We start from the raw sequence: 112,631 nt of genomic DNA on the forward strand, positions 1-112,631 counted from the left end.
GTCCAGTAGGTCAGCTCACGCCAGCGCGCGTCGATGGCGGCGAGATCGACTGATCCGGCCGCGCCGTCGACGGCTCGGCGGGTCTTGCCGAGCAGGCTGCGAAAGCCGGACTGGGCGCTGTTGAGCCGCCGCACCAGATCGCCGAACTGCTCGTCATGATCAGTGAGCGCGCGCAGGTCGGCGACGAACGCGGCCTCTTGCGCCGGCGTCGGGACGGCCGTGCGGTCCCAGCCCGAAAAGGCTTGCGCGGTGCGCGGCAGGGCATTGGTCGCGACCGGGTCCGACACCGCCGACTTCATCATGGTCACCAGCGGCACCACGAAGAAGCAGATCATGAAGGCCAAAAGCGGTGCCAGCAGCACGACCGGCTTCAGCCGATGGGCGATGCTCGATCCTTGCATGATCCAACCACCCACACGTCCGACGCTGCAAAGGACAGCGCGACCTCGTCTCCGACATCGACCGCCCGCCTGGCGCGCTCACTCTTGATGATCAGCCGTTGCGTGCCGACTGTCGCGACCAGCCTGATATGATCGCCGAAATAGACCGCGTCGATGATGCGCGCCGTCAGCCCGTTCGCGGCGGGCGCGGGATCGTTGATTCGGATCGCCTCGGGGCGAATCGAGATCTGCACCTGCGCGTCATCGATCGAGCTTGCCGCGGCCAAAGCCGAAAAGGTCAGGCCCGAGTCGGAGGTCAGGTCCAGTGTATCGCCCGTCCGTTGCGCGATCCTGCAGGGCAGCAGGTTGGTCTCGCCGATGAACTCGGCGACGAAGGGCGTGCTTGGCAGGTCGTAGATCTGCTGGGGCGTGCCGATCTGCTCGATCCGGCCGTGGTTGAACACGGCGATCCGGTCCGACATCGTCAGCGCCTCGTCCTGGTCGTGGGTCACGAACACGATCGTGAGCCCAAGCCGCCGATGCAGGTCGCGGATGTCGAGCTGCATCTGTTCGCGTAGCTTCTTGTCGAGCGCCCCGAGCGGCTCGTCCATCAGGATGACCTGCGGCTCGAACACCAGAGCGCGGGCGAGCGCGACACGCTGCTGCTGGCCGCCGGACAGCTGGGCCGGCTTGCGGGCGGCCATCGTCGTGAGCTTGACCATGTCGAGCGCGCGCGCGACGCGTTCGGCGGTCTCGGCCTTCGCCACGCCGCGCATCTTGAGCGGAAAGGCGATGTTGTCGGCCACCGTCATGTGCGGGAACAGGGCGTAGTTCTGGAACACGACGCCCATATTGCGCTTGTAGGGCGGCAGCTCGTCGATGCGACGCCCATCGATCGCGATGGTGCCGCTGGTCGGCTGCTCGAAGCCGGCGAGCATCATCAGCAGCGTGGTCTTGCCCGAGCCGGATGGGCCGAGCAGGCTGACGAGCTCGCCGCGGGCGATGTCGAGGTCGAGATGATCGACCACGGTCAGCGTCTGATAGCGCTTGGTGACCTGCCGGAACGAGATGAACGGATTGTCCATGTCCGGCAGCTTCACGGGATTGCAGACAGCGCGAGCACAGATGCGGAGGGTCTCAACTCAGGCCATCTCAACGTGCGAGCCAGGCATTGAAGCGCTTGGAGAGCGCTTCCGAATTGTCGGTCCAGAAGGTGACGTCGAGCGCGATCGCCTGCTTGAGATTGTCCGGGGTGGTCGGCAACTCGGCGGCGTATTTTTCCGGCACGAGCTTGGCCGCGGCGATGTTGGGGAGGCCGTAGGCGATGTATTCCGGCAGCTTGGCCTGGTTCTCGGTCTGGCTCGCGAAGGCGATGAAATCCATCGCGGCGTCCTTGTTCGGCGAGTTCTTCAGGATGACCCAGCTGTCGACGGCGTAGATGCTGCCCGGAAAGATGAAGGTGAAGTGCTTGCCTTCGGAACGGTTGATGGCGCTGATACGGCCGTTATAGACCGAGGTCATCGCGACCTGTCCGGACGACAACAGCTGCAGCGGCTGCGCGCCGGCCTCCCACCAGACGATGTCGGATTTGATCGCATCGAGCTTCTTGAAGGCGCGGTCGACCCCTTCCGGGGTCTTCAGCACCTTGTAAAGATCGGCGGCGGGCACGCCGTCCGCGAGCAGGGCGAATTCGAGGGTGTATTTGGCGCCCTTGCGCAGGGAACGCTTGCCGGGAAACTTCGCGGTATCCCAGAAGTCGGCCCAGGATTTCGGCCCGTCCTTGATCTTGTCGGCGTCATAGGCGATGCCGGTCGACCACACGATCGCGCCGACGCCGCAATCGCTGACGGCGGCCGGAATGAAGCCGCCCTTGCCGCCGAGCTTCTGCCAGTCGATCTTCTCGTAGATGCCGTCGCTGCAGCCGAGCTCGAGCTCCTCGGCCTCGACCTGCACCGCATCCCAGTTCGGAACGCCGGCCTTCACCTTGGCCTGCAGCACGCCATAACCGCCATCCCAGCTTTCGTCGAGCACGGTGGCGCCGATCTTGGCGGCGAACGGCTGGAAATAAATCTTGCGCTGGGCATCCTGGTAATTGCCGCCCCAGGAGACGACGGTGAGATCGCGCGCATAAGCCGGCAGTGTGACGTTCGCCAGCGCGGCTGCGGCCACGAGCGCCGCCTTCAAGGCCTTCATCGGCATCCCCTCTTTGGCCGAAGCAAGTCGTTTGCCTGACCAGCGCACGGGGACTGGACGTCAAGGATCACGCTGCAAGGTCAACGCTGCGAGATCCACCACACCACTGATCGGCCGAAAAAAAGCTATCGGCAAGCCAACGGCCTTGCAAGCCCAGTTTCTCGGCGGCCACGTGCTCAACTGCAGGGCGAATCGGTTCTGTCATGCCGACATGGCCGGCGCAATTCCATCGCATCTCGCGACGGCGGTCGCTCCCGCGCGGCCAACTCCACCACGGATGGGGCAGCAGCACGATTTCGCGCCTCCAACCGAGGCGTCGCGCCATGCTGGCCGATGCGTTCGAACATTTCGGCCGTCTTCATCAGATTGGCTGCGACCAGGTGATTCAAAAGTTCCATTGCCAACTCCTTCAAGGAGAATGACCCGGCGGCCGGTCGCGGGTCCGGCCGCCGGGTCGGCGCGGCGTAATCGAGGTGGCGTCCTCCATTTCGCCGCGCGGTTCTATGATCGAACTCACATTCGGGGCGTTTATTCCGCCGCCTGCGGAATGTGACCGACCGTGCCGTGATCGCCGTGTTGGGTCAGCGGCTTCATGCCGGTGACGGTCCGCAGCAGCACGTAGAACACGGGCGTCAGGAACAGGCCGAACACGGTGACGCCGATCATCCCGGAGAACACGGCCACCCCCATCGCGCGCCGCATCTCCGAGCCCGCACCGGTGGAGAGCACCAGCGGCAGCACGCCCATGATGAACGCCATCGACGTCATCAGGATCGGCCGCAGCCGCAGCCGGCTCGCCTCGATCGCGGCGCGGATCGGGGTGCGGCCCGCGAATTCGAGCTCGCGCGCGAACTCCACGATCAGGATCGCATTCTTGGCGGAGAGACCGACGAGAACGATCAGCCCGATCTGGGTGAAGATGTTGTTGTCGCCTTTCGAGATGTAGACGCCGAACATGGCCGCGAGCAGCGCCATCGGCACGATCAGGAGAATCGCGAGCGGCAGGGCCAGGCTTTCATAGAGCGCCGCCAGCACCAGGAACACCAGGAGGATCGCGAGCGGGAACACCCACAATCCGGAATTGCCGGCGATGAACTCCTGGTAGGTCAGGTCGGTCCATTCGAAGGTGAAGCCGGGGGGCAGGGTTTCCGCGGCGACACGCTCGGCCGCCGCCTGCGCCTGGCCCGACGAATAGCCCGGGGCGGCTGCGGCGTTGATGTCGGACGACAGGAAGCCATTGTAGCGGATCGCCCGCTCAGGGCCTGCGCTCTGGCGGACATGCAGCAGCGCGGACAGCGGCACCATGTCGCCGGAGGCGGCGCGGACCTTAAGCTGCCGGATGTCGTCGGCGCGGGCGCGGAACGGCGCATCGGCCTGCACGCGAACCGAATAGGTGCGGCCGAACTTGTTGAAGTCGTTCACGTAGTAGGAGCCGAGGTAGATTTGCAGCGTATTGAAGACCTCGGTGACGGGCACGCCTAACTGCAGTGCCTTGGTGCGGTCGATGTCGGCAAATAGCTGCGGCACGTTGACCTGGAAGCTCGAGAACACCCCGGCGATTTCCGGCGCCTTCTGCAAGCCGGCGAGGAATGCCTTGGTGGCGTCGTTCAGCGCGTCATAGCCGAGCCCCGCGCGATCCTCGATCTGCAGCTTGAAGCCGCCGATCGTGCCCAGGCCATTGACCGGCGGCGGCGGGAACATGGCGATGAAGGCATCCTGAATGCCGGAATATTTCTTGTTCAGCTCCATCGCGATGGCAGGACCCGAAAGTGACGGATCCTTGCGCTCGTCGAACGGCTTCAGGGTCGAGAATACGATGCCGGCGTTCGAGGAGTTGGTGAAGCCGGAGATCGACAGCCCCGGAAACTGCACCGAGCTCTGGACGCCGGGCTGCGTCAGCGCGATGTCGCCCATCTTGCGGATGACTTCCTCGGTGCGATCCAGGGTGGCGCCATCAGGCAGGCGGGCGAAGCCGACCAGATATTGCTTGTCCTGCCCCGGAACGAAGCCGCCGGGGACCTGCTTGAACAGCACGGCCGTGGCGCCGACCAGGAGCACATAGAGCCCCAGCACGACGGTCTTGCCGACGATCACCTTGCTGACGCTGCCGCTGTAATTGTCGGACGCCTTCACGAAGGCGCGGTTGAAGCCGCGGAAGAACCAGCCCAGCACTGCGTCGAGAAACCGCGTCAGCCGGTCCTTCGGATCGTGATGGCCCTTGAGCAGCAGCGCGGCCAGAGCCGGCGACAATGTCAGCGAGTTGACGGCCGAGATCACGGTCGAGATCGCGATGGTCAGCGCGAACTGCTTGTAGAACTGTCCGGTCAGCCCGGAGATGAAGGCGAGCGGCACGAACACGGCGATCAGGACCAGCGCGATGGCGATGATCGGTCCCGACACTTCGCGCATGGCCTGATAGGTGGCGTCGCGCGGCGACAGCCCGTTCTCGATGTTGCGCTCGACATTTTCCACCACGACGATCGCGTCGTCGACGACGATGCCGATCGCGAGCACGAGGCCGAACAGGCTGAGCGCGTTGATGGAGAAGCCGAACAGATGCATCACCGCGAAGGTGCCGATGATGGAGACCGGAACGGCAAGCAGCGGAATGATCGAGGCGCGCCAGGTCTGCAGGAACAGGATGACGACGATCACGACGAGCACGATCGCTTCGAACAGCGTGTGCACGACGGCCTCGATCGACGAGCGCACGAACTGGGTGGGGTCGTAGACGATCTGGTAGTCGACCCCCTCCGGCATGTTCTTCTTGATCTCGGCCATCGTCGCGCGGACATTGTCCGAGATCTGCAGCGCGTTGGAGCCGGGCGCCTGGAAAATCGGGATCGCCACCGCCTGCTTGTTATCGAGCAGCGAACGCAGGCCATATTCGGACGCGCCAAGCTCGAGACGCGCGAGGTCACGCAGCCGCGTGACCTCGCCTCGGCCGCCGGCCTTCACGACGATGTCGCCGAACTGCTCCTCGGTCGAAAGACGCCCCTCGGCATTCACCGAGAGCTGCAGGTCCAGGCCCTTGACGCTGGGGGAGGCGCCGACCACGCCGGCCGCGGCCTCGACGTTCTGCGCCTGGATCGCCTTGACGATGTCGCTGGCGGTCAGCCCGTGCTCGGCAGCCTTCTGCGGATCGACCCAGACCCGCATCGAATAGTCGCCGGCGCCGTAGAGCTGCACGTCGCCGACGCCGTCGATCCGCGCCAGCCGATCCTTGACGTTGAGCACCGCGTAGTTGCGCAAATACGTCATGTCGTAGCGGCCGTTCGGCGAGTTCAGATGCACGACCATGGTGAGGTCGGGCGAGCTCTTCTTGGTGATGATGCCGAGCTGGCGCACCACGTTGGGCAGGCGCGGCTCGGCCTGCTGCACCCGGTTCTGCACCAGCTGCTGGGCCTTGTCGGGATCGGTGCCGAGCCGGAAGGTCACCGTCAGCGTCATCGCGCCGTCGGTGGTGGCCTGGCTGCTCATATAGAGCATGTTCTCGACGCCGTTGATTTGCTCCTCGATCGGCGTCGCCACCGTCTCGGCGATCACCTTCGGATTGGCGCCGGGATAGGTGGCGCGCACCACGACCGAGGGCGGCACCACGTCCGGATATTCCGAGATCGGCATCGCGAACAGCGCGATCAGCCCGGCGAGAAAGATCAGGATCGACAGCACGCCGGCAAAGATCGGCCGGTCGATGAAGAATTTCGAGAGGTTCATGGGTGGACCTGTGGTCGGGAGATGTCAGCGCCTGATGTGAAATCCGGGTGAGCGATTGTGCGCGACCCATCCGCATACAAGCTGTCGTCCCGGCGCACGCCGGGACCCATGCTGCGGATGGCCGATTGGTGGAAAAGGCTTCGGGTCATCTTCCGTCGTCTGCAAAGGGCGCCGGTGGTTATGGGTCCCCGCCTTCGCGGGGACGACGGCTTTGGTTGACGCGGGCGATCATGATCAGCGCTGCGCCAGTTGTCTGGAGGCGGGCGAGGCGGAGTCGCCATCGCGCGCGCCCATCGACGCAACTTGCGTCTTCAACAGCGCACCTGGCCGCACGCGTTGCAGGCCGTTGACGACGACGCGATCGCCCGGCTTGAGGCCGGTCTGCACGATGCGAAGCCCCTCGACGTTGCCGCCGATCGTGATCGGGCGGTACACCGCGCGATCGTCGTCGCCGACCACCATCACGAACTTCTTGTCCTGGTCGGTGCCGATGGCGCGATCGTCGAGCAGCACCAAGGTCTGCTGCTGTGGCTGCCCCATGCGCACGCGGGCGAACTGGCCCGGGATGAATCGGCCGTCTTCGTTCTTGAACACCGCGCGCACGCGGATGGTGCCGCTCTGGCCATTGACCTGGTTATCAATCAGCTGGATGTGGCCTTTCGCCGAAAGGCCGCCGGAGGTCGTCATCTCCACCGGGATGCGATCGAGATTGCCGCGCTTGCCGGAGGCGTCCGCGATCGCGTTCAACGCACGCAGCACCACCTCTTCGTCGGCATCGAAGCTTGCATAGATCGGATTCACCGAGACCAGGCTGGTCAGCACCGGCGAGGCTGAACCGGCGGCGACGAGATTGCCGACGGTGACCTCGATCTTGCCGACGCGGCCGTCCACCGGTGCGCGAACTTGCGTGTAGTCGAGGTTGAGCCTGGCGGTCTGCAGCGTGGCTTCCGCCGCCTTGACGTTGGCGATGGCCTCGCGATTGCCGTTGTCGCGCTGGTCGTAGTCGCGCCGGGTCACCACGGCATTGCCGACCAGTTGGGCGCCACGCTCCAGTTCATTGGCGGCAAAAGCAGCACGGGCCTTCGCGGCCTCGAGCTGCGCCTGCGCCTTGTCCACCTCGGCGGCGTAAGGTGCCGGGTCGATCTTGAACAGGACATCGCCGGCCTTCACCAGCGCGCCCTCGGTGAAATTGGTCGCCAGGATCGCGCCCGCCACGCGCGGCCGGACCTCGACCCGCTCGACGGCTTCCAGCCGCCCGGAGAATTCATCCCACAGCGTGGCCTGGCGCGGTTCGACGACCGCGATGGTGACCGGGACCGCTTGTTCAGGGGCTGCGGCCTTCGCTGCGTTTGGGGAGGTATTGAAGTAACGATTTCCGGCCACCGAAGCGCCGGCAAGGAGGATGGCAGCGACTGCGACGGTGCCGAGCAGGCGCTTGAGACGGCCGTAAGGGGGATTTTTGGACGTAGGCATTCGCGCGCTCCAATAATGTAGTGCGCGCTACAGATGTGCGTCTGGCAACCAGTTCGCAAGAGACTTATGTATCGGATACTACGAAAATGGTAGCCCCTTGTGGGAAAGCTGCGCGAGATCAAAGAAAGCCCTCGAAAGAACAATAAGATAGCGCGAACCCTGGACAGCAGGCGGACGTTGCCGCTACCGGGAGCAGGGCAGGAGAGGAAGGCCGATGGCTGTGGGACGACCCCGAGCATTCGATTGCGACGTCGCGCTGGACCACGCGATGGAGGTGTTCTGGCGCCATGGCTATGAGGGGGCGACGATCGCGCAGCTGACCGAGGCGATGGGCATCAACCCGCCCAGCCTCTATGCCGCCTTCGGCAGCAAGGAAGGTCTCTTGAAGGCCGCGCTCGACCGCTACACCGAGCGGCGGGCCGCCTGGATGGAAGAGGTGCTGAGCGCGCCGACCGCGCGCGAGGTTGCGGAGCGGATGCTGATGGGGGTCGCCGAGAAGCAGACCGATCCCGCCAATCCGCCCGGCTGCCTGCTGGTGCAGGGCGGGATTGCCTGCGGCACCGGCTCGGCCAGCGTGCCGTTCGAACTCGCGGCACGCCGTGCCCAGACCGAAGAACAATTGCGTGACCGGTTCGCGCGGGCCAAGGAGGAGGGCGATCTGAAGCCCTCCGCGGATCCGGCGGCGCTCGCGCGCTACGTCTCGGCCGTCAGTGTCGGCATGGGCGTGATGGCCTCCTCCGGCGCCGACCGCGAGGCGCTGGCGCAGGTCGCGGCCGTTGCGATCAAGGCGATCGAGGAGCAGTCGGCGCGTTGACGCCGGGCATCGACGCGCAATTTGAAAGAGAGTTCGCTGGCAAGGCTCGTTCAAAGGCTCGTTCATGGGCGTGGCCTAGACATGAGACGTCAGTCTCGCGACGCGTCTCGCGTCCGAGTTGATGGCAGAGGCGGCCCTCGACATCGGGAGGGCGCAGGGAAGGCCGGATGCTGGCCGCACCCATGGCCCGCCTGCAGGAAAAAAAGCAGGCGGCAGTCACCACAGGTTCGACCGGGATCATCCGGCCTTCCCTGCGCGAAGGGCTTTACGGCTTATACGTGCTCTCCCCGGGGACCGGCTCTCTTGCCCCCGTCACCCATCCGCGTCACGCGGCGAGCTTGGCATCAGCGCCGGGATGCCAGGACCACACGATTTCGCCGTCCGTGCCGGCATGCGCTCGTCTGGCGCAACCGTCACGGCCATCGCAGCCCGCCTCTACGTATCGTGACGACGCGTACGCCCCTCCGCGTGAGGCAGGATGGCGGCATCAGAACATGATTTCTGAAAAAACGAAACAGATATATTTTTCGCGCAGCGTCTTGACCCGCCGCATGCGTTTGATGCCGTGGACGAAATTAGGCGCTCGGCGCAATCGGCGACCGATGAAGCACCGGCAGCTCCGAGGTCTGGTCCACCTGCTCGCGACCGCTGCGCCTGAAAGCCGGGCGACCGAGGTCGGCTTCGGAAATGAACGGCGAACAACGGCGTGTTCAGCATGGCTTCAAAGCAGGGAATGTAGAACATCGCCACAACTTCAATGGAGGGGACAATGGTCTCGCTCAAGACATCTCTCTCAGGCGGCCTCGCCGCGCTCGCCGTGACTGCAACCCTGTTCGCCGGCTCGGCGCCGGCTCAAGCCCATGATGGACGCAACGCGGCGTTGATCGGCGGCCTGGTTGCCGGGGCCCTCATCGGTGGCGCGCTGGCGTCGGAAGCGCAAGCCTATGAGCCTGCGCCGGTCTACCGCTCCTACTATCGCCACCCCGCTTATGACAGCTACGGCTATGACCACGCCGGTTACGCGCCGGCCTACCGGGACCGCAATTGCGACCACGGCTACGGCAATGTTTCGAATTGGGATGACGACGACGACGATTAGCCAGCCGTGGGCAAAGGCGCCTGCGTGATGTCTCCACGCGCGAGCTCGCGACGGCGCCGCGTCCCCCAACTGGTTCATGAAACAGCGATGGTGGGCACGTGCCGCCTCACGGCGGCGCTTTGCCCACCCTACTTCGCTGAATACGTTGCTGTCCGCGCGTGGGCACTGTTAGTATCGCGCCCATGCCGTTCGCAATTACACTCCGCTTAGATTCCGCCAGCGCTGGTCCTATCGAAGCGCTGTGGCTTAAGCTTGCCGCCGACGGAATCGACGCCGATCGGCATCAACTTGGCTACGCTCCGCATATCACCCTGGCCATCTACCCAGATGAAGCTCCTCTTAACAGGCTTCGCAGCGCGCTTGAAGATATCTGCCGAAATTGGGAGGCTCTTCCGGTTCGCTTCAGCGGATTAGGTGCTTTTCCGGGGGACGGCGCCGTTCTATGGGCTGTGCCCGTTGTGACCTCCGAGTTGCTTGCTCGGCATCAGGCCATACAAACTGCACTTCCCGACCTTAGGGTTCATGCGCATTATCGGCCTGGAGCCTGGGTCCCTCACGTGACGTTGTCAGCCGCCTTGCCTGACCCGGGGCCGGCTCTCATGGCTCTCCTCTCCAATTGGGAGCCAATTGCAGGCGTTCTCGACCGGGTCGACTTGGTGAGCTTCCGTCCTGTCGAAGTGCTACAGAGCTACGGCATGCGGTCAGAGCGATTCATAACTTAGCCGGCCGTAGGGTGGGCAAAGGCGCATGCGTGATGTCTCCACGCGCGAGCTCTCGATGGCGCCGTGCCCACCAACTGGTTCATGAACTTGAAATAGCGATGGTGGGCACGCGCCGCCTCAGGGCGGCGCTTTGCCCACCCTACGCTTGCTCGGGCTCGCGACGGCGCCGTGTCCCCCAACTGGTTCATGAAATAGCAATGGTGGGCACGCGCCGCCTCACGGCGACGCTTTGCCCACCCTACGCTTGCTGTCGACCTATCCCGGACATTCAGAGTGTCCTATTTTGAGCGATTGCTTCTAACGCAGCGGCTATGCGCTCAAGTGCCTCTGTATTTCGACTCACGACTTCCAGAGTAGCGACGTTTTGCTGAGCCAACTGCTTCCGTACGCGGACATACTGATATGAGCGATACGCAACAAAAAATAGGACAATGAGTCCAGCCATAATCAGAGGGATAATGTTTTCCAATTCATGAACCATAGATCTTTCCATATTTTAGGCCGCGTCAGTTGGCGGCCTCTGTCATATCAGGCCAAGCCTGAGATGTCGCCTCTTGGCCCTTCTGCGACCTCGGGCGAGCTCCGCTTCTGCGCGGCTATCGGCGGACAAGCGGACTTAATTCGGCGAAGCACATGACCGCTGCGCGATGATGAGGCGGGCCGTCCCATGCGCTGGGCGGCGGTCGCCCTTCGCGTTGGTCTCTTGTGCTTCCGAACCAGCTTGGTTTCTCTGGGACGGGCATCGCCGGCCGGGACGATGCGCGCCGTTTTCTCTCGCGACCAAACAGGTTCAGCCTTCATGCGTGTTTTCTCCGCCGCCCTCGCCACCGAGACCAACACCTTCGCGCCGATGCCCACCGGGCTCGCCACCTTTCATGAGCGGGCCTATTTCCCCGCCGGCAGCCATCCCGACAAGATGCAGATGCACGGCGGGCCGCTGTGGGCGGCGCGGCAGGTCGGCCCGTCCAGAGGTTGGACGCTGATCGAGGGGCTGGTCGCGGCTGCGGTGCCGAACGGCGTCGTCACCCGCCAGGCGTTCGAGACGCTGCGCGACCAGATCCTGGCCGATCTCAAGGCGGCGCTGCCGGTCGACATGGTGCTGCTCGGCCTGCACGGGGCGATGATCGCCGACGGCTATGGCGATTGCGAGGGCGAGCTGATCACGCGGGTGCGCGAGATCGTCGGGCCTGACGTGGTGATCGGCGGCACGCTCGATCCGCACTGCCATATGAGCGAGGCGATGGTCGCAGGCGCCGACCTGCTGATCTGCTGGAAGGAATATCCGCACACCGACATCTTCGAGCGCGCGCAGGAGTTGGTGGAGTTCTGCGCCGCGCTGGCCGAGAAGCGCTTGATGCTCCGGCATGCCCTGGTCGACACCAACATGATCGTCACCCTGCACACCACGCGCGAGCCGGTGCGCAGCTTCGTCGACCGCGTGAGCGCGCTGGAAGGCAAGGAGGGCATCGTCTCGGTCTCGATCGTGCACGGCTTCGGCTGGGGCGACACGCCTTCCATGGGCACCAAGGTGCTCGTTTACAGCGATGCTGCTGTCGATCCGGACGGCGCACGTGCCGCGGCGCTGGCGCGTCGGCTCGCCGATGAACTGATCGCGATGCGCGAGGCCGTGACCGAGCGCATGCCCGGGGTCGATGCGGCGCTGGACCAGGCGCTCGCGACCGAAGGCACGATTGTGCTGGCCGACGCCAGCGACAATCCCGGCGGCGGCGCGCCCGGCGATTCCACTTTCCTGCTGCAGCGGATCATCGAACGAAAGATCGACAATGTCTGCCTCGGCCCGGTGTGGGATCCGATCGCGGTGCGCATCGCCTTCGATGCCGGTGTCGGCGCCAAGCTGCCGCTGCGGATCGGCGGCAAGATCGGGCCGCTGTCCGGCGATCCCGTCGATGCCACCTGGGAGATCAAGGCGTTGAAGCAGGACATGGTGATGACGGGTCTCGCCGGCACGCCGGCCAAGCTCGGCGATTGCGCCCTGATCGCTTGTGGCGGTGTCGAGGTCGTGATCACGACCTTCCGCTGCCAGGCCTTCGGAACCGATCTCTTCACCCAGCTCGGCTGCGATCCGGCGACGCATAAGCTCGTGGTGGTCAAGTCGGCGCAGCATTTCCGTGCCGCCTATGCACCGATCGCAACCGCCGTGATCACGGTGGACGCGCCGGGCGTGGTGGCGCGCGATCTCACGACCTTGCCGTACAAGACGATCAAGCGCCCGAAATGGCCGCTGGACGAATTGCCGAAGGCGTGAGGCGAGCGAGCTGTTTCAAAACGCAACGCCCGGCGCGTCGCCGTTAACGATTCGAACGCGGCCTGAACGAATCGCGTCCGAATCAGCGGCGAGGCGCGGTACGATACTTGTTCACGGCTAGATGTCGGCGTGGCTGACGCTGTACCCCATAGTTCTGCCGAACGAGCCCGGCGTGGCCGGTAGATGCGAGCTCAAAAAGTTAAGGCCCGGCGCAAACGCCGGGCTCTGGTTGAGCAGCCAAAGACATGGGCGATTGCGTATGTCAGATGCTTCAAAACGAAACGCTACGAGCGCGGCTCTTAACTTTTGGAACGCGCCTGGAACGAAGCATGTCCGAATCGCTGGCGCCGTCGGGTGCGTCGTCTGTTCACGGCTAGATCTCGCGCTCTGCCGCAGCGGCATACAATATCCAGCCGAAGCGTTCGCCTGGCGAGGCGATCTCAGCTCCGAAACGTTAAAGCCCGGCGCAAGCGCCGGGCCCTAGTCCTTAAGCCGTCAGGTCAGAGCACGATCAGGTCAGAACGCGACCTGCGTGCGCATCGCGAAGGCATCGAACCTCGAACCTGCATTGACGGTGCTGGTCGAGCTGGCCTGTTTGGAGATGTCGCCATGCAGGTAGTTGAACATGAAGCGGATGTTGCTGCTGACGTACCAGTTCAGCGCCGCGGTGTAGACGTTCTGCCGTCCGCCGGCGATGCCGGCCGCGGTGGCAAGCTGATCATTCAGGTCGATCGTGCTGAAGCGACCGGCGATCTCCCAGGCCCCCCAGCTGCCGGCCTGCAGCGAGAACGGATGCGCCGGCGCGATGCCGCCATAGGAGGCCGAGGCCGGATTGTACTTGTGGCTTTCGCCGGTCAGGACATAGCTCGCCTCGACATAGCCGCCCTGGAATTTCAGGCTCGACGCGCCGAACGGCGGCAGGCCGGTGTTGGCGGTGCGATCGACATTGAACCAATAATATTCGCCCTGGGCGAAGAACGAGCCGTACGTCCCGGCCGCCTCGACGCCGTAGACCTGGGCGCCGGAGACGTTGGCGATCGCGCCGGTCGAGACCAGCGAGGTCGGATCGATGCGCAGCTCGGGACGGTCGCTTAAGGTCAGCGTCTGCGCCTGCGTGACGAGATTGCGCGGCGGCTGGATCAGCCATTCCGCATCGGCGCCGAGGTGGAACGAATAGTCCGGGCCGCTGACGACCTGGCCGGCGACGCGCGCCACCGCGCCATATTGCTCGCTGGTGCCGGCGGGCGTGACGCTGGAGGCGGAGTGGATCGCGCCCGTCGTCGGTCCCGTGACATAGCCGCCGGCCCAGAACGTGTCGTTCCACCAGCGCGTGCCGAAAGCCGAGCGGAAGTCGCCGGCAGCGATGTTGGTGGCGACGACGCCTGCCGAGGCGCGCTCCATGAACAGGATGTCGTTCGAGCTCGTGGCCTCATCGAGCGTCCAGGGCAGATCCATGATGCCGCCCTCGATCGCCATCTTGCCGCCGAACGGCTTGAGGCCGGTGTAGCTCAGATAAGCGTTCTCGACCCCCGCGACGCCGCCGCCGGGCAGCGAGCCGGGCGCCGTGCCGCCGAAGCCGTCCGATGAGCCGCCAAAGTCATAGATCAACGCATAATTCCAATCGCCCAGGAACTTGCCTAACACACCGATGCGGGCGCGGCGCACGTTCTCGCCGCTGTCCAGTTTCTGCGGCGAGGTTGCCGCGCTGTTCGGACGATAATTGTAGCCACCGACATCCCAATGCAGGCGGCTGGTCAGCGAGATGCAGTTCTGCTCGTCCGCGGTGCAGATCGTCGGCCGGTTGTTCGGCATCGTCACGACGACACCGGACGCCACGAGCGGTCCCTTGGTCGGGATGGCCGCATTGGCGTTGGCGACGGCGGTCTTGACGTCGGCCTTCGCCGTGTCCGCCTTGGCGTTGGCTGTCGCCGCGGCCTGCGTATTGGCCGTCGTCTGCTTCTGCAACCTGTCGAGCTTCTGCTCGAGCATCTTGAGCTGCTGCTTCAACAGCGCGATCTCGGCATCTGTGCCCTCGGCCGCACGCGCCGACGAGGCCGCCAGCAGCCCCGCCACGGCGACCATCGTTGCCGTCCGTATCCTCATGGTTTTCCCCTTCGTTATTGCAGTCACCCACCCCTGCAAACGGCGCCAACCGTAAAAAACTCGGGTGAAGGTCCTGCGACAGCGTAGTCGCGATTGCTGATTCCACCTATCTGAAAGCTGCATGAGGGGAGGGGACGCTTGGATGATGTCGATCGTCCAAGCGTCGGCGCGGCGGAAACGTTGGATGCGCCCGGGTCCCGGTGTCGCAGGTCTGCAACACAAGGCCTATCATATGTAAGAGCGTCGAGCGTCGGCTCAGGACCGCGGAACGTCGAGCTGCCGCGTCGGCCTGCCTATCAGTTTGAACGGTGTCGGTGAGAACGGCCCCTGTGGGGCGCGCGTGATCAGGGCGATGAAGCCGAGCGCGGTGATCGCAAGCCAGAAGCATAGCCAGAAGCCGTCGATATAAGCGAGCACGTTGGCTTCGCGCTGCACCTGGCCCGCGAGGGTGCCGATCGCGCGGCCCTGCGCCTCTCCGGCGCCGCGGCTGGAAAAATAGCTGATGAGTCGCTGCAGCACCCGCACCACGTCGGCATCCCCGCTTTGGATATTGAGCCCGAGATAGGCGGAGTGCACCTGCTCGCGCACGCGCAGCCAGGTGCCCATCAAGGCGACGCCGATCTCGGCGCCGCCGAGCCGCATGATCTGGATATAGGCCGCGAACGCCGTCGCGCGCGAGGGATCGGAATTGGCCAGCGCCACGATGATGATCGGCAGCAGCGTGAAGGCCTGGCCGATCGACTGCAGCAGCACGATCGGGACGAAGTCCTCGCGCGCCCAATCATGCGTCACCTGGGTGCCGAGCAGGTTCGCGCTGGCGAAGGCCGCAAAACCGATGACGACGACGATGCGGGGATCGAGATGCCGCAGCAGCCAGATCGAGACCGGCACGAGCACGACCATCGGCAGTGCGCCGTAGATCAGCAGCAGCAAGCCGCTCTGCTCGGGCCGCAGCTGGGTGATGGTGCCGAGGAAGTTCGGCACCAGCGAGGAGTTGGAGAGGCTGGTCAAGGTGTAGAGCAGGATGACCGCCAGCGAGAGCCCGATATTGCGCGAGAACAGCACGTTCACATGCGCCCAGGGCTGGCGGACCAGCGCTTCGTTGATGAGGAAAATGGCTAGGAGCGCGGCGCCGCCGAGCAGCAGCGCCATTACTGTGCCGGATTGCAGCCAGTCGAGCCGGTTGCCCTGGTCGAGGCCGGCATAAATCATCGCGACCGAAGTGCCGAGCAGCAGCATGCCGCCCCAGTCGGCGTCCTTCAGCAACTCGCGATTGACCGGCTCGGCCGGCGTGCCCAGATAGACCATCAGTCCCATCAGCGGTGCGAGCACGACGCCCTGCCAGTACAGCCATTGCCAGCCGAGATGCTCGACATAGAAGCCGACCAGCGAGGTCGACGAATCCAGCGCGAAGCCGACGCGGATGGAATAGAGCGAGATCGCCGGCAGCCACCAGCGGATCGGCAGGTTGCGGAAGATGATCATCAAGGTCGCCGGCACGAAGGTGCCGAGCAGCATGCCGTGCACGATGCTCAGCGCGATCAGCGTCGGATAGTGGTGCACGAATGGAATCACGAGCGAGGTCAGCGCATAGATCAGGCTCGGAATGCCGAGCACCCGCCGCAGTCCGAACGCCGTTGCAAGCCAGGCGACCGCGGGCGCGATGAAGATCTGCGAGCCGATCCCGGCGGTGGAAAGCCACGCCCCTTCATCGAAGCCGAGCGAGAACGCGCCGCGCAGGTCCGGCAGGCCGACCGAGGTGAGCCGGCTGTCGAAATTGGCGAGAAACGCGCCGAGCAGCACGGCGACCACGGCAAACAGCGGATAGCGCGCGACCTCGCCGCGCGAGACCGGCCCGCGATTTGCGGCGCTAGCGTCCGCCATCGGTGCGATCGGTGTGAATATGGGTCACCACCGACATGCCCGGCAACAGCCGTGCCAGCAGCGGCTGGTCGTCGTCGAGCTGGATGCGCACCGGGATCCGCTGCACCACCTTGGTGAAATTGCCGGTGGCGTTGTCGGGCGGCAGCAGCGCGAATTGCGAGCCGGACGCCGGTGCGATCCGCTCGACGCGGCCGTGCAAGCGCTGGCCGGGGAAGGTGTCGACCGAGATGTCGACAGGCTGGCCCGGCGTGACATGCGTCAGCTGCGTTTCCTTGTAGTTGGCGACCACATATACGTTCGGCAGCGGCACCACCGCGATGAGATTGCTGCCGATGTTGACGTAGTCGCCGGGCTGTACCTGCCGCTCGCCCACGACGCCGTCGAACGGCGCGGTGATCCGGGTATAGCCGAGCTTCAGCTTCGCGGCCGCGAGTGCGGCCTTGGCGCCGGCGAGGTCGGCGCCGCGCTGCTTCTTGGTGCCGGTCAAGACGTCGAGCTGGTGGCGTTGCGCGGCGATCACCGCGCGGCTCGCGCGCACGTCGGCCTGCGCCTTGGCATAGGCCGCGGTCGCCTGTTCCAGCCTCTGCTTCGTGCCGGCCTCGCTCTGCGACAGCGACTGTTGCCGCTGCTGTTCCTGCTGGGCTTCGACTTCGGCTGCGGTCGCCGAGACCTGCTGCGCCTCGGCCTGCGCGATCGTCGCATATTGCAGCTCGATCTGGTTGCTCAGATTGTCGAGCGCGGCCTGCGCGGCTTCGACCGTCGCCTCGGCCTGCGCAACCTGCGCCTCGTAATCGGCGGGATCGATCTGCACCAGCAGGTCACCTGTCTTGACGCGTTGAAAATCGCTGACCGCCACCTTGAGCACTTCGCCGGCGACGCGGCTGGAGAGTTTCGTCAGCTCGGCCCGGACATAGGCATCGTTGGTGGTCTGGATCGCGGCGTTGCCGACCCAGGCATCCCAGCGCAGCGTGGCGAGACCCACGAATGCGAGCGCGACCACGACGGCGAACAGCGGAATCGCGAGCCGCGCCAGCGCACCGCCAGTTGGAGCGCTCGTCGTGCGGGGGACACCGGCGGGAGCGGGGCTGGCTTGTGGCGCGACGACACTGCCCGATTGCTCACTCACGGCGCATCTCCATTCCGTCCCTTCCGCGGGGGCTGTCACGATCCCGGATTTCGCCAACGAGGCCACCGCGATACGGCGCGAAATCGGAGAGCGAGCGCGAGCCGGAAGAGAATGACGACTCTCATACGATAGAACCATGCGGTGGGCCACCCCTGTTGATCGCAGAGGCGCCCCAGGATTGTCGCGATAGCTTCGTCCAGTCCAGCCCTTGCGGCGGGCCGCCGAATGTGGAACCCCGTGGTTCTCCCAGCTTGGGCAATCGCTCCGCCGCGGATTAACGTTATCGGAGATGCCGTTTTGTGCTTGCAGCGCGAATGGCTTATCGTCGGGATTTATTTGGCTGCGACCGGCACCGCCGGCAGGCCGGTTAAAGCGATTGAACAAAGGAATGCGTACTGATGCGGAATAGGGGCGCGATCCTGATTGCTGGTGGCGCCGGCTATATCGGATCTCATTGCAGCAAGGCGGTCGCAGAGGCCGGGTTTCTGCCCGTGTGCTATGACGATCTGACCTCGGGCCATCGGAGCTTCGTCCGCTGGGGACCGCTGGTGTTCGGCGACGTCGGCGACAGCGCCAAGGTCGCTTCGACCATCCGTCAATACGATGTCCAGGCAGTGATGCATTTCGCGGCGTCGAGTGCCGTCGGCGAGTCGCTGGCCCATCCGCAAAAATATTACGTTAACAATGTTGCCGGCACGCTCGGTCTGCTGCAGGGCATGCGTGAGGCCGGCTGTAACCGCCTGGTGTTCTCATCGACGGGAGCCGTCTACGGCAATGCGGGCCGCGAGCCGATCCCGGAAAGCGCGGCGGGGCCGACCGTCAATCCTTACGGCCGCTCAAAATACATGATCGAGCAGATCCTCGCCGATTATCGCGCTGCCTATGGCTTCAACGCGATCAGCCTGCGCTATTTCAATGCCTGCGGGGCCGATGCGTCGGGCGTGATCGGCGAATTGCGCGATCCCGAGACGCATCTGATCCCGCGCGCGCTGATGGCGATCCTCGGCCACGTGCATGATTTCGCGATCTTCGGCACCGATTATGATACGCCGGACGGCACGGCAGTGCGCGATTACATCCACGTCGACGATCTCGCCGCGGCGCATATCGCCGCCATCGAGCGGCTGCTTCAGGACGATCCAGGCGGCGCTTTCAATCTCGGCACCGGCACCGGCTATTCGGTGCGCGAGATCGTGGATGCGATCCGCAACGAGACCGGCGAGTCCGTGCCGCTGGTCTATCGCGAGCGCCGCGCCGGCGATCCCGCCATCCTGGTCGCAGATCCCTCCCAGGCCGAACGGCAGCTCGGATTCAAAGCTCGCCGCTCCGACCTCGGCCATATCATCCGCTCGGCCTGGGCCTGGCACCAGAAGGCGCATCCGCGCATCGCCTGACGATCGCAAGTGCGCCGCGTCAGGCCACGGCCTGATCAAGCCTATTCCAGATCGACGGCGTGATACTGCCCGGACTTGTCGAGCTGCGTGCCCCAGACCTTGTGCACCGCCTGGTGGTCGGACGGCCCGAAATTCACCTTCGGCCCGAGCCCGAGCTCGTAGTTGCGCATGTTCTCCATCGTGTCCACCAGCGCCTCGGTGTCGAACGCCGGGCCGACCCGCCGCAATCCTTCGATCAGGATGTTGGCCGTGAGGTAGGCTTCCAGTGACGCGTAATCCGGCTGCTCGCCGGGAAAGTATTTGGCGAGCGCCTTCTTGTAGTTCAGCGCCACCGAGGCATAGCTGTCCACCGGCGGCGTGACCTGGGTGCAGATGACGCCGTCCGCGAAGCGCGGGCCGAGCAGCATCAGCTCATTGGCGAGGCCGGTGCTGCCGACACCCGAGATCGTCGCGTAGATCATGTCCGGATAAAGCTCGCGAGTCTTCTCGATGAATTTCGCCGCCGGACGAAACGTCGCCACGAGCACGACTGCCTTGATCCCGGGTTTCCGGCGCAGTTGCGCCACCGCTGCATCGACGTTGACGGTGTTGCGATTGTAGTACATGCGGAGGATGGCGGGTGCATCGCCGCCGCGGAGGGTGCGAAGGGCTTTGGTCACGCCGTCCCACCCTGCATCGCCATAGGCGTCCTGTTGAGTGAGGACTGCGATCTCCTCCGGACGCAGACGCCGGATCTTCACCAGATAATGAATGATGGCATCGACCTCCTCGGCATAACCGGCACGGAAGTTGAACACGTAACGGTCCGGTGGATCATGCCGGAGCGAGGGCGCGCCGGTGAACGCGCCGAAATAGAGCGCATGGTGCTCCAGCGCGTAGGGGACGGAGATCAGGGCGGTCGGGCTGCCGTAGTTTTCGATGAAGCCGAACACCTTGTCCTTCTCGTAAAGCTGCTTCATCGCGTCCAGCGTTCGCGTCGGCTCGTAGCCGTCGTCGGCGGTGACCAGCTTGAGCTGCCGGCCGTGGACGCCGCCATTGTCGTTGACCTGGTTGAACGCGGTCTCGATACCCAGCTTGAGCTCGCGGCCCATGTCCCTGCCGGGCCCTCCGAACGGCGCTGCCATGCCGAGGCGGATCTCGGTGTCGGTGACGCCCTGGACCGCGCTCGTCGTCTGCAGGGCGCGTGCGGTCGGCGCAACGTTGGCGGTCCGCGTCTCGGGACTCGCCAAGCGATCGTCCTCGCGCAGCGGCGAGCCCGAGATTGGCGGAGCGGACGCAGCGGCAGGGGCCGCACTGGCCGAGGTCACGCTCGGAACGAAGGCGGGTGTTGCAATCGGCGGCGCGGCTGCGGTCGTTGGCGGACCCACCGACGCATCGGCGCGGCTATCGCTGAGAGGCGCGCCGGACCAGCGCGGCACCAGCACCAGCGCGGCGTAGCTGGCCGCTGCCGCGGCCAGTACCACGGCACCCAGCAGGAGAAGCACGTTGAATGATCTGCGCTCGCGGGGCGGCGGAGGAACGTCCTGTACGCCCAGCCTCGGAAAGCGATCAGGCGCCCTGATCCGGTCCTGCTCGGCATGCCAGAACATTTCCGGCAGCGAATCCGGGTCGTCGCCGCCATCAGTCACATATCTAGGATATTCGCTCTCGCCGCGCCGATCGGACAGACGTCCCATGATGGCTCCCCAATTCGCCTCGCGCATCCCATGTTGTCGTTGGATCTTTTTTCGGGATTGCTGCGCAGTCGCGCATTGCGGTCTCGCAGCCGGTGAAGGTTGCTCGAGGCCGCGGCGCCTCATCGACTAATCGTCAAGTGTTTTTGAGAGTATCGTCGCGTGAGTCGAAGTCGATCATCCCGACGATCTTGAGCCGAGATGATATGGCATAATGCGGCGGCAGTTTGTTCTTCGCGACATGTGCGCGAAGAAAACGAGGCCGCCTCCGTACAGCGATGTTGTGCGAATCGCGCGGTTCCAATCCAACACATGTCATATTGGAACTCAGGTGCCCTGATGCAGTTCACGCGCCGGATCGCGCGTGCCACAGCCAGATTGCCGCCAGCACGACGAGCGAGCCGATGAAGGCTGCCACGACGTCTCGCAGCGAAATGACGATGCTCTCCAGGCTGGGGAAGAGCCCGAACAATGCGAACAACGCGCCGCCGATGACGGCTCCTGCGCATCCGAGCCCGATGTTTGCAAGCAAGCCAAATCCGGCTTTGCGGCCTTTCACCAGCATCCCGGCGAGGCTGCCGCCAATCAGCCCGACCACGAGCCAGGTCGCTGCGTGCGCGATCGTAAACATTCTCATCCCCCTTGCTCTATCGTTGATCTCGCCGATCTCGCGAGCAGACAGCCCAATCCGCCACTATCTAGGACGAAGCACATCGTTACTCTCCTGTCCGGAAAGTTACGGACGCATCACTGGCGACCGAGCGACGATCTCGGCAACAGGTCGAAGACAATTTTCCGCAAATGCAAATGCGAGCGGTGCGGCCGTGCGACTCGCACAAGCAACCTTTTGCATCTTGCGACCGATCTGGTTGCGGCAATGCTCATTGTCATCCTCTCAGGCATCGCCTGACAGAGCTTGGTTTCCCGCCATGTCGGCAATCGCAACTATTTCCATCGCGGACCGCGATGGCGCTTGATCTACCGCAAAGGTTTGGAATGCCCCGTGAGCTTCAATTTCGCGAACGCAGTCATGCGCGAGGGCGCGTGGACGAAAGCGCGGAGGCGCATATGATCGATAGACGAACGCTCATCAAAGGCGCCGGCGCGGCGTTGGTTGCGTCCGAGCTTGGCTTTGCGGCCGCGCGGGCCGAGGCCGACGATCCGCTCTCCTACGCCTCCGTCGACGATCTCATCGCCATGTTCCGGGCCAGGAAGGCGTCGCCGGTCGATCTCTTGAAGGCGCAGATCAAGCGGATCGAGGCCCTTAATTCGAAGGTCAATTGCATCACCTATGAGCACTTCGATCAGGCGCTCAAGGAGGCCAAACAGTCCGAAGACCGCTATCGGCGCGGGACCGCAAGGCCGCTGGAAGGAATCACGGTTGCCATCAAGGATGAATTCAGCAGGCCGGGTTGGCGGATCACGCAAGGCTCGCTCCTCCTCAAGGACTCGCCGCCCGCAACGGAAAGCTCGGCGATCACCGACGCGCTCGAGGCGGCCGGCGCCGTGATGCCGTTCCAGACGACGGTGCCGGAGTTCTACCTCTTCCTCGGCGCTTCGACCCGCGCCTGGGGCACCACACGCAATCCGTGGAATCTCGAATACTCCCCGGGCGGGTCGTCCGCCGGATCGGCGGCGGCGCTGGCCGCAGGTTTCGCGACGCTCGCCATGGGTTCGGATATGGGCGGCTCGATCCGGATTCCCGCCTCGCAATGCGGCCTCTATGGCTTCAGGCCGCCATTCGGGCGCGTCGCGGGTGGGGAAATCCCCTTCGCGACCTCGGGCCCGCTCGCGAGGCGGTTCGACGACATCGTCCATTTCCAGAACGCCATCGTCGGGCCTTCCGAGAAGAGCATGGCGACGATGCGGCCTCGTCTGGACTATCCCGCCCATTACCCGCGCCTTTCGGGGTGGCGCATCGCCGTGGATTGGGGCGCCGCCATTGCCGACGTCATCCCGCCGGTGAAGGCGGCCATGCTGAAGGGGATCGAGAGCTTGCGCGCGGCCGGTTGCGTCGTGGACGAGGTCGATTGCGGCTTCTCGAAGTCCCAGAAGTTCGTCTACATTCGCGGGCTGATGTCGACCTCCATCGGCACTGCGATCGAGATCTCGAATGCCCATCGAGATCAGCTCTCGCCCTATATGACCGAGATGCTCGACCAGATCGGAGCCGTCGGACCGCGCCAGGCCGAAGAAGCCGAACAGCTGCTGGACCAACTGCACCGGCAAGTCCAACAACGCGTGTTCGGGAAAGGCTACCGCGTCTTGCTCATGCCGACGATGGCGACGCCGCTTGTCCGCGCCGACATGTTCAAGAGCAAGGAGGACAAGGTGGACCCGTGGGTGGGCACCGGACTGGGCTTCGCGCTGACCTGGCACTGGAACCTCCTCAACCGCTATCCGGTCATCGATGTCCCGCTTGGCGTGGTCGAGGATCGGATGCCCTCGGGCATGCAGGTGATCGGTCAGACCTACACCGATCTCGACACTTTCCAGTTCGCGTCCAACTGGTCTCGACTCCGGCCGGCCCTGTTTGCTGGCGGCCGATTCCCGAGCTTCACCTGATGCTGGGGAGACATTCGGCAGCGACGCAGCTTGCCGGGCTGCGGACGTCCTGAAGGGGAAAACAATGTGCATTGCATGCGGTCCAACCATCAGTTCGCTTTTTGCGGCATCGAAGTCGGACGCCGGAGGAATGACGCGTCGGCAGATGGTCGCGACCGCTGCTGCGGCCGCAACATTCGCGGCCTCTTCCTCGGCTCCAGCCTGGGCCGCCCCCAACCGTACGACCGTCTTTCGCGGTGGCCGCGTCTACACGGTGGAGGAGTCCAAGCCCTGGGCGCAGGCTGTCGTCGTCAAGGGAGAAAAGATCGCCTACGTCGGCGATGATGCTGGGGCCATGAAGTTTGCCGGACGCGGGGCGGAGATCATCGACCTCCAGGGACGCATGTTGATGCCGGGCTTCGTGGAGGCGCATTGGCACCTTTGCACGCTTGCGTTCGCCCGCGGCGCCTGGGTCAATGAGGAAGATCCGGAGCGCATCTACGCCATCCTCCGCGACTATGCGAAAACGCATCCCGACGAAAAGTTCATCCTTGGCTTCGGATGGATCGCTGCCGCGTTTCCTGCTTCAGGGCCTCGCAAGGAAGCGCTGGACGCGATCTTCCCCGACCGGCCCGTACTGCTCGTGAGCTGCGACCTGCACAGCTACTGGGTCAATTCCAGGCTGCTGGAGATGGCCGGCATTACGAAGGATACCCCGCGCGATGTCGTGCCCGGCTCCTCCTGGTACGAAAAGGATCCCAATGGCGAGCCGACCGGCTTCATCTCGGAAGTGCCGGCGCTGTTCGCGGTGCTGCAGACGCTCGAAAAGCACGGCATCGAACCCTTCGGCCTGAAGTCGGCTGCCGCGGCGATCGAGGAATGGCAGCCCAAGCTCGCGGCTGCCGGCATCACCACCTTCTTCGATGCGGGCTTCAGCGCGTGGCCGACCGAGCAGCATCACGGTTTCGACATGCTGGTCGACCTCGAGAAGCGCGGCAAGTTGTTGCAGCGCGTGATTGGCAGCCTCTATCACAATGATCCCAATGTCGATCCGTTGCCGACCATTCGGGCCTATCGGAAGCGCTATCGCACCCCGCTGGTCAAGGCGGACGTGCTCAAGCTGATCGTCGATGGCACCGAGCTGAGCCGTACCGCCTATCTGTTGGAGCCTTATGCCGGGCAGCCGGATCGGCGCGGCGAGCCGTTATTGCCCTCGCCCGTGTTGAACCGGATCCTGCGCCAGGCGCATGCGGAGGGGATCGACACGCACCTTCATGCCGTGGGCGATGCCGCGGTCCGAATGAGCCTGGACGGCTACGAAGCCGCGTTTGGCAAGAACGGCCCCGGCGACCGCCGCCATACCATCTGCCACGCATTCCTCACCGCGCCGTCGGATATTCCGCGCTTCAGAAAGCTTGGCGTGATCGCGAATACCCAGATCCAGTGGGGCGTGCCGGACATCAGCCAGCGTCGGGTCCGCGAGATCTACGGCGAAGAGCGCTGGAGCCGCATGTACACCTTCAAGACGTTTATCGACGAAGGCGTCACAGTGTCGTTCGGAATGGATGCCCTGGCGACCGGCTCCAAGGTCGTCATCAAGCCGCTCGAGGCGTTGCAGGCCGGCCATACGCGTCAGGAGCCAGGCAAGCCCGACGGCCTGGTTCATCCGCCCGCGACCGAACGCCTGAGCCTGCCGGAACTCATCCGAGGCTATACCCTGAACGGCGCCTACCAGCTTCGCATGGAGGATAAGATCGGCTCCATCAAGGTCGGCAAGCTGGCCGATCTGATCGTGCTCGAGAAGAACCTGTTCGATGTCGCGCCTCACGAAATCGGCAAGGTCAATATTCAGCTGACAATGATGAACGGTCGGATGACTCACCGCGATGGGATCTAGCAGGAGCAGTGAACGTGCTGGAGCCGAGCGACGCACGGATGGAACAGAGCTTGGATCGATGGTGTTCGCGGACGGGTGCACTGATGTCGAAACGTAATCGCTGGCTGATCCTGCTGACCGTATCCAGCGCGCTGGCTCTGATCGTCATCGACATGACGGTGCTGTATACGGCGCTGCCCAGCCTCACCCGCGAGCTTGCGGCGACGGCGTCGGAGAAGCTGTGGATCGTCATGGCTTACGGCCTTGTCGTTGCCGGTCTGCTTCCCGGCTTCGGCGCCCTCGGTGATCGCCTCGGTCACAAACGGACATTCGTCGGCGGTCTTGTGGTGTTCGGGATCGCCTCCATCGTGGCGGCCTACTCGCCAACGCCGGCGGTTCTGATCGGCGGGCGGGTTCTGCTCGCCATCGGTGCGGCGCTGATGATGCCGGCGACCCTGTCGATCATTCGCGTCACCTTCACCGACGATCACGAACGGGCGCTCGCCATCGGCATCTGGGGAGCCGTTGCGTCGAGCGGCGCGGCCGTCGGCCCGCTCGTCGGCGGTGTGCTGCTGGAATATTTCTGGTGGGGATCGGTCTTCCTGATCAACGTTCCCCTGGTCGTCGTCTCCCTCGCCGCCGCGCTGCTGCTCATTCCTGCGCCGGGCGACCGCCCCGGCCGCAACTGGGACCTGGTGGGGTCGCTACAGGCGATGGCCGGGCTGGTCGGCTTCGCCTATGTCGTCGAGGAGTTCGGCAGCGCCAGTCCCCCTTACGCCGTCATGGCGGCCGCGGCAGTCGGCACGGTCGGCATGTTGTTGGTCTTCGTCCGCCGTCAACTGCGTCTCAAGGAGCCCCTCATCGACTTCACGTTGTTCAGCAACCGCGAATTCACGCTCGGCGTGATGACAGCGATCGTCGCGGCGCTGGCGATCGCCGGTCCCGAACTGGCGATCAGCCAGCGTCTGCAGCTTGTGCTCGGATATTCGCCGCTGCAGGCGGCGCTATATATCCTGCCGGCCCCCCTGGCGGCGTTCGTCGGCGGACCGCTGGCGAGCCTGGCGCTCCGTCGCGTGGGAGCGGCGAACACCATGGGGGGCGCGCTGCTGATCGGCGGTCTCGGCGCAGCGGGCTATCTCCTCTGCTACGACGCAAACCTCGTCCTGCAATTGATCTGCTTCGCAATCAACGGCCTTGGACTGGGGGCATCCATGGCGGCCGCGTCCAACGCGGTCATGAATCACGCGCCCGAGGGCCGCGAAGGCATGGCCGCCTCGATCGAGGAAGTCTCGGTCGAACTCGGCGGCACCATCGGCATCAGTATCTTCGGCAGCATCCTGTCCGGGGTCTATACCGCCTTCATGGTGCTGCCGGACGGGCTCGGCGTCCCCGACGCCGCGCGCGACAGCATCGACGAGGCCCTGATCGCGGCAGAGCGCCTGCCGGCCGAAGCGGCGGCGCTCGTCACCTCAAACGCCCATGCTGCCTTCGACCATGCCTTCGTCGCGGTCATCTTCCTCGCCAGCGCGTTGCTGCTAGGCACAGCTCTGCTGGTGCGGACGAAACAAACAGCTTCGAATAAGGCTGCTTGAACAGGTTCGACCGTCACGCGGCGGCAGATGGCGTCTGTTCACGCGGTCCCGTGAAGGCCATCTCCGCGCGCTCACGCTCGAGCGACCAGGAGCCGATCTCCTCGCCATCGCGGAAGAAATGGACGCTTCGCGCCGAGAGCTGGCCGTGATCGTCGCGGATCATCCGCAGCAGGCTCTGCGCCAGGCGCGAATGATCGACGGGAAGGCGAAGGTCGAGAAAATCGTCGCAATGGTCCGGCAGCGGCCTGCCGTTTATATCGCGAACTTCCATGCGTATCTGTGCCATCGTTCGATTGAACGACAACAGGCCTTTCCGACCGGTAAATGCGCGCACGTTTAAACGTCAGCGCGAGCGGGGATCCGCAAAGTCGATCAGGTTGCGGCCGGATCAATCCGCCGGCCCGTAACTGCAGGTGGCACCGCCACCGGCCTTGTCCTTGAGGGCCGCCGGATCGAGCGTGCAATCGAGCTTCGAGAGACTTTCGAACACCGAGCCTGCCGCGCCGTCGGACGGAATGCCGGCCGTGGCGAGGGTTGCGTAAATCTCGTTGGCGGCGCGGCCGGTCAACTTCTCCGTGCTCTTGCCGAAGGTCAGTTCGCAGGACCGCGCCGTGATGTCGACGTTGGAGGTGCGGCAGACGATCTTGTCGGCGGCAACGGTGATCTTGTCCTTGTAGGAGGCATCGGGATTGCCGTCGAAGATGCCCGCCACCGCCTTCTTGTAGACAGCCGGAAGCAGCGGAGAATAAGGCGCCACGACTCCGGCCAGCGCCAGGGCCGCCGCGCCATTGACGGTGTTGGCACCGGCGGCCAGCGCCGCCGAGGGCGGCAGCGTTGCGGCGAAGATGAGGACAGTCACGATCGATCGTTTCATGGTGATGCTTCCTTGCCGATTCACTGGAGCGGAGCCTCCAGACCGGTCAGCGCTCCATAATCCCCGTTGCCGCTGACAACCATAAATGCATTGACGGTTTCGCTGTGAATTCTCCGTGAATGCAATAAGCCGGCCATCCCCAGCACGGTTCATCCCGCCGCAGCCACCAGGCCCGTCACCATCGCTTTCACCATGGTGGTGATCTCCCGGCGCAGGAGGGCGAGCGGGACGGCGACTAGCTTCCGTTCGAGCCCCAGCGCCACCATGCCGTGCACCGCGGAGAACAGGCTCCGCGCGGTGATGCTGCTTTCCTCCGCCGAGCGGCGCGGGAAGAGAACAGCGAGCGGCTGGTGGATGTGGCGAAACAGATGCATCTGCTCGCTGACCGCCCAATCGGGCAGCGGCTTGTCCGGCGCCATCCGATGCTCGAACAGGGCCCGCCAGAGTTCGAGATTCTTGGCCGCGAAATCACAATAGGCGAGCGCGATGCGGACCAGGGCTGCTTCAGGGATGGACGGCCCGCCGCTGTCCGCCGCGGCCAATTCGGCATCGAGTCGGGCGAGGGTGCGCGATCCCACCAAGAGCACGAGTTCGTCGACATCGGCCACGAGATTATAGACGGCACCATTGGCAACGCCGATCTCCTGGGCCAGGTCCCGGGTTTTCAGGCCAGCCAAGCCTTTGGCAGCAATTGCTTTTTCTGCGGCATCGATCAGCGCCTCGCGCTGCTTTGCGCGTCGTTCCAAGGTTTTGGACATCCTTAACCATTTTCTTGAGCGACGTTCAAAATATGTCTTGAGCGCCGCTCATATTTTCTCTATAACAAATCCATGAGCAATGCTCATAGCAGGGAGCCGACAATGTTCAAGACCGTTCTGACACTGTTTCGCGGCAGCGCCGCTGTGGTGGAGGACGAGCTGCAGGACCGCACTGCGCTCGTGCTGCTGGACCAGCAGATGCGCGATGCCGCCGCCGCCCTCGATCGCAGCAAGCGGGCGCTGGCGATCGCGATCGCGCAGGACCAGCAGGAGGGCAGGCGGCTGGAGGCCGTCCAGGGCCGGATCGCCGATCTCGAAATCCGGGCCACCGCCGCACTGGATGGCGGGCGCGAAGATCTCGCGCGCGAGGCGGCGCAGGCGATCGCCAATCTGGAGGCCGAGCGCGATGCGGCCAGTACGGCGCGGGCGCTGTTCGCGGCTGAGACGGTGCGGCTGAAGCGCCATGTGGCGAATGCCGAAGCGCGGATCAATGAGCTCGATCGCGGCCGGCGCATCGCGCGCGCTGCTGAAGCCGTTCGCGCGCTACGCCGTGGCGGCATCGAGGCGGCGCGGCCTTATGAATGCACCTTGCCGGAAGCGGAAGCGACCTTGAAGCGGTTGCGCGAACGGCAGCTGGAAGTGCAGGCGGCCGACGAGGCGCTGATGGAGCTCGATGCGGCCACAGCCCCGCTCAGCGTCGCCGAAAAGCTCGCGGCGCAGGGTTTTGGCCCGCGCATCAAGAGCACCGCCGACGACGTGCTGGCCCGGCTGAAGGCGAAGCGCGCCGCCTGACCCCATTCATATCCGATCAACCGCCACCCAATCTCAACAGGAGACGACCATGAATCAGAATGCTCAACCCCACACCGGTGCCTGGGTCACCTTCACCTACGGCTCTTTCGCCGCTTCCGCCTTCCTCGTCGCGCTCGGCATCTTCTTCCTGCCGATCGATCTCTGGATGAAAGGCTACCTGACGATGGGCATCGTGATGCTGGTGCAGACCTGCGTGACCCTGACCAAGACCGTCCGCGACAACCACGAGAGCAGCAGGCTCGTGAACCGCATCGAGGATGCCAAAGCCGAGCGCCTGCTGATGGAGGTCTCCAAGGCGGCGTAGAAGACGGTCTGACTTCCTCCATGGACCAGAGAGGCGGTGGCCGCGGCAGCGCCCACCGTCTTTCGTGTTGCCCGACTTTTTGTTCAATCTGCGTTTACTGTGACAGGCAGCGCGTCGACGCGTCTGTGGCGTCTTCATGCGGGGTGGTGCATGGGTTGCGGCAAAGCAGGAAGCCTGGCGGATGGGTCCTAACCGCTGCATCATGGTCTTCTAGGGATTCTTGGACGGAGCGCGCGCGGCATGAGGATCTGGACGGTGCTGCGCAGGGGCTATGACTACACTGTCTTCTGGCTGAAGGCGCTGGCGCAGGAGGATATGAATCTCACCCTGCGCACCCATGCCGGCCTGCGCACGCGGATCATCGAAAGCCCGGGCCGGACACTCGACGAGGCCGCGCTTGCGGCACTTGTTTCCGATCTCAGGACAGTGGCCGCGAAGACGCTGCCGGAAGGCAGCCTCACCTACGGCATCTTCTCCGGCGATCGCGGGACTTTATCGCGCGCGATCGTGACCCTGGTGTCGGAAGAGGCCGGCGGTCGGCCGATCGCATTCAATGCGCTCTCGGTGATGGAGGTCGTGCGGGACGGCGAGCCGCAGCAGGTGATCCATCTCGGCCTCGTGATGGTCGATCCTGATGTCCGCGGCCGGGGCCTGTCGGGCGTGCTCTACGGCCTGACCACACTGCTGCTCTTCATCCGCGACGGCCTGCGTCCGAAATGGATCTCCAACGTGACGCAGGTGCCGGCCGTGGTCGGCATGGTCTGCGAGACCTTCTCCGACGTATTTCCCACTCCGCAACAGGGGGCGCGGTCGAGCTTCATCCATCTGCAGCTCGCGCGCGGCATCATGCAGGCGCATCGCGCCGTGTTCGGTGTCGGCGATGACGCCAGCTTCGACGAGGCTCGCTTCGTCATCACCAATGCCTATACCGGCGGATCCGACGCGCTGAAGAAGACCTTCGAGGTCGCGCCCAGGCATCGCGATCAGATCTACAACGACTTCTGCGCCCGCGAGCTCGATTATGTCAGAGGGGACGACCTGCTGCAGCTCGGCCGCATCGATCTGGCGGCCGCGCGCCGTTATCTGTTGCGCGAGCTGCCGTCGGGCTCGTTGCCGGCCCTGCTTGCAACCTCCACCGTGCTGGCGCTGCAGCGGCTGATCCTGCCGCTCCTTCACTGGTTCGACGACACCAGGACTTTCGGCAGCCTGCGGCCGCGAGTGTGGGCGGACAAGGGGGCGGCATGACGCCGGGCCTCGTCGCCGATTCCATCGTCAATCTGTGTGGCGGCATCGGGCTGACCATTGCCGGCGCGATGCTGTATCGGCGTGATCCGCGCGGCGCGCTGACCGCACGGCTCGTGTTCGTTCTCGGCATCGTCGCAGTTCTGTTCCTGTTGCGCGGGGTGGCCTGGTGGAGCGGCAACGCGGCGCTCGATCGCATTTCGGTCATTCCTGCCGCATTGATCCCGCTTGGCGCGCTGCTCGTCACGGAGGGCCTGTTGCGGCGGCACGCGCATCGGGCCTTGAAGGCGCTGGCGCTGTTCGGTGGCATCCTCATGGGTCTTGTAGGAGCGGTCGCGCCTGCCGGGATCGAGACCATCTACACGCTCGTGCTGTCCGCCTTCCAGCTCGCAAGTTTTGCGGTCTGCGCGCTTCTCCTGCTCACGCGCGACCGGAGCACGCTGCTCGCCGCGGAAAATCGCGCCATCGATCGCGTCGCCATCGGTGCGCTGCTGGTGATCCCCTTCATCGTGACCGATTTCAAGGCGCTGGCGCCTGATATGCCGGTGCGGCTCGGCGCGCTCGGTGCGCTGCTCGTCGTCACCGCGATCCTGCTCGCGGGCTCCAGCGCCGAGACGCAGCGGCAGGGCCTCTGGCTCACCGCGCTGCGGCTCGTCGCCTCCGCCTTGCTCGGCATTGCGGCGGCCTGCGTTTGGCCCGATGTCGATGCGGCGCAGATCGTCCGCCTTGGAGCGGTGGCGATGGCGGGGGTGCTGACCATCGGCCTGATGACGGACGCGTTGCGGGCGCTGCTGGAGGCGCGCGAGCCGGGCGTGCTCGCTTCGATCGGGGCTTCGAGCGCGCGTACGCGCGACGAGCTGATCAGCGAGCTGGCGCGGCAGCCGGTATTCGAGACTGCGCGCCGCCATCGCGAGGCGGAGCTCGCGGCCTATGATCCGCAGCTGTTGCGTGACCTGCTCGCGCGCCACCGCGTGCTGCGGCGTGCCGACGCGCCATGGGGCCTATCGCCGACCGATGCGGCGGTCGAGCGCCTGGTCGCGCTCATGCTGGCCGACGGCGCCACCCACATCATCGTCCTGTCGCACCAGCCGGTCGACCTGATCGTGCTCGCGGTGCCCGTGATCTCGGCCGATCCCGCGACCGAGACCGCGCTGGCGCTGGTGCGGCAATTGCTGGTGCTGACGCCGGACCGGACGTGAGCGCGATGTCCGCATCAATCCCAAACGCGCGAAGCATTCCAATCTAGAATCGCTTTCGCCCGGCGCCGCGGCGATCCCGCATTTGCTACTATGATGGCTGGACTTGCGGCCAAGCTTCGATATAGTTCTATATATATAACGAGACCGGAGACGAACCTCGATGGAGATCGAGCCCAAGTCCCTGACCTGCTGCACTGTGTCCGAGGACGGCGGCGCCATTTCTCTCGGATTCCTTGATGCGCAGGGGCAGGAGGCGAGGCTGAAATTGTCGCTCAACCAAGTCGGCGCGCTGGCGATGACCTTGCCTGGGCTGATCGACAAGGCGCTGCAGACGCGGTTCGGCGACGCGTCGCTGCGCTATGCCTATCCGCTGGCGTCATGGGCGGTCGAGCAGTCGTCCGATCCGACCCAGCGCATGCTGACCTTCCGCACCGTCGATGGTTTTTCGGTCTGCTTCTCGATGCCACGGGATCAGCAATGCGAACTCGGCGAGGCGCTGGTCGCGCAGCCGGAGCCGGTCGCAATCCGAGCGAATTGATCCTGCTCGCTCCGCCGGAAGTTGCGCTCGTCGCGACGACGGATGGACTACTTCCCTCTCACGAACGCCGCGAACGCATCCGCATAGTCCGGGTGCCAGCGCGACAGAGGAGGGCGGTTCTCGACGATGTCGCCGGCCGCCCACAGGATGCGCCGCTCGTCGAGCGCGCGCGGCACGTCGTTATCGGGACAAAGGATGTAGAAGTCGCCGGCGTTGACACGCTCCAGCATGAAATCGACCGTCTGTTCCGGCGTCCAGGCGGCAGCCGGCTTCTCGATGCGGCCGTTGGCGGTCAGCGGCGTGAACACGAAGCCCGGAATGAACAGATGCGCCGACACCTGGCAACCGGGCGTGTTGCGCAGTTCGTGCTGCAGAGCCTCGGTAAAGGCCTTCACGCCGGCCTTGGAGACGTTGTAGGCGGGATCGCCCGGCGGCGTGGTGATGCCTTGTTTGGAGCCGGTGTTGATGATGAGAGCCGGCTTGCCGCGCGCGATCATCCCGGGCGCGAACACCTGCGAGCCGTTGATGATGCCCCAGAGGTTGACGCCGAGAATGCGCTGCCAGTTGTCGAGCGGGCCGAACATCTTGCTGCCGGGCTGGATGCCGGCATTGTTCAAGAGCAGGTCGGTGCCGCCGAAGCGCGTCCGGACCGCTTCCTCCAGTTCGACCACGCTCTCGCGCCGGCTGACGTCGACGTTTGCCGTCATCACCGAGGCCGCCCCGTGCTTTGCAATCGATGACAGTCTTGTGGCGGCCTGTTCGAGGCGCTTGTCATCGACATCGGCGATGCAGACCTTCATGCCGAGGCCGGCGAGCCGCATTGCGGCGGCAAGGCCGATGCCGGAGGCGCCGCCGGTGATGACGGCAGTGTGATCGGGCGACAGGGCAGGATGGGGCACGGTGGATCTCCCGGCGGTTGTGATCGTGATGCTGGGCTCGACTTATGCCACAGCCGTGGCGTCATCATCCACGCTGTCGGCATGGGTGGTCTTCGCGGACGTAACGCGGCCTTCACTTTACCGCGAGTTGGCTTCGCTGTAGATTTTCGGACATAACGGCATTGCGCTTTGCCGCAATCCGAGCTCCAGCAAATCGCAACCACCAGAGATCGAGGGAGAAACACCATGGCTGTGACCGAAGCCATTTCGCTCGCGCGCCATCCTTTCGCCGACGGGTCCTACAAGAAGATGCTGATCGACGGGCAGTGGATCGATGCCGCCTCGGGCAAGCGCTTCGAGACGCGCAATCCGGCGACCGGCGAATTGCTGGCCACCGTGGCGGAGGGCGATGCCGAGGACATCAACCGTGCGGTCGCCGCGGCGCGCCGCGCCTTCGAGGGCCCCTGGAGCAAGGTCAGGCCCTATGAGCGGCAGATGCTGCTGCTCAAGCTCGCCGACCTCGTGGAGAAGCATTTCGACGAGCTCTCCGCGCTCGATACCGTCGACATGGGCGCGCCGCTCAGCCGCACCCGCGCCTATCGCGGCCGCGCGCTCGGCATGTTGCGTTACTACGCCGGCCAGGCCACCGCGATCCACGGCGAGACCATCGAGAACTCGCTGCCCGGCGAGATCTTCTCCTACACGCTGAAGGAGCCGGTCGGCGTGGTCGGCGCCATCATTCCCTGGAACGGGCCGCTGACGGCGACGATCTGGAAGATCGGGCCGGCGATCGCGACCGGCTGCACCGTCGTGCTGAAGCCGGCGGAGGAGGCGCCGCTGACCTCGCTGCGGCTTGCCGAATTGTGCCTGGAGGCCGGCATTCCCGCAGGAGTGGTCAACGTTGTGCCGGGCTATGGCGAGACGGCGGGCGCGGCGCTCGCCTCGCATCCGGATGTCGACAAGGTCGCCTTCACCGGCTCGCACGTCACGGGCCAATCGATCATCCGCGCCTCGGCCGGCAACCTCAAGCGCGTCTCGCTCGAGCTCGGCGGCAAGTCGCCGGACATCGTGTTCGCGGATGCCGATCTCGATGCGGCGGTGCCGGGTGCGGCGATGGCGGTGTTCGCCAATTCCGGACAGATCTGCAGCGCCGGCACGCGGCTGTTCGTCGAGAGCAAGGTCTACGACGAGTTCGTCGGCCGCGTCGCCGAATATGGCAGGCAGCTCAAGGTCGGCAACGGCCTCGATCCGAACGTGCAGGTCGGCCCGCTGGTGTCGCAGCAGCAATATGACCGCGTCTCGGATTATCTGGCGATCGGCCAGAAGGAGGGCGCGCGTGCGCTCGCCGGCGGCGGACGTCTCACCGAGGGGGCGCTCGCCAAGGGCTATTTCGTGCAGCCGACCGTGTTCGCCAATGTCGCCGACTCCATGCGCATCGCGCAGGAGGAGATCTTCGGCCCGGTGATCTCCGCGATCCGGTTCGAGGATATGGATGACCTGATCAAGCGTGCCAATGCCACCATGTTCGGCCTCGGCTCCGGGGTGTGGACGAGCAATGTCAGCAAGGCGCACCAGCTCGCCAGGGCGTTGCGCGCCGGCTCGGTCTGGGTCAACTGCTATCAGGCGATGGATCCGGCGGTGCCGTTCGGCGGCTACAAGATGAGCGGCTATGGCCGCGAGTCAGGCAAGCAGCACGTCGAGGAATATCTCAACGTCAAGGCGGTGTGGGTGAAGACGGCTTGAGCCTGACGAGATTTGGTGAAGCTCTCAAGGCATCGGTGGTGCGCGCCCTCCCCCCTTGCGGGGGAGGGGGGTACGCAGGAAAGACTGCCTTTGTTGACCGCCACCCCCGACCCCTCCCCGCAAGGGGGAGGGGAGCGCACCGCCCCCGCGGCTTCAATGCACATTCGTCACAACCGAACTACTTCGCGCCCTTCTTCGGCTTCGCGATATCGTTGCGCAAGGCGGTGAGCTCCTTTTTCACCGCGCTCGCCGCCTCGCGTTCGATTCGGCGATAACGCGCGACCAGCGTTTCCCCGAACGGGGTCAGCGCCGCGCCGCCGCCGTTCTTGCCGCCGGCCTGTCGTTCGACCACCGGCTGGCGACAGACGCGGTTTATCTCGTCGACGAGATCCCAGGCGCGCTTGTACGACATGTCCATGGCGCGGCCCGCGGCCGAGATCGAGCCGTGCCGGCCGATATTCTCCAAGAGCGCGATCTTGCCCGGTCCGATCCGGTCTCCGGACTCAAGGTCGATGCGCAGGCTGAGAGAGGGAAGGGCGCTCGTTTTCGGCATGGCGGCGATGCTTTCCAGTGTCCCGTGCCAGACACGCCAGGTGGCTGACGTGGTGAGGTGACGCCGGAACATTGCCACTCCACCCGTTTGCGAACAAGATGAGGACAATCCGGATCAACGACACAATTGGGGGAGTGATGCTGCCTGCGCTGTTTTCGCCGCTGAAGGTTGGGCCTTATGAACTGAAGCACCGTGTGGTCATGGCGCCGCTGACGCGGATGCGCGCCGAGCCGGGGACGCTCGCGCCGCGCGCGCTGAATGCCGAATACTACGCGCAGCGTGCCACTCCGGGCGGCCTCATCATCGCCGAGGCTTCGCCGGTGCTGCCGACCGGCTTCGGCAATCCGAACGTGCCGGGCATCTATAGCGAGGCGCAGATCGCGGGCTGGAAGCGGGTGGTCGATGCCGTGCACGCCAAGGGCGGCATCATCTTTCTGCAGCTCTGGCACGTCGGGCGCGTCTCGCATTCGTCATTCCAGCCCGGCGGCGTGCTGCCGGTCGCGCCGTCGGCGATTGCGATCGGCGACGACCTCAAGGCGATGACATCCGACGGCAGGGTCGTTCCTTATGAGACCCCGCGCGCGCTCGAGACCGACGAAATCGTTGGCATCGTCGCAGCCTATGGGCAGGCGGCGCGCAACGCCAGGGAGTCCGGGTTCGACGGCGTCGAGATCCACGGTGCCAATGGTTACTTGATCGAGCAGTTCCTGCAGTCGCGCAGCAATCAGCGCACCGATCGCTACGGCGGCTCCATCGAGAACCGCGCGCGTTTCCTGCTTGAGGCCACGCAGGCCGCGATCGAGGTCTACGGCGCCGACCGCGTCGGGGTGCGGCTATCGCCCTATGGCATTGCCAACGGGTCCGGCGAGCCGGATCCGATGCCGCTCTACACCCACGTCGTCGAGGCGCTCAATCCGCTCGGGCTTGCCTATTTGCATCTGCTGGAGCCGCGTTCCTCCGGCGCCGGACGGGCCGACGTGAACTGGCAGAACGTACCGTCGGCCATGGTGCTGTTCCGGCCGATCTGGAAGGGCGTCCTGATCGCGGCCGGCGGCTTCGTCGGCGACACCGCCAATGCCGCGATCGCGGAAGGGCATGCCGATGCCATCGCTTTCGGTCGCACTTTCATTTCCAACCCGGATCTGCCGCGCCGTCTCGCCCACGGCTTCCCGCTCACGCCCTATCACCGCCCGACTTTCTATGGCGGCGATGTGAAGGGCTACACGGATTATCCGGCGTATGACGCGATGGCGGAGGCGTGAGGACGTCACGTCAAGTTCAATTCCGTCATTCCGGGGCGTTCGCAAAGCGAGCGAGCCCGGAATCCATACTCGCGATCGTGGCTATGGATTCCGGGCCCATCGCTGCGCGATGTCCCGGAATGACGCTGTAGATGGATTTGCAGCCCATGCCCAAATCCCCTTCCGCTGGAATCGCCTCCGGCCACTGCCTCTGCGGTCGCGTCACGTTCGAAATCGACGTGCCGGCGCGCTGGGCCTGGCATGATCATTCGTCGGCGAGCCGCCGCGCCCATGGCGCGGCCTATGCGACCTATGTCGGCAGCTGGCGCAAGCGCTTCCGCATCACGGCAGGCGCGGATGCGATCTCGCGCTACGAGGATGAAGCGACCAAGACCGCGCGCAGCTTCTGCAGCGGTTGCGGCTCGCCGCTGTTTTACGAGCGCGCGCGTTCGTCGCACATGATCAACATCCCGCGCGCGCTGTTCACCTCGCGTACCGGTCGCGAGCCGCTCTATCACATCGCGATCGAGGAGGCGCCGGATTGGGCTTATACCGGCGCGCCGCTGGTCCCGCTGAAGGGGTTTCCGGGCGTGGTCTGGCAGCGATCGAAGAGAAAGAAACGCTCCGATCGCGAGGGCATGTTCTGATCGTCGCCTGGAGCGATCCAGTGTCCTCGCAGGCTTGCCCGGCGGGCATTCGGTGCATGCAAGCCATGCCCGATCTGCCCGTCGTGCCAATCTGCCGCAGCTGCTCGGCCTTGCCGTGTCGGGCAAATCACCGGCACATTTCACCGCATCTCGGCCCGATGAGGGGCGCTTCGCGATCGTCACGAAACGTTGGATCGAGATGCGATGGCCGCAGGATGTCGCAGCATGTTCTTTGGCATGCGGACGAACGATGTTCTTGCGGACGTGAAATCGCAGCGTCCTGACACCCCGATGCTGGTGTCCCGTCGCGACGAAGCTTCGCTTCGCGCGGCAATGGTGGCCAGAAAGCCCGGCGCACCAGGGAGACTGCGTATAAGCGTGAAGACCGTCGCGCAGGGAAGGCCGGGTCGTTCCGGCTGCACCTGTGGTACCTGCCGCCTGCATTTTTTTCGCAGGCGGGCCGCAGGCGTCAGCCGACGCCTGGCCTTCCCTGCGCCCTCTCTCTCGGGAGGGCGACGAATTGGCAAAGCTCGGGCACGAACCGTGTGGCGAGGATGATGATGCATATCCAGTCGTCATGCCCCGCGCATGCGGGGTATCCAGTACGCCGATGCGTATCGGGAGAACACTGCCGTCTCTGGAATACTGGATCATCCGCTTTCGCGGGTGATGATAGCGGAGAAGACGGCACATGATGGTTCGCGCCTTCAGGCAATCGCAGCGCAGTTCCAAAATCCGGGATTCCGCCTTCGACCCCACAGAATCCGCCGTGAGTCTCTTCCGCTCCCGTCACGATCCCGATAAGACGCGCCGTCCATTCGTGACCGGAAAAGCGCCATGACCAGGAATGATGCAATCACCCGTGCTCGCCAGTATCTGAAGACCGGCGAATTCCTTGCCGAACTCGACCGCCGGGTGGCGTATCGGACCGAGAGCCTCAATGCCGAGCGCAAGGGTGAACTCTACTCTTATCTGAAGGATGAGCTGACTCCATCGCTGGCTGCGCTCGGCTTCACCTCCCGCATCGTGGAGTCCCCGAGCGGCCGGTCGCCGTTCCTGATCGCCAGTTATCACGAGAGCGATACCGCGCCGACGGTGCTGAGCTACGGCCACGGCGATACCGTCGACGGCATGGTCGGCGAGTGGCGCGACGGGCTCGATCCCTGGAAGATCACCATCGTCGGCAACCGCGCCTATGGCCGCGGCACCGCCGATAACAAGGGCCAGCACAGCATCAACATCGCGGCGCTTCGCGCGGTCAAGGAAACGCGCGGCGGCAAGCTCGGCTTCAACGCCAAGTTCATCATTGAGATGGGAGAAGAGACCGGCTCACCGGATCTCGGCAAGGTCTGCGATCTCCTGCGCGACGAATTGAAGGCCGATCTGTTCGTCGGCTCCGATGGGCCGCGGCTGTCGGCGGAGCGTCCGACCATCTTCCTCGGTTGCCGCGGCGGTGTCCGCATCCATCTCGATGTGAACCTGCGCGAGGGCGGCAATCACTCCGGCAATTGGGGCGGCGTGCTGGCCAATCCCGCCACCATCCTTGCGAACGCGATTGCGACGCTGGTCGACGGGCAGGGCCGCATCAAGCTGGACGCCTTGAAGCCGCCGCGCCTGACCAATGCGATCCGCGCCGCGCTGGCCGACGTCAAGGTCGAGCCCACCGCGGACGAGCCGCAGCTGTCGGAGAACTGGGGTGAGGATGGGCTGTCGCCGGCCGAGCGGCTCTATGCCTGGAATACGCTGGAGGTGCTGGCGATCTCCTCCGGCAATATCGACAAGCCCGCGAATGCGATTCCCGGCCGCGCCCGCGCCGTGCTGCAGCTCCGCTTCGTGGTCGGCACCAAGGTCGACACCATTGCGGAGGTGATCCGCGCGCATCTGGTCGCGCACGGCTTTCCGATGATCGAGGTGTCGACCACGCAAAGCTTCATGGCCTCGCGGGCCGATCTCGACAGCCCCTGGATCAAATGGGCGGCGGAGTCGGTCAAGATGACGAGCGGGAAGGCGCCCGCGGTGCTGCCGAATTTCGGCGGCTCGCTGCCGAACGACGTGTTCGCTGACATCCTGAAGATGCCGACCATGTGGCTGCCGCACTCCTATCCCGGCTGCTCGCAGCATGCGCCGGACGAGCACATCCTGCTCGACGTTACCGAAGAGGCGCTCGGCATCATGGCCGGCCTGTTCTGGGATCTCGGCGAACTGCAGAAGCCATTGTGACCAAACGCCGAGCGATAAAGGACCTCAGATGACCCTCGCAGCCCCGCTTTCCTCGGAGCTCAAGCGCAAGAAGAGCTTTGCCAGGCAGGTGATCGCGACGTCTGTCGGCAATGCGCTGGAATGGTTCGATATCGCCGTCTACGGCTTCTTCGCGGTCTACATCTCCAAGGCGTTCTTCCCGAGCAACGACGCGACCACGTCTTTGCTCCTGACCTTCGGCACCTTCGGTCTGTCTTATCTGATCCGTCCGATCGGCGGCATCGTGCTCGGCGCTTATGCGGACCGCCACGGCCGCAAGGTGTCGCTCCTGGTCTCGATCGTGATGATGACCTTCGGGACGCTCGCGGTGGCGGTGATGCCGACCTATCAGACCATCGGTGTGCTGGCGCCGCTGCTCGTCATCCTGGCGCGCCTGGTGCAGGGCTTTTCCGCCGGCGGCGAGTTCGGCAGCTCGACCGCGTTTCTGGTCGAGCACATGCCGGAGCGGCGCGGCTTCATCGCCAGCTGGCAGTTCGCCAGCCAAGGCTTGAGCGCCGTGCTCGGCGCCGGCTTCGGCGCGTTGCTGACTTCAGCGATGAGTCCTGCCGACCTGCAGGCCTGGGGCTGGCGTCTGCCGTTCTTTTTCGGCGTGCTGATCGGGCCGGTCGGCCTCTATATCCGCAACAACATGGAAGACGCCGGTGCGCCGCCGGCCGGCAAGGATGGTTCTCCGGTCAAGGACGTGTTCCTGCGCCAGAAGCTTGCGGTGCTGCTCGGCATCGGTGCGCTCGCGGTGTCCACCGCGATCAACTATCTGATCGTCTACATTCCGACCTACGTGGTGAAGACGCTGAACCTGTCGGCTTCCGTCGGTTTCACAGCCTCGCTGGTCGGCAGCCTCGCGGTCATGGTGCTGACGCCGGTCGCGGGCGCGATTTCCGACCGCATCGGCCGCACCACCCACATGATCACGGTCAATCTGCTGCTGCTGATCACGGTCTACCCGGCCTTCTACGTCCTGACCAATTACCCGACGCCGGCCGTGATCATCGCTGCGGTCTTCGTCGTCGCGACATTGAAGGCACTCTATTATGGTCCGCTCGCGGCCTTGATGGCAGAGCTGTTGCCCGCCGAGACCCGGGCTACCGGGCTTGGTCTCGGCTACAACATCGGAGTCACGATCTTCGGTGGCATGGGGCCGGCGATCATGACGGCGCTCGGCACTGTCGCCTTCATCGGCGACATGGCGCCGGGTTACTACTTAAGCCTAATAGCGCTGCTCAGCCTGGCATCGCTGTTTACCATCCGTAAGCTTGGTGCCACTGCCTGATTGTGGAGGAGGGCGGGGCCATTTTGATTTCGGCCTGATTTATGCAAGCATCCGACTTTGAATCCCCCGCGCTGGGCGGACTGAGGAGACGACGAATGAAGCAGTTACGAGTTTTGAGCTTTGCCTTTGCAGCCGCACTATGCGCGAGCGGGCTGCAAGCCGAGGAGCTGACGGGCACCTTGAAGAGCATCAAGGAGACCGGGGCGATCACGCTCGGCTACCGCGATTCCTCGATTCCCTTTTCCTATCTCGATGACAATCAGAAGCCGGTCGGTTTCGCGATGGACCTGTGCTACGGCATCGTCGATGCCGTCAAGAAGGAGCTGAAGCTCGACAAGCTTGAGGTCAAGCTCAATCCGGTGACGTCGTCGACGCGCATTCCGCTGCTCGCCAACGGCACCATCGATCTCGAATGCGGCTCGACCACCAACAATGCCGAGCGGCAGAAGCAGATCGCCTTCACCAACACCCACTTCCTGACCGCGAGCCGCTACGTTTTCAAGAAGTCGAGCAACCTGAAGTCGATCGACGATCTGAAGGGCAAGACCGTGGTGTCGACCGCCGGCACCACCAACATCAAGCAGCTCACCGAGGCGAACGCCGCGCGCAATCTCGGCGTCACCATCATTCCGGCCAAGGACCACGCCGAGGCCTTCCTGATGGTGGAGACCGATCGCGCCGTCGCCTTCGTGATGGACGACATCCTGCTGGCAAGCCTCGTGGCCGGCTCGAAGGACCCGAGCCTCTATGCGATCTCGACGGACGCGTTCTCCAAGCCGGAACCTTACGGCATCATGCTGCGCAAGGACGATCCGCAGTTCAAGAAGGTGGTCGATGCGGCGACGGCTGCGATCTACACCAGCGGTGAGGGCGCCAAGCTCTACGACAAGTGGTTCATGCAGAAGATCCCGCCGAAGGGATTGAGCCTGAACACGCCGATCTCGCCGGAGCTGAAGGCTGAATTCGCCAAGCCGTCGGACTCGCCGGATCCGGATTCGTACAAGGTGAAGTAATTCGTTGCGTGGGCTTGTCGCCACGAAGTCGGTGCGCTCCCCTCCCCCTTGCGGGGAGGGGTTGGGGGTGGGGTCTCCAACGGCAGTCTTGCTTGGGGCTACCCCCCACCCCAACCCTCCCCCGCAAGGGGGGAGGGGGCATACCGCATGCGCAACGGCAGCTTCCGAAGCTCTCGAATCGAAGATGTAGCTCAGGTCATCCCTCTCAGGACTTTCTCGTGAACTATCACTGGAACTGGCATATCTTCTTTGAGCCCGACCCGACCGGGGCCGGGACCTATCTCGACATGCTGTTGTCGGGGTTGAAGCTGACGATCTGGACCTCGCTGCTGGCGTGGGCGATTGCGCTGGTCTGCGGCTCGATCGTCGGCGTCTTGCGCACCCTGCCGTCGAAGACGGCCGGCTGGTTCGGCTTCCTCTATGTCGAATTCTTCCGCAACATGCCGCTGCTGGTGCAGCTCTTCCTCTGGTTCTTCGTGCTGCCGGAGCTGCTGCCGCAGGCGGCCGGCCTGTGGCTGAAGCAGCTGCCGAACGCGGCGTTCTATACGGCGGCGGTCGGCATCGGCCTGTTCATGTCGGCGCGCGTCGCCGTGCAGCTCGCGGCCGGCATCGGCTCGCTGCCGCGCGGGCAGAAGATGGCAGCGACCGCGCTTGGCCTGACGACCACGCAGGCCTATCGCTACGTGTTGTTGCCGATGGCGTTTCGCATCATCCTGCCGCCATTGACCTCGGAATTTCTCAACACGGTCAAGAACAGCGCGGTGGCGATCACCATCGGCCTGATCGAATTGACCGGAGCTGCGCGGTCGATGCAGGAGTTTTCGTTTCAGGTGTTCGAGGCGTTCACCGCCGCGACCCTGATGTACCTTGCCATCAATATCGTCGTCGTCGTCGCGATGCGCCTGATCGAGCGCAGCGTCGCGATCCCCGGCTACATCACGGGGAAATAGATGTTCGCCAATTTCGATTTCGACGTCATCCGCCGCTCGCTCGCTTATCTCTTCGTCGACGGCATGACCTTCACGCTGACGCTGACCGCGCTCTCGGCGGCCGGCGGGCTGGTCTTCGGCACGCTGATTGCGCTGATGCGGCTCTCCAGCTACCGGATGCTCGGTTGGCTGGCGGGGCTCTACGTCGACTTCATGCGTTCGCTGCCGCTGGTCCTCGTGATCTTCTGGTTCTACTTCCTGGTCCCCTATATCGGGCAGTGGCTGACCGGCGCCTCCAAGCCGATCAAGGTCGGCGCCTTCGCCTCGTCGCTGATCACCTTCATCCTGTTCGAGGCGGCCTATTTCTCCGAAATCATGCGCGCCGGCATCCAGTCGATCTCGCGTGGACAGCCGGCGGCGGCCTCGGCGCTCGGCCTGACCTACAGCCAGACCATGCGCTACGTCGTGCTGCCGCAGGCGTTCCGCAACATGCTGCCGGTGCTGCTGACCCAGACCATCGTGCTGTTCCAGGACACCTCGCTGGTCTACGTGTTGTCGATCCCGGATTTTCTCGGTGCCGCCTCCAAGGTCGCGCAGCGCGACGGCCGGCTGGTCGAGATGTATCTGTTCGCAGCCCTGGTCTATTTCACCATCTCTTGTGTCGCGTCCTTCGGCGTCCGCCGCCTGCAGTCGCGCATCGCCATCATCAGGTAGTTGCCGGAATGAGCAAGCAGTTACACACGCGGTCGTTCACCTCTCCCATGGGGAGAGGTCGGATCGCCGCTGGCGATGCGGCGCATCGCCCCGCAGCGATCCGGGTGAGGGGATACGCTCCCCGGATAGACCCGAACCACTCACCCCACCTCTCTTCCAACGGGAGAGGGAGCGCACCGTCTTCGTTGAAGCAGGCGACGAACGTTCCATGATCGAGATCAGCCACGTCAACAAATGGTACAGCCCGGCCTTCCAGGTTCTCAAGGACTGCACCACCTCCGTCGCCAAGGGCGAGGTCGTGGTGGTCTGTGGCCCGTCGGGCTCGGGCAAGTCGACCCTGATCAAATGCGTCAACGCGCTGGAGCCGTTCCAGGACGGCGAGATCACGGTCGATGGCATCAGGGTCAATGATCCCAAGACCAATCTGCCGAAGCTGCGCGCGCGGGTCGGCATGGTGTTCCAGCACTTCGAGCTGTTTCCGCACCTGAAGATCATCGATAATTTGTGCCTTGCGCAGGAGAAGGTGCTGGGGCGCGGTCATGAGGCGGCGGCAGCCAAGGCGATGAAGCTGCTGGAGCGCGTGGGCTTGAAGGAGCATGCGCAGAAGTTCCCGGCGCAGCTGTCGGGCGGCCAGCAGCAGCGCGTCGCCATCGCGCGCGCGCTTGCGATGGACCCGATCGCGATGCTGTTCGACGAGCCGACCTCGGCGCTCGATCCGGAGATGATCAGCGAGGTCTTGGACGTGATGGTCGACCTCGCCCGCGAAGGTATGACCATGATGGTGGTCACCCATGAGATGGGTTTTGCCCGCAAGGTCGCCAACCGCGTGATATTCATGGACCAGGGCGAGATCGTCGAGGACGCGCAGAAAGAGGATTTCTTCGGCAAACCGCGCAGCGAGCGGGCGCAAAAATTCCTGTCGAAGATCTTGTCGCATTGACAGGCACGTCATTCCGGGGCGCTCGCGGCGCGAGCGAGCCCGGAATCTCGAAGTTAGGAGAAAGAACTTGGACCCGATCGCTTACGTCAACGGCTCGTTCATCCCGCTGTCCGAGGCGAAAGTCTCGGTGCTGGACCGCGGCTTCCTGTTCGCCGACGGCATCTACGAGGTTGCCGCGGTGCTCGAGGGCAAGCTGGTCGACAGCGCTTCTCATCTCGCCCGGCTGGAGCGCTCGGTCGGCGAGATCCAGCTTGCGCTCCCTGAAAGCATCGCCCGGATCGAGGCGCTGCAGAAGGAGCTGGTCGCGCGCAACCAGCTCGACAACGGTATGGTCTATCTGCAGGTGACGCGCGGCGCGGACACGGGCCGCGACTTCGCCTTCCCGAAGGGCGAGGTGTCCTCGACGCTGGTCATGTTCGTAACCGCCAAGGACATCGTCAACGCGCCTTCGGCCAAGGCCGGCATCGGGGTCATCACCGTGCCCGACATCCGCTGGGAACGCCGCGACATCAAGAGCGTGGCGCTGCTCGCACAGGTGCTGGCGAAGCAGGCGGCGGCTGCCGCCGGGGCGGGTGAAGCCTGGATGATCGAGGACGGCTTTGTCACCGAGGGCGGCTCGTCGTCTGCTTTCATCCTGACCCGGGACGACGTCATCGTGACGCGGCCGAATTCCAACGCGATCCTGCCGGGTTGCACCCGCAAAGCGGTGGTCGCGCTCGCCGAGGAGCGTCAGCTTAAGGTCGAGGAGCGACCGTTCACGGTCGCGGAAGCGCTTGTTGCCAAGGAGGCCTTCATCACCAGCGCGAGCTCGTTCGTGCAGCCGGTGATCTCGATCGACGGCAAGCCGGTGGGCGAGGGCAGGCCGGGGCCGATGGCCGCGCGCTTGCGCGAGATCTATATCGAGTTTGCCCGCTCGACGGCGGTGTAAGCGGGACAGGCGCGCGCTATGCGCGCGCGCATTCCGCACAGCGGCGTTGTCCGCGCGTGGCGCGGTACAGGCTCTTGCAATACCAACGGCGCGCCATCACCTGCAGCGGATTGCGCGCCAGTTGCGCGAACATCAATAGATCAAGCATCGCGATCTCCTTCCCGCGACGTGAGAGATGGGTCGGCACATCTCTTGGAGAAGTGCCGACCGCATCGCATCTGCCATGCAGTCAGCCGTGAATCTCAGCCGTGAATCTCAGCCGTGGAGTTTCTTGGCCGTCTCCGCGATCACGCGTCCCTGATAGCGCGCGCCGGCCAGCTCGTTCTCGCTCGGCAGCCGGCTGCCGTCGCCGCCGGTGATCGTGGTGGCGCCATAGGGCGAGCCGCCGGTGATCTCGTCGAGCTTCATTTGGCCGGCAAAGCCGTAGTTGAGCCCGACCACGGTCATGCCGAAGTGCAGCAGGTTGGTGATGATCGAGAACAGCGTCATCTCCTGCCCGCCATGCTGGGTCGCGGTCGAGGTGAAGGCGCCGCCGACTTTGCCGTTGAGCGCGCCTTTGGCCCAGAGGCCGCCGGCCTGATCGAGGAAGTTCGCCATCTGCGAAGCCATGCGGCCGAAGCGGGTGCCGACGCCGACGATGATCGCGTCATAATCGGCGAGCTCCTCGACCTTGGCGACCGGCGCGGCCTGGTCGAGCTTGTAGTGCGAGGCCTTGGCGATCTCGTCCGGCACCAGCTCCGGTACGCGCTTGATGTCGACGGTCGCGCCGGCTTCGCGGGCGCCTTCCGCCACCGCCTTGGCCATCGCTTCGATGTGGCCGTAGGCGGAATAATAGAGGACGAGGACCTTGGTCATTGAAGTGCTCCGTAGGCTTGAACGGTCAGGGAAAAAAGAAGGGGACACGGCCGGACCTCCGGCCGTGTCGGGGAGCGTGGCTCAGGCGGCGTCGACCAGCACCAGCTCGGAATCTTCCAGCGCGGTGATCTTCAGCGTGGCTTCGTTCCGGATCGCTGCACCGTCGCGGGCATTCACCCGGACGCCGTTGACCTCGAGGCTGCCGGCCGCCGGCACCAGATAGAGATGGTGCGAGGTGTCGGCGGCATATTCGGCGGACTCGCCAGCCTTCAAAGTGGTGCCAAGCACGCGCGCCTGGGCCCGGATCGGCAGCGCATCGCTGTCCTCGGCGAAGCCGCTGGCGAGCGTCACGAGCTTGCCGGAACGGTCCGCCTTCGGGAACGGCTTGGCGCCCCAGGTCGGCTGGCCGCCGTCCGTGGTCGGTTCGATCCAGATCTGGAAGATCCGGGTCGTGGTCGGCTCCAGATTGTACTCGGAATGCCGGATGCCGCTGCCCGCGCTCATGACCTGGACGTCGCCGGCCTCGGTGCGGCCCTTGTTGCCCAGGCTGTCCTGGTGGGTGATCGCCCCTTCGCGGACGTAAGTGATGATCTCCATGTTGGAATGCGGATGCGCCGGAAAGCCGGTGTTGGGCGCGATTTCGTCGTCGTTCCACACCCTGAGCGCGCCATGGCCCATGTTGTTGGGGTCATAGTAGCTGGCGAACGAGAAATGATGTTTGGCCTTCAGCCAGCCGTGGTCGGCGCCGCCCAGCTTCGAAAATGGCCTGAGTTCAATCATCGAACTGCTCCTTGTGATCTGAACGCGAGACCTCCGGCGAAAGATGCTTTGGTCCGCGCTGTTGGCCTTTGGATATGCAGTTCCCCGTGATATAGAAATAGAAACTGTTGAAACGTATTGTTTCTAAAAACGTACCAATGGTCCGATGGCAAAACTCCCCGATTTCGAAGCGATGGCGATCTTCGCCAAGGTGGTCGAGCAGCGCTCCTTTGCTGGCGCCGCGCAGGAACTGACGCTCTCGAAGGCCACCGTTTCCAAGGCGGTGAGCCGGCTCGAGGAGCGGCTCGGCACGCGGCTGTTCAACCGCACCTCGCGCCGTCTCGCCCTCACTGACGCCGGGCAGCGGCTGTCGGAGCGCGCGATCAGGCTGCTTGCGGACGGTGAGGAGGCCGAGACCGAAGCGCTCGCCCAGTCCGTGGTACCTCGTGGGCTGGTACGGTTCGCAGTGCCGATGACCTTCGGCGTCAAGAAGATCGCGCCACTCCTACCCAGCTTCTTGGAGCAGTACCCGGAAGTCGCGATCGATCTGCATCTCAGTGATGCCACGGTCGATCTGATCGGTGAAGGCTTTGATCTGGCGCTGCGGATCGCCCGACTGCCGGACTCCTCGCTGATTGCGCGCCGGCTCTGTGCGATTCCGCGCTACACGGTGGCGGCGCCGTCCTATCTGAAGCGTTACGGCCGGCCGACGCATCCGATGCATCTCGCCGAGCACAAATGCTTTGGCTATGCCTATCTCGCGACCGCCGGCGTCTGGCACTACACCAATGCGGCCGGCGAGCAGGCGAGCGTCCGCCCCGCCGGTCAGTTGCGGGTCAACAATGGCGAAGCGGTCCTGCCTGCGGTGATTGCGGGGCTCGGCATCGCGGATCTGCCGGAGTTCATCGTCGGAGATGCCATCGCGTCCGGCCAGGTCGAAGTGATCTTGAAAGGCTGGAAACAGCCGGAAGGCGCCATGCATCTGGTCATGCCGCCCGGTGGGCCGCGCCCCGCCCGCGTCGAAGCGTTGGCCGATTTTCTGGTCAAACAACTCGCGAAGGATCGCAAGCGCACAGGCTGAGGGTTTGCTATGCCGTTTGCTGCGCGATGCCTCTCGCGTCTCGGTTCAATGCCGATGCGATCTTCGTACAGAGGTCATCACTGCGGAATGGCTTGCCGATGGTTTGGGCCTCGTTGATGCCGGCGAGCGTTGTGCGGTCGGCGTAGCCCGTCACGAACAGGATAGGGAGTTTCGGATAACGGGTGCGGATCCGCTGCGCCACCTCGGCGCCGCTCATGCCGGGCATCGCGAAGTCGAGCAGCAAAAGGTCGATATCGGTCTGCGACTGCAACACGTCGAAGGCAGCGCCGGCGCTGCCAACCTCGACGACATCATAGCAACGGTCGCGCAAGATGTCGGCGGCGATCTGACGCACGGCGTCGTCGTCATCGACTATCAAGATACGTGCCGGCATCCTGGGAGCTCCACCGTCATAGGGCTCGGCGGTCTCGGCGCGATCTTCGGCCAAGTCCGAGCACGGCACGAATATGCGGATCGAGGTGCCGCGACCCTCGACGGTGTCGATGCGGACTCCGCCATTTGACTGTTTGGCAAAACCAAGCACCTGGCTGAGGCCGAGGCCCGAGCCCTTGCCGATTTCCTTGGTGGTGAAGAACGGCTCGAACACGCGCGCACGCACGCTCGGACTCATGCCGGAGCCGCTGTCCGATACGCAGATCTCGACATAGTCACCGGCTGCCGGCTCTTCCGCCGAAGCCGGCTCTCCCAACGTCGCGTTGTTCGTCGATACCGTCAGTCGGCCGCCGACGCCCATGGCATCGCGCGCATTGATCGCGAGGTTAAGTACGGCGAGCTCGAGCTGCGTGGGATCGACAAGGGCGTGCCAGAGCCCGTCGGCAAGCGACGTTTCGATCTGGACGCTGCCGCCGATCGTGCTGTGCAGGAGATCGTGCATATTGGCAATGGTGTGATTGAGGTCGAGCACCTTCGGCTCGAGCCGCTGGCGGCGCGAGAACGACAGGAGCAGGTCCGTCAGCTTGGCGCCGCGCTCGGCCGCCGCGCGCATGAATTGGAGCCGCTGCGACAGCTTGCCGTCGATGCCGCGGGCGGCGAAATCCCTTTCCATGAAGGCGATATTGCCGAGCACGACGGTGAGCAGATTGTTGAAATCATGCGCAACGCCGGAGGTCAGCTGACCGATCGCCTCGAGCCGCTGCATCTGGCTGAGCGCGCTTTCGACCCGCTCGCGTTCCTCCATCTGCGCTAGCAGCTGCCGATTGGCTGCGCCGAGTTCCCTGGTCCGCTCCTGCACCCGTTCCTCGAGCTCTTCGTTGAGTCTGCGGCACTCATATTGTCGTCTGCGTCCGCGCAGATGGGTGCGGACGACGCTGATCAGGGTAGTCGGATGAAACGGGCGCTCGAGAAAGCTCACGCTGCCGAGTGCTTCTGTGAGCTGCGCGGCGGTCGGATTTCGCTCGACGCCGCCGCCGTGTTCGGTGAGCACGATGAAAGGAAAATCCGACCAGGCCGGCTGGCGGCTGACCCAGTCGACGAGTGGGCGAATGTCGATGCCGCGGAATGCCTCCTCCGTCACGATCGCAAGCTCGCAGCCTCGGGCAATTCCGCCAAGGAGCTCCTGGAGGGAGCCGCAGATCTGCGCGCTGATATCCGCTTCCTGCAGGATGCTCTGCGCGAGCTTGGCATCCCTTCCGCGTGGCGCCAGGATCAGCGTTCGCTCAGCCGGTTCGATGCTGTCGGACCTGTTCACGGTGTTTCCATCAGCGGCGCGGCGCCTCCGACATAGGTCGGAATCCCGCGCAGTACGCCTTGGAAGTCGACGAGCGGTTCGCCGATCTTGATGCCGCCACCGTTGATCATCAGTTCTCTAATCGTGTCCTCATGAGCGCCCGTGCGCTTCTTGATCACCGAGATGGCGCGGCGCACCCGACCACGCGCTTCGAAATAGCGCAGCATGATCACGGTATCGGCGAGATAAGTGACGTCGACCGGCTGCCTCATTTCGCCGATCATGCCGTGCTGAGCGACGGTGAGCAGCGTGGCGGCACCGCGGCGGTTGAGATATTGCAGCAGTTCGTGCAGGTGCAGGATAAGGAATTGCTCCTCCGGCATTGCGGCCTGATAGCCATTGAGGCTGTCGATGGCGACCGTCTTGATGTTCTCCTGATCGACGCTGCGTCGGACCCGGTGGGTGAATTCGCCGGGGGACATTTCAGCGGCATCCATCTGCTCGACGACGAGGCCCCCGGCATTGCGCATCGCCTCGATGTCGATGCCGAGGCTCTTGGCGCGCGATATCAGAAGCCCAAGCTCTTCATCGAAGACGAACAGGCCCGCGCGCTCGCCGCGGCGAACGGAGCTGGCGAGGAATTGCAGCGAGAGCAGCGATTTGCCGGTGCCCGCCGGACCGATAATCAGAGTACTGGAGCCGCCGGTGATGCCGCCGCCCAAGAGATCGTCGAGTTGCGTGATGCCGCTTCCGATGAGCGAGCCGGCAAATCCGTGGCGATGCTCGGCCGCAACCAGGCGCGGAAGCACCTGCACGCCGCCATGAGCGATGGTGAAGTCATGATAGCCGCCGCGAAAACTCTGGCCGCGACATTTTGCGACACGCAGCCGCCTGCGATCGGCGCCGTAAGTCGGCGCGAGCTGATCGAGGTGGATCACACTATGGGCGATGCTGTGAACGGCACGGTCGGTGCTTTCGGTCGTGAGATCGTCCAGCGTGATGACGGTGGATTTGTTCCGCGCGAAATAGTGCTTCAGGGCCAGGATCTGACGGCGGTAGCGCAGCGAGCTTTGCGCCAGAAGGCGGATCTCGGACAAGCTGTCGATGACGATGCGCTGCGGCCGGCGCTTTTCGATCGCTTCGAAAATGCGTTCTACGGTTTCGCCGAGTTCGAGATCCGACGAATACAGCAGGCTCTGATGCTGGCTCGCGTCGAGAATGCTTTCGGGCGGCACGAGCTCGCAGATCTTGATGTGATTTCCGATCCGCCAACCATGCGATGCCGCGCCGTCACGAAGTTCTTCCTCGGTTTCCGCCAAGCTCACATAGAGCCCGCTCTCACCAGCCTCGGCGCCCGCTAGCAGGAATCTCAGTGCGATGGTGGTCTTTCCCGTACCTGGGATTCCTTCCAGCAGATGAAGGCGATTGCGAGCCAGCCCGCCTACGAGCACGTCGTCGAGGCCCGGAATTCCCGTGTTAGCGCGCGGAAGAACGCGCGGGAGAGGCTGAAAGGTCGTGGTCATCCGGCTGAAAGAGGTCGTTTGCGATAATGAGCTTTAACGGAACCTCTAACGCGGGACACCAGGGCGAGTTCCGTAGTGGCTGCCCAGGGAACAATCGCTGCCGCATGTCGCCTCGGCGGTGTTCTGATCACGTCTGTTTGTCTGGACCGAACCTTTGAATGTTCCGTTCATTGGCAGAGCGGCGGGGCCGGGCCGTTAATTTGGACGAAAGGGACTTAGGCATGCGCCTGCAGCACATGATGATCGTACTGGCTCCGATGTTCGCTGCTGGTGCCGCCCTCGCCGAGGACAACCGCGGCACGATGGATCAACAGATGGCCTGCACGCCGGATGTATGGCGGCTCTGCAGCGCGTATATTCCGGATCGCGACAGCATCGTCGCATGCCTGAAACAGAACACGCCGCAGTTGTCGGGGCCATGTCGCGCCGTCTTTGAGCCGAGCACGGCACAGGTTCAGCAGCATTCGGCGCGGCGCGTCGTACAGCATCGGCCGGCGTCGCCCCGAGCCTATCCGGCGCAGCGGCGGACTTATGACGCCGATGACGAGGAGTGAGCCCTTCGGGCGCTCCCTATCGTTCCTCGGTTTTGCTCACGTCATCAATCCTTGGATTCGCATACGTCGACCCATTCGGCTCCGGTCAATTCGGACAGGCGTGCGGGTGTGATCTTGACCGCGCTGTGGGTGGAGCCTGCCGCGGGAACGACGATGTCGAACGCCTTCAGCGAGAGGTCGCAATACACTGGCAGCGGTGCCTTCAGCCCGAACGGGCAAACGCCGCCGACCTCATGCCCTGTGATCTCGGCGACCTCGTCAAGCCCGAGCATCTTCGGTTTGCCGCCAAACAGCGCTTTCACCTTCTTGTTGTCCATGCGCGAGGTGCCGGCCGCGACGATCAGGATGACGCGCTCGCCGACCCGCAGGCTCAGCGTCTTGGCGATACGGGCCGGCTCAACGCCATAGGCTTCTGCCGCGAGCGCGACCGTGGCCGAGCTCTGGCTGGAGACGAGGACGTCGATGTCGGGGGCTTTTTCGGCGAAGAAGGCGCGGACGGATTCTAGGCTCATGCTGAGGTGACGATCTCGGGCAATTCGGACAAAGCAGCAATACGATAGTCTGGCGCAAAACCCAACTCGTCCATCTGCGTCCGCAACGCCTTGAACATGGTCAGCGGCGGTAGGGATACGCTGTTGGCGCAGGCCGCTGCCATCGATTCGGGAGTGACGCGCTCGATCCATGCCACGTTCATGCCGAATGCCTTGGCCCCGCAGGCGTCCCAGGGATTGGAGGAGACGAACAGCACCTCGGCGGGACCGATGCCGAGCGCCGGCTCGACCAGCGCATAGGCTTGTGGGTTCGGCTTGAAGATCTTGGCCATATCGACGCTGATCGTGGCGTCGAGCACCGGCTCAAGACCGCTGTTCCGAACCAGCGCGTTCAGCATGGCGGGGCTGCCGTTCGACAGAATGGCGAGCTTACGGTCCTTCATCGCGGCGAGCGCCGCCAGCGCATCCGGATAAAGATCGAGATGCAGATACTTCGCCATGATGCGTTCGAAGGCGGCGGCATCAGCCGTGAGGCCGAGCACCCGCAAGGTGTAGGCGAGCGAGTCGCGAGTGACCGTGGCAAAATCTTCGTAGCGGCCCATCAGGGAGCGCAGCCAGCTATATTCGAGCTGCTTGATGCGCCACAACTGCGTGATCAGATCGCCGCGGGCGGGAAACGCCTGTTCAGTCACGGCGGCGACAGACTGCACGTCGTACAGCGTGCCATAGGCATCGAACACCACGGCTTTGATCGGCACGGCACTCTCCCGACAGCATGAGCGCGGCGTTCCGCCGCGCTCGACCGTATCATGTCAACGCCGCACAGGAGACCGGGGACCGGATCACGTTTGCTTTGAAACGTGAGCCGATCAGATGCCCAGCAGCTTGCGGGCGTTCGCCTTCAACACCTTCGGCCGGATCTCGTCGCGGATGTCGAGCTTGGCAAAATCGGCGAGCCAACGATCCGGCGTGATCACCGGCCAGTCCGAGCCGAACAGCATCTTGTCCTGCAGAATCGAGTTGATGTAGCGGACCAGGATCGGCGGGAAATATTTCGGCGACCAGCCGGAGAGGTCGATATAGACGTTCGGCTTGTGGGTTGCGACCGACAGCGCCTCTTCCTGCCAGGGAAATGAGGGGTGGGCGAGAATGATCTTGAGGTCGGGGAAGTCGGCCGCGACGTCGTCCATATACATGGGATTGGAATATTTCAGCCGCATGCCCATGCCGCCGGGCATGCCCGAGCCGACGCCGGTCTGGCCGGTGTGGAACAGTGCGATGGCGCCGCCGTCATTGATCGCTTCATAAAGCGGATAGGCCAGCTGATCATTGGCGTAGAAGCCCTGCATGGTCGGATGGAATTTGAAGCCGCGGACGCCGTACTCTTCCATGAGCTTCCGCGCCTCGCGCACGCCGAGTTTGCCCTTGTGCGGATCGATGCTGACGAAGGGAATCAGCACATCGAGATGATCTGAGGCGACCTCGAGCATCTCGTAATTGTTGTAGCGGCGGAAGCCGGTCTCGCGCTCGGCATCGACCGGGAAGATCACGGCGGCGATGTTCTTCGAACGATAATAGGCAGCAGTCTCCGGCACGGTCGGCGGATGCTTGTGCGGGGACTTGAAGTAGTCAGCCATCTGCGCCTGGAAGTCGTCATAGCCGTCGTCGGGATGCATGCCGCAAGGCTCCTCGGCATGGGTGTGGATGTCGATGGCGACGACGTCGTCGATCTTCGGCAGAGCGAGCTTGGGCATGGGCGTTCCTGGATTGCTTCTTTAGGCGTTGGAAAATTGATTATATGATATAACAAATTTGGCAAGCAGGACTCGCGCCGTTTCCCTGCACTTGCCGGAGCAGGGCTGTGGCCGCGCCGTCTCCAGCCTGATCGTGAGCGGAGCCGTCTGGCGCGTGTGAATTCGGACGGAAACGCGCTGCCGTTCAATCCGGTCCCGACAAATGGCGAAGGTTCCCGCCACGGCAAGTGGCCCATTTGGTTGACATCGGGCCGGACGGTGGTTAAGAACCGGTCGTCTCGGGCGGCACGGCCGCCAGCGGGAAAGAATTCGTTTTTGCCACTTTCGGCCTGTTCAACACGGCCTTTCGAAGCATCAGGACGTCCCATGAAGGTCCGTAACTCGCTGAAATCGCTGCGTGGCCGCCATCGCGCCAATCGCCTTGTCCGTCGCAAGGGCCGCGTCTACGTCATCAACAAGGTGCAGCGCCGTTTCAAGGCCCGCCAGGGCTGATTGCCGGCTCTGCGCCGCCGAAGTGCTGCTCACGGGTGTTTGAGACGGACCTTGCTTTGCAAGGTCGGTTGAGAGCATCTACACTTCGGCAATGACACTGAGATCTTTCCGCGCGATCCTGCTCGCCGCGCTTTTCGCTGCGACATCCTCCCTTGCCTGCGCGCAGGACAATCCGCACGCCAAGCCCAAGCCCAAGCCCAAGCTGCCGGAAGCTCCGGCGAAGCTGCCCAGGGTCGGCGCCGACAAGACGCGCGGCCTCGATTTTCTCTTCGGAGCGCTGAAGGCCGCGCCGGATGAGGTAAGCGCCCGCCATGTCGAGGCGCGAATCTGGGCGACCTGGCTGCAGACACCGAGCGACACGGTCGCGCTGCTGATGTCGCGGTCCAAGGCCGCCCTGGACGGGCATCAGACCGAGGTGGCTCGCAAGCTGCTGGACGCGGTGATCAAGCTGCGCCCGGATTATGTCGAGGCCTGGAATCGCCGCGCGACGCTGTATTATCTGCAGAACGATTACGCGCATTCCCTCGCCGACATTCAGCAGGTTCTGATCCGAGAGCCCCGGCACTTCGGCGCGTTGGCCGGGCTCGGCATGATCATGCAGGATCTCGGCGACGATAAGCGCGCGCTCGACGCCTTCCGCAAAGCGCTGGAGATCAATCCGCACCTGGAGAAGGTGCCGGAGCTCGTCAAGACGCTGAGCGAGAAGGTCGAGGGGCGCGACATCTAGTGCGGCAATCCCGAAGGCGCACTGCATTCGCAGCGACATCGTCAGCGAATTCACGCTCGATTTACCATGATTGCTGCGGCGGCCTTGCCCGTCGGAGCGGTCGTTCTTAACTCGCGATCGGCTGCCATGAATGGGGCAGGAGCCTGTTGCGATGAACCGTTGGGTGCTGGCCGCGAGCCTGACCGTCCTGGTCACGACGCCAAGTTCGGCGGAAGATCTGTTCTGGGTGGTCGGCAACCGCGCGACCGACCGATGCGCCATCGTCACCAGTAATCCGGTCGTGGACGGCGATATCTGGTTCGCCGACGGTCCCTACAAGACGCTTGCCGATGCGAAGCTGGCGCGATCGACGATCCGCGCCTGTCCCAACAAGGATGACCCTGCCGACGATTGATGCGGCAGGATTGATGCGGGCAAGATGAGCGCGGCGAATTGAGCTTGCGATCAATTTCCCCGCACACCCGTCATCGGAACCTTCGCAGGCCGCGATCAGTGCAGCGCGTTGCTGCGACGCTCGGTCAGGCCGTATTGGGCGGCGGCCGCATAGAGCTGGGCAATTTCCGCTTCCAGGTGCTCGTTGACCAAGAGGAGCGCCTTCAGTGCGCCACGCAGATCACCATTGCAGCTCGCGACGATCTCGTCGATAGCCGCCTCGCTTGAACGTAAACTCATCGGATACCCCCTCCCAAAACCTACTCGACTAACTCCGGCACTCCGATCCTTGTTGCTGTGAATCACGTGGATGGATCGGATCGCGAACGGTTCTTGGCATGCGCCCACGTCCAACAAAAAGTCCGGACCATGGTTATAAAATGGCCGACGACGCGCTGATGACAGCCTTCCCGCGCGTAACCGGCTGCAGAGCAGCGATGATTCGCAACCTTTGCCATGCTGACTTCGTATCGGGAATGTGACGGGCAGAAAATTATCAATGATTTCAATAGTCATTATCTGCGCTTTGGGGTTGCTTGCTGCGGTCACGCGTCTTGGAGTGGCGCTGGTCGAGCGCCGCTACCCGGCACAGGGCACGGCGATCAAAATCGACGGCGCGAACATTAATCTTGTGGATATCGGTTTCGAGAGGCCGGATGCGCCGCCGCTCCTGCTGCTCCACGGCGCGAGTTCGAACCTCGAAGCCATGCGCCAGCCGCTTGGCGATCTCCTCGCCAAGCGGTACCGGGTGCTCCTGGTGGACCGTCCCGGCCATGGCTGGAGCGATCGCGACCGGGTGCAGGATTCGACCCCCGCCGCCCAGGCCCGGATGCTGACGGATGCGCTGCAGAAGCTCGGCATCACCAGCGTGATCCTGGTGGTCCATTCCTGGAGCGGCGCCCTTGGCGCCCGGATGGCGCTGGATTTCCCGGAGCGCGTGGCCGGCCTCGTGATGCTGGCGCCGGTGGCCTATCCCTGGCGTGGCGGCGTCGGCCGGTACAACAAGGCCGTCACGACGCCTCTCCTTGGGCCGCTCCTCGCCCATACCATCACGCTGCCGCTCGGCCTGTTGCTGGCGAGGCCTGCCGCAAGGAGCGTGTTCCTGCCCCAGCCCGTGCCGGAGGATTTCCTGGATCGGACCGCAACGCCCCTGCTGCTCCGGCCGCGGGAATTCATCGCCAATGCGCAGGATCTCGTGACCCTCAAGCAGGCGGTCATCGAGCAGGTGCCGCGTTATGGCGAGATCAAGGTCCCGGTCACCATCATCGCGGGCGACGCCGACCGGACTGTCTTTACGGATATCCATTCGCGCCCGTTTGCCCAGGCCGTGCCGCAGACCAGGCTGATCGTGCGGGCGGGTCTCGGGCACATGGTGCAGAACGCGGTGCCTGAGCTCGTGATCGGCGAGATCGATCGGATGGTCGCCGGGATCGCGCCCGCGGACGCGTTGCCGGCGGGGCTCTGATCGCTCGGCATGAAAAAGCCCCGGCCGCGGGACCGGGGCTATGATCAGGCGCTGTTGCTCACAGAGCCAATGTGCAGCGCCATGCGGCGCTGCAACATCGCCGTCTATCACTGCTTCTGCTTGCCGTCCTTGTCGAAGGACGAGATGTAGGCCCACAGATTGTTGACCTCGTTCTCGTTCTTGATTCCGGCGAAGGTCATCTTGGTCCCGGGGATCTTGGCCTTCGGATCCTTGATGTATTCCTTGAACTGGGCTTCGTTCCAGGTGATGCCGGAGTTCTTGTTGGCATCCGAATAGTTGTAGCCCTCTACGGTGCCCGATTTGCGGCCATCGAGCCCGTTGAGCTCGGGGCCGACCTTGTTCTTCGCGCCTTCGCCGATCGAGTGACAGGGCAGGCATTTGTTGAACGAGGTCTTGCCGGCCGCCAGATCCTCCGCCAGCGCAGCGGAAGCCAGCGACGATGCGGTGATGACAACGAGCGCACTCAAAGTCAGCTTGTTCATGGATTTTCAGGCTCTGTGGTTGCGAGACAAATGTGCACTGCGGTTGTGGCATGACGTTTCCGCAGAGACAAGCCGCCACGCTCCCGTTGGAGTTATCAATCTTTCCGATCTGTTTGCGCAGCAGCAAAGATCGAAAGCGGGTCTCGCAGCCTATCCAAGCCGCTGTCGTTGTGATTGATATGGCTCGATAAATCGAAACGCTGGGAGAGCCGCTATGGCCATCAAGATGCCGGAAGCCGATCAGGCGGTGCTGATGCGCCGCAGCGAAATCGTCGCCGCCTTGCGCGCTATCGTACCGGGCGAAGGCGTCATCGACAGCCCTGCCGAGATGCTTCCTTATGAGTCCGATGGACTGATGGCCTACCGGCAGCCTCCGATGGTCGTCGTGCTGCCGGACTCGACGGAACAGGTCTCGAAAGTTCTGAAATACTGCCACGAGCAAGGCATCAAGGTGGTTCCGCGTGGCTCGGGAACCTCGCTGTCGGGCGGCGCGCTGCCGCTTGCGGATGGCGTGCTGCTGGGCCTCGGCAAGTTCAAGCGAATTCGCGAAATCGATTTCGACAACCGCGTCGTCGTGACCGAACCCGGCGTCACCAATCTCGCGATCAGCCAGGCGGTCGCGCATGCCGGCTTCTACTACGCGCCCGATCCGTCCTCGCAGATCGCCTGTTCGATCGGCGGCAACATCGCGGAGAATTCGGGCGGCGTGCATTGCCTGAAATACGGCATGACCACCAACAACGTGCTCGGCTGCGAGTTCGTGCTGATGACGGGCGAGGTGTTGCGAATCGGGGGCAAGTGCGCGGAGAACGCAGGCTACGACCTGATGGGGCTGATCACGGGATCGGAAGGCCTGCTCGGCGTGGTCACGGAAGTCACCGTGCGCATCCTGCAGAAGCCCGAAACGGCGCGCGCGCTGATGGTCGGCTTTGCCGAGGTCGAGGCGGCCGGCGAATGCGTCGCGCGCATCATCGGTGCCGGCATCATCCCCGGCGGCATGGAGATGATGGACAAGCCGGCCATTCACGCGGCGGAAGCCTTCGTCCATGCCGGCTATCCGCTCGACGTGGAGGCGCTGTTGATCATCGAGCTCGACGGGCCGGCAGTCGAAGTGGACGAACTGATCACCCGCGTCGAAGCGATCGCCAATGGCTGCGGTTCGACCACCTGCCGCATTTCGACCTCGGAAGCCGAACGCAATCTGTTCTGGGCCGGCCGCAAGGCGGCGTTTCCGGCCGTCGGCCGCATCTCGCCGGATTATCTCTGCATGGACGGCACGATTCCGCGCGGCGCGCTGCCGAAGGCCTTGGCGCGCATCCGCGAACTGTCCGAAAAATACCAGCTCCGCTGCGCCAACGTCTTTCATGCCGGCGACGGCAATCTGCACCCGCTGATCCTGTACGATGCCAACAAGCCCGGCGAGATCGAGCGGGCGGAAGCCTTCGGCGCCGATATCCTGCGCTGCTGCGTCGAGCTCGGCGGCGTCCTGACCGGCGAACATGGCGTCGGCATCGAGAAGCGCGATTTGATGCCGGAGATGTTCACCGAGATCGACCTCAATCAGCAGCAGCGGGTCAAGTGTGCCTTCGACAATCAAGGCCTGCTCAATCCCGGCAAGGTCTTCCCGACCCTGCATCGTTGCGCCGAACTCGGCCGCATGCACGTCCATGGCGGCAAGCTCGCCTTCCCGGACATTCCGCGGTTCTGAACCGCGCTCCGGGGAGCATGGCGGTCGCATATGGCGGTCAGGCCGCGGATTCGCTGTTCGCAGTTTTGACAAGTCGGCCCACGATCTCGTCATGCCCGGCCTTGTGCCGGGCATCCACGTCTTGGCCCCCGAGGGGAAGAAAGACGTGGATGGCCGGGTCGAAGCCCGGCCATGACGATGTGGATGCATTTTCAAAAACGCTGACAACATATGCGATCGCGTCGGCCGACGGGGAGGGAATGGCATGGCCGATGCCACGGCGATTTCCATCATCGCATCAGATCCAGGTTCACATCTCAGCATTGGACATGACTTCGCATTCCCGCGGCGTCATCTGCCCGAGTGTTGCGACCGACACACCCTTCGAAACCATCGAGAGGGCGCGGGGAATGCCGGGTGAAGGCCTCACCCATGGCCCGCCTGCAAACAAAAAGCAGGCGGCAGTCACCACAGGTTCAGCCGAGCATCCGGCATTCCCCGCGCGCTGGTTTTAACGCTTATACGTGCTCGCCCCGGGGACCGGCTCGATTGCCCCCGTCCGCGTGAAGCAAAGCTTCATCGCGTTGCGACAACGCTTGCGCGTTGCGCTAGGCCTCAGCACCGGGAGGCCAGGCCCACACGATTTCACGTCCGCGTCGCAGTCGTTCGTCGGCATGGCTTTGATTGAGCATGATCTTATCGGAAAACCGCTTCGCACTTTTCCGGATCATGCTGCCACGCTGCGACCCGACACGGCCACCGCATCCCCACCTCACGTATCGTGACGACCGCGCGTACGTCCCTCTCGGCGAAGCAGGATGCGTGGAGGATCGCACGATTTCTGGAAAAACGAAATAGGAAATTTTCGGTGCCTAGCGGAGGCTTGCCGATGTGCGTTGAAATAGCTCGCGAAATTAGTTTTTCTGCGCTGGCGATTTTGACCTCCGTCGACCGCCTTTGTGTAGTAAGATCGCGCAAAATCGCAAAGGTGATTTGCCCGACGCCTCGGAGAGGTCCTTTCCGGGGTGTCTGTTCCGCGGAGGCCGCGGGCTCAACGGCGCTTAGCCGCAACGAGCGAACTGAATTTCAGTGCACTGAACTGCAGGGGCGTCGTGGCGCTGTCGTCGTCCTATATAATTTCTTCGCCCCATAACAATATTATTAAGTGCAGCGGCACCGTAATGGGGCGGCTCCCCCAGGCACCATCAGGATTTCGCATGGCAATCATGACTGATGCAGAACTCAATGTGGCGGTGGCTCACGCCAGCTCGCTTGTTCAAGGTATTCACGATTACTGCGGCCGCAAACTGCGAGCCGACGCGAAGATAAAATTTCCCCGAGGCATGATTGGGACTGCCAATTCGTATCGGGAACGGTGTCCCGCCTATCTCAACCGCGACCAGATTAGTAGTTGCGCTTACGGTTTTATGTTTCTGGATGTGCTCTGGTGGTTGGCGTCTCGCACCGACATTGCAAGCGTCGGAAAGCAAATGACTTTGAAGTCAGCTATTGTGACGCTCGGCACGATCCTCGAGGTATCACTGCATGTACCAGGGTTGCCAAAAAATAGTGTGCTTTCGGCAAAGAACGGAGCTGGCGTGCAGCCGCGGCTCAAAAAAGCAGAGGAAGAAGGCTGGATAACGAAAGAGCAATGCGCAACGCTGAAGCAATTGTGGCTGCATCGCAATAATGTGCATATCAAGATCCTCGCGCAAAGCGAACTCGACCTTTACGAGTCTAAGCACGTGAACGAGCCCTATGCGGCGTTACTTGTCCTCATGGCGAAATTGAAAGAGTGGAATGGGGGCGCCTAGCGCGAGACAGCCGAGCAATTGCCCGGCTGAACTCCGACATATTTCGCTTGCGGTCGCGCAGGAGGTAAGTGTGCCCGCCCATTTCGTCGCGCGCGCCGTAGGTTGGCGGAGCCGCGCTTCCGCGCGGCGCTAGAGGGCATACGTCGATAGCCGTACTCAATCCGCTAGGTACATCCTCCGCGGCGTTAGGAAGAGGTTTGCTCTAGTCCGCATCGGCATCGTACCAGCGCAGTCACGTAAGATAAGGCTTGGTCGGCGCGAATCCCTCTGCGGGTTCGAACCGCTCGACCTGAAATGTTATCGCGAGGTTCAGGTTCTGATCGGCCGCAACCCCACCGAACCCGTGGGATTTAGCGAACTGCTCCTGCGCTTCTCACAGCAGGAGACTTGCAGACGTCTTCGGTTGGATGCGATACCGGAAGACTGGATCACGGGGGCTATTCACAATTTTCAAAGCAAATTCTCTGGATTTGTTGCCCATGCCTCAGGGGGTTATGCGATCTGAAGTAATATACGCGGCGGGATTATTGATGAATGTGGGAAGACCTGGGCCGCGGACGTCTTGCCCTTTTTCTTGCTTTGCGGCGAGCTCTTGATTGAGGTCGAACAAAAACTGGATGGCATCCTTACCCTTCGGCATTCCAAAGGCCTCACGCACCGCTTTGTCCAGCTTTGCCTGCGCATCCTTAAGCGGATGCGAGCCAGGTGTTTCGATCGTGCGGTACAGTTCGCGAAGCCCCATGTTGTGCTTTTTCAGCAGCTCGTGCCGTAAATTTCGAAGAGCAACGGCTGCTTCAGCAACAGCCCTTACCGCTTTAGGCTTTGGATCTTGTGGCCAAGGGAAACTGTCGAACACGGTGTTGGAGGTGTATCGCGGGTCAGCTTTCATGCTGGAACAACGTTCGTTGAACCACTGCCAGTGAATTCCGGATTGCAGAACACCAAAAGAGTAATCATCGGCCAGTGGAAATACGGTCAGCGAGTCATTGGGATGAATCGCTGGGTCAATAAATTCGAAAATTGGGCGTTTGGTTACGCGGCCGCATGTGATATAGCGCGGCAGCTTTGCAGTGGCAGAGAGCATTTTTTCTCTAGCTCGAAATAGCAACCACCACTTTTCAAGCGCGCTCGCATGGTCCTTAGCGATTTTCGCCTTGGAATCTTCCTTTAAGGCCTTTTCATTTTCGGCCCTTTCCTTGGCAGCCGATTTTTTCCGGTCGGGCAATACGCGCTTCTCAATTCTCTTGAAGAGCTCTTTGTAACCTTGCGCCTCTAGAAGGGAGCGCTTGCCAAAATCGATGACGTATCGCGAAGGTTTGCCGGATGCAGTCCCAATCAAATCATCTGTAATCAGGAAAGGGAAAAGAACCTGAGCGAGTGACGGCTCGCCTGCTATCATGAGCTTCGCCTCGTTGAGACTCATCAAAAAGCCGTCATGTCCATGCGTCTGGCCCTGATAGCAGGCATCTGACTTAGCGTTTACGGTGAGTGCCGCTGCATCCTTTAAGTCTATACCAAAGGACAATGCTGAGTTGATCGTATCGACTTCCCGGACCTCCCAGGGGCTGCTGAGCTGGTCTCCATTTTGCTTGAAAAGCTTTTTGGAACCCGGTTGTTCTCCCTTGATCCAGTTGACAATCGAGACGTGCACGACGGCATCACCGGACCACACCTGGCTGCTCACAGCTTCGGTTATTGTGCCGCCGTGGCGAACGATATGATCAAGTCCACCAATGCGGCTGTAGTTCTGTCGGATTGTGTTCGTACCAACTAGACCTGCACGCTGTCCTGGCTGAAGTTGATCGTGGGCCTTTCGAAGCCAGTAAACACAATAATCGGCCCGGCCCGGCACTTCGGGATGCGCAGCACGAACACGATTTACATAAGGCCGCCCGAACTCGTCTATCATCTTGTTCTTGGACTGGAACGGTGGATTGCCGATAATTGTATCGACCGTGGGCCAGTCACAAAAGACGGCGTCGGCACGCTGCACGTTACCATCAAGATTGTCGAGCGGTAGCGCATCTTCATCTACGAAGGCAAACTGGGCTTGATCGTGGGATAAAACTGCGACTGCTTCGTCGAGGGCCAGCTTTTTCGCCATCATTAAGGAGACTTTCGCCAACTCGACACCAAAGGTATCGATATCGAGCCCGTAGAACTGTTTCGGACTTATCGCACAGATGGGGCTTCGCCCGATTTGCAAACTCCTTCGGAGTCAACATCTCCTCGGCTCGCGTAAGGATACGAAGATCAAGACGCGCCAATTCGCGAAAAGAAACATAAAGGAAGTTTCCACTCCCGCAGGCGGGGTCGAGGACTTTGAAGTCCATCAGCTCGCGGCGTAACTCGAACAATTCCTTCGCTGTCTTGGCTTGATCGATCCGTTCACGCCATGGCCGAACGATCGTTGGCCCGACGATCCGTTGAATGTCAGCCTCGGAGGTGAAGTGCGCTCCTAACGCGTGTCGCTCGTCCGCATCCATGCTCTGCTGGAACAACGAACCGAAGATGGCAGGATTGACCTTGGACCAATCCATCAGCGCGGCGCCGTCATCACCGCCGATTAATTCAAGTTCGGCGTTCGTCAGTTCGATGGGCTCCACCTTTGAAAACAAGCCGCCGTTGAAATAGCGGACGCCTTTGAATCGTCCGGCCGGCGCCGACTTGGGATTATTCATCTGATTAAAAAGCGCGCCGAAGAGATCGTAAGAACTCTGCTTGTGTTCAAAACAGTCGTCGACGATACCCTTAACCGTGCCTGCGGGCAGCAGATCAATGTCTTCTGCAAACATCGCAATGACCGTTTGCAGAACGAAACGCTGAGCCTGCGCGCGGGGAACAGGATTGGACAAGCGATGGGTCAGCTTCTTAAAGAGCATCGCCATTGAGTTCGCAGCTTCCCGGGAAACGGCCTCTCGGTCGTTGTTGAAAAGCGGCTTTCGATCGTCCGGGAATAAGAAGTTGAGAGCCGTATAACGCTTCGGAAGATCTGCTAACGCAACGACGTCGACAGGTTCGTCGAGTTGCTTGTCAAAGTCATATATCCAGAATTCGTCAAAGTTACAGAGCACCACGTAACGTGGTCGGTTGGGTACCGCGTTTAGCCAGTAGTCGAAGGCCTGCCCATAGTGCAGATGAAGTTTCTCGCCTCTCTTCTTCATCTCAAGCAGAAGACGAGGCTTCCACATCAAATCAGCGAAACTAGTGCCCTTTGACGAAGCCTTCTTAATGCGGAACTCAAGCGTCGCTTGAGCTTCCTTGTACCCACCGTGGCCAAAGGCTTGGAAAAGACGATCGCAAAAAACCTGCGCCTCACCCTTCTCATCGCCCTCAAGGGCGCTCGCATATTCCACAAAATGGATCAGATCTTCGACGATTTTGGACATATGGCTCAACTGTATTCGTTCGGTGGACCCAATCAACGGCTGTCGGACTCTGCTGATTCGCGGCGCGCCTCAGCTCCCCTTCTTATCTCAGCGTAGAAGAAAACAGGCCTGTGGCAATTGGTGCTCGCTTGGAAAAATTTCATCCGTCAACCACGGGCGCTCGCTTTCCGGCTGTCCGATGGGAGTCATCAGGCGGCTTGTGGGGCTCGTCTCCGTTAGGCGTGGACTCCAGCGCAAGAAATGGAGTTCGCTTTCGCTCGGTCAAATTCATTAAACGGCCCGTTTGCATTTACGGAGGCCAACATGACCGATCCCCATGTCGCGATCGGACCCTCGACCGCAATACCAATTGCGACGTGACCTTCACCGGTCGCTCACGCCGCCTGGCGAGGTGACTTCTTCGCTGCCTTGCGCTTCTTCGCTGGTTTCTTCGTGACGATCTCAACCAGGGCGTCATCGATCTTCGTTTGCCAGCCCCGGCCCTTCGATTTGAAATACTTCACGACGGCGGGGCTCAAGCGGATATTCACCGGGATCTTTGTCGGCTGCTTTTGTGGACCGCGCCGGGGAATCATTTTCGCAAGGTCAGGGAAGACTTCAGAAAATGGCTTGCCCCTGGCGAAATCCTTCTCGGTCAATTCCGGGTTATCCGAGACGGCTTTCATGTCTGCCTTCGAGTAGGCGGGTTTCGCTTTAGCTCTTGGCATTGGACAGCTTCCTCTCCTTCTTCGAAGCCGCGCGCATCGAAATCACCGAGAGTCCTTCGAGGCCAAGAACGGCGAAGACGACCGAGATCACGCCGCTTGCATCCGTTCCGATCGCTCGGGTCACGACCGCCTTTTGCGGAAAGCACCAGGGCGTTCGCAAAGAACTCATCGGTCAAATTGGCGAAATTCAAGCGGTGTTTGGCAATGTTTGCGATGCGCTTCGGTTCATCTCAAACGATTTGCATAAGTATTTTGTATATACAAAATGCTTATGGCTCAATCAAGATGAGTGAGATCCAGCGCGCCGCGGCTTCTCGGTGACCCACAACGGCCTCTGGATACTGGATCGTCCGCTTTCGCGGACGATGACAGCGAGGGTCTACATTTCCTTATCGATAGGAACCGAGGCTTTGAAAGCGCTCGTCTAAATCAGCCCGTATTGCATCCGCTCCCGCCGCGCCAGCAGGGGCAGGGCCTGGCCGGCGATATAGGTCTTGAAGTGGGCGCTCTCCTGGTGCGCCTGGAACGCGGCCTCGTCGCGGAACAGCTCGTAGAACAGAAACTGCGCCGGGTTGTCCTTGGCGCGGGAGATCAGGAACAATTGGGCGCCGGGCTCCTTTTGCGCCTCGGGGAGGAAGCGTGACAGGATCTCGGCGACGCGGTCGGCCTCGCCGTCCCTGGCTTCCCATTGCGCCACCACCAGCAGGCCGCCGCCGCTGACGGCCTCGTTCACCGTTGTCGTGTCGATTGCATATCGCGCCATTGTCGTCATCCTCTCGTTCGGGGTTCCGCGAGGCCATCGATAGCTCCGTTTCGGTAGCGGATAGTTCGATCGCGGATGAACAATGGATGCGGAATGACGCGAGCGCCCAAGCGTTCCGCGGCGTCGAGCCGGATGCGCCGTGTGCAGGCTGCACGTTCCGTCACGCCCACCCTTGTGTCCGGCCTCCAACGCTCGGGATCATGATGCGATTGGCAGGGATCGCATCATGATCTCATCTGCTTGATTGAGCACGATCTCCGCGCAAACGCCGGACGGCGTTTGTCGCGAGGCCAAAACCGGGCTGCACTTTTCGCAGATCATGCTCTAGAAGGATTCCAACGCCGGTGGCGGCGCCTTGCGCGGCCGCCTGGGATCATCAACAAGCAAGGCAGCAGTGGTGGACGCCCTCAAAGTACGGAATGCAGCCGATGTCGAGGAGGCGGTGCGCGCCGCCATCGCCGGCGATCAGCCGCTCGAGATCATCGGGCACGGCTCGAAGCGGCCAATCGGCCAGCCGATGGCCACCAATGCGGTGCTCGACCTCTCGGCGCTGAACGCCGTCATCGCCTATGAGCCGAACGAGCTGATCATCACCGTGCAGGCCGGCGCGCCGCTCGCCGACGTGCTGTCGCTGATCGATTCGAAAAGCCAGCAATTCGCCTTCGAGCCGGTCGATACCGGGCCGCTGCTGGGCCTGCCGGGCAGGGGGACGATCGGCGGCATGATCGCGGCCGGGCTGGCCGGTCCGCGCCGGATCAAGGCCGGCGGCGCGCGCGATCATCTGCTCGGCGCGCACGCGGTGTCCGGCTTCGGCGAGAGCTTCAAGACCGGCGGCAAGGTGGTGAAGAACGTCACCGGCTACGACCTCTGCAAGCTGCTGGCGGGGTCCTGGGGCACGCTCGCGGTCATGACCGAGGTGACGCTGAAGGTGATGCCGCGTCCCGAGGCCGAGCGGACGCTGGTGCTGCGCGGCCTGGACGCCGATAGGGCCAATCAGGCGATGACGGCGGCACTTGGGTCGGCCTTCGACGTGTCGGGGGCGGCGCATCTGCCTGCATCGCTGTCCGGCACGGAGGCCGACGGGCTGAAGAAAATTGCTGCTCCGGGACAGTCCATGACCCTGCTGCGCCTGGAGGGCATCACCGCGTCGGCGGTGGATCGCGCCGCCTCGCTTGCCAAGCAGCTGATGCCGTTCGGAACGGCCGAGATCCTTGAGGATGACGCATCGGCCGCAATCTGGAGCGCCGTGCGCGACGTGCTGCCGTTCGCCGCCCACGGTCCGCTCGGGACCTGGCCGGTGTGGCGCATCGTCTGTCCGCCGGGCTCGGGCGGCAGGCTGGGCCAGGTTCTCGCGCGGGAGACGGGCGGGCAGGTGATCTACGATTGGGGCGGCGGCCTGATCTGGCTGGCGCTGCCGCCGCAGCCCGAAGCCGCGGCGGCGCAGGTGCGCCGGCATGTCGGCGCCGCCGGCGGCCACGCGACGCTGCTGCGCGCATCCGAAGACGTCCGGCACAGGGTGGACGTCTTCCAGCCGCAATCGGCCGGTGTGGCCGCGCTCGAGGAGCGCGTGCGCGCCTCCTTCGATCCGAAAGCCATTCTCAATCGCGGCCGTCTGCGGCGGAGTGTTGCGCCATGAAAACCGAATTCAGCCTGGCGCAGCTTGCCGATCCCGATATCGCGGTCGCCGACAAGATCCTGCGGGCCTGCGTGCATTGCGGGTTCTGCACCGCGACCTGTCCGACCTATGTGCTGCTCGGCGACGAGCTCGACAGCCCGCGCGGCCGGATCTACCTGATCAAGCAGATGCTGGAGAAGGACCAGGCCCCGACCGCTGACGTCGTCAAGCATATCGACCGCTGCCTGTCGTGCCTGTCCTGCATGACGACCTGTCCGTCCGGCGTCCACTACATGCACCTGGTCGACCAGGCGCGGGTGCGGATCGAGAAGACCTATCGGCGGCCGCTGGCCGATCGACTGCTGCGGGCCGTGCTCGCCGCCGTCCTGCCGAGCCCCAAGGCGTTTCGGCTCGCCACGCGGCTTGCGCGGCTGGGGCGGCCGGTGACCGCCCTCTTGCCCAAGCCCTCGGCGTCGAGTGGCCCCACACCGAGCCTGCTCCGCAGGGTGCGGGCCATGCTGGACCTGGCGCCGGCCGAGCTGCCGCCGCCAGGCCCCGCCGGCGGCGCGGTGTTTCCGGCCCAGGGCGAGCGCCGTGGCCGGGTCGCCCTGCTGCAGGGATGTGCGCAACAGGCTCTGGCGCCGCGCATCAATCAGGCCGCGATCAACATGCTCACGCGGCACGGCGTCGAGGTGGTGCTGGTCCGGGACGAGCAATGCTGCGGCGCGCTAACTCATCACATGGGACGGGACGAAGACGCGCTGGCGCGGGCCCGCGCCAACGTCCGGGCGTGGACCGCGGAGCGCGATCGCGGCGGCCTGGACGCCATCCTGGTGACCACATCCGGCTGCGGAACCGTGATCAAGGACTACGGCCATATGCTGCGGGAAGACCCGCAATATGCCGCGGCCGCCGCGACCGTCTCGGCCTTGGCCAAGGACATCACCGAGTATCTCGGCGCGATCGAACTGAGATCGGCCGCACCTAAAGCTGAGATCGTGGTGGCCTATCACTCCGCATGTTCGCTGCAACATGGTCAGAAAATCACGGCCCTTCCGAAAGAATTACTTTCCAAGATGGGATTCGTAGTGAAAGATGTGCCGGAGAGTCATTTGTGTTGCGGTTCGGCGGGGACCTACAACATTCTCCAGCCTGACATCGCGGTGAGGCTGCGTGATCGGAAGGTCGCCAACATCGCAACCGTCAAGCCGGATGTGATTGCTGCGGGCAATATCGGCTGCATGATGCAGATCGCCAGTGGCACGTCAGTTCCTGTGGTCCACACGATTGAGCTTCTCGACTGGGCGACGGGCGGTCCTCGGCCAGGAATCAATTGAGCGATGGGCGTCGTGCGCGACCAGCCGGCCCCATCCGGCGTCCGCCGGAATGCTCGGCGGCAACAGGAGGATCACGATGGCGAAAGACAAAAAGGACAAGAAAGACAAGAAGGATAAAAAGAAAAAGAAGCTGATGGCGCAGGCCAAGAAGGCAGCCAAGAAGACGGCGAAGAAATCCGCCAAGAAGTCTGCAAAGAAGGCAGCGAAAAAGGCTCCGAAGAAGGCAGCCAAGAAAGCCACCAAGAAGACCGCGAAGAAAGCTGCAAAGAAGGCGACGAAGAAGGTAGCCAAGGCTCCGGCGAAGAAAGCCAAGAAGGCTGCGGCGAAGAAGGCGGCCAAGGCGCCCGCCAAGAAAGCGGCGGCAGCCGTACCGGCGCCGAAGAAGAAAGCCGCCAAGAAGCGCGCCCCGAAGGCCGCGCCAGCCGAGCCGATCTTCGACATGAGCCACGCCGAAACGCCCGAAACCGAATCGGCGCAGGGTGAAAGCTGGGCGGGACCGACGTCCGAGCCCGTCGAAACCGGCGACGATGAAACGGCCGCCGGCGCGGGCCGGTAGCTGAAGCTAGTCCCTGCTTGAATCATTCGGAAAGCCGCAGCGATTGCTGCGGCTTTTTGCTTGCGCCGGCTCGAACTTGCTTGCGCTGGCTCGAACCTACTCGCGGGCCAGGGTTTCCCGCCGCGACATTGATCTCGACGCCCGGCGCAAAATGCGCGGGCTGATTCGCTCGGCTGCGCCCCGTGCCATCCTGGTGTGGCTGTCATGTCTCGGATGCATTCCCGATACTTCTACTCGCGGTAAAGTTTGTTGTTCAAATGCAACAGCTGCCGACAACCTGCCGTAGAAGCGCCAAAACGCCTAAAAAGGCGGCAAATGCCGCGCTTTTTTGCTTCTCCAATGCCTGGGACCTGACACAAATTGCCGATGGTTTGACGCAGTCGGTTTGTTTGTGTCCCGGGGGGATCGGAAATCGGACTGATGTTTGGAAGCTAGGTGATGGGGATCGTCATGCGGAAATGGACTTTGTTGGCAACGGCGCTGGCAATGGTATCGGGGTCGGCTTTCGCGGCGGATCTGCCGATGAAAGCTCTGAAGGCGCCTCCGGCTCCGGCCTTCGAGCCCTGGGATGTCGCTTTCGGCGGCGCGATCATGAACGACTACATCTTCCGCGGCGTCACCCAGTCGAACCACAAGCCGTCGGTCGCCGCCTACATCGAGCCGCGCTACAACGTCACCAAGGACCTGCAGCTCTATTTGGGCGTCTCCGGCGAGAGCATTTCCTTCGCCAACCGCGCCGCGGCTGAGATCGACGTCTACGGCGGTATCCGCCCGACCTTCGGCGCCTTCGCCTTCGACATCGGCGTGTGGGGCTATCTGTATCCGGGCGGCACCTGCCAGTTCGGTGGCACCGGGTTCGACTTCGCCGGGAATTTCCAGGGCACTGAGTGCGCCACCAACTTCCTGCTCAACGGCAACACCATGAAGAAGGACGTCAGCTTCTTCGAGGTCTACGGCAAGGGCACCTACACCATCAACGACAACTGGGCCGTCGGCTTCACCGAGTTCTATACGCCGAGCTTCCTGAACTCCGGCGCCTGGGGCAACTACACCTCGGTCACCGGCAAGTGGACCGCGCCGGCTGATCTGTTCGGTTCGAGCGGCGTCGGCATGTATGTCTCCGGTGAGTTCGGCCGTCAGTGGTTCGGCACCACCGACAGCTTCTACGGCACTGCGGTATTCCCGAATGGCATCCATTACGCCGACTACAACACCTGGAACGTCGGCATCGGCTTCACCTACAAGGTGTTCACGCTCGACCTGCGTTACTCCGACACCAACCTGTCGAAGGGTGATTGCAGCGTCTTCACCGGTGCCTTCAACGCGACCGTCGGAGCGGCGCCCGTTACCGGCAACAATCCGCTGGGAGCCAGTTCGAACTGGTGCGGCGCGGCTGGCATCGCCAAGCTCTCGTTCGACCTGACGGCGATCAGCAATCTGAAGTAAGTTCAGTCCTCAAGACCTGAGGACGAGGGGCGGCAGAGCGATCTGCCGCCCTTTGCTTTTGCGTGAGGATCAATCGAAGGCGAGCACGCGGCGGGCGTCGGATCGACATGCGAACCAACGGGACTTCGCGGGGAAGCCGATGATGGGCGCTCGCGAGCGCATCGCTCCAGCTCCGCCGTTGGCACTGGACGGCGGTGGATTGCGACATGCGCAACGCCAGCAATACCTCCGTTGCAGCCTGCAACAGGCCAACTCCGCACCGTAGGCCGCCAGCGGCTTCGCCGTTCCTCTACTCGCCGCCTCCGGCGGAGTAGGCTTTCGCTTGCTGGTCCTTGTTGCGGAGGGCAAACCGATCGCCCTCGCGGGTCAGTTCGACCCTGCGGTCGTGAAGCTCGTGAAGCGTCGAGCGATGGCCGATCGAGACGATGGTGGTATCGGGCAGGCGCTCCTGCAGCATGCGATAGAGCGTGGCCTCGGACGGCTCGTCCAGGGAGGCCGTCGCCTCGTCCAGGAACAGGTATTGAGGCGCATGCAGCAACGCCCGCGCGATCCCGAGCCGCTGCTGTTCGCCCAGCGACAGCGTGCGATTCCAGTGGCCGTCGTCTTCCAGCTGCTCGCTGAGCTGCGGCAGCCCCACCGCCGCGAGCGCAGCCCTGACCTGGTCATCGCTGAAGGCATCGGACGGCGCCGGATAGACGATCGCCGCTTTCAGAGCCCCGATCGGGAAATAGGGCCGCTGCGGCAACATCATCAGCTTGGTATGCGCGGGCACGCTGATGACGCCGGCGCCAAATGGCCAGACGCCGGCGATGGCGCGGAATAAGGTCGACTTGCCTGCCCCTGATGGGCCGGTCACCAGGGTGCTTTCACTGCCGCGAATGCTGAAGCCATCCGCCGAGATCAACGGCAGGCCGTTCGGAAGTTTGAGCAGCAGCTGCTCCATCTCGATCGCGTCGCGGCCGGCCGCACTGACAAGGTCGACGGTTTCCGGCTCGCTGGACAGCGATATCGCGCTGTCGATCGACATCTCGAAGCCGTCGAGGCGGGCGACTGTCGCGCGCCAATCAGCAAGCGTTCGGTATGCGCTGACGAAAAACGACAATGCACCTTGTACGGTCGAAAACGCGGAAGCAGTCTGCATCATGCCGCCCAGCGCGATCGTCTTGGCGAAATAGGCGGGTGCAACCACGACATAAGGAAAGATCACGACCGCCTGCGAATAGCCGGCTGTGAATGCCGTCAGCCGCTTGGTCCGGCTCATGATCTGGTACCAGTTGTTCACCACGCGGCCGAAGCGCGTCGACAGCTGTCCCTGCTCCGCCTGCTCGCCTCTCAACAGCGCGATCTGCTCGGAGTTTTCACGGACACGGACCAGATTGAAGCGGAAATCGGCTTCGAACCGCTGCTGCTCGAAATTGAGGTTGACCAGCGGAGAGCCGATCCACTGCGTGAGCGCGGTGCCGAAAATCGCGTACATCAAGGCGATCCAGACGAGATACCCGGGGATCGCGACTTCGCCGCCGAACAGGCGCAGCGGAGCGGCGTTTGACAGACCCCACAGCACGACGACGAAGGACGCCAGCGACACGATCGAGCTGAGCAGACCGATCGTGATGCCCAATGTCTGCTCGATGAACTGCTTGACGTCCTCGGCAATGCGCTGGTCGGGATTGTCGGCCGCATCGCCCTTGAGCTGCATCCGATAGTGGTTGGCTCCGTCGAGCCAGCGGCGGAGATAGACCTCGGTCATCCATCGTCGCCAGCGGATCTGCAGCCACTGATTGAGATAGAGCTGGTAGACCGACAGGACGATGAAGGCCGCTCCGAGGACGAGAAAGACGCCGATCAGCCAAACGAAGGTGTTCCAGTCGTACTGCTGAAGGGCGTTGTAGAACCGGTTCTGCCACTCATTGACCAGGACCTGGATGGCGACCAGCGAGAGCTCGATCGCGATCACGGCCGCGAGCAGAACCCGGCCGGCGAGCTTGTCCTCGGACCGGAAATAGGGGATGGCGATCCGCCAGACGATGGCGATGGTCGAGCGCAGATTGTTCACTAGCTGACTGCTCCGAAGACAGGGCTCATGGCCCCCAACCGGGAAAGAATGCCGCGGCGCAAATAGCCGGGGTGGACCCTCATGGAGGGTAGACTAAAGTCGTAAGCGGCGCGACCGGGGTTCACTTGTGGTTCAGTTGCCTCAGACCCTAGCATGGGCCACGGCGCGGGGTGGGAACTGCCGAAGATTTCGCGAGAATTTGAGCACAGTTTGGCGCTGCCAAGCATGTGATCACATTCCGTGTTCCGGCGTGATTCGCGCCCCCGGCGCCATATCGGCCTGACCCGCCCTGCCGGGCAAAGGCCCAAGAAGCTCAAATGGGGAGTTGGGGAGGAAAGTCATGTGGAACCAAATCTATAACCCACTCGGGAGCGCCGCGCTGTCGACCATCGCGGCCGCAATCCCTGTGGTCACGCTGCTGGTGCTGATCGCCAGCGGCAAGGTGAAGGCGCATATCGCGGCCATCATCGCCGTGATCGTGACCAACCTGATCACGATCTTCATCTTCACGATGCCACCCAATATGTCGATCCGGGCCACCGTGCTCGGCATCGTGACCGGCTTTTTCCCGATCGGCTGGATCGTGCTGAACGTCATCTTCCTCTACCAGGTTACGGTTTCGACCGGCCGCTTTGAACTCTTGAAGCGTGCGGTCGGCGGCGTGACCGAGGATCGGCGACTGCAATTGCTGCTGGTCGCGTTTTCCTTCGGCGCATTTTTCGAAGGCGCCTCCGGCTTCGGCACGCCCGTGGCGATCACCGGTGCCGTGCTCATCGGCCTCGGCTTCTCGCCGCTGGCGGCCTCCGGCCTGTCGCTGATCGCCAACACCGCACCGGTGGCCTATGGCGCGCTGGGCACGCCGATCCAGGGCCTCGCTTCGGTGACGGGTCTCGATCCCTACATTCTCGGCGCGATGGTCGGACGCCAACTGCCGGTGTTCTCCCTGATCGTTCCGTTCTGGGTGGTGTGGGCATTCGCGGGCTGGAAGGGCATGAAGGACGTCTGGCCGGCCGTGCTGGTCACCGGCATCTCCTTTGCGGTCCCGCAATTCCTGATCTCCAACTACGTCAACCCCTGGATCGTCGATATCGGCGCCTCGCTGATCTCGATGGGCACCTTGATCCTCTTCCTGCGGGTCTGGCAGCCGAAGCAATTGTGGCTGTCGCCCGCCCTGCGTGGCCGCGACGAATCGGCTGCGACCATGACCGCGCCGAAGCCGCTCGATCGCACGCCGCTGACGCAAGCCGAGCTGTGGAGCGCATTGCTGCCGTGGATCATCGTCTGCATCGTGATGCTGATCTGGGGCAATGGCGGCTTCAAGACCTGGGCGAATTCGATCTTCACCTGGAACTACGCCGTGCCCGAGCTGGACAAGATGATCTACAAGATGCCGCCGGTTGCGGCGAAGCCGACGCCGGAGGGAGCGGTGTTCTCGTTCACCTACCTGTCGTTTACCGGCACGGGCATGCTGATCGCGGCGATCATCTCCGGCTTCCTGATGGGGGTGAAGCCCGGCAAGCTCATCGCTGAATATGGCCGGACGATCAGGCTCTGCGCGATCTCGCTGATCACCATCTCGGCGATGCTTGCGATCGGAACGCTGACGCGGCTGTCCGGCGTCGACGCCACGCTTGGTCTCGCCTTCGCTGCAACCGGAGTGCTCTATCCGTTCTTCGGCACCCTGCTGGGCTGGTTGGGCGTGGCACTGACAGGATCGGACACCGCTTCAAACGTGCTGTTCGGCAATCTGCAGAAGATCACGTCGGAGCAGCTCGGCCTGCCGTCGATTCTGATGGCGGCGGCGAACTCGTCCGGCGGCGTGATGGGCAAGATGATCGACGCGCAGTCGATCGTCGTCGCCTCTACTGCGACCAATTGGTACGGGCATGAAAGCTCGATCCTGCGCTACGTCTTCCTGCATTCGATCGTGCTGGCCTGCCTGGTCGGCATCTTCGTGACGCTGCAGGCTTACGTCTATCCGTTCACGGCGATGGTGCTGAAGTAAAGCCGCTTCACTTTGGAAAAATCCCCGCGCGAGGCCAGCTCGCGCGGGGATTGCTATTTTTGGGTCACAATTATGCGGGAGCCGTGCCGCCGCCGTGATCGCCTGTGGATGAAGGCGAACGTTGAACGATCGAGAGGGGGCTATGGTTTCTGTGAAGCGAGGGGCTGCTGGATGCGTGGCCGTGTTGTTTGTCGCGATAGCAGGCTTGCAGGCGGCCCGTGCCGACGCGGGCTTTCCATTCGGCATGGAGATGACCCTCGACGCGCTGCCGCAACCTGGATCGAAGCGGGTGCCCGATCTCGATATTGGCGACAACGGCGAGACCGTGCTGGAGCTGTGGTGCAAAGGCGCGAAAGGGCAGTTCTCGGTCGCGGGCGACAGCGTGATTTTCCTGGCCAGAACCATCGAGGATCGCAATTGCCCGGCCTCGCGCGCGCAGGCCGATGACGAGCTGATTGCCGCACTGACGGCAGCAACGAATTGGAAACGGCAGGGTGATTCGATCTTCTTCGTCGGACCGAAGACGCTTCACTTTCGGCTCAATACCAATTGAGCCCGTGGACGCGCCCGGTCGCAGGTTCGGCTGCGACCGGGCGGATCGGGTCCGCAGTTATTTCCAGACGGAGTTGTCGGCGTCCCAGCGTTTCGCCTTCAGCACCTTGGCCAGCTCAGCGATGGTGCCGCCATCGTCGCGTTGGTCGCCTTCCTCGTCCCCGGACGATTCCTCCGCCAGGATCAATTTTGCGCCGCCGGCCTCGTCCACCGTGGTCGTGACGGGACTGCCGACCCACAACATCAAGGCATCCGATTCACCCGGCTTGTCCGGTGCGACCAAGCCGGTGACTTCGATGACCTCGGTGAGATCGAGGCCCGGCATCAACTGGCTCGGCCGCTTGAAGGTGAGCTTCATCTTGCCGGAGACAGGGCTCCAGGTCGTAGCCACGGCCTTGGCGCCGTAGCTCTTGGCGAGCACGTCGGAGACCGTCGCTGCCAGTTTGTCCCGGTTGATCTTGTCGCCATCGCGCCAGTCGGCCGCGGCGAAACGCAAGGTGCGGTCCATCTCGACGGCACCCGCCGTCCAGCCGGCAGTGACGACTCCGTTCATCGTTCGCGCCTTGGCGATCAGCGCCGGGGCGCGATCGGGATCGACGGTCATGCTGATGGTCTGCTCACCCGCACGCAGCGCATCGCAGCCAACGGTCAGGCTGGACAGCCCGAGCTCGACGTCTTGGCCCCTGAGGCTCTTCAGGAAATCGAGCGCCGCATCCAGCTTGATGCGCACGGCGACGGCTTCCGGCGACACGTCGGTGAAATCCTTCGGCTGCGCAACGATACCGTCGTCGGTCGACTGACTGTCCTGGAACTCCTTTTCGCTGATGTCGGAATTGTCCGTCGAGGCAACTTCCGTGACCGTCTTGCCGACCGTGATCTGGCCGCGGAATTCGAACGTGTCGCCGCTGGCCTTCTGGGTCAGCTTGACCGATACGGGATCCTTGGTGCCGTTGCTCTGCGCGGTGCCGGTCAGTGTCTGGCCGTTCACCGCCAGATTGGCCACGAAGCGATCCTTGCGTTCGGAATTCTTCTCCACCGGATAGCAGACATCCAGCGTCGCCGCGGTGATTGTCTTGCCCTGCCTGGTTTCCTTCAGGATCACATCCGCATTGCCGTCCATCAGCCCGTCGATCGCGGTGAAGTATCTGGTCTCGCTCGTGCTTGGGGCAGTCTTGCCCACCTTGCTCTGGGACCAACCGAGTTCCGGCACTGCCGCGACAACCACGGCACCAGCAAGCAAAATCGCGCGCATCATGAAAATCCTGCTTTGGGTAAGAATCGAATGACCCGAATGTCCCGACTTCGAGGTCCGCTACATATCCGCCGTGATCCGCCTTAAGCAAATCGCGTGTGGCGAATTTGAAGTTCCGAACGGTTGGTCCGCGCCTCACTCATCTTTCGCAAGAAAAAGGCCGCCCGGAGGCGGCCTTCGTCATCTCTGGCAGGTGCGAAAGGGCAGGCTCAGAAGCCCATGCCGCCCATCCCACCCATGCCGCCGCCGGCCGGCATGGCCGGTGCCGGCTCCTTCGGCAGCTCGGCGACCATGGCCTCGGTGGTGACCAGGAGGCCGGCGACCGACGAGGCGTCCTGCAGCGCGGTGCGGACCACCTTGGCCGGGTCGATGATGCCCTTGGCGACCATGTCGACATAGTCCTCGGTCTGGGCGTCGAAGCCGAAGGTCTCGGACTTCTCATCCAGGATCTTGCCGACCACGATGGAGCCCTCGACGCCGGCGTTCTCGGAGATCTGGCGAATCGGAGCCTCGAGCGCCTTCAGCACGATGTTGATGCCGGCCTGGACGTCCGAATTGGCGTTGGTGATGCGGCCGACCGCCTTCTTGGCGCGCAGCAGCGCGACGCCGCCGCCGGGGACGATGCCTTCCTGCACCGCGGCGCGGGTCGCGTTGAGGGCGTCCTCGACGCGGTCCTTCTTCTCCTTGACCTCGATCTCGGTGGCACCGCCGACCCGGATCACCGCCACGCCGCCGGCGAGCTTGGCCAGCCGCTCCTGCAGCTTCTCGCGGTCGTAGTCCGAGGTGGTCTCCTCGATCTGCGTCTTGATCTGGCCGACGCGCGCCTCGATGTCGGCCTTCTTGCCGGCGCCGTTGACGATCGTGGTGTTCTCCTTGTCGATCACGACCTTCTTGGCGCGGCCGAGCATCTTGATGGTGACGTTCTCGAGCTTCATGCCGAGGTCTTCCGAGATCAGCTGACCGCCGGTCAGGATCGCGATGTCCTCGAGCATGGCCTTGCGGCGATCGCCGAAGCCCGGCGCCTTGACGGCGGCGACCTTGAGGCCGCCGCGCAGGCGGTTGACGACCAGGGTCGCGAGCGCCTCGCCCTCGACGTCCTCGGCGATGATCAGCAGCGGACGGCCCGACTGCACCACGGCTTCGAGCACCGGCAGCATCGCCTGCAGGCCGGACAGCTTCTTCTCGTGCAGCAGCACGTAGACGTCGTCGAGCTCGGCGGTCATCTTCTCGGCGTTGGTGACGAAGTAGGGCGAGAGATAGCCGCGGTCGAACTTCATGCCTTCGACGATGTCGACCTCGGTATCGAGCGACTTGTTCTCCTCGACCGTGATGACGCCCTCGTTGCCGACCTTCTGCATCGCCTGGGCGATCATCTTGCCGATCGCGGCGTCGCCATTGGCGGAGATGGTGCCGACCTGGGCGACCTCGGAGGACGAGGCGACCGGCTTGGCGCGCTTTTCGATGTCCTTGATCACGGCGGCCACCGCGATGTCGATGCCGCGCTTGAGATCCATCGGGTTCATGCCGGCGGCAACCGCCTTGGCGCCCTCGCGCACGATGGCCTGGGCCAGCACGGTCGCGGTGGTGGTGCCGTCACCGGCGGTGTCGTTGGTCTTGGAGGCGACCTCGCGCAGCATCTGCGCGCCCATGTTCTCGAACTTGTCCTCCAACTCGATTTCCTTGGCGACGGTGACGCCGTCCTTGGTGATGCGGGGGGCGCCGAAGCTCTTCTCGATCACGACGTTGCGGCCCTTCGGACCCAGCGTGACCTTGACGGCGTTGGCGAGAATGTCGACGCCGCGCAGCATGCGATCGCGCGCGTCTCCGGCGAATTTGACGTCCTTGGCTGCCATTTTTGAATGTTCCTCTGGTGGGACCTCATCGCCAGGGCTGTGTCCGCCCTTCGGTGGCTGATGAGGTTTGCAAAATCTGTCGCCCCGTCGCGCTTGGACGCGCGGGGCGCGAAGGGGATCAGGCCAGCACGCCCATGATGTCGGACTCCTTCATGATCAGGAGTTCCTCGCCGTCGAGCTTGACTTCGGTGCCGGACCACTTGCCGAACAGCACGCGATCACCGACCTTGAGGTCGATCGGCACCAGCTTGCCGCTTTCATCGCGGCCGCCGGGGCCGACAGCCACCACTTCGCCCTGCGAGGGCTTTTCCTTGGCGGTGTCGGGGATGATGATGCCGCCCTTGGTCTTCTCCTCGGCGCTGATACGCTTCACCACGACGCGGTCGTGCAGCGGACGAAATTTCGATTTGGCCATGACGTTTCCCTTTGCGGGCGCTTCGAACGGGGTTGCTGTCGGAAAAGAATCTGAATGCGGCCACATTTAGCGCGAAGCTGGCGCCAACTGACTCGCCCCTTTGGCAATCGTGCCCTCCGAGTGCTAAGGTCGCTCGGGAAATATGGCTTGACGCCGATCCTGTCAAGCAAACCGGTTAAGCCGTTCTTGAGGCTGTTATAAGATGCTACCTGGGGTAAACCATGGTGGCGAGGCAACGGCGGCATCCGACGTCGTTGCCCTTACGCCTGATTTGCGCTTGGTTGCCGGACGGGGCAGCCATGATCTTGTTTCTAAGGGGATCCCATGAAGAGTTCACGGTGCGCGCGGGCGGTTGCCAATCTGGGAATCGCTTCAGCGCTCACGATCTTTCTCGCCGCGTGCAGCAGCTTCAGCCTATCGCCCTCGGCTCCCGTCGCGCCCGAACCCGGCGTCGAACCTGAGGTCCCGTCGACGATCCGCCCCGATGAGCTGGTCGGCAAGTGGGGGCTCGCCTCGTATCAGAACCCCACCGACCGCGCGCGCACCGAGAAGATGGCGGTGGCGCAGTGCAAGCAGCCCTATACGATCGGGGCCGGCACTTCGGGCGGCGTGGTGATGCATCTCGCCGATCAGGCCACGCCGCAGGAGCTGCGGCTGAAAGGCTCATCCAGCGGCAAGAACTATATCGGCCCGGCCGGGCCTCCCGGCGGCGAGCAGGATCGCGAGGTGCTGTCGTTCGACGGGCGGGTGCTGGTGACCCGTTTCGTCGACAAGGATGCCGCGACCCGCTACGGCAACATGGTCTATGTCCGTTGTGGGCCGCGGGCCTGACGATCGAACCGACCGTTGGACGGTCTTCATCCATCAAAATGAAAAACGCCGGCATTGTGCCGGCGTTTTGTCTCTCGCCCTGACGCCGGACCCTCCGTCCGGCGCGGTCGATGGCTCAGTTGAACATGGCGTCGATGTCGTCCTGCGAGGCATGGCCGACCTCGCCTTCAGCCTTCGGGCCGTTGAGCAGGCGCGCATCGCCCTCGCGGGTGTCCACGATCGGAGGGGTATGCGCCTTGATGGCGTCGACGCCGCCCCAGATCTCCATCATCACCACGATGTGGTGCTCGATGAATTTCATCGTGGTCATCACCTTGTTGATGCGCTGACCGGTGAGGTCCTGGAAGTTACAGGCCTCGAAGATCGAGACCACGCGCTCCTGGATATCCTCGGAAAGGATTCGCTGCTGATCCGCCGAGTCGACCTTGGCTAGCGCGCTCGCCGCCTGGTCGATCGCTTCGGCCGCTTCGAGGATCTGCTGGGTCGCCTGTTCGGTGCCGCCGACCACCGCGCCGAGTTCGCCATTGACCTTGGCCATTTCCTGGCCGTCGAAGCTCTTGGCATGGAGTACCGCGATCTCGCCCTTGGTGCGGTTGATCGCGTCGTGGATCAGGTCGAGTTCGACCTTGAGCTTCTCGCACTGCTCGATTTGCGCACGGTAGGTCTCGAGCAGCGCGCGCGCTTCGGCGACCTCGCGAGCTGCGGATTCTTCGATCGCGGCGTTTGCCGAGCTGGTGCCACCGTTGCGCATGACATTGGCCATCTGAGTGCGGATCGCGCGGAGCTCGTCCATGATTTCCTTGTGCTGCGGGCCAATCTCGCCGCCCGCGAAATCGGGCTCGGGCATATGGCCGAGAATTCCTTCTTCGATACGAAAACGCTTGCGAACCGACATGAGATAATCCCTGTCCTCAACTTCAGTCTGTTCTAAGCGAACGCTATTTAACATCACGTTCACAACGGAAACTCTCAACGGACACGTGTTTGCGGCCGCGGTTAGCCGCGGTTAACCATGCCGATGAGCCCTTCATCCAAAATAAACGCTAGCCGCCGAATCCGCCCCGGCTTGGCGCGATGGTGAATCAAAACACGGCCCGTGTTTACCAAACCGATCGGCTTTTGATCTTAGTTGGCGGCATGCGCGGGCGGATGCTCGACCCCGCGCGATGAACAATCTTCAAGACGAAACAGTACAGAGTACGTCGATGTTCAAGTCCATCTTTCCAGCGCTGATTGCCGGCGCGTGCTTCTCTTGTATGGCGGTCGATCGGGCCGCGGCGATCGACGCCGCGGGATTTCAGCAGCCGACCGTGATCTATGCCGGCCCACCGGAGCAGAGCGCCCCCGTCCGCTCCGCCTATGTCGAGCGTTCGCGCATGGGTGGGGGCTTCATCGAATTCCTGTTTGGCGACCCGCAGGGACGGGGCTACCGCGACGATCCGGCGGAGCGGCCGATCTATCAGCAGCAGCCGTCCTACTATGAGCCGGAGCGCTCCGGCGGGGCAGTCCCCGAGCAGGAGGAGGCTTATGATCCGCAGCGCCCGCTCGATCCGAAATACGAGAAGCAGATCGTTGAGTATGACGGCAGAGAACGGCCGGGCACGATCGTGATCGATACGCCCAACAAGTTCCTCTATCTGGTTCAGGGAGACGGAAAGGCGTTGCGTTATGGGATCGGTGTCGGCCGTCCCGGCTTCACCTGGTCGGGCGTCAAGACCATCACCAACAAGCGCGAGTGGCCGGATTGGACGCCGCCGGCGGAGATGCTGGCCCGCAGGCCCGACCTGCCGCGGCACATGGAAGGCGGGCCGCAGAACCCGCTCGGCGCGCGCGCGATGTATCTGGGGTCCTCGCTGTATCGGATTCACGGCTCCAACGAGCCCTGGACGATCGGGACCAATGTGTCGTCCGGCTGCATCCGGATGCGCAACGAGGATGTGATCGACCTGTATGGCCGCGTCAATGTGGGTACCAGGGTGATCGTCATTTGAAGCCGATCGGCTTTCAATAGCAAAAGGCCGCCCCAATAGGCGGCCTTTTTTCTTAGCAGAGGGAGGGGCTATTACGCGTAGTCGCTGCCGTCGTCACCGCCATTGTCATAATCGCCGGCATCCGCATCCATGTCGTCGCGATCATTGTCATCATTAGAGGCCTGGTCGAACAGGCCGGAGCGGCCGCTGTCGCCGGAGCGGCCGATATCGTCGATGCCGGCATCGCGCGCCAGCGAACTGTTGGACTGATCGCTCCAGGGCGAGCTCGATCCAGGACGTTCCTCGATGATGGTGGTGTCGCCGAAGGCCTGATGCTGGCCGCCGCCCATCATGTTGCGGATGCCGCCCAACAGCAGCGAGCCCCCGACCATGCCGGCCGCCGCGGCTGCAGCCGTGCCGAGGAACGAGCCCCCGCCGCCGCCGAAGATACCGCCTTGCGGCTGACTGTAGCCGCCTTGACCGTAGGCGCCGCCCTGGCCGTAGCCGGCGCTCTGGCCGTAGCCGCCCTGACCGTAATAGCCGGGTTGCCCCTGGGGCATCGCCTGGCCGCTGTTCCACACCGGCCGGCTAGGGGCACTTGGAGGCGGAACGTTGGGGACCGAGCCGCGGGATTGGCCGGAGCCGAAGATCGTCTCACGCATCGAGTCCAGGAAGCCGCCGGACTGGCTCTGCTGCGGCGCCTGCGCCTGCTGCTCCAGCTCTTCGATTCGCGCATTGGCCCGCTTCAGCGCTTCGTCCTGCACCAGCACGGTCTGCACCAGGGGATAGACCGCGTGCGGTGCGCGCTGCAGTCCCTGGGAGATAGCGGCGGCGGCCTCCGGATCACGCGGTGCACTCTCCAGCCTTGCAAGCCGGTCGAACAGATCGTCGATCAGTTGGCGTTCTTGCGGTGTCATCAGATCCTCCTGCCGCCTCGTCTGGCGAAGCGCGGCCAAGAATCTAAGGGCGGTTTATGTGGCAGCTAGTGGGGGGCGGATTAAATTTCTGTATGCGTCAAAGTGACCGCCGCGTTCACGGCAGCGTCGTCAATCCAGCCGCACGCCGTGTTCGGCAAGCAGGTCGGGAAATTGTTCGCCGGCGAGATAGCTGTGCTCATGCTCGCGCTGCACGGTCAGCGGGTCGAGCTCGATCAGGACGTCATCGACGAAGCCGGGATGGCACATCACGAGACCGTGTTCGGGCAAGCCGGCGAGAAAGCCACCCATCAGCGCGCCGAAGTCGGAATCGCGGGTGAAGTCGTAGGCCCCCGCGAAGGCGGGATTGAAGGTGATGTCGGCACGCGCCGCGCGCTGCCGGAATCGGGCGCTGAGCATGTCGAGCACGAGCGCCTTCGGTGATCGCAAACTCTGCGACAGCGGCGCATTGCGGCCGCCCTGCCGCACCCAGGCCGACGGCGCCGCATGCTTGACCGCCGCCAGGAAGCCTTCGCTGACTCGCGGATAGAGCTGCGCGTGCTGATGGCCGTCGACGAAGTCCGGCGCCTGTCCGAACAGTTCGCCGAACGCAGTCAGTTGCGCCATCACTTCGGCGCGGATGATCTCAGGATCGATGCGACGCATGAGCGCGGTGCGGAGCAGCTTCGGAAACGGCGGAAACAGCCCGCCGTGGAGCGGACGAAAATGCATCGTCAGCGGACGAAACGGCGCGGTCAGGGTCACGTGCAGGCCGATCGCGCAGCGCGCGCTGTCAGCCGCGACCTTGCGCAGTTCGGCGACCTCGTCGCGGCCGATGGCCGGGCCGACCGTCATCACCGACGTCGCATTCAGCCGGCCGCGCCCGATCAGGTCGCGAATGGCGCGGTTCACGCCCGGGCTGATGCCGTAATCATCGGCGCACAGCCAGATGCGCCGGTGTGCCTCGCTCATTCAGCCGCAGTCCTTTCGGGCCGGCCGGCGGCTGCATCCGCCGCGCGCTTCTCGTTGTGCTCGGCGACGAAGTAGATCGGGCGTGCCTTCAACTCCGATAGGATCTTGCCGATATATTCGCCCATGATGCCGATCATGATCAGCTGGACGCCGCCGATCGTCATCAGTCCGACCACGAGGGACGGATAGCCCGGCACGGACTTGCCCGTCGTCAAGGTCTCCCACAGGATCGACAGACCGAACAGGAAGGCCGCCGTCGCCAGCAGCAGCCCGAGCAGGCTGGCAAATCGCAGCGGCGCCACCGAGAACGAGGTCAGGCCCTCGATCGACAGCCCGAGCAGCCGCATCAGGTTGAACGTGGTGACGCCGTGCGCGCGCGGCGCCGGTTCATAATCGACCCGGATCTGGCGGAAGCCGATCCAGCTCGCAAGCCCCTTGAAGAAACGGTTGCGCTCGGGAAGCTGCCGCAAGGCGGCCACCGCGCGCGGCGACAACAGGCGGAAATCGCCGGCGTCCTCCGGGATCTTCTGCCGCGCGCCCCAATTGATCAGCGCGTAGAAGCCGTGCACGGCGACCCGGCGCAGCAAAGGCTCGTTGTCGCGGTGGGCTTTGGCGGTATAGACGACATCGTAGCCGTCATTGATCCAGTGCGCGACGAGTTGCTCGACCAGTGCCGGCGGGTGTTGTCCGTCGCCATCCATGAACATCACGGCGCCGCGCCGGGCATGATCGAGCCCCGCCATCAGCGCGGCTTCCTTGCCGAAATTGCGCGACAGCGAAATCACCTGCACGTCGAACGCGTCGGCGGAGAGGTTGCGCGCGACCGCGAGCGTATTGTCGGTGCTGCCGTCGTCGATATAGACCACTTCGCACGGCAGCCCGAAGCGCTGCCGGAGCGTGCGCGCCAAGCCGTTGAGACGCTCATGCAGCGCGACCAGTCCGGCCGCTTCGTTGTAGACAGGGATCACGATCGACAGCCCCTGCGCCGCGGCATCGGCCTTGGTCGTCGAAAGATCCGAAACGTCAGTACCCAGCATCATCGGTCAGGTTCCCAGGCCCCCGGGTCATAGCCTCAACATATGGTAGGCGCGACGACCTGTCGCTACGATGAACGGCGACTTATGACCGCAGGAAGGCTTCGAGTTTCGCGAACAGGGGATTTTCGCGGTCCAGCACATAGTCGAGCGCAGCGACCGACACGGTCTCTGCGCCATGGCTGCGCAGGAAGGTGCCGAGCGCGTAGATCTGCCCGGGCGGGCAATGAAGGGTCAGCATCCCTGACGAGGTCGGGCCGCCGAACGGGGCGACCACGCCGAAGCGGTTGTGGGCCTCGGTGAGCATGGCGGCGTCACAGCCTTTGAAGCGGGTGCGCACCTCGCGGTATTTGCTGGCGCGCGCGCGGGCGTGGATGTGGTCGAGGATCACCCGGGCGCTCTCGCGCGGCCCCTCCGACCAATCGGCCTCGCGCGAGGCGACCAGGTTGGCCTGGCTGCGCAGGATCACCCCGTCGTCGAGGACCTTCAGCCCGTTGGCGGCGAGGGTGGCGCCCGTGGTGGTGATGTCCACGATCAGCTCGGCCGTTCCGACGGCCGGCGCGCCTTCAGTGGCGCCTGCACTTTCGACGATGCGGTAATCCACCACGCCATGGGCGGCGAAGAAGCTGCGGGTGAGGTTGATATATTTGGTCGCGACCCGCATGCGCCGGTCGTGCTGGGCGCGAAAGCCGGTGGTGACGTCGTCAAGGTCGGCCATGGTGCGAACGTCGATCCAGGCCTGCGGCACGGCGACGACGACATTGGCGCTGCCGAAGCCGAGCGTGTCGATCAGCAGCACGCGTCTGTCGGCATCCACGATGCTCTCGCGGAGCAGGTCCTCGCCGGTGACGCCGAGATGGACGGCGCCGCGCGCGAGCTGTGAGGCGATCTCGCTGGCCGAAAGGTAGGCGATCTCGACATTGTCCAGGCCGGCGATCGTGCCGCGATAGTCGCGGGCGCCGCCGGGCTTGGACAAGGTCAGGCCGGCCCGAGCGAAGAACGCTTCGGCGTTTTCCTGCAGGCGTCCCTTGGACGGGACGGCGACGACAAGGGGACCGCTCATGATACTCTCCCGCGCGAGGCGGCACGCGAAGCATTCGCTTGCGTCAGCGTTTCGACCCAGATCGAGAAGCCGACCGCGGGAATCGGCGTCGGCGCGCCGAGCTGGCTCAGCAGCCCATCATAGCGCCCGCCGGCGACCAGCGGCTCGGGGCCGCCCCCCTTGCGATGCAGCTCGAATTCGAAACCCGTGTAGTAGTCCAGGCCCCGTCCGAATGCAGTGGCAAAGCGGATCGTTTTCACGTCGATGCCGCGCTTGGCCATGAAGCCGACCCGCGCTTCGAGCTGATCGATGGCGGCGCCGACGTCGAGCTTGGCCTCGCCGGCCAAGCTCCGCAAGGTCGCGATGGCTTCGTCCGGAGCGCCGCTGATGGCAAGAAATCGCTTGATCAGATTGAGGGCGTCGCGGGGCAGGGCGCCGCCCTTCAAGGTCGATTGTTCGAGGAAGCGGTCGGCAATCTCGGCCACGGTGCGGCCGCCGACGGCGGTGGCTCCCGCGATCGACATCATGTCCGTCACCAGCGCCAGCGCCGCCTTGCGGTCGCTGCCGGCAAGCGCGGCCAGCACGCCCTCATATTCGTTACGGACCGTCGACGAGGCGAGGGCGAGCCGTTCCAGATCCTGTTCCAGCGTGATCTTGCGATTAAAATCCTTGATCAGCCGGCGGCGCCAGACGGGGTAAAGATCGAGCGCGTCAATCAGCGCGATGAACAACGCAACATCGCCGGTCCGGATCTCAACGTCTTTGATCCCGACGGCTGTGACGGCTTCGAGTGCGAGCGCCAGCATCTCGGCATCCGCCTCGGCACGGTCGTGGCGGCCGAAGGATTCGACGCCCGCCTGCAGGAATTCGCTGCGGCGACCGTCGCGGTAGCGGAACACCGGTCCGAGGTAGCTGAAACCGGCCGATTGGCCGGACTGCGGCGAGCTGAGATAATCGCGGGCGACGGGGATGGTCAGGTCGGGACGCAGGCACAGTTCCTCGCCGCTTGCGTCGGTGGTGAGGTACAGGCTCTTGCGAATATCCTCGCCCGAAAGGTCCAGGAACGGCTCGGCGGGCTGCAGGATGGCCGGCTCGGCCCTGACATAGCCGGCCTGGGCAAGGGATTGCAGCAGCGTGTCCGCCCAGGCGGCGGTTCCGGGAGTGGCGGATCCGGTCATCGTCTTCAAGGTTCCAAAACTCGGGTAGCGCCCGGCCGGGCGCGCGGCCCCCTTAGCATGCCACATCCGCGGTTTCGACAGGGAACGGGTCGCTCCGGCCGGACTCTTCGCGGCGGTCTTAACGGATGTCGCCCTGCCAATCGCCAAGGACCGCTTGAATCAGGGCGAGCGCAGCGACGCCAGCGGTATCTGCCCGCAAGATGCGCGGTCCCAGCGCAAGCCGGGCCAGTCGCGGCTGCCGGAGCAGCAAGGCCCGTTCCTCGTCGGCGAAGCCGCCTTCCGGTCCGATCAGTAAATCGATGCCGGTGGCCGGTGCGCCGGCGGCGTGGAGAGCCTGAAGCGGGCTCGCGACCTCAGCGGCCTCGTCACAGAACACCAGCAGCCGTTCGGGCGGACGCTGGGCAAGGAAGCGCGCGAGCGGCACCGGGTCGGCCACCTCGGCGAGACTGAGAATGCCGCATTGTTCGGCGGCCTCGACCACATTGGCCCGCATGCGCTCGCTATTGACCCGCGAGACCTGGGTAAAGCGCGTGATGACCGGCTGCAGTCGGCTGGCGCCCATTTCCACCGCCTTCTGCACCATGTAATCGAGGCGGGCGTGCTTCAGCGGCGCAAAGACATAGGCCACGTCGGGCAGGTGGTCCTGTGGCCGCATCTGCTCCTGGATGGTCAGTTGCTCGGCACGCTTGCGGCCGGCAATCGCCGCGCGCCATTCGCCGTCGCGTCCGTTGAACACCAGGACGGCATCGCCTGCGGACAGCCGCAGGACATTGCCGAGATAGTTGCTCTGGTCGCGTTCCAGCGTGATCACCTGGCCGGTGCTCAAGGACGCATCGATGAACAGGCGCGGAGCGGAGAAATCGTAGTTCGGCATGCGGTTGTTCGGGCTGGCTGGAACGAGGTAAGATGATCTCGGACGCACACTTGTAGCGCGAATAGCGCGCGTTGCGGAAATCTCGATCGGGCTCGGAGCGCGCCTTGACCCTTCGCTTGCTGATTCTGCTGCTCATCTCTGTGGGAATCATCCGATGCCAACAGGCCCTGGCCCAAGACACTTTTCCTGCGCCTCTGCCGAATCAGGCCCAGACGAGCGATCCGACGTTCTCCCCGAGCAAAGATGCCGGCAACGGCTCCATCGGTTTTCTCGATAGCCCTTTTTCCGGCAGCAGCGCGCCAGCTGCCGCCCCGAGCGACGACTGCACGGTGGAGTTGGTTTCTCTGCGAGGGGAAGCCGAGCAGCGCAGCAGGCTGATCAAGGCGGCGAGCGATCGCCACGCGCCGCCCGACGAAGCCTGCCGGTTGATCGGAAGCTTCGAGCAGGCGGAAGCCAAGATGGTCAAATATGTCGAGACCCACGCACACGCTTGCGGAATTTCCGTTCAGGTCTCCGATCAGCTCAAGAGCGGTCACGAGAACACGAAGCGGCTACTGCAGAAGGTCTGCGCGCTGGCGGAGCAAGTGACGCAACAACCGGCGGGAAAGGCGGGCCCAGACATGCTGGGTCCGGCGCCGACGGCCCCGACTCGCGTTTGGCCTCCCAATGGGCCGACCGGGGATTTCGAAAGCATAAAATAAGACCTCAACGGCGCGGCGACGCGATTTCCGCGCAGATGCATGCGGGCCATGAGCCGGCAATCATGGGCCGGCAATGCGGAACCAAGCCGCGCCGCGCTCCTGACAGATTTCTCAAGCTCTATTCCTCGCCAAAATCGATTGTGACCCGCAGGCCTTCTTCCGAGGGCGTCCGGGAGCGCATGATGCCCGGGCGGAGGACCGAGTTGATGATCAGACGTTCGTTGAAACCGCTGGTGGCCCTCGCTGCGCTAGCGCTGGCTGGCCAGGCTTCGGCGCAAGGGTCATCACCAGGGACTGCCCAGACCGGCAATCCGTCGCCTCCGGCCGTGGCACCGTCGCGCCCGCTCGCCGGCGGTTTCAAGCCGCCCGAAAGCTGCCTCAAGGAGTTCACGCCCTTGCGCGACGAAACGCTGCTCCGCGGCAGGCTGATGAGAGCGGCGGGCGAGCGGCATGCGCCAAATGCGGAAGCTTGCCGGCTGGTGCATGACTACGAATTGGCCCAGAGCAAAATGATCGATTTTGCTGTGGCACATGCCGAGACCTGCGGGATTCCGGCCAAGATCACCAATCAGCTCCGGGTGGGCCATGAGAGCACCGTGGCGCTGATGAAGAAGGTCTGCACGCTGACACAGCGGGCGCCTGTAGAGCCCGGTGACCGTGCTTCGTTGATCGAGCCCGTCCGTTTTGGGATGGTGGTACAGTCCATGGTGACCAAGGACAATGCTGAACCCTCGAACCTGGCGGCGGCGATTCGCCTGCCTGAACTCTGATCGCAGTTCACACGGGTCGGTTTGGGTCCGAAACGGTCCTTTTGGCCGGTGGACTGCGCCTCTGCGCCGCGTTGCTCACGAATTCGGCGGTTGTTTACAAGTGAGAGGAATCGTAAAAGCCCCTGAATCCGATCGCGCTTTGATCCGGAAGCTTGAAGGACAGCTTGGTCTTGCCGGAGAACCAGCCTTGATCATTCGCAGCCTGATTATGCCGCTCGCCGTCGCCGCTGTGCCCCTGTTTGCGGGGCAGGCGGTCGCGCAGAGCGCGTTTCCTGCGCCGCTGCCGGGCCAGACGCAGACCAGCAGTTCACCTTTTCCCCCTGTCAACGGCAATTCCGGCGCCAGCGCCGCCGCGCCGGCGAGCCCGTTCCCGAGCGCCGGTACCGCTCCCTTTGGGGGAGGCGGCGGCTTCTCGTCGCCAATGGCTCGTCCGCAGGGCGGTCCGTCAGACACCTGCATGAAGGATTTTCTTCCGCTGCGCGAGGAAGCGGAACGGCGCGGAAAGCTGATCAAGGCGGCGAGTGACCGCCACGCCTCTCCCGAGGAGGCTTGCAAGCTGATCGGCAATTTCGGTGCTGCCGAACTGAAGATGATCAAATATGTCGATGCGCATGCCGCGGGCTGCGGTATTCCGTCCCAGATCGCCGATCAACTGAAGGCTGGCCATAAGAACACCGAGGCGCTGCAGAAGAAGGTCTGCAACGTCGCCCAGCAGATGCAGCAGCGCGGGCCGGCCGGTCCCACCTTGAGCGACGTGCTGGGGTCTTCGGCCTCGCTGCCCGAAGCCAACACGGCCAAGAAGGGCGGATCGGCGTTCGATACCTTGACCGGCAACGTTCTGACGCGATGAGCGACGCGGCCGTACGCGTTGCTGACGCGACCGGCAATTGGGTCGATACGGCGGCGCCGCCATGGGCGCGGCCCTATCTTAGAGTCGCGCGCTACGATCGGCCGATCGGTTCATGGCTGCTGTTGATGCCGTGCTGGTGGTCGGCCGCACTGGCCTCAGGCATTGCACACGATCTTATCCGGTTGCCGCTCTGGATCGCGCTGTTCTTCATCGGCGCTTTCGTGATGCGCGGGGCGGGCTGCACCTGGAACGACATCACCGATCGCGACCTCGATGCCAAGGTGGAACGCACGCGGTCCCGGCCGATTCCGGCCGGCCAGATCAGTGTCAAGCAGGCGCTGGTGTTTCTGGTCGCGCAGGCGCTGATCGGACTGATCGTGCTGCTGCAGTTCAACCGGTTCGCGATTGTGACCGGGATCGCCTCGCTGCTGATTGTTGCGATTTATCCGTTCATGAAACGCATCACCTGGTGGCCACAGACCGTGCTCGGGCTCGCCTTCTCCTGGGGCGCGCTGATGGGATTTGCCGTCGCTTTCGCGCGGCTCGATGCAACGGCGTTTCTGCTTTATGCCGGCTCGATCTTCTGGGTGATCGGCTATGACACGATCTATGCGCATCAGGACATCGAGGACGACGCGCTGATCGGCATCAAGTCGACGGCTCGGCTGTTCGGCGCGCGCACGTATCGCGCCCTGGCGATCCTCTACACACTTGCCGTCGTGCTGATTGGCGCGTCGCTGCTGTCGGCCGGCTCTCACGTCGCGGCTTGGGTCGGTCTTGCCGCCTTTGCGGTGCAACTCGGCTCGCAGATCCGTCGGCTCGACATCTCCGACACAGCGCTGTGCAAGCGGGTATTCTATTCGAACCGTGACGCCGGGCTGTTCCTGTTCGCCGGCCTCGTGGCCGATGCGGTGCTGCGGTCGCTGGTGTAACTCAATCCCGGGCGATGATCTCGCGCTCACCGCGATGGATCGTCGCGCCGTTCAGCAGGTCACCGACGCGGCGGCGCATCAGGAAACGCGGGCGGCGCGAACGGATCGCATTACGGCGGCGGCGGCGCGGGGCCGCTTCCTTTGTGGTGTCCTGCAGTTGGGGCAGCGCGAAGATTTCGCTCCACATCGTCCAGGCGGCTTCGATCTCGTCGTCATCGGCACTGATGCAAAGCGGCACGCTGAGCGAGGGGTCGCGGTGCACCAGCACCAGCATGTGCACGCTATCGGCCTCGCGCAATGCGATGCCGCGGAAGTCGCTGACCCGAACATTCACCGCCATCCGCATGCCGCGCACGGCGCGACGCAGCACGACGCGCTCGCGATGAAGTTCGACCTGCCGTACGCCGCCATCGGCACGGATATCGTGCGTGGAAAACGAGACGGGCAGGGAAGGAGGGTCGAGCCGCAGGCTGCGGCCCGACCCAGCGGAATTGCTTCCGCCTGTTGCTGTTTGACGCCTCACGGCTTGATCTCCCCGCCAGGATTATGTTCCCGGTCGATGCGTGTGACCTTGCCACGGCTCCCGCCCGTTTCTGCTTAAAAAGCCTGGTTAATCAGACGTGACGAGGCATGCTCTTGCTGGCATGATTGACAAGAGCTTGGCTTGCATGATTGACGAAGCCTTGCCGAGTTGCCGACAATCCGACGCGTAATCGGCCTCATCAGCTTGAAGTCGGCGGCCGTCGCGCACATTTGTCTCAATAGAGCCGTCTCGGCGCCACCCGTACCCATTGGGATCCTGTTCGTGACCTCTTCACCGTCAGCTACTTCGCCCACGAAAGCCGCCCAGAGCGATCTGCTCGATCAATCTGCGCTCAGTGCATTGGCTGAACGCCTCGTCGAGGCGGCGCGCAAGGCTGGCGCGGATGCGGCCGATGCGATCGCGGTGCGCGGCGTTTCGCAAGGAGTCGAGGTGCGCGATGGCCGCGTCGAGGAGTCGGAACGTTCGGAAGGCGATGACGTCGGCCTGCGTGTGATCGTGGGCCAGCGCCAGGCGGTGGTCTCGACCAACGATGTCAGCGGCGACGGCGTGGCCCGGCTTGCCGAACGCGCAGTCGCGATGGCGCGCGTCGCGCCCGACGACAAATATGTCGGTCTCGCCGATCCGGCGCTGCTGTCGCGCGATTTCCCCGACCTCGATCTGCTTGATCCGGATATCCCGTCGACCGCGGAACTGGAGCGCCGGGCGCAGGAGGCCGAAGCTGCGGCACTCGCGGTGAAAGGCGTGACAAGGTCAGGCGGCGCCTCGGCCGCGGCAGGCATTGGCGGCATGGTGCTGGTGACCAGCGCCGGCTTCCGTGGCGCCTATCTGCGCTCCAGCCAGAGCATCTCGACCACCGCGATCTCCGGCGAGGGGACCGGCATGGAGCGGGATTATGACTACACGTCCGCACCGCACGGTGCTGATCTGCTGCCGCCTGGGACGGTCGGGCGCAATGCCGGGGAGCGCGCGGTCGCGCGTGCCAATCCGCGCAAGGTCGAGACCTGCCAGGTGCCGGTCGTGTTCGATCCGCGCGCCTCGGGCTCGCTGGTCGGCCATCTCGTCGGGGCCATCAATGGCGCCTCGATCGCGCGCAAGACCAGCTTTCTGAAGGACAAGCTTGGCGCGCAATTGTTCGCCAAGGGCATCCGCATCATCGACGATCCTTTGCGCAAGCGCGGGCTTCGTTCGCAGCCCTTCGATGCCGAGGGCGTCAGGGTCAAGACCACGGCGCTTGTCGATGACGGCGTACTGACGACATGGCTGCTCGATTCCGGGACCGCGCGCGAGCTTGGCCTGGTCACCACCGGTCACGCGCATCGGGGCGTTTCCTCCTCCCCATCCCCGGGGCCCTACAATCTGCATCTGGAAGCCGGCAGCGTCAGCCCGGCCGAACTGATGTCCGACATCAAGCAGGGCTTCTACATCACCGATCTGATCGGCTCGGGCGTCAACGGCGTGACCGGCGACTACAGCCGCGGCGCCTCCGGCTTCTGGATCGAGAATGGCAAGGCGACCTATGCTGTCAGCGAGGTGACGATCGCCGGCCATCTGTTCGAGATATTCAAGTCGATGGTGCCCGCCAACGATCTGGAATTCCGCTACGGCGTCAATGCGCCGACGGTGCGCGTCGAAGGATTGACGCTTGGCGGCCGCTGATCTCGAACCTTCCGACGCACAAAGCTTGCTGCGCGATGCCGAGCTCCTGAAGCACGCGGTGCGAGACGCTGGCCGGCTCGCGCTGTCGCTGTTCGGAACGGATTTGCGGAGGTGGACCAAGGGGGCCTCGTCGCCGGTTTCGGAAGCCGATATTGCGGTCAACGACCTCCTGGAAAGCCGGCTGCGCGCGGCGACCCCCGAATATGCCTGGCTTTCGGAGGAGAGTGTCGACGACGAGGCGCGCCTCGGCAAACGGCGGGTCTGGATCGTCGATCCCATCGATGGCACGCGCTCTTATCTCGGTGGCCGCGACGATTGGTGTGTCAGCGTAGCCCTGGTCGAGGATTCGGCGCCGATCCTGGCGGCGGTGTTCGTTCCCGTGACCGACGAGTTCTTCTTCGCTGCGCGCGGGCAGGGCACCATCCGCAATGGCGAGCTTGTCAGCGCCTCCGCAGGCAGCGTGCTCGACGTCTCGCGCATGGCGGGTCCGAAACCGCTGGTTGAAAAGCTTGTGTCCGGAACAGCCCGGATTGAACCTCATCCGCGAATCGGCTCGTTAGCACTGCGGCTGTGCCGTGTCGCGCATGGCGCACTCGATGCTGCTTTTGCAGGCGGACAAAGCCGCGATTGGGATCTTGCGGCGGCGCATTTGATCGTGCAGGAAGCGAATGGTAAAATGACCGCATTGTCCGGCGATCCGATCCTCTATAATCGTCGGGATGTGGCGCACGGGGTGCTGGTAGCAGCAGGACGCGATCGACATGCTGAAATCGTCACGCATTTTCGAGAAGCGTCCAAGCCTTGAGCCTTCGATCTGCGCCGTTCAAGTCGCCGCCTGTTAGTGCGGTGGATTTGACATTCGTCGCACTATGAATGTCAGCGCCGGGACACCAGGCGCGGAATTAGGAACTGCCATTATGCCAGATAGCGCCCCTCAGCAGCTGCTTCACCTCGTTCTTGGTGGCGAGCTCGTCAGCCTCGAGACGAACGAATTCAAGAATCTCGATAAGGTTGATATCGTCGGGGTGTTCCCGAATTACGCGACCGCCTATGCGGCGTGGAGAGCCAAGGCACAACAGACCGTCGACAACGCGCACATGCGCTACTTCATCGTGCATCTGCACCGCCTGCTCGACCCGGGTCACGACGCAAAGCCCGCGACTTGAAGCAACTCATTCGTAATACGCTGCGCAGCAACTGGTTTCAGCGTGCTGTGGGCTTCCTCGCGGCCGAGTATCTTCGCCTGGTGTGGCTGACCAACCGCTTCACCTATGAGCCGCCGGACGTCTACGACATCGTCGAACCGCAGATGCCGGCGATCTTCGCGTTCTGGCACGGCCAGCACTTCATGACGCCGTTTATCAAGACCAAGGCGAGCTACCGCGCCAAGGTCCTGATCTCGCGGCATCGGGACGGCGAATTCAACGCGATCGCCGTCGAGCGGCTCGGCGTCGGCACGATCAGGGGCTCGGGCGACCATGGCGCGGCCTTCCACCGCAAAGGCGGGGTCGGAGCCTTCAAGGAGATGGTGCGCGCGCTCGATGAGAACTATAACGTTGCACTGACTGCCGACGTGCCGAAGCGCGCACGGGCGGCGGGCCTCGGCATCATCATGCTGGCGCGGGAATCGGGACGACCGATCATGCCGTTTGCGATGGTCACCAGCCGTTTCATCCGGCTGAAGAATTGGGACAGCACCACCATCAATTTGCCATTCGGTCGCGGCGCATTGGTGGGGATCAAGGAAATCAGCGTGCCCCCTGACGCAGATGCCGCGACCATGGAACAGCTTCGCCTGGACCTCGAGGCGACGCTGAACGAATGCACGCGCCGCGCCTACGAGATCATCGGCCGACCTCAAGATTGTCCTCAGGGAGCATCCGGTGCCTAACACGCTGCCGATGGCATTGCGCGTCTACCGCGGATTGTCCTCGGCGGCGGCACCGTTCGCGCCCGCCGTGATCAGGCAGCGCCTGAAACGTGGCAAGGAAGATCCGGCCCGCACCGAGGAACGGCGCGGGCTCAGCCATGATCTGCGGCCGCAGGGGCCGCTGGTTTGGATTCATGGCGCCAGCGTGGGCGAGGTGCTGGCAGCGGCGGCCTTGATCGAGCGGCTGCGGGCGCTGAATTTGCGCATTCTCATTACGTCGGGCACGGTGACCTCCGCTGCGATCGTGGCCAAGCGCTTTCCGCCCGATGTCATTCACCAATACGTCCCCTACGATTCGCCACGCTTCGTGGAACGGTTCCTCGACCATTGGCGACCCTCGCTTGCGCTGTTCATCGAATCCGATCTGTGGCCCAATCTGATTCTGGCCGGGGCGGCGCGGCGGCTCTCCATGGTGTTGATCAACGGCCGCATGTCGCCGCGGTCGTTTCCGCGCTGGCGCCGGATGTCGGGCACGATTTCGGCGCTGCTCGGCCGGTTCGATGTTTGCCTCGCACAATCGAAAGCCGACGCGGAGCGTTTCATCGCGCTTGGCGGCCGCAATGTGGTGACGACAGGTAATCTCAAGCTCGACGTGCCGGCGCCCCCGGCTGATCCGGCCAAGTTCGAGCGGCTGATGGCGACGATGCGGGGGCGTCCGATGATCGTGGCTGCCTCCACCCATCCAGGCGAGGACGAGATCCTGATCGCCACGCACAAGACGCTGTCCGGGTTCTTTCCCGGGCTGCTCACCGTGATCGTGCCGCGGCACCCCCATCGTGGCGTCGCCATCGCGCATTTGGTTGCCGCATCCGGCGTGCAGGTCGGCTTGCGCTCCCGCGAGGAGCTGCCGCACGCCGCGACCGGCATCTACGTCGCGGATACGATGGGCGAACTTGGCCTGTTCTATCGGTTGGCGCCGATCGTGTTCATGGGCGGGTCGCTGGTTGCTCATGGTGGCCAGAACCCGATCGAGGCCGTGAAGCTGGGGGCTGCGATCGTACACGGACCGCATGTCTTCAACTTCAGCGACGTCTACGAGGCGCTGGATGCCGCCGGCGGTGCACGGCTCGCCGATGGACAGGAAGCCCTGGTGCGGCAGCTCGGCCAGCTGTTGGCGGATCAGGAGGCGCGGCAGGCGCTGGCGTCGGCGGGAGGGCGCGTCGTCGAGCAGCTCGGCGGTGCGCTGGAGCGCACGCTCGCGGCGCTGGAGCCGTATCTGTTGCAGGTCCAACTCGAGATGGGAGCCGCCAGTGCGTGAGCCGGCCTTCTGGCACCGGCCATCCTCCTGGCAATCCCACCTGCTTTCCCCGCTGTCGGCCCTCTATGGCGCCGTGGCCGCGCATCGGCTGCAGCGCGCAGGTCTCGATGCCGGCATCCCGGTGATCTGTGTCGGCAACTATCATGTCGGGGGCGCCGGTAAGACGCCGACCGTATTGGCGCTGACGAATATCCTGCGCGATCTCGGCGAGCGGCCGGTGGTGCTGAGCCGAGGCTATGGCGGCCGGCTGCAGGGTCCTGTGATGGTCGATCCGGCGAGGCACAGCGCGGCGGAGGTCGGCGACGAACCGCTGATGATGGCGGCCCATGTGCCGGTGGCGGTGGCGCGTAACCGGATCGACGGTGTCGCCCTGGCGAAGTCACAAGGTGCGAGCCTGATCCTGATGGATGACGGTTTCCAGAATCCGGCCATTTCCAAGGACGTCGCGCTGATCGTGATCGACAGCGAGCGCGGGCTCGGCAATGCGAAGGTGTTTCCCGCAGGACCCTTGCGCGCGCCGCTGCCGCCGCAGCTTGCTGCTACGGATGCGCTGATCGTGATCGGACGGGGCCACGCCGCCGATACGGTGTCTGCGGCCATCGCGTCGGCCGGCAAACCCGTGCTGGCGGCAAGCTTGCAACCCGATGCGGAAATTGTGACCGCCTTGAAGGGCCAGCAAGTGCTCGCCTTCGCCGGCATCGGCGATCCGGCGCGCTTTATCCGCACCCTGCGTGCAGCCGGCATCGACGTGCAACGCGAGCGGGCCTTTGCGGATCACCACCCCTTCGCCGCCGATGAAATCACCGCTCTGATCGCGGAGGCGGAAAAAGACGGGCTAACCCTGGTCACCACGGAGAAGGACCTGGCCCGGCTGCGCCGAGGCGGGGCGTTGCCGCCGGCCGCGCGGGCGATCGCTGCCTTCCCGGTGACACTCCAGTTTGATGATGTCGCGAGATTGCGAGACTTTCTGAGTGCTCGCCTCTTCTCATCGCGTCAGAAACGATTCCAGGACGCAGGCTGAGTTGCACCTCGGCAGCCACTGTTCCAGCTTTGGCTTGGTCCAGCTCGGCTGACAGCTGCTCAGCCTTGCGCCTTCAATGCGCCGGGAAAATGCCGCTGCAGCACGGCACTGGGCACCGCATAGGCCTCCTGCAGGTCGACACTCCAATATTTGAGCTCGTCCAGCGGAATCCGCACGTCGGTAATGGCGCAGCGTACATAGCTCCCCGGCGAGATCACGCGGAAATCGCCGTCGAGATACTGCACCTGGGCTTCGCCCTGGCTCGAAGGGCCAAACTTGTTGAGCACGTCCACTGTCTCCAATACCGCTTGCGTCTCAAGCAGGTAAAACCGATTGTTCATTGATATCTAGCATAGATAAGCCGTCCTGTCGCTTCCGCAAACCCACCGATTTGTGATGCTTCTGGCCAAAACCCCGTGCTAGCTAGGGGACGGTCCGCCGCAGATCCCGCGTCTCACCAATCGATGCGCTCCCTCGCACTCTCAGTCGTCCTGCTGCTCTGTGCTGCCCTTTCGGCGGCAAATGCCGGGTCGTCAGCTCCGCCTGGTGAAGTCGAGATCCCCTCCGGCAGCGTGGTTCTGCACGCGCAGCTGTACAAACCCCCCGGGGCCGGGCCGTTTCCGATCGTGATCGCGCTGCATGGCTGCGGCGGTCTGTCCGGCCGCTCCGAGTCGGTGTTGCCGCGCTATCGCGATTGGGCCGAAGAGCTGGTCAAGGACGGCAAGGCCGTGCTGCTGCCCGACAGCTATGGCTCGCGCGGACTGGGGCCGCAATGCCGGGTCAAGGAGCGCCACATCACCGGTCGCCGCGACCGCGTCGCGGACATCATCGCCGCACGAAAGTGGCTGGCGCAGCAGGCCTGGGCCATGCCCGACCGCGTCAGCTTGCTCGGATGGGGCAGCGGTGCCAGCGCGATGTTGTGGGCGGTGCGCCCGCAACTGCCCGATCATGTCGAGCCGGACTTTCGATCGGCGATCGCGTTTTATCCCGATTGCCGCGCCTCGTCCGGCCTTGGCTGGAGCGCACGTGTGCCGACCTTGATCCTGATCGGGGGCAAGGATGACGTTTACTCCCCGCCGGCCTGCCGGCAGATGATCGAGGGGGCGCGGGGCCGCAGCGCTCTGACGCGGATCGTGATCTATCCGGGCGCCTATCACGATTTCGACCGCGTCAATCTGCCCGTGCATGCGCTGGCTGGTACCGATGCCGGGACACCCGAGCGCGGCCATGTCGGGTCGGATCCGGAAGCACGCGCCAACGCGCAGAAGCTTGTCGCCGAGTGGCTCGCGCGCTGAGCTGCTGGATCATCATCCGGCGAGACGGAATCGGATTCCGATCTCATCGCTTTGCCTGAGCGTGATCTCTGCGTAAGCGCGCTCGACCTTTGTCGTGAGGGAGCACTGGTTGCCGTTTCTCCGGATCATGCTCCGAAACCGGATCATGGTCTAAAACAGGCTTCCTTGGCCGGCCGGTTTCGACACGCGCTTCGATGCTGGCCGCGCTTCGCGTGTGGTCCTTTGATGATCCTCGGGCCTGACCGTGGTCGGCCGATCGCCATCGGCCGTCGCCCCGACACGCCCGTCGGCGAACTCGATCGAGAGTGCGGCACCGGGGTTGATGCTCGCGGCATTGTGCAGCGGATGGCCGGCGCCGTCCCGCACCAGCGCGAAGCCCCTCGCCAGCACGCTGCGATAGGATAGCGCCGCCAGCAGCTTCTCATTCTGCTCGATGCGGGCCGAAAGCCGCTGCAACGACGTCGAAAGCGCGCGTCGCGCGCGCTCTGCGAGACGCTGGGTGCGTTCGCGGTCGCGCCCGATTCTTTGGCGCTGCGCTTGCGCGTTGGCGAACTTGGAGGCCTTCAGACGCGCGGAAAGTCCGTCACAGCGCTCGCGCCGGCGGTGTAACAAAGCACGGGCCGACAGCGACAGCCGTTCGGCGGCGACCACGAGACGATGGTCGGCTTGGCCGATCTGCGCATGCAGCACCCGCAAGGTCAGCCTGGCGCTCGCCGCGGCAAACTGGCGGAAATGCACGTGGGTGTTGGTCTTCAGTGCGCGAGGCAGGCGGCCGGCCGCAGCGTCCAACCGCTGGCGCGGGATCGCCAGCAGGTCGCCTGCATTCGGCAGAGCGCGCGCGGCGGCGCGCAGCTCGTTGCGGCGGTTCTCCTGGCCTCTGAGCCAGCACATCCGGGTGCGTCGCGCGAGACTCTCGATCTCCTGGATCAGATCGCTGCGTACCGGCACCGCCATCTCGGCGGCGGCGGTCGGCGTCGGAGCGCGCTTGTCGGACGCAAAATCGATCAGTGTGACGTCCGTCTCATGACCCACCGCCGAGATCAGTGGGATCATGCTCTCGGCCGCGGCGCGGACCACGATCTCTTCATTGAAGGACCAGAGGTCCTCCAGCGAGCCGCCGCCGCGGGCGACGATCAGCACGTCCGGGCGAGGGATGCGGCCGTGTTCCGGCAGCGCATTGAAGCCGCGGATGGCGGCTGCGACCTGCTCGGCCGAGCCGTCGCCCTGCACCTTCACCGGCCACACCAAGACCCGACGCGGAAAGCGGTCCTCCAGCCGGTGCAGGATATCGCGGATCACTGCGCCGGTAGGCGAGGTGACCACGCCGATCACCTCCGGGAGCCAGGGCAGGGGTCGTTTGCGTGCCGGATCGAACAGGCCTTCGGCAGCAAGCTTCTTCTTCCGCTCCTCCATCAGCGCCATCAACGCGCCGATGCCGGCGGGCTCCAGCGCCTCGATCACGATCTGGTATTTCGACGAGTTCGGATACGTGGTGAGCTTGCCGGTGGCGATGACCTCGAGCCCTTCCTGGGGCTTGAAGCGCATCCGGTAGTGGGTGCCCTTCCAGATCACCGCCTCGATCTTGGCGTTCTCGTCCTTGAGCGAAAAATAGCAGTGGCCCGAGGAATGGGGACCGCGGAAGCCGGTGATCTCGCCGCGCACCCGGACGTGACCAAACCGGTCCTCGACCGTGCGCTTCAGCGCCGAGGAGAGCTCGGAAACGGTAAATTCGGGCGCGTTGGGCAGGGCTTCTGCGGGCGGCATCGCAACTGATTCGGGTTTGGGGCAGCCCCAACGTAGGGATTTTGGGCCGGCGTCGCCAATCATATTCTGCCGCGTGCCGCCCGTCGGCGCTGTGGAAATGGGGGGCTCTTGCGAGATCCTGCCGATTCGTGCTTCGCACTGGCGCTTCCACCACAGCGACGGCGCGACACATGCATATTCTCCTGATCGGTTCCGGCGGCCGCGAACACGCCCTGGCCTGGAAGATCGCCGCCTCTCCCCTGGTGACCAGATTGTGGTGTGCGCCCGGCAATGCGGGAATCGCGAAGGAGGCAGAATGCGTCGCGCTCGATGTCAGCGACCACGCGGCCGTGATCGCCTTCTGCCGGGCGAACGACGTGGCGCTGGTCGTGGTCGGGCCGGAGACGCCGCTGGCCGCCGGCATCGTCGACGACCTCACCGCTGCCGGGATCAAGGCGTTCGGGCCGAGCAGATCGGCTGCGCAACTCGAGGGATCGAAGGGGTTCACGAAAGATCTGTGCCGTGAGTTCGACATTCCAACCGGCGCCTATCGCCGCTTCGCCAACGCCGCCGACGCGCTGGCCTATGTGCGGGCGCAGGGCGCGCCGATCGTGGTCAAGGCAGATGGCCTCGCCGCCGGCAAGGGCGTCGTGGTGGCGAAGACGTTGCCGGAGGCTGAAGCGGCCATCGAGATGATGTTCGGCGGCGGATTCGGCAGTGCCGGCGCCGAGGTCGTGATCGAAGAGTTCCTTTCAGGACGAGAGGTTTCGTTCTTCGCGCTCTGTGATGGGGAGACCGCGATCCCGCTGGCCTCGGCGCAAGACCATAAGCGCGTGTTCGACCATGACGAGGGACCGAATACGGGCGGCATGGGCGCCTATTCGCCGACGCCGTTCGTCACGCCAGACATCCACGACCAGATCATGGATCGCATCATTCTGCCGACGATAGCGGGCATGAAGGCGCGTGGCACGCCGTTCAAGGGCATCCTCTATGCCGGGCTGATGCTGACCGAGCAGGGGCCGAAGCTGTTCGAATACAACGTTCGTTTCGGCGATCCCGAATGCCAGGTCTTGATGCTCAGACTGATGTCGGACCTGGTGCCGGCCATGCTCGCCGCCTACGACGGGCAGTTGAAGAATTTCGACCTGCGCTGGTTCCGGGAGCCTGCAGTGACGGTGGTGATGGCGGCGAAGGGTTATCCCGGCGACTACAAGAAGGGCAGCGTCATCGAGGGACTTGACGAGGCGGCCAGGATCGAAGGTGTCGAGATCTTCCATGCCGGCACGGTGGCGAAGGATGCCACGATCGTGGCCAATGGCGGCCGTGTGCTCAATGTCTGCGCTTCCGGCAAGACGGTCACCGAAGCGCAGGCCCGCGCCTATCAGGCCGTGGATCGCATCAAATGGGCCGATGGCTTTTGCCGCCGCGACATCGCTTGGCAAGCCATCGAGCAGGAGAAGGCGAGAGAGTGAAGGCAGGGCATCCTTACCGCCTCGCCTTGAAGAATTCCCGCAGCAGCGTCGCCGCCTCCTGCTCGCCGACGGTGGAATAGACCTCCGGCGCATGATGGCAGGTGGGCGACGCAAAGAAGCGGACGCCCGATTCCACCGCGCCGCCCTTGGGATCGGCGGCGCCGTAATAGAGCCTGCGGATGCGGGCGAAGGAGATCGCGCCGGCGCACATGGTGCAGGGCTCGAGCGTGACGTAGAGATCGCAATCGACCAGCCGCTCGCTGCCGATCACCTGGGCCGCTTGGCGCAACGCCAGCATCTCGGCATGGGCGGTCGGATCGCGGTCGGTAAGGGTCCGGTTGGCGGCCGTGGCAATGACAGCGTTGTTCCGTACCACCACGCAGCCGATCGGGACTTCGCCGGCCTTTGCGGCCGATTCGGCCGCTTCCAGCGCCAAATCCATGAAAGAAGGCGTGTTCATGGCTCGTATTGCCTGGATAAGTCTGCTACTGGGTTGGCCTTCAGCACAAGTGAACCCCGGTTTTTTGCGTGACATGCGCCGCTGAGAGCGCGTGTATCACTCTTTCCGTCCTGTACCTCGAAGTGAGACCTTCATGCCCCGCGACACCGATAAAGACAACGACTCCCGCGGCCGGCGTGATCGGCCTCAGCGGGCTCGGTCTGATGGCGGCAAGGGCCGTTCCGGCGCGGCTCGCGGACCGGAGAAGAAGTTCGCCAAGCGCGGCGCTGGCGGCGGCAAGGATTTCGCCGCCAAGCGCGACGGCGGTAAGCGCACCGCCGGAGAGGGGCGACCGCCGCGCCGTCGCGAGGACGCCGATGCGCCGCGCCGTCCCTATGGCGACAAGCCACGCTTCAACCGCGATGAACGTCCGCGGGGCGACCGGCCGTTCGCCGATCGTCGCTCGCGCGGCGAGGACGGCGAGAAGCGCGCCTTCAAGCCGCGCGGAGACCGGCCGAAATTCGACCGCGACGATCGTGGAGGCGATAAGCGTCCTTACACGCCGCGCGCCAATCGCGATGAGGGCCGCCCCGCAGCCCGATCGTCCGAGCGGAAATTTGGCGAGCGAAAGCCTTACGCCTCGCGAGACCGCGACGGAGACAAACGCCCCTACGCGCCGCGCGGTGACCGCAACGATCGCCCCCGCGGAGAGCGAAGCTTTGGCGACCGTCCACCCCGCAGCGGCGATCGGCCGGAGCGGAAATTCGGTGGGGACAAGAAGTTCTCGCGCGGTGCGGACGGCGATCGCAAGAGCTCCTGGACGGACCGCAAAGGCGATCGCGGTCCGCGCAGCAATTTTGGTGACCGTCCATCCCGTGGCGACAGCAAGCCTTGGCAGAAACGCGGGCCCGATGCGGATCGTCCGGAGCGCAGCGCACGTCCGCCTCGGGAGGGCGCGCGCAATTTCGACCGGCCGCGATCCGAGCGCACGGGCGAGGACCGTCCGAAGTTCGGCCGTCCGCGTTTCGAACGTGCGGGCGACGAGCGGCCGAGTCGCGGCCGCAGCGACTGGCAGGAGCATCCGCGCAGCGAGGGCCGTGGCGGTGACCGTTTCGCCGAGCGGCCGCGCCGTGAGAATGAGGATGATAGTCAGGTGTTCGCCAAGCGTCCGGCCTTTGGCGGTCGCGGACCCTATCGCGAACGCAAGCCTGACACGGACAAGCGCAGTGCACGCACGGCTGTTGAGCCGGCGACGTCCAAGAAGACCGGCGAGAGGATCGCCAAGGTGGTGGCCCGGGCAGGTCTTGCCTCGCGCCGCGACGCCGAGGAGATGATCACGCAGGGCCGCGTCGCCGTGAACGGGCGGGTGATCAACTCGCCAGCGCTCGACGTCACCGCGAATGATGTAATCACCGTCGACGGTGCGCCACTGCCGGAGCGCGAGCGCACGCGACTGTTCCTCTATCACAAGCCGCGCGGGCTGATGACGACGCACAGCGACCCCGAAGGGCGGCCGACGGTGTTCGACAATCTGCCGGAGGGGTTGCCGCGGCTGATCTCGATCGGCCGGCTCGACTTCAACACCGAGGGCCTGTTGCTGTTGACCAATGACGGCGGCCTGGCGCGTGTGCTGGAGCTGCCGGAAACGGGCTGGATGCGCCGCTATCGCGTCCGCGCCCATGGTGAGGTCACGCAGGCGCAGCTCGATCAGCTCGCCGCAGGCGTCGAGGTCGACGGCGTCAAATACGGGCCCATCGAGGCCACGCTCGAGCGCGACCAGGGCGCCAATGTCTGGCTGGTGGTGGCGATCCGTGAAGGCAAGAACCGCGAGGTGCGCAACGTGTTGTCGCATCTCGGGCTGGAGGTGAACCGGCTGATCCGCGTCTCGTACGGACCGTTCCAGCTCGGCGAGCTCGGCGAGGGCGAGGTGCAGGAGATCAAGTCGCGGGTGCTGCGCGAGCAGCTCGGCGAGAAGGTGATTGCGCAGGCCGGTGCCGATTTCGGAGTGGCGGCGGAGAGCAAATCGGGAAGCGGAGAACGTGAACCGCTGCCGTCGCCGAAGCCGAAAGCCAAGCGGGAAGTGGTGGCCGATCGCAAGGGCCGCCGCGTGCTGGTGCAGCGGACCGGCAGCGAGGAGGCGCGTGCCCGCCACGAGGCCGAGGCGCGTTTCCCCGGCCCGCCGCGGCGGCCGAAGCGCGGCTATCACGGCAAGCGCGATCTCGCGCCGCGGGACGAATAGGACGTTCTGATGCGCGTCGTCGGGGGACGGCTGAAGGGCCGCAACATCGCCTCGCCTGCCTCGCGAGAGATCCGTCCGACGCAGGATCGCTTGCGCGAGTCCGTCTTCAACATCCTGATCCACGCCTACGACAACCCGATCGAAGGCGCGCGGGTGCTCGACCTCTTCGCCGGTACCGGTGCGCTCGGTATCGAGGCGGTCTCGCGCGGGGCTGCGTTTGCGCTGTTCGTCGACAATGGCGCGGAAGCGCGGGCGCTGCTCCGCAACAATGTCGAGGCGCTCGCGCTCGGCGGTGTCACCAAGGTCTATCGCCGCGATGCGACCAATCTCGGCCCTGCGCATCCGATCGAGCCGTTCTCGCTCATCTTTCTGGATCCGCCCTATGGCAAGGGCCTCGCTGAGAAGGCGCTCGCTTCCTTGCGCGAGGGCGGCTGGCTCGTGCCATCGGCGCTGGTCGTGGTCGAAGAGGCCAAGGCTGCCGCGTTCAAAGCGCCTGATGGCTTCGAGGAGCTCGAGCGCCGCGCCTATGACGATACCGAGTTCATATTCCTGCGCGCGTGATCCGCTATCTCCGCCCGAACAGCTTCTCGATATCCGATAATTTCAGTTCGACATAAGTCGGCCGGCCGTGATTGCATTGGCCGGAGTTCGGCGTGTCCTCCATCTCGCGAAGCAGCGCGTTCATCTCTTCCGGTTTGAGTCGGCGGCCCGCGCGCACCGAGCCGTGACAGGCCATGGTGGCGGCGACATGCATCAGGCGCCGCTCCAGCGGCAGCGCCTCGCCCCATTCCTCCATGTGCTCGGCGAGATCGCGCAAAAGCGCGGCTGCATCGACCTTGCCGAGCAGCGATGGGGTCTCGCGCATCGCGATGGCGCCGGGACCGAAGGATTCGATGACCAAGCCAAACGACGCCAGCTCCTCGACCCGCGCGAGCAGCTGCTCGACGGTGGCTTCATCCAGCTCGACGATATCAGGGATCAAAAGGATCTGCCGCTGCACGCCATGCGCGGCGAGCGAGGCCTTCAGCCGCTCATAGACGATGCGCTCATGCGCGGCGTGCTGATCGACGATGACGAGCCCGTCGCGGGTCTGCGACACGATATAGGTGTCGTGGATCTGCGTGCGCGCCGCGCCCAGCGGACGGTCGAGCAGATCGAGCGGGGCGGGCTGCTCATGCAGCCGCACATCGGCGGTGGGGGCGCCGACATCGAAGGCGCGCTGCCCCGCTTCGGCGAAGGCGTTGGCTGCGGCGCCGGCCAGCGCGGCCATCGGGCCCGCCGGAAACGATGGCGAACTGCGCCAGTCCCAATTGCCCGGACGCGGCGGCGGCGTGAAGGCGGGACGGAATGCGGTGATGGTGGCGCCGCCCTCATTGGCCGCGGTGCGCCGGCCCTCGCGCGCCAGCCCCTCTTTCAGCGCATGCACGATCAGCGCGCGCACCAGGCCGGCATTGCGGAAGCGCACCTCCGTCTTGGCGGGGTGCACATTGGCATCGACCTCGCGGGAATCCAGCGTGACGAACAGCGCCACCACCGGGTGCCGGTCGCGCGGTAGGTAATCGGCATAGGCGGCGCGCACGGCGCCCAGGATCAGCTTGTCGCGCACCGGACGGCCATTGACGAAGAGATACTGGCCAAGCGCGTTGGCGCGGGTCAGCGCCGGTGCCGCGGCAAAGCCCTCGACCACCACTCCGTCTCGTTCGCTCCGCACCTCGATCGCATGGCTGCGGAAATCCGCGCCGAGGATGTCGCCAAGCCGCGTGAGCTGCCCCGGCGCTCCCGGCAGCGCCGCGGCCCAGGTCACGGGCGCACGCTCCTCGCCGGCAAGCGTAAAGGCGATATCGGGTTGCGCCATCGCCAGCCTGCGCACCACCTCGCGGATCGCTTCCGCTTCGGTGCGGTCCGTTTTCAGGAACTTCAGCCGCGCCGGGGTCGCATGGAAGAGATCGCTGACCTCGACCCTGGTCCCCTGGTTCAACGCGGCCGGCATCACCTTCGACTTCACGCCACCGTCGACCGAGAGCGCCCAGGCATGCGGCTCGCTCTTGTGGCGCGTGGTGATCGAGAGCCGCGCCACCGAGCCGATCGAGGGCAGCGCCTCGCCGCGGAAGCCCAGTGTCCTGATCTGCAGCAGGTCCTCGTCGTCGAGCTTGGAGGTGGCGTGGCGCTCGACCGCAAGCGCAAGATCGGCTGCGGTCATGCCGGCGCCGTCATCGGTGATGGCGATGCGCCGGCGGCCGCCGCCATCGGTGAAGATGTCGACCCGGCTCGCGCCGGCATCGATCGCGTTCTCGACCAGCTCCTTGACCACGCTCGCGGGCCGTTCGACCACCTCGCCGGCGGCGATGCGGTTGACGACCTGTTCGGGTAACTGGCGGACGGGCATGGGCGATGCTGCACTGCGATTCGAAAAGAGCCGCCCATTGTAGCCGCGCTCGAGGTCGATGGATGCAGCGAAATCGCGCCTGTCCCCATGGCGTCGCGCCAGAATTATGGCGCCGAGCCATCGAATCCCGCCCCCGGGAGGACAGCCCGGCCTCAGGTGGATTGTGAGGCGACAGGCGCGGGTATATCGTTTCGAAAAACAGCGATCTGCCGGGAGGGAACCATGTGCCATCTGTTCGCCCACCAGCCGCAACGCGACTATGAATCGCAGACGCGGTCTTTGCGCATCGGCGGCCACTGCACCTCGATCCGGCTCGAACTGTCGTTCTGGGACACGCTGGAGGAGATCGCGGCGAAGGAAGGCATGAGCCTCGCCAAGTTCCTCACCACGCTGTACAGCGAAGTGCTCGACCATCATGGCGAGGTCAGGAACTTCGCCTCGCTGCTGCGCTGCTCCTGCCTGATCTATCGCGCCAGGACCACCGCCGCGATGCCGGCATTCCCCGACAGCGCGGCCGCGATCCTGGATGCGGCGGAATGAATCGCAACCATCCGTCGAGACGCCCGCCTGCGGCGGGCTCCTCAGGATGAGGATGTTTTTGCGGCGCGATCCTTGATCCTCATGGTGAGCGGCGAAGCCGCGCGTCTCCGGACGATGCTACGCATCGCCTTGATAACCATGAGGCCCCTTCAAAGTCACGCGTTCAGATCTCCTTCTTCTGCATCATGCCGGCGATGGTGTCGGCCTGGCGGATCGCCAGCGCCACGATCGTCAGCGTCGGGTTGCAGGCCGCGCCCGATGTGAACTGGCTGCCGTCGGAGACGAACAGGTTCTTGATGTCGTGGGTCTGGCCGAACTTGTTGACGACGCCGTCCTTCGGCTTCTCGCTCATCCGGTTGGTGCCGAGATTGTGCGTCGAGGGATAGGGCGTGGTCGGATAGGTCACGGTCGCCCCGACCGCCTCATACACCGCCGCGCCCTGCTTGTAGGCATGCGCCCGCATCGCAAGGTCGTTCGGATGATCGTCGAAATGCACGGAGGCGACCGGCATGCCGAACTTGTCCTTGGCGCTCGCGTCGAGCGTGATGCGGTTGGTTTCCTGCGCCATGTCCTCGCCGACCAGCCACATGCCGGCCATGCGCGGATAAGTCTCCATCGCCGCGGTGAAGCTGCGGCCCCAGGCGCCGGGATTGAGGAACGCGGCCATGAAGGGCAGGCCCAGCGACAGCGTCTCCATCTCGTAACCGCCGACGAAGCCGCGCTTGGGGTCGTGCCGCGCCTCGTCGCGGATGATGCCGGCCATGGTGGTGCCGCGATACATGTGCACCGGATTTTCGAAGCTCGCATAGACGCTGCCGGTCATGTGCCGCATGTAGTTGCGCCCGACCTGGCCCGATGAGTTGGCGAGGCCGTCCGGGAACATGCTGGAGGCGCTGTTGAGCAGAAGCCGCGGGCTCTCGATCGAATTGCCGGCGACGGCGACCACGCGCGCCTTCTGCAGCTGCATCTGGCCCTGGCCATCGGCATAGACCACACCGGTGACCTTGCCCGAGGCATCATGCTCGATCTTGATGGCCATGCTGTTGGGGCGCACTTCGAGATTGCCGGTGGCTTCGCCCTTCGGGATCTCGGTGTAGAGCGTCGACCATTTGGCGCCGGACTTGCAGCCCTGGAAGCAGAAGCCGATCTGCTGGCAGCTGCCGCGGCCGTCGCGCGGCTCGGAATTGATCGCCATGTTGCCGGTGTGCACGGTCTTGTAGCCGAGCCGCTTGGCGCCGGCCTCCAGCACCTTGAAATTGTTGTTGCCGGGCAGCCCCGGAATGCCGTTGGTGCGGGTCACGCCCATCTTGAACTCGGCCTTGGCGTACCATGGCTCCATCTCGGCCAAGGTGATCGGCCAATCCAGCAGGTTGGCACCGGGCACTGCGCCATAGGTGGTCCTGACCTTGAACTCATGCTCGTCGAAGCGCAGCGACGCGCCGGCCCAGTGCACGGTCGAGCCGCCGACGGCCTTGACGATCCAGGCCGGCAAATTGGGGAAGTCCTGATGGACGCGCCAGGTGCCGGAGGTCGTGCGCATGTCCTTCCAGGCGAGCTGGGTGAAGCTGTCCCACTCGTCATTGATGAAGTCGGGGATCTCGTAGCGGTCTCCCGCCTCGAGGATGACGACCTTGATGCCCTTCTGCGCGAGCTCGTTGCCCAGCGTGCCGCCGCCGGCGCCGGAGCCGATGATGACGACCACGCTTGAATCGTTCTGATCGAATTTGGCCATTGTGGTTTCCTCCGCGTTCTTGGTTTTTCGGGCTCAGGCTTTCGGCAGCCAGTCGATGTCGGAGAAGCCGCGGTTGATGTAGCCGCCGTGCTCGGCGGAGGAGCCCTCGTAGCCGAATTTCGGCCAGACCTCTTTTTGATTGTAGAGCGAGACGACGAGATCGCTGCGGATCGCCTTGAAGAAGGCCGTGTGCTCGATGCCCTGCAGGAGCGCCACGCGATCGGCTTCCCATGGTACGTCCGCGTAAGCGACGTTGTGGCGGTCGCGCGCATCCTGGTCGAGGCGCGCGACACCGTCATTGATCATGCTCTTGACCGCGGCGTCTGCCGTCGCCTTGCCGTCCCATGGCTTCACCGCGACGATGTAGTAGCGGTCGGCGAGGATATCGTGCGGATAGATGTCGCGCGCCACCTTCACTAGCGTCTTCAAGGTCGCCAGCGTCAGCGTCTTGGCGTCCTCGGCCCAGGCGTCGGTGACCCCGAGGCCGGTGGTGGTGGCAACGGCAACGGCGGGGACCGTCGATGCCGCACCTTTGAGAAAGATGCGGCGGTCGAACTTGCTGCGCGGATCGACTTCTCTCATGGTTTCCTCCGTGGGATTTTGATTGGGTCTTGCCGTTCTCAGCCGAAGCGCCCGCCGCGCTGGATCACCTCGATCTTGTAGCCGTCGGGATCGGTGACGAAGAAGAAGCGGGCGAGCGTTGCTCCATTGTGCTTGAAGTCGCGCAGGGGCCCCGGCGACAGCTGCTCGCGTTCGAAGCGGGCGTGCTCGGCCTCGAGGTCGTCGACCACGACGGCGAGGTGGCCATAGCCGTCGCCGAGCACATAGGGCTCCTTGCGGTCGTAGTTCACGGTCAACTCGACCTCGAACGGCGATGACGGATGGCGCAGATAGATTAGCGCGAAATCGTCGAACCGCAGGTGATCGGCGATCTCGAGGCCAAAGGCGCGCTTGTAGAAATCGAGCGACTTCGCCTCGTCGAAGACACGGATCATCGAATGAACGGGTTTGGCCATGTTACTTCAGCTCCTTCAGATAGGTGATGATCGCGGTGCGGACCTCCGGCTTGGCCTGGCGATAGGCCATCACGGCGCCGGCGATCACCTCTTGCGGGTTGGTCAGCCAGCTATCGAGCTTCGCCGCGTCCCAGGTGAAATCGGCTTTGGCGAAGCCCGCCGAGTAGTGGAAGCCCGCGAAGCTGCCGGCGCGGCGCCCGATCACGCTCACCAGCGGCGGGCCCTGGCGGATCGGCTCGGAGAGCGTCGTGGTATGACAGGTGCCACATTGCTGTTTGAACAGCGTCGCGCCGTCGACCGGCTTGGGCGCGGGCAGTGGCATTTGCGCCGTCGCGATGCCGGCAAGCAGTACCGCGCCGCAACATCCAAGGCTCAGTCCAAGGCTCAATCCAAGGCTCAGTCCAATTCCAATGCGCCGCACTGCACGCCGTCCCGACATCGAGCCTCCCCATCGTTTTGGAGGAGACTAGGTCGTAGCGAATTGGCGTTGGTAGTAGCGGGCTATTTCAGGAAAGAACAAAACGAGTGATGCACTCCTTGCAATGCGCAAGGCTTCAGAATGTCCGCCTTAATAGAATGAAATGTGGTCGATCTCGTGCGGCGCGCTCGGTTCACCTCTCCCGTTGGGAGAGGTCGGATTGCATCGTCAGATGCAATCCGGGTGAGGGGTTACGGTCCTTCGTGAGCGTGGAGCCCCCGCACCGGATCACTCATTACATTCGCCATCGACCTCTTCCCGCCGGGAGAGGTGAACCGAGCGTGCCGCGAGGTCGCATCGGTCATCGACTTCACTTAATCATCAAACCTCCGCGCGCCGCGGCCGGCCTTGATGTCGCCGCGGTGCTTCTTGCCTTCGAGCCGGCGCTGCTTGGAGCCGAGCGTCGGCCTGGTCGGACGGCGCACCTTCGGTCGCACCATCGCTTCGCGCAGGAGCGTGACCAGCCGCTCGATCGCGTCGGCCTTGTTGCGCTCCTGGGTGCGGAAGCGATCGGCCTGGATGACGATGACGCCGTTCTTGGTCATGCGCTGCCCGGCCAGGCGTTGCAGCCGCGCCGCGGCATCTTCCGGCAGAGGCAGACGAGCCGCATCGAAGCGCAGCTGCGCCGCGGTCGAGAGCTTGTTCACGTTCTGCCCGCCGGGACCGGAGGCGCGAACGAAAGTGATCTCGATGTCGTTCTCGTCGATGGCAAGGTCGCGGGCGATCCGCAGCATGAAGGCACCAGGCGCTAAGGATTCGGCGTGCACCATAGCGGGTTTATGGCGGGTTTGCGCGGGTCTGGATGGCTGGAGCGAGGCTGGCCCGGGTAAGAAACTAAAACTCCGCTGTCGTCCCGGCGTTCAGCCGGGACCGATACTCCCAGGGAGCAGTTCGGGGCACGCTCGTCGTTGGACCTCCCGCATCACATCCGCCGCGGCGTATGGGTCCCGGGTCGGCGCCACGACCGCGCTGGCGCGCGTCGCGGCTTGCCCGGGACGACAGCGGAGGCGAGGTTGGATTTACGTCTCAAACAGCCATGGCAGGTAACGGACGTGTCAGCGCGGTCTCGCGGCGCATCGCGCCCGAGGTCTGCAATCAGTTCGTCCCTCTTGAAAATCGAGAGGGCGCGGGGAATGCCGGGTGAAGGCCTCACCCATGGCCCGCCTGCAGAAAAAAAGCAGGCGGCAGTCACCACAGGTGCAGCCGATCAACCGGCATTCCCCGCGCGACGGTCTTAACGCTTATACGCAGTCTCCCTGGTGCGCCGGGCTTGTTGGCCACCATGCTGCGACAACGCGCGAGGCGCGTTGCGCAGGTGATACCAGCGTCGGGGTATCAGGAC

The 112,631-nt window shown here is 64.0% G+C and carries 106 protein-coding genes (1 of these 106 running past the window's edge); 56 read left to right on the plus strand and 50 right to left on the minus strand.

From position 1 onward, the window contains the following. From QX071_RS32560 to QX071_RS32580, 5 genes are all read right to left on the minus strand, one after another. A protein-coding gene (locus tag QX071_RS32560; RefSeq protein ID WP_315706695.1) for an ABC transporter permease crosses the window boundary here: on the minus strand, positions 1 to 335 show its start. It extends 781 nt beyond the left edge of the window; 335 of the gene's 1,116 nt are visible here — the first part of the coding sequence; it begins with the start codon at positions 333 to 335; its stop codon lies beyond the left edge, outside the window. A 35-nt stretch (positions 336 to 370) separates the two neighbouring features. Continuing rightward, positions 371 to 1,465, minus strand: coding sequence for an ABC transporter ATP-binding protein (locus QX071_RS32565; protein ID WP_315706565.1), 1,095 nt, complete (start codon positions 1,463 to 1,465; stop codon positions 371 to 373). 67 nt (positions 1,466 to 1,532) lie between these two features. Then, a complete protein-coding gene (locus QX071_RS32570; RefSeq protein WP_315706566.1) occupies positions 1,533 to 2,573 on the minus strand; it encodes an ABC transporter substrate-binding protein in 1,041 nt (346 codons plus the stop codon). Positions 2,574 to 3,101: 528 nt separating this feature from the next. Then, positions 3,102 to 6,290 (minus strand): multidrug efflux RND transporter permease subunit, encoded by a 3,189-nt coding sequence (locus tag QX071_RS32575; RefSeq protein ID WP_315706567.1) that lies wholly within the window; start codon positions 6,288 to 6,290, stop codon positions 3,102 to 3,104. Between the two features lie 234 nt (positions 6,291 to 6,524). Continuing rightward, entirely contained in the window at positions 6,525 to 7,763 is a 1,239-nt protein-coding gene (locus QX071_RS32580; protein ID WP_315706568.1) for an efflux RND transporter periplasmic adaptor subunit, read from the minus strand. A gap of 214 nt (positions 7,764 to 7,977) precedes the next feature. Between QX071_RS32580 and QX071_RS32585 the strand changes: the two genes are divergently transcribed. The 4 genes from QX071_RS32585 to QX071_RS32595 all read left to right on the plus strand — a co-directional run bounded on the left by QX071_RS32585 (position 7,978) and on the right by QX071_RS32595 (position 12,664). Beyond that, on the plus strand, positions 7,978 to 8,577 hold the full coding sequence (locus QX071_RS32585) for a TetR/AcrR family transcriptional regulator (RefSeq protein WP_315706569.1): 600 nt from the start codon (positions 7,978 to 7,980) through the stop codon (positions 8,575 to 8,577). A 769-nt stretch (positions 8,578 to 9,346) separates the two neighbouring features. Continuing rightward, a complete protein-coding gene (locus QX071_RS32590) occupies positions 9,347 to 9,676 on the plus strand; it encodes a hypothetical protein (RefSeq protein ID WP_315706570.1) in 330 nt (109 codons plus the stop codon). A 182-nt stretch (positions 9,677 to 9,858) separates the two neighbouring features. Beyond that, positions 9,859 to 10,398: a 2'-5' RNA ligase family protein gene (locus QX071_RS34170; protein WP_409977548.1), complete on the plus strand. Its 540-nt coding sequence runs from the start codon at positions 9,859 to 9,861 to the stop codon at positions 10,396 to 10,398. A 799-nt stretch (positions 10,399 to 11,197) separates the two neighbouring features. After that, positions 11,198 to 12,664: a M81 family metallopeptidase gene (locus QX071_RS32595; RefSeq protein ID WP_315706571.1), complete on the plus strand. Its 1,467-nt coding sequence runs from the start codon at positions 11,198 to 11,200 to the stop codon at positions 12,662 to 12,664. A 516-nt stretch (positions 12,665 to 13,180) separates the two neighbouring features. On the opposite strand, the gene QX071_RS32600 is transcribed toward QX071_RS32595, so the two are convergent. The 3 genes from QX071_RS32600 to QX071_RS32610 form a co-directional block, all read right to left on the minus strand. Continuing rightward, positions 13,181 to 14,767: an OprO/OprP family phosphate-selective porin gene (locus QX071_RS32600; protein ID WP_315706572.1), complete on the minus strand. Its 1,587-nt coding sequence runs from the start codon at positions 14,765 to 14,767 to the stop codon at positions 13,181 to 13,183. A gap of 255 nt (positions 14,768 to 15,022) precedes the next feature. Continuing rightward, complete coding sequence (locus QX071_RS32605) at positions 15,023 to 16,651, minus strand: MFS transporter (RefSeq protein WP_315706573.1); 1,629 nt, start codon at positions 16,649 to 16,651, stop codon at positions 15,023 to 15,025. Next, positions 16,638 to 17,777: an HlyD family secretion protein gene (locus QX071_RS32610; protein WP_315706574.1), complete on the minus strand. Its 1,140-nt coding sequence runs from the start codon at positions 17,775 to 17,777 to the stop codon at positions 16,638 to 16,640. The genes QX071_RS32605 and QX071_RS32610 overlap by 14 nt, the downstream gene beginning before the upstream one ends. Positions 17,778 to 18,175: 398 nt before the next feature. On the opposite strand from QX071_RS32610, the gene galE reads away from it, so the two are divergent. After that, on the plus strand, positions 18,176 to 19,171 hold the full coding sequence (gene galE, locus QX071_RS32615) for a UDP-glucose 4-epimerase GalE (RefSeq protein ID WP_315706575.1): 996 nt from the start codon (positions 18,176 to 18,178) through the stop codon (positions 19,169 to 19,171). A 41-nt stretch (positions 19,172 to 19,212) separates the two neighbouring features. Here galE and QX071_RS32620 read toward each other — a convergent pair whose 3' ends face one another. Both QX071_RS32620 and QX071_RS32625 read right to left on the minus strand, forming a co-directional pair. Next, a complete protein-coding gene (locus QX071_RS32620) occupies positions 19,213 to 20,847 on the minus strand; it encodes an ABC transporter substrate-binding protein (protein WP_315706576.1) in 1,635 nt (544 codons plus the stop codon). A 343-nt stretch (positions 20,848 to 21,190) separates the two neighbouring features. Beyond that, the gene (locus tag QX071_RS32625) at positions 21,191 to 21,481 is read right to left on the minus strand and encodes a GlsB/YeaQ/YmgE family stress response membrane protein (RefSeq protein WP_315706577.1); all 291 of its coding nucleotides are present in this window, start codon (positions 21,479 to 21,481) and stop codon (positions 21,191 to 21,193) included. A 431-nt stretch (positions 21,482 to 21,912) separates the two neighbouring features. Between QX071_RS32625 and QX071_RS32630 the strand changes: the two genes are divergently transcribed. The 3 genes from QX071_RS32630 (at position 21,913) to QX071_RS32640 (ending at position 26,856) form a co-directional block, all read left to right on the plus strand. Next, complete coding sequence (locus tag QX071_RS32630; protein ID WP_315706578.1) at positions 21,913 to 23,409, plus strand: amidase; 1,497 nt, start codon at positions 21,913 to 21,915, stop codon at positions 23,407 to 23,409. A gap of 130 nt (positions 23,410 to 23,539) precedes the next feature. After that, the gene (locus QX071_RS32635; protein WP_315706579.1) at positions 23,540 to 25,285 is read left to right on the plus strand and encodes an amidohydrolase; all 1,746 of its coding nucleotides are present in this window, start codon (positions 23,540 to 23,542) and stop codon (positions 25,283 to 25,285) included. An 83-nt stretch (positions 25,286 to 25,368) separates the two neighbouring features. Continuing rightward, complete coding sequence (locus QX071_RS32640) at positions 25,369 to 26,856, plus strand: MFS transporter (protein WP_315706580.1); 1,488 nt, start codon at positions 25,369 to 25,371, stop codon at positions 26,854 to 26,856. Positions 26,857 to 26,869: 13 nt separating this feature from the next. Here QX071_RS32640 and QX071_RS32645 read toward each other — a convergent pair whose 3' ends face one another. The 3 genes from QX071_RS32645 to QX071_RS32655 all read right to left on the minus strand — a co-directional run bounded on the left by QX071_RS32645 (position 26,870) and on the right by QX071_RS32655 (position 28,488). Continuing rightward, positions 26,870 to 27,127 carry a hypothetical protein gene (locus tag QX071_RS32645; protein ID WP_315706581.1) on the minus strand — a complete coding sequence of 86 codons (258 nt, stop codon included), beginning with the start codon at positions 27,125 to 27,127 and terminating at the stop codon, positions 26,870 to 26,872. Positions 27,128 to 27,244: 117 nt separating this feature from the next. Continuing rightward, a complete protein-coding gene (locus tag QX071_RS32650) occupies positions 27,245 to 27,730 on the minus strand; it encodes a hypothetical protein (protein ID WP_315706582.1) in 486 nt (161 codons plus the stop codon). 149 nt (positions 27,731 to 27,879) lie between these two features. After that, a complete protein-coding gene (locus tag QX071_RS32655; RefSeq protein ID WP_315706583.1) occupies positions 27,880 to 28,488 on the minus strand; it encodes a TetR/AcrR family transcriptional regulator in 609 nt (202 codons plus the stop codon). A gap of 102 nt (positions 28,489 to 28,590) precedes the next feature. Here QX071_RS32655 and QX071_RS32660 point away from each other — a divergent pair, with 102 nt between their 5' ends. From QX071_RS32660 to QX071_RS32680, 5 genes are all read left to right on the plus strand, one after another. Further along, positions 28,591 to 29,280 carry a PspA/IM30 family protein gene (locus QX071_RS32660; RefSeq protein ID WP_315706584.1) on the plus strand — a complete coding sequence of 230 codons (690 nt, stop codon included), beginning with the start codon at positions 28,591 to 28,593 and terminating at the stop codon, positions 29,278 to 29,280. 49 nt (positions 29,281 to 29,329) lie between these two features. Continuing rightward, on the plus strand, positions 29,330 to 29,605 hold the full coding sequence (locus QX071_RS32665) for a YiaA/YiaB family inner membrane protein (RefSeq protein WP_315706585.1): 276 nt from the start codon (positions 29,330 to 29,332) through the stop codon (positions 29,603 to 29,605). Positions 29,606 to 29,845: 240 nt separating this feature from the next. After that, positions 29,846 to 30,850: a hypothetical protein gene (locus tag QX071_RS32670; RefSeq protein WP_315706586.1), complete on the plus strand. Its 1,005-nt coding sequence runs from the start codon at positions 29,846 to 29,848 to the stop codon at positions 30,848 to 30,850. Next, on the plus strand, positions 30,847 to 32,046 hold the full coding sequence (locus QX071_RS32675; protein ID WP_315706587.1) for a hypothetical protein: 1,200 nt from the start codon (positions 30,847 to 30,849) through the stop codon (positions 32,044 to 32,046). Before QX071_RS32670 ends, QX071_RS32675 begins: the two co-directional genes overlap by 4 nt. A gap of 160 nt (positions 32,047 to 32,206) precedes the next feature. Then, a complete protein-coding gene (locus QX071_RS32680; RefSeq protein ID WP_315706588.1) occupies positions 32,207 to 32,584 on the plus strand; it encodes a hypothetical protein in 378 nt (125 codons plus the stop codon). A gap of 47 nt (positions 32,585 to 32,631) precedes the next feature. On the opposite strand, the gene QX071_RS32685 is transcribed toward QX071_RS32680, so the two are convergent. Beyond that, positions 32,632 to 33,483, minus strand: coding sequence for an SDR family NAD(P)-dependent oxidoreductase (locus QX071_RS32685; RefSeq protein ID WP_315706589.1), 852 nt, complete (start codon positions 33,481 to 33,483; stop codon positions 32,632 to 32,634). 225 nt (positions 33,484 to 33,708) lie between these two features. On the opposite strand from QX071_RS32685, the gene QX071_RS32690 reads away from it, so the two are divergent. Further along, complete coding sequence (locus tag QX071_RS32690) at positions 33,709 to 35,205, plus strand: aldehyde dehydrogenase family protein (protein WP_315706590.1); 1,497 nt, start codon at positions 33,709 to 33,711, stop codon at positions 35,203 to 35,205. A 178-nt stretch (positions 35,206 to 35,383) separates the two neighbouring features. Here the strand turns inward: QX071_RS32690 and QX071_RS32695 are convergent, their stop codons facing one another. Continuing rightward, positions 35,384 to 35,758, minus strand: a complete 375-nt coding sequence (locus QX071_RS32695) for a LysR family transcriptional regulator (RefSeq protein WP_315706696.1) — start codon at positions 35,756 to 35,758, stop codon at positions 35,384 to 35,386. Positions 35,759 to 35,895: 137 nt separating this feature from the next. On the opposite strand from QX071_RS32695, the gene QX071_RS32700 reads away from it, so the two are divergent. The 9 genes from QX071_RS32700 to QX071_RS32740 all read left to right on the plus strand — a co-directional run bounded on the left by QX071_RS32700 (position 35,896) and on the right by QX071_RS32740 (position 45,699). Beyond that, positions 35,896 to 37,020, plus strand: coding sequence for an alkene reductase (locus QX071_RS32700; protein WP_315706591.1), 1,125 nt, complete (start codon positions 35,896 to 35,898; stop codon positions 37,018 to 37,020). A gap of 146 nt (positions 37,021 to 37,166) precedes the next feature. Then, positions 37,167 to 37,646, plus strand: a complete 480-nt coding sequence (locus QX071_RS32705; RefSeq protein WP_315706592.1) for a GFA family protein — start codon at positions 37,167 to 37,169, stop codon at positions 37,644 to 37,646. An 837-nt stretch (positions 37,647 to 38,483) separates the two neighbouring features. Then, positions 38,484 to 39,866, plus strand: a complete 1,383-nt coding sequence (locus tag QX071_RS32710; RefSeq protein ID WP_315706593.1) for a M20 family metallopeptidase — start codon at positions 38,484 to 38,486, stop codon at positions 39,864 to 39,866. A gap of 28 nt (positions 39,867 to 39,894) precedes the next feature. Next, positions 39,895 to 41,175, plus strand: a complete 1,281-nt coding sequence (locus QX071_RS32715; RefSeq protein WP_315706594.1) for an MFS transporter — start codon at positions 39,895 to 39,897, stop codon at positions 41,173 to 41,175. A 95-nt stretch (positions 41,176 to 41,270) separates the two neighbouring features. Beyond that, on the plus strand, positions 41,271 to 42,188 hold the full coding sequence (locus QX071_RS32720) for an amino acid ABC transporter substrate-binding protein (protein WP_315706595.1): 918 nt from the start codon (positions 41,271 to 41,273) through the stop codon (positions 42,186 to 42,188). Between the two features lie 218 nt (positions 42,189 to 42,406). Continuing rightward, complete coding sequence (locus QX071_RS32725) at positions 42,407 to 43,138, plus strand: amino acid ABC transporter permease (protein ID WP_315706596.1); 732 nt, start codon at positions 42,407 to 42,409, stop codon at positions 43,136 to 43,138. Next, the gene (locus tag QX071_RS32730; RefSeq protein WP_315706597.1) at positions 43,139 to 43,831 is read left to right on the plus strand and encodes an amino acid ABC transporter permease; all 693 of its coding nucleotides are present in this window, start codon (positions 43,139 to 43,141) and stop codon (positions 43,829 to 43,831) included. It abuts the gene before it with no gap. 208 nt (positions 43,832 to 44,039) lie between these two features. Beyond that, complete coding sequence (locus tag QX071_RS32735; RefSeq protein ID WP_315706598.1) at positions 44,040 to 44,771, plus strand: amino acid ABC transporter ATP-binding protein; 732 nt, start codon at positions 44,040 to 44,042, stop codon at positions 44,769 to 44,771. 67 nt (positions 44,772 to 44,838) lie between these two features. Beyond that, positions 44,839 to 45,699, plus strand: coding sequence for a D-amino-acid transaminase (locus tag QX071_RS32740; RefSeq protein ID WP_315706599.1), 861 nt, complete (start codon positions 44,839 to 44,841; stop codon positions 45,697 to 45,699). A 16-nt stretch (positions 45,700 to 45,715) separates the two neighbouring features. On the opposite strand, the gene QX071_RS32745 is transcribed toward QX071_RS32740, so the two are convergent. From QX071_RS32745 to QX071_RS32755, 3 genes are all read right to left on the minus strand, one after another. After that, on the minus strand, positions 45,716 to 45,847 hold the full coding sequence (locus QX071_RS32745) for a hypothetical protein (protein WP_315706600.1): 132 nt from the start codon (positions 45,845 to 45,847) through the stop codon (positions 45,716 to 45,718). Positions 45,848 to 45,954: 107 nt separating this feature from the next. Further along, complete coding sequence (gene wrbA, locus QX071_RS32750; RefSeq protein ID WP_315706601.1) at positions 45,955 to 46,554, minus strand: NAD(P)H:quinone oxidoreductase; 600 nt, start codon at positions 46,552 to 46,554, stop codon at positions 45,955 to 45,957. Between the two features lie 81 nt (positions 46,555 to 46,635). After that, on the minus strand, positions 46,636 to 47,334 hold the full coding sequence (locus tag QX071_RS32755; RefSeq protein WP_315706602.1) for a pirin family protein: 699 nt from the start codon (positions 47,332 to 47,334) through the stop codon (positions 46,636 to 46,638). 145 nt (positions 47,335 to 47,479) lie between these two features. Between QX071_RS32755 and QX071_RS32760 the strand changes: the two genes are divergently transcribed. Continuing rightward, entirely contained in the window at positions 47,480 to 48,394 is a 915-nt protein-coding gene (locus tag QX071_RS32760) for a LysR family transcriptional regulator (protein ID WP_315706603.1), read from the plus strand. Positions 48,395 to 48,401: 7 nt separating this feature from the next. Here the strand turns inward: QX071_RS32760 and QX071_RS32765 are convergent, their stop codons facing one another. Together QX071_RS32765 and QX071_RS32770 are read right to left on the minus strand one after the other, a co-directional pair. After that, positions 48,402 to 50,102 (minus strand): response regulator, encoded by a 1,701-nt coding sequence (locus tag QX071_RS32765; protein ID WP_315706604.1) that lies wholly within the window; start codon positions 50,100 to 50,102, stop codon positions 48,402 to 48,404. After that, on the minus strand, positions 50,099 to 51,604 hold the full coding sequence (locus QX071_RS32770) for an ATPase domain-containing protein (protein WP_315706605.1): 1,506 nt from the start codon (positions 51,602 to 51,604) through the stop codon (positions 50,099 to 50,101). Before QX071_RS32770 ends, QX071_RS32765 begins: the two co-directional genes overlap by 4 nt. A 221-nt stretch (positions 51,605 to 51,825) precedes the next feature. Here QX071_RS32770 and QX071_RS32775 point away from each other — a divergent pair, with 221 nt between their 5' ends. Further along, positions 51,826 to 52,158: a hypothetical protein gene (locus QX071_RS32775; RefSeq protein ID WP_315706606.1), complete on the plus strand. Its 333-nt coding sequence runs from the start codon at positions 51,826 to 51,828 to the stop codon at positions 52,156 to 52,158. A 44-nt stretch (positions 52,159 to 52,202) separates the two neighbouring features. Here the strand turns inward: QX071_RS32775 and QX071_RS32780 are convergent, their stop codons facing one another. From QX071_RS32780 to QX071_RS32790, 3 genes are all read right to left on the minus strand, one after another. Then, the gene (locus QX071_RS32780; protein ID WP_315706607.1) at positions 52,203 to 52,670 is read right to left on the minus strand and encodes a YbaK/EbsC family protein; all 468 of its coding nucleotides are present in this window, start codon (positions 52,668 to 52,670) and stop codon (positions 52,203 to 52,205) included. Then, positions 52,667 to 53,407, minus strand: coding sequence for a haloacid dehalogenase type II (locus QX071_RS32785; protein ID WP_315706608.1), 741 nt, complete (start codon positions 53,405 to 53,407; stop codon positions 52,667 to 52,669). The genes QX071_RS32780 and QX071_RS32785 overlap by 4 nt, the downstream gene beginning before the upstream one ends. A gap of 111 nt (positions 53,408 to 53,518) precedes the next feature. Then, a complete protein-coding gene (locus QX071_RS32790) occupies positions 53,519 to 54,403 on the minus strand; it encodes an amidohydrolase family protein (protein ID WP_315706609.1) in 885 nt (294 codons plus the stop codon). Positions 54,404 to 54,769: 366 nt separating this feature from the next. Between QX071_RS32790 and ykgO the strand changes: the two genes are divergently transcribed. The 3 genes from ykgO (at position 54,770) to QX071_RS32805 (ending at position 56,016) form a co-directional block, all read left to right on the plus strand. Beyond that, a complete protein-coding gene (gene ykgO / locus QX071_RS32795) occupies positions 54,770 to 54,895 on the plus strand; it encodes a type B 50S ribosomal protein L36 (RefSeq protein ID WP_006611362.1) in 126 nt (41 codons plus the stop codon). A gap of 91 nt (positions 54,896 to 54,986) precedes the next feature. Beyond that, positions 54,987 to 55,622 (plus strand): tetratricopeptide repeat protein, encoded by a 636-nt coding sequence (locus QX071_RS32800; RefSeq protein WP_315706610.1) that lies wholly within the window; start codon positions 54,987 to 54,989, stop codon positions 55,620 to 55,622. Between the two features lie 151 nt (positions 55,623 to 55,773). Next, positions 55,774 to 56,016 carry a hypothetical protein gene (locus QX071_RS32805; RefSeq protein WP_315706611.1) on the plus strand — a complete coding sequence of 81 codons (243 nt, stop codon included), beginning with the start codon at positions 55,774 to 55,776 and terminating at the stop codon, positions 56,014 to 56,016. Between the two features lie 95 nt (positions 56,017 to 56,111). On the opposite strand, the gene QX071_RS32810 is transcribed toward QX071_RS32805, so the two are convergent. Further along, positions 56,112 to 56,294: a hypothetical protein gene (locus tag QX071_RS32810; RefSeq protein ID WP_315706612.1), complete on the minus strand. Its 183-nt coding sequence runs from the start codon at positions 56,292 to 56,294 to the stop codon at positions 56,112 to 56,114. A gap of 259 nt (positions 56,295 to 56,553) precedes the next feature. On the opposite strand from QX071_RS32810, the gene QX071_RS32815 reads away from it, so the two are divergent. After that, complete coding sequence (locus QX071_RS32815; RefSeq protein ID WP_315750847.1) at positions 56,554 to 57,519, plus strand: alpha/beta hydrolase; 966 nt, start codon at positions 56,554 to 56,556, stop codon at positions 57,517 to 57,519. Between the two features lie 107 nt (positions 57,520 to 57,626). On the opposite strand, the gene cycA is transcribed toward QX071_RS32815, so the two are convergent. Next, positions 57,627 to 58,022 (minus strand): cytochrome c-550 CycA, encoded by a 396-nt coding sequence (cycA, locus tag QX071_RS32820; protein WP_315729667.1) that lies wholly within the window; start codon positions 58,020 to 58,022, stop codon positions 57,627 to 57,629. Positions 58,023 to 58,236: 214 nt separating this feature from the next. Here cycA and QX071_RS32825 point away from each other — a divergent pair, with 214 nt between their 5' ends. From QX071_RS32825 to QX071_RS32835, 3 genes are all read left to right on the plus strand, one after another. After that, positions 58,237 to 59,730 carry an FAD-linked oxidase C-terminal domain-containing protein gene (locus QX071_RS32825; protein WP_315750849.1) on the plus strand — a complete coding sequence of 498 codons (1,494 nt, stop codon included), beginning with the start codon at positions 58,237 to 58,239 and terminating at the stop codon, positions 59,728 to 59,730. Between the two features lie 149 nt (positions 59,731 to 59,879). Then, complete coding sequence (locus tag QX071_RS32830; protein WP_315750851.1) at positions 59,880 to 60,224, plus strand: hypothetical protein; 345 nt, start codon at positions 59,880 to 59,882, stop codon at positions 60,222 to 60,224. 702 nt (positions 60,225 to 60,926) lie between these two features. Then, a complete protein-coding gene (locus tag QX071_RS32835) occupies positions 60,927 to 61,523 on the plus strand; it encodes a hypothetical protein (RefSeq protein WP_315750852.1) in 597 nt (198 codons plus the stop codon). A 484-nt stretch (positions 61,524 to 62,007) separates the two neighbouring features. Here the strand turns inward: QX071_RS32835 and QX071_RS32840 are convergent, their stop codons facing one another. The 3 genes from QX071_RS32840 to QX071_RS32850 form a co-directional block, all read right to left on the minus strand. Then, positions 62,008 to 63,648 (minus strand): type IIL restriction-modification enzyme MmeI, encoded by a 1,641-nt coding sequence (locus QX071_RS32840; RefSeq protein ID WP_316172176.1) that lies wholly within the window; start codon positions 63,646 to 63,648, stop codon positions 62,008 to 62,010. Then, complete coding sequence (locus tag QX071_RS32845; protein ID WP_316172177.1) at positions 63,551 to 64,912, minus strand: type IIL restriction-modification enzyme MmeI; 1,362 nt, start codon at positions 64,910 to 64,912, stop codon at positions 63,551 to 63,553. Before QX071_RS32845 ends, QX071_RS32840 begins: the two co-directional genes overlap by 98 nt. Before the next feature lie 374 nt (positions 64,913 to 65,286). Then, positions 65,287 to 65,577, minus strand: coding sequence for a BrnA antitoxin family protein (locus QX071_RS32850; RefSeq protein ID WP_315750854.1), 291 nt, complete (start codon positions 65,575 to 65,577; stop codon positions 65,287 to 65,289). Between the two features lie 41 nt (positions 65,578 to 65,618). Here QX071_RS32850 and QX071_RS34175 point away from each other — a divergent pair, with 41 nt between their 5' ends. Next, positions 65,619 to 65,912: a hypothetical protein gene (locus QX071_RS34175; RefSeq protein ID WP_410052192.1), complete on the plus strand. Its 294-nt coding sequence runs from the start codon at positions 65,619 to 65,621 to the stop codon at positions 65,910 to 65,912. 131 nt (positions 65,913 to 66,043) lie between these two features. Here the strand turns inward: QX071_RS34175 and QX071_RS32860 are convergent, their stop codons facing one another. Then, positions 66,044 to 66,382, minus strand: coding sequence for a putative quinol monooxygenase (locus QX071_RS32860; RefSeq protein ID WP_315729663.1), 339 nt, complete (start codon positions 66,380 to 66,382; stop codon positions 66,044 to 66,046). 397 nt (positions 66,383 to 66,779) lie between these two features. Here QX071_RS32860 and QX071_RS32865 point away from each other — a divergent pair, with 397 nt between their 5' ends. The 4 genes from QX071_RS32865 (at position 66,780) to QX071_RS32880 (ending at position 71,336) form a co-directional block, all read left to right on the plus strand. Beyond that, complete coding sequence (locus tag QX071_RS32865; protein WP_315731227.1) at positions 66,780 to 68,018, plus strand: FAD-binding protein; 1,239 nt, start codon at positions 66,780 to 66,782, stop codon at positions 68,016 to 68,018. Continuing rightward, positions 68,015 to 69,334, plus strand: coding sequence for a glycolate oxidase subunit GlcF (glcF, locus tag QX071_RS32870; RefSeq protein WP_315727599.1), 1,320 nt, complete (start codon positions 68,015 to 68,017; stop codon positions 69,332 to 69,334). The genes QX071_RS32865 and glcF overlap by 4 nt, the downstream gene beginning before the upstream one ends. 49 nt (positions 69,335 to 69,383) lie before the next feature. Further along, positions 69,384 to 69,890 (plus strand): hypothetical protein, encoded by a 507-nt coding sequence (locus QX071_RS32875; protein WP_315706625.1) that lies wholly within the window; start codon positions 69,384 to 69,386, stop codon positions 69,888 to 69,890. 450 nt (positions 69,891 to 70,340) lie between these two features. Beyond that, complete coding sequence (locus QX071_RS32880; protein WP_315706697.1) at positions 70,341 to 71,336, plus strand: TorF family putative porin; 996 nt, start codon at positions 70,341 to 70,343, stop codon at positions 71,334 to 71,336. Positions 71,337 to 71,625: 289 nt separating this feature from the next. Here the strand turns inward: QX071_RS32880 and QX071_RS32885 are convergent, their stop codons facing one another. After that, positions 71,626 to 73,392 carry an ABC transporter ATP-binding protein/permease gene (locus QX071_RS32885; RefSeq protein WP_315706626.1) on the minus strand — a complete coding sequence of 589 codons (1,767 nt, stop codon included), beginning with the start codon at positions 73,390 to 73,392 and terminating at the stop codon, positions 71,626 to 71,628. 340 nt (positions 73,393 to 73,732) lie between these two features. Here QX071_RS32885 and QX071_RS32890 point away from each other — a divergent pair, with 340 nt between their 5' ends. Beyond that, entirely contained in the window at positions 73,733 to 75,397 is a 1,665-nt protein-coding gene (locus QX071_RS32890) for an L-lactate permease (protein ID WP_315706627.1), read from the plus strand. Positions 75,398 to 75,539: 142 nt separating this feature from the next. Beyond that, the gene (locus tag QX071_RS32895; RefSeq protein ID WP_315706628.1) at positions 75,540 to 75,950 is read left to right on the plus strand and encodes a hypothetical protein; all 411 of its coding nucleotides are present in this window, start codon (positions 75,540 to 75,542) and stop codon (positions 75,948 to 75,950) included. Positions 75,951 to 76,007: 57 nt separating this feature from the next. On the opposite strand, the gene QX071_RS32900 is transcribed toward QX071_RS32895, so the two are convergent. From QX071_RS32900 to groES, 3 genes are all read right to left on the minus strand, one after another. Continuing rightward, positions 76,008 to 77,201, minus strand: a complete 1,194-nt coding sequence (locus tag QX071_RS32900) for a hypothetical protein (protein ID WP_315706629.1) — start codon at positions 77,199 to 77,201, stop codon at positions 76,008 to 76,010. Positions 77,202 to 77,410: 209 nt separating this feature from the next. Then, positions 77,411 to 79,054 carry a chaperonin GroEL gene (groL, locus tag QX071_RS32905; protein WP_315706630.1) on the minus strand — a complete coding sequence of 548 codons (1,644 nt, stop codon included), beginning with the start codon at positions 79,052 to 79,054 and terminating at the stop codon, positions 77,411 to 77,413. A 118-nt stretch (positions 79,055 to 79,172) separates the two neighbouring features. Next, positions 79,173 to 79,469 (minus strand): co-chaperone GroES, encoded by a 297-nt coding sequence (gene groES, locus QX071_RS32910; RefSeq protein WP_315706631.1) that lies wholly within the window; start codon positions 79,467 to 79,469, stop codon positions 79,173 to 79,175. 324 nt (positions 79,470 to 79,793) lie between these two features. On the opposite strand from groES, the gene QX071_RS32915 reads away from it, so the two are divergent. Next, the gene (locus QX071_RS32915) at positions 79,794 to 80,300 is read left to right on the plus strand and encodes a hypothetical protein (RefSeq protein ID WP_315706632.1); all 507 of its coding nucleotides are present in this window, start codon (positions 79,794 to 79,796) and stop codon (positions 80,298 to 80,300) included. Between the two features lie 115 nt (positions 80,301 to 80,415). Here QX071_RS32915 and QX071_RS32920 read toward each other — a convergent pair whose 3' ends face one another. Next, entirely contained in the window at positions 80,416 to 81,195 is a 780-nt protein-coding gene (locus QX071_RS32920; RefSeq protein ID WP_315706633.1) for a protein phosphatase CheZ, read from the minus strand. A gap of 310 nt (positions 81,196 to 81,505) precedes the next feature. Here QX071_RS32920 and QX071_RS32925 point away from each other — a divergent pair, with 310 nt between their 5' ends. Next, on the plus strand, positions 81,506 to 82,291 hold the full coding sequence (locus QX071_RS32925; RefSeq protein WP_315706634.1) for a L,D-transpeptidase: 786 nt from the start codon (positions 81,506 to 81,508) through the stop codon (positions 82,289 to 82,291). A 71-nt stretch (positions 82,292 to 82,362) separates the two neighbouring features. Here QX071_RS32925 and QX071_RS32930 read toward each other — a convergent pair whose 3' ends face one another. From QX071_RS32930 to QX071_RS32955, 6 genes are all read right to left on the minus strand, one after another. Beyond that, positions 82,363 to 83,187 carry a DUF2076 domain-containing protein gene (locus tag QX071_RS32930; protein WP_315706635.1) on the minus strand — a complete coding sequence of 275 codons (825 nt, stop codon included), beginning with the start codon at positions 83,185 to 83,187 and terminating at the stop codon, positions 82,363 to 82,365. 129 nt (positions 83,188 to 83,316) lie between these two features. Continuing rightward, complete coding sequence (locus QX071_RS32935) at positions 83,317 to 84,156, minus strand: ChbG/HpnK family deacetylase (protein WP_315706636.1); 840 nt, start codon at positions 84,154 to 84,156, stop codon at positions 83,317 to 83,319. Continuing rightward, complete coding sequence (locus tag QX071_RS32940) at positions 84,153 to 85,196, minus strand: glycosyltransferase family 2 protein (RefSeq protein ID WP_315706637.1); 1,044 nt, start codon at positions 85,194 to 85,196, stop codon at positions 84,153 to 84,155. Before QX071_RS32940 ends, QX071_RS32935 begins: the two co-directional genes overlap by 4 nt. A 79-nt stretch (positions 85,197 to 85,275) precedes the next feature. Further along, positions 85,276 to 86,253: an ATP phosphoribosyltransferase gene (gene hisG / locus QX071_RS32945; protein WP_315706638.1), complete on the minus strand. Its 978-nt coding sequence runs from the start codon at positions 86,251 to 86,253 to the stop codon at positions 85,276 to 85,278. Then, positions 86,250 to 87,410, minus strand: a complete 1,161-nt coding sequence (locus QX071_RS32950; protein WP_315706639.1) for an ATP phosphoribosyltransferase regulatory subunit — start codon at positions 87,408 to 87,410, stop codon at positions 86,250 to 86,252. The genes hisG and QX071_RS32950 overlap by 4 nt, the downstream gene beginning before the upstream one ends. A 118-nt stretch (positions 87,411 to 87,528) precedes the next feature. Beyond that, a complete protein-coding gene (locus QX071_RS32955) occupies positions 87,529 to 88,284 on the minus strand; it encodes a 16S rRNA (uracil(1498)-N(3))-methyltransferase (RefSeq protein WP_315706640.1) in 756 nt (251 codons plus the stop codon). 104 nt (positions 88,285 to 88,388) lie between these two features. Between QX071_RS32955 and QX071_RS32960 the strand changes: the two genes are divergently transcribed. From QX071_RS32960 to ubiA, 4 genes are all read left to right on the plus strand, one after another. Next, positions 88,389 to 88,985, plus strand: a complete 597-nt coding sequence (locus QX071_RS32960) for a hypothetical protein (protein ID WP_315706641.1) — start codon at positions 88,389 to 88,391, stop codon at positions 88,983 to 88,985. 395 nt (positions 88,986 to 89,380) lie between these two features. Further along, positions 89,381 to 89,755, plus strand: coding sequence for a hypothetical protein (locus tag QX071_RS32965; protein ID WP_315706642.1), 375 nt, complete (start codon positions 89,381 to 89,383; stop codon positions 89,753 to 89,755). Positions 89,756 to 89,963: 208 nt separating this feature from the next. Further along, positions 89,964 to 90,605 (plus strand): hypothetical protein, encoded by a 642-nt coding sequence (locus tag QX071_RS32970; protein WP_409977593.1) that lies wholly within the window; start codon positions 89,964 to 89,966, stop codon positions 90,603 to 90,605. Then, positions 90,602 to 91,537: a 4-hydroxybenzoate octaprenyltransferase gene (gene ubiA / locus QX071_RS32975; protein WP_315706643.1), complete on the plus strand. Its 936-nt coding sequence runs from the start codon at positions 90,602 to 90,604 to the stop codon at positions 91,535 to 91,537. The genes QX071_RS32970 and ubiA overlap by 4 nt, the downstream gene beginning before the upstream one ends. 1 nt (position 91,538) lies before the next feature. Here ubiA and QX071_RS32980 read toward each other — a convergent pair whose 3' ends face one another. Then, positions 91,539 to 92,060, minus strand: coding sequence for a DUF6101 family protein (locus QX071_RS32980; RefSeq protein WP_315706644.1), 522 nt, complete (start codon positions 92,058 to 92,060; stop codon positions 91,539 to 91,541). Positions 92,061 to 92,342: 282 nt separating this feature from the next. Here QX071_RS32980 and QX071_RS32985 point away from each other — a divergent pair, with 282 nt between their 5' ends. From QX071_RS32985 to lpxK, 6 genes are all read left to right on the plus strand, one after another. Further along, the gene (locus QX071_RS32985; RefSeq protein ID WP_315706645.1) at positions 92,343 to 93,737 is read left to right on the plus strand and encodes a TldD/PmbA family protein; all 1,395 of its coding nucleotides are present in this window, start codon (positions 92,343 to 92,345) and stop codon (positions 93,735 to 93,737) included. Continuing rightward, positions 93,724 to 94,542, plus strand: a complete 819-nt coding sequence (locus QX071_RS32990; RefSeq protein ID WP_409977588.1) for a 3'(2'),5'-bisphosphate nucleotidase CysQ — start codon at positions 93,724 to 93,726, stop codon at positions 94,540 to 94,542. Before QX071_RS32985 ends, QX071_RS32990 begins: the two co-directional genes overlap by 14 nt. 112 nt (positions 94,543 to 94,654) lie before the next feature. Continuing rightward, positions 94,655 to 94,903, plus strand: coding sequence for a DUF4170 domain-containing protein (locus tag QX071_RS32995; RefSeq protein ID WP_315706646.1), 249 nt, complete (start codon positions 94,655 to 94,657; stop codon positions 94,901 to 94,903). After that, positions 94,900 to 95,628 (plus strand): lysophospholipid acyltransferase family protein, encoded by a 729-nt coding sequence (locus tag QX071_RS33000; protein ID WP_315706647.1) that lies wholly within the window; start codon positions 94,900 to 94,902, stop codon positions 95,626 to 95,628. Before QX071_RS32995 ends, QX071_RS33000 begins: the two co-directional genes overlap by 4 nt. Then, positions 95,621 to 96,925 (plus strand): 3-deoxy-D-manno-octulosonic acid transferase, encoded by a 1,305-nt coding sequence (locus tag QX071_RS33005; protein ID WP_315706648.1) that lies wholly within the window; start codon positions 95,621 to 95,623, stop codon positions 96,923 to 96,925. The genes QX071_RS33000 and QX071_RS33005 overlap by 8 nt, the downstream gene beginning before the upstream one ends. After that, positions 96,918 to 97,946 (plus strand): tetraacyldisaccharide 4'-kinase, encoded by a 1,029-nt coding sequence (gene lpxK, locus QX071_RS33010; RefSeq protein WP_315706649.1) that lies wholly within the window; start codon positions 96,918 to 96,920, stop codon positions 97,944 to 97,946. The genes QX071_RS33005 and lpxK overlap by 8 nt, the downstream gene beginning before the upstream one ends. A gap of 59 nt (positions 97,947 to 98,005) precedes the next feature. On the opposite strand, the gene QX071_RS33015 is transcribed toward lpxK, so the two are convergent. Continuing rightward, on the minus strand, positions 98,006 to 98,233 hold the full coding sequence (locus tag QX071_RS33015) for a DUF2093 domain-containing protein (RefSeq protein ID WP_315706650.1): 228 nt from the start codon (positions 98,231 to 98,233) through the stop codon (positions 98,006 to 98,008). A gap of 177 nt (positions 98,234 to 98,410) precedes the next feature. On the opposite strand from QX071_RS33015, the gene QX071_RS33020 reads away from it, so the two are divergent. After that, the gene (locus QX071_RS33020) at positions 98,411 to 99,241 is read left to right on the plus strand and encodes a dienelactone hydrolase family protein (RefSeq protein WP_315706651.1); all 831 of its coding nucleotides are present in this window, start codon (positions 98,411 to 98,413) and stop codon (positions 99,239 to 99,241) included. A gap of 150 nt (positions 99,242 to 99,391) precedes the next feature. On the opposite strand, the gene xseA is transcribed toward QX071_RS33020, so the two are convergent. Then, positions 99,392 to 101,005, minus strand: a complete 1,614-nt coding sequence (xseA, locus tag QX071_RS33025) for an exodeoxyribonuclease VII large subunit (RefSeq protein WP_315706652.1) — start codon at positions 101,003 to 101,005, stop codon at positions 99,392 to 99,394. A gap of 170 nt (positions 101,006 to 101,175) precedes the next feature. Between xseA and purD the strand changes: the two genes are divergently transcribed. After that, positions 101,176 to 102,459 carry a phosphoribosylamine--glycine ligase gene (purD, locus tag QX071_RS33030; protein ID WP_315706653.1) on the plus strand — a complete coding sequence of 428 codons (1,284 nt, stop codon included), beginning with the start codon at positions 101,176 to 101,178 and terminating at the stop codon, positions 102,457 to 102,459. Positions 102,460 to 102,472: 13 nt separating this feature from the next. Here the strand turns inward: purD and tadA are convergent, their stop codons facing one another. Then, entirely contained in the window at positions 102,473 to 102,919 is a 447-nt protein-coding gene (gene tadA, locus QX071_RS33035; protein WP_315706654.1) for a tRNA adenosine(34) deaminase TadA, read from the minus strand. Positions 102,920 to 103,052: 133 nt separating this feature from the next. Here tadA and QX071_RS33040 point away from each other — a divergent pair, with 133 nt between their 5' ends. Both QX071_RS33040 and rsmD read left to right on the plus strand, forming a co-directional pair. Next, positions 103,053 to 105,137, plus strand: a complete 2,085-nt coding sequence (locus tag QX071_RS33040) for a pseudouridine synthase (RefSeq protein ID WP_315706655.1) — start codon at positions 103,053 to 103,055, stop codon at positions 105,135 to 105,137. Between the two features lie 9 nt (positions 105,138 to 105,146). Further along, positions 105,147 to 105,698 (plus strand): 16S rRNA (guanine(966)-N(2))-methyltransferase RsmD, encoded by a 552-nt coding sequence (gene rsmD / locus QX071_RS33045; RefSeq protein WP_315706656.1) that lies wholly within the window; start codon positions 105,147 to 105,149, stop codon positions 105,696 to 105,698. Positions 105,699 to 105,702: 4 nt separating this feature from the next. On the opposite strand, the gene mutL is transcribed toward rsmD, so the two are convergent. Beyond that, complete coding sequence (mutL, locus tag QX071_RS33050) at positions 105,703 to 107,523, minus strand: DNA mismatch repair endonuclease MutL (protein WP_315706657.1); 1,821 nt, start codon at positions 107,521 to 107,523, stop codon at positions 105,703 to 105,705. A gap of 222 nt (positions 107,524 to 107,745) precedes the next feature. On the opposite strand from mutL, the gene QX071_RS33055 reads away from it, so the two are divergent. Further along, complete coding sequence (locus QX071_RS33055; RefSeq protein ID WP_315706658.1) at positions 107,746 to 108,063, plus strand: ribbon-helix-helix domain-containing protein; 318 nt, start codon at positions 107,746 to 107,748, stop codon at positions 108,061 to 108,063. A gap of 163 nt (positions 108,064 to 108,226) precedes the next feature. On the opposite strand, the gene QX071_RS33060 is transcribed toward QX071_RS33055, so the two are convergent. From QX071_RS33060 to arfB, 5 genes are all read right to left on the minus strand, one after another. After that, positions 108,227 to 109,795, minus strand: coding sequence for a GMC family oxidoreductase (locus tag QX071_RS33060; protein WP_315706659.1), 1,569 nt, complete (start codon positions 109,793 to 109,795; stop codon positions 108,227 to 108,229). Between the two features lie 33 nt (positions 109,796 to 109,828). After that, entirely contained in the window at positions 109,829 to 110,377 is a 549-nt protein-coding gene (locus QX071_RS33065) for a gluconate 2-dehydrogenase subunit 3 family protein (protein ID WP_315706660.1), read from the minus strand. Positions 110,378 to 110,415: 38 nt separating this feature from the next. After that, complete coding sequence (locus tag QX071_RS33070) at positions 110,416 to 110,811, minus strand: VOC family protein (RefSeq protein ID WP_315706661.1); 396 nt, start codon at positions 110,809 to 110,811, stop codon at positions 110,416 to 110,418. Position 110,812: 1 nt separating this feature from the next. Next, complete coding sequence (locus tag QX071_RS33075) at positions 110,813 to 111,133, minus strand: c-type cytochrome (RefSeq protein WP_315706700.1); 321 nt, start codon at positions 111,131 to 111,133, stop codon at positions 110,813 to 110,815. Between the two features lie 470 nt (positions 111,134 to 111,603). Beyond that, on the minus strand, positions 111,604 to 112,023 hold the full coding sequence (gene arfB / locus QX071_RS33080) for an alternative ribosome rescue aminoacyl-tRNA hydrolase ArfB (RefSeq protein ID WP_315706662.1): 420 nt from the start codon (positions 112,021 to 112,023) through the stop codon (positions 111,604 to 111,606). Between the last annotated feature and the right edge of the window lie 608 nt (positions 112,024 to 112,631).

The organism is Bradyrhizobium sp. SZCCHNS1022 (assembly GCF_032484835.1).
Classification (GTDB): domain Bacteria; phylum Pseudomonadota; class Alphaproteobacteria; order Rhizobiales; family Xanthobacteraceae; genus Bradyrhizobium.

What these genes read in the sequence shown, in the direction of transcription:
- QX071_RS32645 (WP_315706581.1), bottom strand. Translation starts at nt 27,127, where the DNA reads ATGGAAGTTCGCGATATAAACGGCAGGCCGCTGCCGGACCATTGCGAC.
- QX071_RS32760 (WP_315706603.1), top strand. Translation starts at nt 47,480, where the DNA reads ATGGCAAAACTCCCCGATTTCGAAGCGATGGCGATCTTCGCCAAGGTG.
- QX071_RS32800 (WP_315706610.1), top strand. Translation starts at nt 54,987, where the DNA reads ATGACACTGAGATCTTTCCGCGCGATCCTGCTCGCCGCGCTTTTCGCT.
- QX071_RS32815 (WP_315750847.1), top strand. Translation starts at nt 56,554, where the DNA reads ATGATTTCAATAGTCATTATCTGCGCTTTGGGGTTGCTTGCTGCGGTC.
- ykgO (WP_006611362.1), top strand. Translation starts at nt 54,770, where the DNA reads ATGAAGGTCCGTAACTCGCTGAAATCGCTGCGTGGCCGCCATCGCGCC.
- QX071_RS32625 (WP_315706577.1), bottom strand. Translation starts at nt 21,481, where the DNA reads ATGAGAATGTTTACGATCGCGCACGCAGCGACCTGGCTCGTGGTCGGG.
- QX071_RS32915 (WP_315706632.1), top strand. Translation starts at nt 79,794, where the DNA reads ATGAAGAGTTCACGGTGCGCGCGGGCGGTTGCCAATCTGGGAATCGCT.
- galE (WP_315706575.1), top strand. Translation starts at nt 18,176, where the DNA reads ATGCGGAATAGGGGCGCGATCCTGATTGCTGGTGGCGCCGGCTATATC.
- QX071_RS32770 (WP_315706605.1), bottom strand. Translation starts at nt 51,604, where the DNA reads ATGACCACGACCTTTCAGCCTCTCCCGCGCGTTCTTCCGCGCGCTAAC.
- QX071_RS32695 (WP_315706696.1), bottom strand. Translation starts at nt 35,758, where the DNA reads ATGCCGAAAACGAGCGCCCTTCCCTCTCTCAGCCTGCGCATCGACCTT.
- QX071_RS32825 (WP_315750849.1), top strand. Translation starts at nt 58,237, where the DNA reads ATGGCCATCAAGATGCCGGAAGCCGATCAGGCGGTGCTGATGCGCCGC.
- QX071_RS32735 (WP_315706598.1), top strand. Translation starts at nt 44,040, where the DNA reads ATGATCGAGATCAGCCACGTCAACAAATGGTACAGCCCGGCCTTCCAG.
- QX071_RS32930 (WP_315706635.1), bottom strand. Translation starts at nt 83,187, where the DNA reads ATGACACCGCAAGAACGCCAACTGATCGACGATCTGTTCGACCGGCTT.
- QX071_RS32620 (WP_315706576.1), bottom strand. Translation starts at nt 20,847, where the DNA reads ATGGGACGTCTGTCCGATCGGCGCGGCGAGAGCGAATATCCTAGATAT.
- QX071_RS32950 (WP_315706639.1), bottom strand. Translation starts at nt 87,410, where the DNA reads ATGACCGGATCCGCCACTCCCGGAACCGCCGCCTGGGCGGACACGCTG.
- QX071_RS33070 (WP_315706661.1), bottom strand. Translation starts at nt 110,811, where the DNA reads ATGGCCAAACCCGTTCATTCGATGATCCGTGTCTTCGACGAGGCGAAG.
- QX071_RS32940 (WP_315706637.1), bottom strand. Translation starts at nt 85,196, where the DNA reads ATGATGCTGGGTACTGACGTTTCGGATCTTTCGACGACCAAGGCCGAT.
- QX071_RS34170 (WP_409977548.1), top strand. Translation starts at nt 9,859, where the DNA reads ATGCCGTTCGCAATTACACTCCGCTTAGATTCCGCCAGCGCTGGTCCT.
- QX071_RS32580 (WP_315706568.1), bottom strand. Translation starts at nt 7,763, where the DNA reads ATGCCTACGTCCAAAAATCCCCCTTACGGCCGTCTCAAGCGCCTGCTC.
- QX071_RS33065 (WP_315706660.1), bottom strand. Translation starts at nt 110,377, where the DNA reads ATGAGAGAAGTCGATCCGCGCAGCAAGTTCGACCGCCGCATCTTTCTC.
- QX071_RS32670 (WP_315706586.1), top strand. Translation starts at nt 29,846, where the DNA reads ATGAGGATCTGGACGGTGCTGCGCAGGGGCTATGACTACACTGTCTTC.
- QX071_RS32660 (WP_315706584.1), top strand. Translation starts at nt 28,591, where the DNA reads ATGTTCAAGACCGTTCTGACACTGTTTCGCGGCAGCGCCGCTGTGGTG.
- QX071_RS33020 (WP_315706651.1), top strand. Translation starts at nt 98,411, where the DNA reads ATGCGCTCCCTCGCACTCTCAGTCGTCCTGCTGCTCTGTGCTGCCCTT.
- QX071_RS32730 (WP_315706597.1), top strand. Translation starts at nt 43,139, where the DNA reads ATGTTCGCCAATTTCGATTTCGACGTCATCCGCCGCTCGCTCGCTTAT.
- groES (WP_315706631.1), bottom strand. Translation starts at nt 79,469, where the DNA reads ATGGCCAAATCGAAATTTCGTCCGCTGCACGACCGCGTCGTGGTGAAG.
- QX071_RS32590 (WP_315706570.1), top strand. Translation starts at nt 9,347, where the DNA reads ATGGTCTCGCTCAAGACATCTCTCTCAGGCGGCCTCGCCGCGCTCGCC.
- QX071_RS32995 (WP_315706646.1), top strand. Translation starts at nt 94,655, where the DNA reads ATGCCAGATAGCGCCCCTCAGCAGCTGCTTCACCTCGTTCTTGGTGGC.
- QX071_RS32585 (WP_315706569.1), top strand. Translation starts at nt 7,978, where the DNA reads ATGGCTGTGGGACGACCCCGAGCATTCGATTGCGACGTCGCGCTGGAC.
- arfB (WP_315706662.1), bottom strand. Translation starts at nt 112,023, where the DNA reads ATGCTGCGGATCGCCCGCGACCTTGCCATCGACGAGAACGACATCGAG.
- QX071_RS32860 (WP_315729663.1), bottom strand. Translation starts at nt 66,382, where the DNA reads ATGGCGCGATATGCAATCGACACGACAACGGTGAACGAGGCCGTCAGC.
- QX071_RS32655 (WP_315706583.1), bottom strand. Translation starts at nt 28,488, where the DNA reads ATGTCCAAAACCTTGGAACGACGCGCAAAGCAGCGCGAGGCGCTGATC.
- QX071_RS32805 (WP_315706611.1), top strand. Translation starts at nt 55,774, where the DNA reads ATGAACCGTTGGGTGCTGGCCGCGAGCCTGACCGTCCTGGTCACGACG.
- QX071_RS32890 (WP_315706627.1), top strand. Translation starts at nt 73,733, where the DNA reads ATGTGGAACCAAATCTATAACCCACTCGGGAGCGCCGCGCTGTCGACC.
- QX071_RS32720 (WP_315706595.1), top strand. Translation starts at nt 41,271, where the DNA reads ATGAAGCAGTTACGAGTTTTGAGCTTTGCCTTTGCAGCCGCACTATGC.
- QX071_RS32665 (WP_315706585.1), top strand. Translation starts at nt 29,330, where the DNA reads ATGAATCAGAATGCTCAACCCCACACCGGTGCCTGGGTCACCTTCACC.
- QX071_RS32565 (WP_315706565.1), bottom strand. Translation starts at nt 1,465, where the DNA reads ATGGACAATCCGTTCATCTCGTTCCGGCAGGTCACCAAGCGCTATCAG.
- QX071_RS32925 (WP_315706634.1), top strand. Translation starts at nt 81,506, where the DNA reads ATGTTCAAGTCCATCTTTCCAGCGCTGATTGCCGGCGCGTGCTTCTCT.
- ubiA (WP_315706643.1), top strand. Translation starts at nt 90,602, where the DNA reads ATGAGCGACGCGGCCGTACGCGTTGCTGACGCGACCGGCAATTGGGTC.
- QX071_RS32835 (WP_315750852.1), top strand. Translation starts at nt 60,927, where the DNA reads ATGGCAATCATGACTGATGCAGAACTCAATGTGGCGGTGGCTCACGCC.
- QX071_RS32880 (WP_315706697.1), top strand. Translation starts at nt 70,341, where the DNA reads ATGCGGAAATGGACTTTGTTGGCAACGGCGCTGGCAATGGTATCGGGG.
- QX071_RS32775 (WP_315706606.1), top strand. Translation starts at nt 51,826, where the DNA reads ATGCGCCTGCAGCACATGATGATCGTACTGGCTCCGATGTTCGCTGCT.
- xseA (WP_315706652.1), bottom strand. Translation starts at nt 101,005, where the DNA reads ATGCCGCCCGCAGAAGCCCTGCCCAACGCGCCCGAATTTACCGTTTCC.
- QX071_RS32895 (WP_315706628.1), top strand. Translation starts at nt 75,540, where the DNA reads ATGGTTTCTGTGAAGCGAGGGGCTGCTGGATGCGTGGCCGTGTTGTTT.
- hisG (WP_315706638.1), bottom strand. Translation starts at nt 86,253, where the DNA reads ATGAGCGGTCCCCTTGTCGTCGCCGTCCCGTCCAAGGGACGCCTGCAG.
- mutL (WP_315706657.1), bottom strand. Translation starts at nt 107,523, where the DNA reads ATGCCCGTCCGCCAGTTACCCGAACAGGTCGTCAACCGCATCGCCGCC.
- groL (WP_315706630.1), bottom strand. Translation starts at nt 79,054, where the DNA reads ATGGCAGCCAAGGACGTCAAATTCGCCGGAGACGCGCGCGATCGCATG.
- QX071_RS32650 (WP_315706582.1), bottom strand. Translation starts at nt 27,730, where the DNA reads ATGAAACGATCGATCGTGACTGTCCTCATCTTCGCCGCAACGCTGCCG.
- QX071_RS32790 (WP_315706609.1), bottom strand. Translation starts at nt 54,403, where the DNA reads ATGCCCAAGCTCGCTCTGCCGAAGATCGACGACGTCGTCGCCATCGAC.
- QX071_RS32920 (WP_315706633.1), bottom strand. Translation starts at nt 81,195, where the DNA reads ATGTCGGTTCGCAAGCGTTTTCGTATCGAAGAAGGAATTCTCGGCCAT.
- QX071_RS32875 (WP_315706625.1), top strand. Translation starts at nt 69,384, where the DNA reads ATGCTCGGCGGCAACAGGAGGATCACGATGGCGAAAGACAAAAAGGAC.
- QX071_RS32575 (WP_315706567.1), bottom strand. Translation starts at nt 6,290, where the DNA reads ATGAACCTCTCGAAATTCTTCATCGACCGGCCGATCTTTGCCGGCGTG.
- QX071_RS32690 (WP_315706590.1), top strand. Translation starts at nt 33,709, where the DNA reads ATGGCTGTGACCGAAGCCATTTCGCTCGCGCGCCATCCTTTCGCCGAC.
- QX071_RS32705 (WP_315706592.1), top strand. Translation starts at nt 37,167, where the DNA reads ATGCCCAAATCCCCTTCCGCTGGAATCGCCTCCGGCCACTGCCTCTGC.
- QX071_RS33040 (WP_315706655.1), top strand. Translation starts at nt 103,053, where the DNA reads ATGCCCCGCGACACCGATAAAGACAACGACTCCCGCGGCCGGCGTGAT.
- QX071_RS32900 (WP_315706629.1), bottom strand. Translation starts at nt 77,201, where the DNA reads ATGCGCGCGATTTTGCTTGCTGGTGCCGTGGTTGTCGCGGCAGTGCCG.
- QX071_RS32680 (WP_315706588.1), top strand. Translation starts at nt 32,207, where the DNA reads ATGGAGATCGAGCCCAAGTCCCTGACCTGCTGCACTGTGTCCGAGGAC.
- QX071_RS32935 (WP_315706636.1), bottom strand. Translation starts at nt 84,156, where the DNA reads ATGAGCGAGGCACACCGGCGCATCTGGCTGTGCGCCGATGATTACGGC.
- QX071_RS32810 (WP_315706612.1), bottom strand. Translation starts at nt 56,294, where the DNA reads ATGAGTTTACGTTCAAGCGAGGCGGCTATCGACGAGATCGTCGCGAGC.
- QX071_RS33075 (WP_315706700.1), bottom strand. Translation starts at nt 111,133, where the DNA reads ATGCCACTGCCCGCGCCCAAGCCGGTCGACGGCGCGACGCTGTTCAAA.
- QX071_RS32630 (WP_315706578.1), top strand. Translation starts at nt 21,913, where the DNA reads ATGATCGATAGACGAACGCTCATCAAAGGCGCCGGCGCGGCGTTGGTT.
- QX071_RS32595 (WP_315706571.1), top strand. Translation starts at nt 11,198, where the DNA reads ATGCGTGTTTTCTCCGCCGCCCTCGCCACCGAGACCAACACCTTCGCG.
- glcF (WP_315727599.1), top strand. Translation starts at nt 68,015, where the DNA reads ATGAAAACCGAATTCAGCCTGGCGCAGCTTGCCGATCCCGATATCGCG.
- QX071_RS33055 (WP_315706658.1), top strand. Translation starts at nt 107,746, where the DNA reads ATGTGCCATCTGTTCGCCCACCAGCCGCAACGCGACTATGAATCGCAG.
- QX071_RS33060 (WP_315706659.1), bottom strand. Translation starts at nt 109,795, where the DNA reads ATGGCCAAATTCGATCAGAACGATTCAAGCGTGGTCGTCATCATCGGC.
- QX071_RS32570 (WP_315706566.1), bottom strand. Translation starts at nt 2,573, where the DNA reads ATGAAGGCCTTGAAGGCGGCGCTCGTGGCCGCAGCCGCGCTGGCGAAC.
- QX071_RS32830 (WP_315750851.1), top strand. Translation starts at nt 59,880, where the DNA reads ATGGCCGGGTCGAAGCCCGGCCATGACGATGTGGATGCATTTTCAAAA.
- QX071_RS32780 (WP_315706607.1), bottom strand. Translation starts at nt 52,670, where the DNA reads ATGAGCCTAGAATCCGTCCGCGCCTTCTTCGCCGAAAAAGCCCCCGAC.
- QX071_RS32715 (WP_315706594.1), top strand. Translation starts at nt 39,895, where the DNA reads ATGACCCTCGCAGCCCCGCTTTCCTCGGAGCTCAAGCGCAAGAAGAGC.
- QX071_RS32675 (WP_315706587.1), top strand. Translation starts at nt 30,847, where the DNA reads ATGACGCCGGGCCTCGTCGCCGATTCCATCGTCAATCTGTGTGGCGGC.
- purD (WP_315706653.1), top strand. Translation starts at nt 101,176, where the DNA reads ATGCATATTCTCCTGATCGGTTCCGGCGGCCGCGAACACGCCCTGGCC.
- QX071_RS32850 (WP_315750854.1), bottom strand. Translation starts at nt 65,577, where the DNA reads ATGAAAGCCGTCTCGGATAACCCGGAATTGACCGAGAAGGATTTCGCC.
- rsmD (WP_315706656.1), top strand. Translation starts at nt 105,147, where the DNA reads ATGCGCGTCGTCGGGGGACGGCTGAAGGGCCGCAACATCGCCTCGCCT.
- cycA (WP_315729667.1), bottom strand. Translation starts at nt 58,022, where the DNA reads ATGAACAAGCTGACTTTGAGTGCGCTCGTTGTCATCACCGCATCGTCG.
- QX071_RS32640 (WP_315706580.1), top strand. Translation starts at nt 25,369, where the DNA reads ATGTCGAAACGTAATCGCTGGCTGATCCTGCTGACCGTATCCAGCGCG.
- QX071_RS32710 (WP_315706593.1), top strand. Translation starts at nt 38,484, where the DNA reads ATGACCAGGAATGATGCAATCACCCGTGCTCGCCAGTATCTGAAGACC.
- tadA (WP_315706654.1), bottom strand. Translation starts at nt 102,919, where the DNA reads ATGAACACGCCTTCTTTCATGGATTTGGCGCTGGAAGCGGCCGAATCG.
- QX071_RS32745 (WP_315706600.1), bottom strand. Translation starts at nt 45,847, where the DNA reads ATGCTTGATCTATTGATGTTCGCGCAACTGGCGCGCAATCCGCTGCAG.
- QX071_RS32700 (WP_315706591.1), top strand. Translation starts at nt 35,896, where the DNA reads ATGCTGCCTGCGCTGTTTTCGCCGCTGAAGGTTGGGCCTTATGAACTG.
- wrbA (WP_315706601.1), bottom strand. Translation starts at nt 46,554, where the DNA reads ATGACCAAGGTCCTCGTCCTCTATTATTCCGCCTACGGCCACATCGAA.
- QX071_RS32605 (WP_315706573.1), bottom strand. Translation starts at nt 16,651, where the DNA reads ATGGCGGACGCTAGCGCCGCAAATCGCGGGCCGGTCTCGCGCGGCGAG.
- QX071_RS32970 (WP_409977593.1), top strand. Translation starts at nt 89,964, where the DNA reads ATGCCGCTCGCCGTCGCCGCTGTGCCCCTGTTTGCGGGGCAGGCGGTC.
- QX071_RS32635 (WP_315706579.1), top strand. Translation starts at nt 23,540, where the DNA reads ATGACGCGTCGGCAGATGGTCGCGACCGCTGCTGCGGCCGCAACATTC.
- QX071_RS32755 (WP_315706602.1), bottom strand. Translation starts at nt 47,334, where the DNA reads ATGATTGAACTCAGGCCATTTTCGAAGCTGGGCGGCGCCGACCACGGC.
- QX071_RS32955 (WP_315706640.1), bottom strand. Translation starts at nt 88,284, where the DNA reads ATGCCGAACTACGATTTCTCCGCTCCGCGCCTGTTCATCGATGCGTCC.
- QX071_RS32600 (WP_315706572.1), bottom strand. Translation starts at nt 14,767, where the DNA reads ATGAGGATACGGACGGCAACGATGGTCGCCGTGGCGGGGCTGCTGGCG.
- QX071_RS32845 (WP_316172177.1), bottom strand. Translation starts at nt 64,912, where the DNA reads ATGTCCAAAATCGTCGAAGATCTGATCCATTTTGTGGAATATGCGAGC.